The organism is Methylocystis sp. IM3, from assembly GCF_038070105.1.
GTDB lineage: Bacteria > Pseudomonadota > Alphaproteobacteria > Rhizobiales > Beijerinckiaceae > Methylocystis.
In genome coordinates this window covers 1,202,631-1,314,996 of sequence record NZ_JBBPBZ010000002.1, presented here as the reverse complement: position 1 = coordinate 1,314,996, position 112,366 = coordinate 1,202,631, and the positions used below count along the sequence as shown (strand labels likewise).

The window sequence follows — 112,366 nt, the reverse complement described above, 5'->3', positions numbered from 1 at the left end:
TTGAAGGGCACGGTCACTTCGGCGCTGTTCTGCGCGGTGACCTGCGCGATGGAGGTCGGAGTGAATTGAATGGCTGTGTTCGTGCCGAGATAAGGCGCCGCCGTTTGCAGGCGCCCGACGGCGCCGAACTGCTTGTTGATGTCGAAGTCGTAGTCGAAATTGCCGATCACGCCATACATGCGCAGGCCCGGCGCATAGGTCTCGCGATGCGTCTTTAGCGCCGTCGAGGGATTGGACGGATCGCCATATTGAATGCGACCGAGGTAATAGGGCTGGACCGTCACATATTCGGAGAAGCGGCGGAAGCTGAAGACGCTGCCGTAAACCCAGTTCTGCCAGTCGGGACGGTCGAACTGATAGGGCAACCGAACGACCGGCCGCATGAAGAAACTGTCGAGATCCCAGTCGTTGTCCTTCTTGCCGACCTTGACGCGGAATCCCTCGAAATTATTCGTCGTGTTGCGAAACTCGTTTTCCGCGATCAGGCGGCGATCCAAAAGTTCGAAATGGAAGCGGCCGGCGCGCACGGTGAGCGGGCGGTCGTTGCCGCGCGGGTCCTTGCCGAAGGCGTCCTTGAAATAGAGTTCGCCATAGGCCGAGATCAGATCGGTCTGATTGATCTCCTGTCCCTGCAATTGATAGATGCTGTTGAAAGCGCGCGAATCCTGAAACTCGACCACGGCCCGGAACGGGTCGAGGATGTTCTGGATGCCGAGATAGACCCTCGTGCGCGACAGCCAGAGCGAGTTCGGGAAATAACGCCGCTGCGACGTCGGCGGCGAGGTCGTCGTGTCGGTCCAGGGCCGATAATCATTCTGGCGATATTCGAAGCGCACGCGTGAATCGAGGCCGACATTGAGCCAATCGATTCCTTCGAACTGCGGATAGGTCCTGGCAAGATTGCGCACATAGGGGGGAATCTCCGGCTGCGGCTCAAGACGATAGCCGCGCGTCGGCACGTAGTAACTTTTCTTTTCTTCCGGCTTCTTCTCTTCGGGCTTGGCCGCGCCGGTCTTGGCCGCGGCAGTCTTGGCGTCGACGCCCTTCTGCGCGCCCGCCTGCTGCCCGCCCTTCTGCGAAGATGCAGCCTCTTTCACCGACTCCGGCGCCTTCCCCTCTTCGGCGCGCACAACCCCGGTTGAAACCGCAAGAGCGGCGACGGCCGCGCCGAGCTTCAAATGTCGCAACTTTGCCATTGGGTGCATTCTCGCTTCTTCGTCTTCTTTTAGCCTATTCGCCGGCGCTGCGCGGCGGCGTCAGCCTGACTGAGTTCAAGTCAACTCTACACCCGGATTATTGTCTAGCGATTTAATGGACTAAATGAACTTGACTGCGACGCCGTTGCGAAAGAGCAACACTTGCCTCTGCGCGACGAGACGCGCATGGGCGCCAGACGCTTATTTCTGCAAGACGAAGAAGAGCCGGGGATAGCGCAGCAGCACCTTGCCGTTCGGCTGCCGCGGATAGGCCTGAGCCAATCGTTCCCGGTATTGCGCCAGAAAATCGGCGCTCTCCTGCGGGCTCAGCAAATCGAGAAAGGGACGCAGGCCCGACCCCTCGAACCATTGAACGACATCGTCCGGCCCCTCCAGCGGATGCACATAAACGGTCTTCCAAATGTCGATGAAGCGGCAGAGCGGCGCGAGGAGATCGTAATATTCCTCGGCGTGGCCGATCACGGTGAGCGATTTTGCGACCGGCACCAATCGATCGGCCCAGGGGCCATCCGCCGCAACCATCCGCATCGCCGCATGGGATGGTTCGTAAGTGTTGTCGGGCATCTGCACCGCAAGGCGACCGCCCGGCGCAAGCGAGTCCACGAGGCGCGTGATCAGCCTGCGATGGTCGGGCAGAAAATGCAGAGTGGCGTTTGCGAAAATGACGTCGGCCGATGCTGGCGGACGCCAGAGCGCAATATCCTCCTTGAGGAAACGCGCCGCCGGCACGCGGGCGCGGGCGACGGCGAGCATATTGTCCGACTTGTCGACGCCGACGATTTCGGCCCCCGGAAAATTCCGGGCGAGAAGCTCCGTGCTGTTGCCGGGCCCGCAGCCGAGATCGAAAATGCGTCGCGTTTCACAATAGGGAATGCGGGCGAGAAGATCGCGCGCGGCGCGCGTGCGCTCTTCCTCGAATTTCAAATAGAGGTCGGAGTTCCAGTCCTGCGCGGCGCGGCGGGTTTCCCCGCGTATCGTTGCGGCGGCGGTCAAATGCCTTCTCCCGCGTCGATGAAATCTTCTTCTTCGCTCGCGGGAAAGATGCGCGCATTGGCGAGCGTCAGCGGCACGCGGTCGCCGGGCGAGGCCGCTTTTTCGAGCGGCGAGTCGATTTCGAGCGTCTGATCGTAGCCGTCGATGGCGATTCTCGCGCGCACTCCGGCCGGCGTCCGGCGCAGGCTTTCGACGCGCCCCTCGAGCTCGCCCTCGCCCTGGCTCGCGACGGCAATGTCGGCGGGTCGGAAGAACACCCGCGCCGGGCCGCTGCGCAGCCCATGCGTGTCGATGTGCAACTCCCGACTCCCAAACTTCACATGCCCCTCGGCGATCGTGACCGGAAGCGCCACCGCCTCACCCACAAAGGAAATCACGAAAGGCGACGCCGGATTGTCGTAGAGCTCCGCCGGGGAGCCGATCTGCTCGATCCTTCCTTCGTTGAGCACGACCACGCGGTCGGCGAGCTCCATGGCCTCGTCCTGATCATGTGTGACGAAAACCGTCGTCAATCCGGTCTCCTTGTGCACGTCGCGCAGCCAGCGACGCAGATCCTTGCGCACGCGCGTGTCGAGAGCGCCGAAAGGCTCGTCCAGCAGCAGGACGCGCGGCTCGATCGCCAGCGCGCGCGCCAGAGCGACACGCTGACGCTGGCCGCCGGAAAGCTGGGCCGGAAACCGTTCGCCGAGCCCCTCGAGCTGGACGAAGCGCAAGAGCTCCCCGACCCGCGCCGCAATGCCCTCGCGCGACGGGCGCAGCCGGCGCGGCCGCACCCTGAGGCCATAGGCGATATTGTCTGCGACCGTCATATGTTTGAAGAGCGCGTAATTCTGGAACACGAAACCGACGCGGCGGTCCTGAACGGGAAGGGCCGTCGCGTCCCTGCCGTCGAAATAGACCTGCCCGCGGTCGGGCGTATTCAACCCCGCGATCACGCGCAGCAATGTCGTCTTGCCAGATCCCGACGGGCCGAGAAGCGCCACGAGCTCTCCGGGCCGAATGTCGAGGCTGACATTTCGCAGAGCAGGGAACGCCCCGAAATCCTGCTCGACGCCCTCGATGCGGATGGCGGCGCCCTGCGACGCCGGGTCAGTGGCGCCTGCCGCGTGCGGCGAGCGCGTCAGCGTGACGCCATTCGAGGAAGGTCTTGAGGCCGAGGGTGACCAGCGCAAGACCCGCCAGAAGGACCGAGAGAGCGAAAGCGGCGACATTGTTGTACTCATTGTAAAAAATCTCGACTTGCAGAGGGATCGTATTGGTGAGGCCGCGGATGTGGCCGGAGACGACCGAGACCGCGCCGAATTCGCCCATGGCGCGCGCGTTGCACAAAAGCACGCCGTAAAGCAGGCCCCATTTGACGTTGGAGAGCGTCACCGTCAGAAAGGTCCGCAGACCGGAGGCGCCGAGCGTCAGCGCCGCTTCCTCCTCGACCGTTCCCTGCTCCTGCATCAAAGGGATCAGCTCGCGCGCGACGAAGGGGAAGGTCACGAAAATCGTGACGAGCACGATGCCGGGCGTCGCGAAGATGATCTGCACGCCGTGCGCCGCGAGCCATTTGCCGAACAGGCCCTGCGCGCCGAAAACGAGGACATAGATCAGGCCCGACACCACCGGCGACACCGAGAAGGGCAGATCGATGAGCGTGATGAGAAGGCTCTTTCCGGGGAACGCGAACTTGGAGATCGACCAGGCCGCCGCGAGGCCGAAAAGCAGATTAGCTGGCACGACGAGGGCGGCGACGAAGAGGGTGAGCTTCACGGCGGCGACGGCGTCGGGTTCGCTGAACGTGTCGAGAAAGGCGCCATAGCCCTTGCTCAGCGCCTCGGTGAAAACCACCGCGAGGGGCGCGAAGAGGAAGAGGAGCAGGAAAATCACGGAAATCGCAATGACGGCGAGACGCGCGACGGGCGCGTCCTGCGCCACGGACCGCGCCTTCGCCCTGGCGCGCGCGTGAGGAGGGACAACAGCCAGCTCAGACATGACCGAACCTCCTCCGGCTCCAGGCCTGAACGAGATTGATGAGGAGGAGCGCGACGAAGGAAATGGCCAGCATGATGGTCGCAATGCCGGTCGCGCCGGCATAGTCATATTGTTCGAGCTTCACGATGATGAGCAGCGGCGCAATCTCCGAGACATAAGCGATGTTGCCGGAGATGAAGATCACCGAGCCATATTCGCCGACGCCGCGCGCGAAGGCGAGCGCGAAGCCGGTCAGGAGCGCCGGCGCGAGCGGCGGCAGCAGAACGCGCGCGACCGTCTGAAGCCGGGGCGCGCCCAAAGTTGCGGAGGCTTCCTCGAGCTCTGTTTCGAGCTCGCCCAGAACCGGCTGCACGGTGCGCACGACGAAAGGCAGGCCGATGAAAATCAGCGCGACGAGAATGCCCCAGCGCGTGAAAGCGATCTTCACGCCGAGCGCCGCAAGCGGCGCGCCGAACCAGCCATTTGGCGCATAGAGCGCGGCGAGCGAAATGCCCGCGACGGCCGTCGGCAGGGCGAAGGGAAGATCGACGAAGGCGTCGAGCAGGCGCCGGCCCGGAAAGCTGTATCGGGTGAGCGCCCAGGCGACGATCAGGCCGAAGACGAGATCGACGGCCGCCGCCAGGAAAGACATCAGGAAAGTGACGCGCAACGCGGCGGCGACGCGCGGCTCCGCGGCGATCTGATAGAGGCCGGACAGACCGAGCCCCGAGGACCGCCACACGAGCGTCGCCAGCGGAAACAGCACGACGAGCCCCAGATAAAGGAGCGTATAGCCGAAGGTGAGGCTGAAACCGGGGATAACGCTCGGCGCCGTGAAGCGCCGAGCGTAACGGCCTGCGAAGGTCGGGGAGGTCACTTCGCGGGCTCTTGTTTCTGAATATCGTCGAAGACGCCGCCGTCGGCGAAGAACTTCTTTTGAGCCGACGCCCAACCGCCGAAGCTCTTGTCGACAGTGATGAACTCGATCTTCGGAAGCTTCTTGAGATCTTCCTTGGCGGCAAATTCGGGATGCGCCGGGCGATAGAAGTTTTTCGCGATGATCGCCTGGGCTTCCGGCGCGTAGAGGAAATCGAGATAGGCCGCCGCGAGCTTCCTGCTCCCCTTGGCCTCCGCATTCGCGTCGACGATGGCGACCGGCGGCTCGGCGAGGATCGAGAGCTTCGGGGCGACGATCTCGAATTTGTCAGCTCCGAATTCCTTCAAGGCGAGAAACGCCTCGTTTTCCCAGGAAACGAGCACGTCGCCGATGCCGCGCTGCGCGAAGGTGATGGTCGAGCCGCGCGCGCCCGTGTCGAGAACCGGCGCATTTTTGTAAATCGCCTTGACGAACTCACGGGCCTTCGCCTCGTCGCCATTGAATTTCTTAAGCGCATGGCCGTAGGCGGCGAGGAAATTCCAGCGCGCCCCGCCCGACGTTTTCGGATTGGGCGTCACCACCGCGACGCCCGGCTTGGCGAGATCGTCCCAGTCCTTGATCCCTTTCGGATTGCCCTTGCGCACCAGGAAGACGATCGTCGACGCGTAGGGCGCCGAATTATTTGGAAGGCGCTTCTGCCAGTCGGCGGGGATCTTTCCGGTCTTTCCTGCGATGGCGTCGATGTCGGCGGCGAGCGCCAGCGTGACGACGTCGGCGGCGAGGCCGTCGATCACAGCGCGCGCCTGCGCGCCCGAGCCGCCGTGCGAGACCTGGATTTCGGCGGCCTCGCCAGTCTTGGCCTTCCAGTCGGCGGCGAAGGCCGGATTGATCTGTTTGTAGAGTTCGCGCGTCGGATCATAGGACACATTGAGAAGCGTCTGCCCGACCGACGCCGACGGCGCCCCGAGGAGGCCGACGCCGACGCCGGCGACGGCCACGACTCGAAGAAGCGAACCGAGCTTCCCCCTAGGCTCTATCATCATCTGACTCCATCTATAAGACTTACATAGTCTATAGCTGGAATAGACTAGCAGGCAAGCGGTTTTTCGGCTGGCCCCTAACAGCCGGCTGGCTGCGCCTACTATTCGATGAATTTCATGACGTCTGCGAGGGTGATGGCGATGACGCCGTCCGCGGCCACGCGTCCAAGGCTGTATTTCTCGCTCGCGACGGATTCGAGCTCAGGACGATCCGCATCGAACTGCGCGCGCAGCTCATCCTCCTCCTCGGGAACGCCGAAATCTCCTTCGAGCGCTTCGTCAGCGACAAAGACGCGCACGGTCTGCTGCGTTCCCGCAACCCGCATGGAAAACGAGAAGCCGCTGTCGTCACGGATCACTTCTGACTCGATGTGCTCAAGCGGCATCGGCGCGCGCCTCCTGCTTTCAATCGCAAAAGAAATCCGCGCCCGCCCTTTTTGTTCCGTTCTAGGACATTTCAAGACGGTCAGGCCGCGTCCATGGCGCAGCAATCGGAGATGGCCTCGGCCCCGGCGAGCCCGATCCAGCGGCGCACGGCAGCGGGATCGAAGCCGGACTCGCAGTGATCGCCGACACGCATGAGCGGGCGGCGGATCAGGCCGGGATCGAGAATCATCATCACGAGCGCCGCCTGCGGCGTGACGGCGTCTGGGTTGACCTCGCCCGACGTCACGCGTGGGGAGGCCGCGTTGAACCATTCCGGCACCGGCTTCGCGCCGAAGAAAGGGCGAAGGCTCGGCGCGCTCCAAGGTTCGCGCAAGAGATCACGGGCGTCGACCTGATGGCCGGACGCGAGCAGCAAGGCTTTCTGTCTGGCGTTACTGGCGCAGCCGGGCTTTTCGTAGAAGATCACGTTGGCCATAGCGGCCTCCTCTCCGTGGCGATATGGCCCCAGCCTATCGACCGACGGATTTTACCGCGCAAGGCGCGCCGCGTGGCGCCCGAATGGCGTGCAAGCCACGAGGCGCCTCGCATTTATTTCTCGCATCCTGCTCGGGAAAGCGCCGCCCGTCCGGTTCAGCGTCCGAGCCCCCAGATGATCGAGACCCGCTCGCGCACCTGCTGCATGCCGGGCCGGAGGGGAACGGAAGACGCGGCGGGCGCGGCGGCGACCCGCGCTTCATAGGGCCGCCCCATCGGCTCGTCTGGGAGGGGACGGATCTCGATGACGCGGCCGAGGCGCAAGCCCGCGGCCTCGGTGTAAATGCGGGCCCGCCGCTCGGCGTCCTTCACGGCCTTCGCGCGCAGCTCGTCGCGCTTCTCGTCGAGGTTGGAATGGTCGTAATCCACGCCCTCGAGACTGTTGGCCCCCTTGTCGATCACGCGGCCGACGATGTCGCTCGCCTTTTCCGCCGGCTTGACGAAGACCGTGAGCATATTGCTCGCGCGGTAGGTGGGCCCCGGCCGCGGCTTGCCCTTGGCGTCGCGCTCGTCCGTGTAAACCGGCGCGAGGGAGACGCCCTGCGTCTGAATATCCGCGTCGGCGACGCCCATGGTCCTGAGGTCGGAAAGAATGGCGGTCATTGTGGCGGCGTTGTCGGCGGCCGCGGCGGCGGCGGTCGGCCGGTCGGTCACGACGCCGAAGCGAAGGATCGCCCGATCGGGCGCGACATCCTCCGACGCCTCGCCGACGACCGCCACATTGGGGACCGAATCCTTAAGGGAGTCAGCGTGAGCCTGTCCGACAAGGAGCAGCGAAATTGCGAGAATGATGCGAATCATGGTTCACCCTGAGCTGCGCCGCCGCGGCCCCAAAAGAGCCGGCTTGCGATTTTAGAGTCAGTCCTTAAGAAAAACTTGGCAAAGTTCTTCGATTGCCGCCGTCCCGTCCGCATGGCCGCGCGTTTTCCGCCGGCGCATGGTTCCATGTGGCTGAAAAGCACGGTAGTCCAGTTCAACCTTACAGGAACCAAGCGCGGCCGTCCCGCGCCGCGAACAGGCCTCATGCCCCTTCTTTATCACTACCCGCTCTGCCCGCATTCCCGCTTCGTCCGGCTGATCCTCGGCGAGTACGGCCTCGCCGCTGAACTGATCGAGGAACGCGCTTTCGATCGGCGGCCGGAATTCCTCGCCCTCGATCCGGCCGGCCGCACGCCCGTCCTTGTGGACGACGACGGCACGATCGTCCCCGGCGGCGTGATCGCCGAATATCTCGACGAGACCTATGGGGAGGCGCGCGGCCCGCATCGGCTGCTGCCGACCGAGAAGCTCGCCCGCATCGAGACGAGGCGCCTCGTCGACTGGTTCAACGTCAAATTTTTCGAGGAAGTGACGGGCTGGCTCGTCACGGAGAAGGTCTACAAGCGGTTCTCGCCGCAGGGCGGCGCGCCCGACATGGACCTGGTGCGCGTGGCGCGCGCCAACATCCGCCACCACATGCGCTACATCGGCTATCTCACGAGCCATCGGAACTGGCTAGCGGGGGACCGCCTCTCCTACGCCGATTTCGCCGCCGCCGCGCATCTTTCCTGCGCCGATTATCTCGGCGACGCGCCCTGGGAGGAGGACGAGGCCGCAAAGCACTGGTATCAGCGCATCAAGTCGCGCCCGGCCTTCCGCCCGCTGCTCGCCGACCGCGCGCCGGGCATGGCGCCCGGCCCCTTCTACGCGCTGATGGATTTCTAGCGCCCCGCCAGGGGCGGTGGCCCCAGGTGAGCGCGAGAGCGGCGCGCGCTATAGTCGCTCGACATGACACTCGAGAGCGCGATCCGCGCCCACGCCCTTTCCCTCGGCTTCGACGCCTGCCGCATCACGGCCGCCGAAGCGGCCCCCGAACTCGGCGCGCGGCTGCGCGCCTGGCTCGCAACGGGCGCCCATGGCGATATGGGCTGGATGTCCGAAACCGCCGACCGTCGCGCCGACCCGAAGGCGCTGTGGCCGGAGGCGAGAAGCGTCGTCATGCTTGGCGCAAATTACGGCCCCGCATCCGACCCCCTTGCGGCGCTCGCGGCGCGGTCCGCCGGCGCCATCTCCGTCTATGCGCGCCACCGCGATTACCACGACATCGTCAAAGGCCGCCTGAAGCAGCTTGCCGCCTTCATGCTCAAGCGCGCGGGCGGCGGCGACGTGAAGGTCTTCGTGGACACGGCCCCCGTGATGGAGAAGCCGCTCGCGCAGCGGGCGGGGCTCGGCTGGCAGGGGAAGCACACGAACCTCGTCTCGCGGGAGTTCGGCTCCTGGTTGTTTCTTGGCGCCGTCTTCACCACGCTCGACCTCGCCCCGGACGCGCCCGAGCGCGACCATTGCGGCGCCTGCCGCGCCTGCCTCGACGCCTGCCCCACTCAGGCCTTCACCGGACCCTATCGGCTGGATGCGAGGCGCTGCATTTCTTATCTCACCATCGAGCACAAGGGGCCGATCCCCCGCGAATTCCGGGCGGCCATGGGCAATCGCATCTATGGCTGCGACGATTGCCTCGCCGTCTGTCCCTGGAACAAATTCGCGCAAGTCACGCGGGAAGCGAAGCTTACGGCCCGGAGCGATCTCGAACGCCCGCCGCTCGCCGAACTCGCGCGCCTCGACGAGGCGGGCTTTCGCGCCTTCTTCTCCGGTTCGCCGATCAAGCGCATCGGCCGCGCGCGCTTCCTGCGCAATGTGCTGATCGCGATCGGCAACAGCGGCGAACCGGCGCTCGCCGAAGAGGCGGAGCGGCTGCTCGGCGACCCCGATCCGCTCATCCGCGGCGCCGCCGTCTGGGCGCTGGCGCGGCTCGCGCCCCAGCGCCTCGTTGCATTGCAAGGACAACGCGTCGCGGAAACGGCGCAAACGGTTCGCGACGAATGGGCAGAAGAGACACAGTTCCCTAAAAAAACAGCGCGGGCGTGAGAATATTTGCGTTGCAGCACACTTGTCTCCGGGGGAATCGGGCTAATCTGAAAAGTAGACAGTTTCCGAGCCGCGATTGGCATGATCACCTTTTCGAGACGCCCCGCCGAAGACCCTGCCCAGGAAGCCGCGCGCCTTTTGCTCCGGCTCGGCGTCTTCATGCTGTTCGTGATCGCCCTGCCGGCCCCGATTTTGGCCCGCCAGACGGTCTATATCCTCCTGCCGGTGGGCGCGGCGCTGCTGCTCGCCTCCGCGGTCTTGTCGAATAATGGCGACTCTGGCGGATCGTTGCGCGCCCTGCTCCGCTCGCCCCCGGTCTGGGCCGCGCTGCTGCTCGGGCTCTGGGCGGGCGTCTCGCTCATCTGGACGCCCTTCGAGGGGCCCGCCGAGCGTTTCGCCAAGGCGGCGGCGACCATGGCTCTGGTGGCGGCGGCGGCAGGGCTCATGCCGCTGCGCACAAAGACCTCCAACCTCAATCTCCTGCCGATCGGCGTCGGCGCGGCGGCGGTGGCGCTCGTCTGGGTGACGCTGGCGCTCGCGCCGAAATATACGGTCGAGGACATTCTCGACGTCGGCCCGCTCGGGCGCGCCGGTCTGGGCCTCGCGCTGCTCGTGTGGCCGGGGATGGGGGCGCTCGCCGTGCGCGGCCACTGGGTCTGGGCCGGGGCCCTCGGCGCCGCGACCGTCACGGCCTGCGTCCTCGCTGGCGCTCCCAACGCCTTGCCCGCGCTCATGGGCGGCGCCTTCGCCTTCGCCGCCGCCTTCGGCCGCGCCCGCAGCATGTCCGCTCTGCTGGCGGCGCTGATGGCGGGGATCGTGCTGCTTGCGCCGCTCGCGGCGCTCGCCGCTCATGTCCTCTGGCCCGACCAGGCGCAGGGCTTCTTCCGCCATCTCGCCTTCTGGGGCCATATGATCGCCAGCGATGGGTGGCGCACGCTGCTCGGCCACGGCTTTGGCGCGGCGACCTGGGGGATGCTGGGGGGCTATCTGCCGCCGATGACGCCGCGCAGCCTCGTCTTCCAGATCTGGTTCGACCTCGGCGCGGTCGGCGCGGCGGCGCTGGCGCTGGTGCTCGCGCGCGCCAGTCTGGTGGTGGGCGAGGCGCGGCCCGCCCTCGCGCCTTTCCTGCTCGGGGGGCTGGGCGCCGGCTTCGTCATCTGCCTCCTCGGCCCCGCCGCCGAGCAGCTCTGGTGGCTGACCCTCGCGGGGCTCGACGCCATCGCCTTCGCTCTGGTAATGCGCGGCCAGTTCCGCAAGCGCCGGCCGGTTCTGCCGATCGGCCTCGGAGCCGCCCCGGCGGACGACGCCGCCTGACGAGAGAAGACATTGGCCGAATATCCTTCGCTGACTTCCGCGGTCGAGCCGCTTTCGCTCGGCCAGCCGGTCGTCGCCGGCGCCTGGCTCGGCGACACGCCCGCCTTCGCGCTCGCCGACGGCGCCATTCGTCTCGGCGAGGCCGAGGAGAACCGCCTCGCGACGGCGCACCCGGACGCCGCGATCCTGGTCGCGACGAGCGACGGGCGCCGCCTGATCACCGGCGGCGACGACGGGCGCGTCGTCGCCACCACTGCGGCGGGGGAGAGTGAGACGCTCGCCGACGAAAAGGGCAAATGGATCGACGCGGTCGCGACCCATGAGGGCGCCGTGGCCTGGTCGGCGGGGCGCAACGTCCGCGCCCGCTCGGCCAAGGGCGAGGTCAAGTCGCTCGACCTGCCCTCGACCTGCCGGGGCCTCGCCTTCCTTCCCAAGGGCTACCGCCTCGCCGCCGCCCATTACAATGGCGCGACGCTGTGGTTCCCCAACGCCGGCAAGCCCGAGCTCCTGACCTGGAGCGGCTCGCATCTCGACGCGACGATCTCGCCGGACGGCCGCTTCCTCATCACCTCCATGCAGGAGAACACGCTGCACGGCTGGCGCCTCGCCGACGCCAAGCACATGCGCATGGCCGGCTATCCGGGCAAGACGCGCAGCCTGTCCTGGTCCTTCGACGGCAAATGGCTCGCGACCTCGGGGGCCGACGCCTGCATCATCTGGCCCTTCACGGGCAAGGACGGGCCGATGGGACAGGCCCCGCGCGAGTGCGGGGTGCGCGCCAATGTGCCGGTCACGCGCGTCGCCTTCCACCCCGGCGCGCTGGTCGTCGCCATCGGCTTCGACGACGGGCTCGTGATGCTTGCCCGAATCACCGACGGGTCGGAAATTCTCATCCGCAAACCTGCGGAGGAGTCGAAAAACGCCCGCATCAGCGCCCTCGCCTGGGACGCCAAGGGCGCGCGGCTGCTCTTTGGGGCGGAAAATGGCGAGGCCGGCCTGCTCACCCTGCCCAAAGGGTAACGTCAGGGCCGCCAGAGAATTTCGCCGATTCGCTCATCAGGCCAGACCAGAACGGCCGCCTTCGACCGCAACGCCTTGGCGCTCGCCGTATGGGGCTCCTCGAAATAGCGGCGCATGGCGGCCGTCGGCGTCTCGTCCGTCCAGGCGGCGATGTCGCGCCACAGCACATCCACGCGCCGCCCCGAATATTTCGCCGGATCGAGCGGGCTGCGCCCGAATTTTGAAGGCCCGAAATCCGCCGTGAAAGGCTTGCGGTTCCACAGGGACGCGCCCGCCGGGCGCGCGAAAAAGGCCCAGAGGTCGAAATCGTGGACGCCCGCGCTTTCATCCGGGCGGAGAAAGTGATCGGCGGCGCCCTGGCACAGGCAGAGGCCGAGAAGCCGCCCCTCGTAAAGCGCGCGCTTCGCGGGATGTCGCAGGAAGGCGGCGTCGATGCGGGCGCGCGCGATGGCCGCGAGCCGGCGCAGGTCGACGATCTCGATCGTCTCGAAACTGCGCGCGCCGAGAGGCGCCCTGCTCATGTCGTTGTGGCGTCCACTCCGGCCGCCTCCCCTGGAACGCCCGCCGCCCTCGCGGGGTTGGAAGTCAGTCTTCAACCGGCGACACATCGGGCCCGAGCCATGACCAATAAAGCTGAAAGCGATCCGCATCGCCACGTCCGCGACATGTCCATGCATCTTCAGGAGACGATCGACCGCCTGCGGGAGGACATAGACAGGGTCGACGAGCCGCAGCTCAAGGCGATGTTCGAGACCTCGGCGGAGGTGTTGTGCGGCCTCAAAAAGGCCTATAGCGACTACGAACAGAAGAAGGAAAGCGCCTGGCCGGGCGGGAAAGAGCTGCACAGCTGAGGCCGCGACAGCAAGGGCGGAGGCGGTTTGACGAAAATCCCCAAGCTCCTGTCGATCGCGGGCTCCGACCCTTCCGGCGGGGCCGGCGCGCAGGCGGATCTGAAAACCTTTTCCGCTTTTGGCTGCTACGGCATGGCGGCGATCACCGCCCTGACCGCGCAGAACACGCGGGGGGTGACGGCGGCCTGGCCCTTGGCCCCTGACATCGTGGCCGCCCAGATTTCCGCCGTCATGTCCGACATTCCGCCCGACGCAATCAAGATCGGCATGGTCGCGACCCCGGAGATCGCCGCCGCCGTCGCCACGGCGCTGGGCGAGGGGCCGCGCAATGTGGTGCTGGACCCCGTGCTGGTTCCGACCCAGGGCGCAAGCCTCGCCGCGCCGGGGCTGGAGCGCGCCCTGATCGTGACGCTGCTCCCCCTCGCCCGGCTCGTGACGCCCAATGTCTTCGAGGCGGCGGCGCTCACCGACACCCCTTTGGCGCGCGGCGTCGACGACATGGCCGCGCAGGGGCGTCTGCTGATCGAGGCGGGCGCGCGGGCCGTTCTGGTCAAGGGCGGCGATCTCGCCGGCGCGCCGGTCGACGTGCTGGCGACAGACGGCGAGACGAGGCTTTTCCACGGCCGGCGCGTCGAGACCCGGCACACCCATGGCACCGGCTGCGCCCTGTCCTCGTCCATCGCGGCCGGCCTCGCAAAGGGCGACGCGCTCATCGACGCCATCGCCGCCGCCAAAGTCTGGCTCGAGGGCGCGCTGGCGGCGGCCGAGGCGCTCGACCTCGGCGAGGGGCGCGGGCCGCCGCATCATTTCCATGCGATGTGGGGCCGCTAAGAGGCTCCATTGGGGAGACTACGTATTCAGCCCCAAGGGACAGCAAGTTAAGGTGAAGACGTTTTTCAACAGGGAGGCTCCGCCATGACGGCGACGACTTTCTCCTCCGCGCTTTCGACCGCGAACAGGGACAAGTTTTTCTATCCCGCCATGGCCGTGGCGATGGCCGCCACCGTTTTCGTCGGCTTCGCGCCAACCTTCTTTCTCAGGACGCTCTCCGATTCGCCGCCGCTGCCGCCGCTCCTGCATTTGCACGGGGCAGCCTTCGCGGCCTGGTATGTGATTTTGATTCTCCAGGCGACCCTCATCACCAGGGATAGGCCCGATCTGCACAAAAAGCTTGGCCTCGCCGGCTTTGGGCTCGCGGCCGTCATGGTTGTCCTCGGCGTGATGGCGGCGGTCCACGCCATCAGAACGAACCACACGCCGCCCGGCCTCGATCCGCGCTCTTTTCTCGTGCTGCCTTTCTTTGGCGTCACCGTTTTCGCGATCCTCGCCGGCGCCGGATTTCTCCTGCGCAAGCGTCGAGAAACGCACAAGCGGCTGATGATGCTCGCGAGCATCGCCATGCTCGACGCGGCGATCGCCCGCATTCCGGGCGTCTTCGCCTTTGGCGGGCCGCTCGCCTCCTTCGGCCTTCAGGACCTCTTCGTCGTCGCCTGCATCGGCTACGACGTCGCGACGCGGCGGCGCGTCCATCCCGCCTATCTCGTCGGCGGGCTCTTCATTCTGGCCATGCAGCCGCTGCGCATCGTCGTCTCGACGACGCCCTGGTGGCTCGCCTTCGGAGACTGGCTGAAGGGCTGAGCGATCAGCCGCTCAGCGCCGCCTTCACCGCCGCGCTCGCCTTGGCGAAATCCATGCGGCCGGTATATTTCGCCTTGAGCGCGGCGACGACCTTGCCCATGTCCTTGATCGAGGCCGCGCCCGTCTCGGCGATCGCCGCCGTCACCGCTTCCGCCGCCTCGGCTTCCGAAAGCTGCTGCGGGAGATAAGCGGAGATCACGGCGATCTCGCTCTTCTCCTTGTCGGCGAGATCGGCGCGCCCGGCCTTTTCGTAAATGTCGAGCGATTCCTGGCGGCTCTTGATCATCTTCTGGAGCAGCGCCAGAATGTCGTCCCCGGTCAGGGTCTTGCCGACGCCGCGCGCCTCGATGTCCTTGTCCTTCAGGGCCGCGTTGATGAGCCGCAAGGCGTCGACCTTGGCGCGGTCGCCCGCCTTCATTGCGTCCTTCAAGTCCTGTGTGATCTTCTCGCGCATAGGGTTTCCATTTGGGGAGCGGATGGATTACATCCACTTGGCTGAAATTCTTCAAGCGTCATGGTCGGGCTCGTCCCGGCCATCCACGCCGGCGGGTGTTGACGCGCCCGGCGCTCACGCGATGCGGATTAATCGAGCATCGGAGATGGATGCCCGCGTCGAGCGCGGGCATGACGCGCGGCCGGGCGGCTGTCAATAGCCGCCCCGGCGAAAGGCGACGGACGGAAAGATGACCCTCGATCAGGACAATGGCTGGACGAAGCCGGTGCATACCGGCGTGCTGGTGCTCGCGAGCGGCGAAGTGATCGAGGGTTTCGGCCTCGGCGCCGTCGGCGAGGCCGTGGGCGAAGTCTGCTTCAATACGGCGATGACCGGCTATCAGGAAATCCTGACCGACCCCTCCTACGCCGCGCAGATCGTCACCTTCACTTTCCCGCACATCGGCAATGTGGGCGCCAATGAGGAGGACGTCGAGACCGTCGACATGGCGAAAAGCGCCGGGGCCGTCGGCGCGATCTTCGGCCAGCCGGTGACCGAGCCCTCCAATTTCCGCGCCGAGTCGACCCTCGCCGACTGGCTCGCCCGGCGGGGGATCGTCGCGCTCTACGGGATCGACACGCGCGCGCTCACCGCGCTCATTCGCGAGCGCGGCATGCAGAACGCCGTGATCGCCCATGCGCCCGACGGCAAGTTCGACCTCGCCGCCCTCAGGGCCAAGGCCGCCGCCTGGCCGGGGATCGACGGGATGGACCTCGTGCCCTCCGTCGGCGCGCGGGAGCGTTACGACTGGAAGGAGACGCCCTGGCGCCTCGGCGCGGGCTATGGCGCCCGCGAGGGGCAGGCGCGTTTCCGCGTGGTCGCCATCGACTATGGCGTGAAGCGCAACATCCTGCGCCTGCTCGCGGATCAAGGCTGCGAAGTCATCGTCGCGCCCGCCACGGCGAAAGCCTCGGAGATTCTGGCTCTGAACCCTGATGGGGTCTTTCTCTCCAACGGCCCCGGCGATCCTGCCGAGACCGGAAAATATGCGACGCCCGTGATCCGCGAGCTGCTGGCGGCGAAGGTCCCGACCTTCGGCATTTGCCTCGGCCATCAGATGATGGCGCTCGCGGTCGGCGCGAAGACCAAGAAAATGCCGCAGGGCCATCACGGCGCGAATCATCCGGTGAAGGACTTCACCACCGGCAAGGTCGAGATCGTCTCCATGAACCACGGCTTCGCCGTCGACCGCGACAGCCTGCCGTCCAACGCCGTCGAAACCCACCGCTCGCTCTTCGACGGCTCGAACTGCGGCATTGCGCTGACCGACCGCCCGGCCTTCTCGGTGCAGCACCACCCCGAATCCTCGCCCGGCCCGCAGGACAGCCACTACCTCTTCCGCCGCTTCGTCGAGATGATGGAGAAGTCGAAGGCGGCGTAGCCTCCCGCTCGTTCTGGCGCGGATGGCCGGGGCAGGCCCGGCCATGACGGCCGAGTAAGCCCTACCCCACCGCCGTCGGGCCCGCGCCTGTCGCGGGGATCCATGCCCCCCCCACCGTGTGGTTGGCCGGAAAAGCCGAGAGCGCCCACGGCCCAGAACCGAGAAGTTGCATCATCGAAGATCCGGCGCGCAACTTTGCGCAGCATGCTCGGCCTCGTACGCTACGATAGGTCTTTCATCCTCGCTATGGCGCGCGGTCGGCTAAGCTAAAGATGCACCTCCGTTTTGGCATCAAATTCCTTGCCTCTCTCGCCCTCGCCCTCGGGCTTGCGGCCCTCGTCTCGCTCGCCCTGAAGCCGGAACTGCGCGCGGCCCTTCTCGCGGCGCTCAACGACCCCGCCGATCTCCCCGTCCTGCCCACCGATTCACGCGTGCATTTCGAGCCCGGCGCGCGCGCCTGCGCGGAGACGGTCGCCGCCGTCCTTGCCGGCGCGGTCGCCAAGATCGAGGCCGAGCACGGGCGCCCCTTCTCCCGGCCGCCGATCGTCGGCGTCTATGAGGATTTCGACGCCTATGCCCGCGCCAACGGGCTGAACGACAGCCTCGTCGCCGCGGTCTCGCGCGCGGGGCGGGCCGTGCTCTCGCCGACGCTGTGCGGGAGCGAGCGCGCGCGGCTGGCCAGCGTGCTGACGCATGAACTCTCGCATGTGCATTTCTTCGGCTGGCGCCCGCGCCGCGCGCCGCGGCCGCCGCAATGGTTCACGGAGGGGCTCGCCGTTCTGGCCTCGGACGGCGGCGCGGCGGAGAGCGTCAGCGACGCCGAGGCGCGCGAGGCCATCCGGCGCGGTTTCGGCGTTCTTCTGGATAATTCCTCCTGGATGAATTTCCCGTCCATCCCCTTCGCGGCCGAACCGCCCTGCGACGCGGGCTGCGATCCGCGCGCCTTCCGCCAGCGGCTCGCCTATCGGCAGGCGGCGCTCTTCATCGGCTGGCTGCGCGAGAGCGACAGAGACGCCTTCTCGCGGCTGATGCGGCGGCTCGAAAGCGGAGAGGATTTCGGCTGGGCCTTCGAGGACGCTTTCGGGGCCGCGCCCGCGGCGCGATGGCGCGCATTCGCGGCGAGCCTTCAGGCTTCCCGGTAGAAGACCAGCATCAGCCCGGCGAGGATGAAGGCGACCGGCCAGACGAAGCCGGCGATCTTCTTCGCCTCGCCGTCGAGCCGCAGCTCCAGCCAGCGCGACCAGCCGGCCGCGACGCCGACGAGCGCGAGCGGCGTATGGGTGATCTCGATCAGGGTCTCTTCCTTGAGATTGGTCAAGGCGTGCGAATGGGTCAGCAGAAAGGCCGCCGCCGTCGCCGTGCTGATCGGGAAGACGTACGGAGCCCACCACTTTGTCACGCGCCCGAGCCTCACCCGCCACTCGAAGAGCCCGAAGGCGACGATGAGCAGCGTCAGCAGCCGGTGCTGGGCGATCTCCGGATCGCGCAGGCTTTCGATCAGGCCCAGGCGTCCCAACGGCCAGACGGATTCGTCGGCGCGCAGGAAGAGAAAGCCGGCGAGCCCGATGAAGACCAGCGGCCAATGGCGCATGATGGGGGCGAGGCGTCGGCTCATGCGCTCCAGAAGCGCCATGACGCCCATGGCGACGACGAAAAGCCCGGCCCAGTGATGATTATATTCCGACCAGGCGATGTCGGCGGCCCGGCGCGGCTGTGTTCCCGGCGGCAGGTCCTTCGTCGCCTCGGCCGGGAGCGCCGCCGAGAGCGCCTCGAAATCGGGACTGTCCAGCCGCACCGGCAGGCGCGGCTCCAGCCGGTCGACGATTTCGGCGAAGCTCGCCCGATCGTTGGGGAGGTCGCGCGCCGGCGGCAGCGAAGCGAGCGAGGCGGCGCAGAAGATCACCGTCAGGCCGACCCCGATCTCCGTCTCGGCGAAGCGCCGCGTGCGCAGCAGCGGTCCGGCCGGCTCGTTCCTGAGCTTGCGCACGGCGAGGAAATTGAGCCCGCCGAGAAACAGCAGCCCCAGGAACAGGACGATCTTGGCGCTGAGCATGACGCCATAAGAGGCGCCATACAGGGCCTCCGGCGCGCCGACGTAATAGGCCGCCATCAGAAGTCCGCCGGCGAGCAGCGCGGCGACGGCGCCCGCGGCCATCACCGAGAAGCGGCTTGCAATCTCGGCGCGGGCGCGGGGATCGGCCACGTCGGTCAGCGCCATGAGAAAATAAGGAATGCCGCCGATCCAGACCGCCGCGCCGCCCATGTGGAGCAGTTCCGCGCCAGCGAGCGCGAGGGCGCCTTCGAACTGGCTGACGGCATGGGTCGCGCCCGCCTGCACGCCAATGAGCAGCGCCGCCAGCACCGGCGCCGCCGAGCGGATCGCCACGCCCCCGCGCCGGCCGCGCCAGGCCGAGAGGGCGACGACGGCGCCGAGAAGCGCCGCCATGAGATCGACCGCGACGGCGCGCGCCTCAGCCGCCTCGCGGACGGGAATATCGAGCGTGCCGGCGAGCATCAGCGTGAGCGAGGCCGCCGCCAGCGCCTCCGCGGCGACGAGACCGCAGGCCGACAGAAAGACGAGCCGCAAAGCGCGGCGCTCCAGCACAGCGCCCGAGGGGCCGAGCGCATCGGCGAGCGGCCAGACTAGCAGCAGCAGAAAGGCGAGCCCGCCGACCGAAACGGACTGCGCGGCGAGGATGAACCCGCGCAGCACCACACTGAGAAAGCCGTAGATCTCGATGAAAAGCTGCATCGTCAGCGGTCGACCCGGAAAGGAATATCGCCTTGCGAAATATGCCCGTCGGGGCTCAGCGTCTGCCAATGCAGGCGATAGCTCCCCGGCGCGAGACCCGTGGCCCGCGCCTTCAGCATATCTTCAGAGGCAGACTCGTCTAGCGGCAGGGAAACGGCCGCGCCCTCGCGGCCGAAAAGCTTGATATGCGACCGCCCGGCGTCGATCCGGCTGTTGAAGCGGATTTCGATGGCGAGCTCGCGCCCCGACACGATCGCGTCGGGGCGCGGCGTGGAGTTCAGCACGATGGCGTGCGCCTCTGCGCCGCCACCCGTGAGGGCGAGGCACGCGACGAGGCTAACAAGTCGGAACAGTCCCATGATTTCGACCCGCGGCCGCCCGGTTGAGCCGAGCCGTAGCTGCTTAGCCGATTCCGAGAGAGGGGAGCAATGCCTCGCGGGGTCGCGCGCCCGCCAGAACCCGCGCCGTTCGAGCGGCCCGCCTAACGGCGCGCCGCGGTCGGGGCCGACGCGCGCATATGGGGCTCCCTTGAAAGACGGCGCTCATACAAGGCCTGCCACGCGACCGGAAACGCCTGCGCGACTCTCTGCTGCGCCATCTGCTTTTCGATTGGCAGCAATCCGAGCATTCCCAGCAGCGGCAGCCAATCCTCCATATCGAAAAATTGGTCCAGGGGCGCAGCCAACGCCCCGTCGACCTGCATGAACTGCCTGGGCAGCGCCTGGGTCGAAACCGGCGCGAGAACAACCGGATTTATCCGCCTTTGGGCAAGCGTGGCGTCAGCCGACGCAAGTGCGAAAACGATCCCTAAAAAAAGGGCCGGCGGGCGCGTCAAGTGAGAGAAGGCCATGCCCGTTTCCCTCCGCTTGGGACAGCCGCGGCTGCGCCTGTCGCGGGCGCATGCGCCTGCCAGGCTGCATGCAAATCTCCCGCAACGAAGGCAGATAGAGCCCCCGGCTGAATATCCAACGCCCGCCCGCGCCGAAAGGACGCTGTTTTTTCCACAGCGAGCCGATTGGAAAGCCTGTCCTTGGCGGTCGGGCGGCGGCGACTCCATCAGCCGCTTTGGCCGAGACTGACTTCCTTTCGCCTTATGCCGCGAATGATCAAGAAGGCGCCGGCGAGCAATAAGGCTTGCGCCTGCAAATCGCTGACATTCGCCTCCAGACCATGCAGCATCAGCGCCGAGCCCAATAATTTGCCGATCATGCGCAACCCTCCTGCGCATCCATTGCGCCGATGCTCGCTCCTAGCGCCTCAATTGGGCGTTCACTTGACCCCCTTACGTCACGGTTGTGGCGGCGAGGGCGGCAGCCAGCGGCTCGTGCGTCCAATTGCCTGCGCGCCGCCCTGCCCCATCTCTCTCAGGTGAAGCGTTCTCGGAGAGGGTCGCGCGCCATGGCCACGCTGCTCAAATTCGGCATGACCGTCGCAGTCGTCATCGTCGCGGGGATCCATGGCTATGGCGTCGAGTTCGTCATTGCCCTCAGCGCCGCCATTTCCGTCTACATGCTCTGGATGTCGCGCCTGCGGCCCGAAATCATGCTGTACATGGCGCACCTTCCGAATAACCTCGTCTACTGGATCTGCGTCGGCTTCCCCCTCGGTCTCGCGATCAGGACGCTCGCGCTCTCCATGATCCTCGTTCCGATCTACGTTCTCAGCCCCTGAGGTCCTCTTTTCGGCTCGATTAAAAATCGGTTATCCGGCTCGGACCGGCACAAGGCTCGCGTCAGCGTAAAGAAATATTGCCTTAAGTCATCGCAACGTTGACGCCTTTCCCCAGTCATGCCGATGTCGAGCACAGCAGCATCCGCCGCCGGTTATTTGCGCGCCGCAAACCTCTGTGGTCTTGCAGTTTGCGCATCTCTTCTTGCCCTGCCCGCATCCGCCATCGCTGCGCGCGCGGGGAAAACCCAATTCGTCTTGCGCGGCGCCTGCACGGCGTTGCGGCCGGCCGGATGCGCGCCGACTCTCGCGGACGCCCGCGCCCGGACTCGCGGCAGGACGCCGCGCGACGTCGCCAGCGATGATTGCCAGCGGCGCGATGGATCATGCGGCTTTGACGATGGGGGGGCAGACAATCCGCGCCCGCGAAGTTCAGGAAGCCCCCGCCATTCTCTCGCCGGACCGCTTCGTTCCCTTCTCGAAACGCAAGCCGTTCACCGGCCAGACGGCCTTCGCCGCCGCGGCGCTCGGCGCCATCGAGGAGGGGGCCGCCGACGCCTCGACGGAAACGCGCGAACAGCGCCGCTTACGGCTGAAAAGCGCGCCTTTCATCGAGTAATCGTCCGCGGATTTGCAAAGCCCGGCGCGCGGCCTAAGCTGATACGAACGCCAGGGGCCGACAATGACGACCGATTACGATCCGATCGCGAAAGAATATCAGCGCGCCAAACAACATCCGTGGCGGACCCATATCGAGGCCTACACGCTGGACCAGCTGATTCCCGCGCTCGACGGCAAGGCCGTCATCGACATCGCCTGCGGCGAGGGCCATTACACGCGGCGGCTGCGCGAGAAAGGCGCGGACCGCGTCGTTGGGGTCGATCTGTCGCCAGGGATGATCGAGCTCGCGCGGGCCCAAGAGGCGCAGCAGGCTCTCGGCGGCCTGGACTATCGCGTGGGAGACGGGAAAAAGCTGCCCTTCGAGGGCGAATTCGATCTCGCTTTCGCCGCCTATTTTCTCAACTATGCGCACGACCGTCGCGAATTGCAGGACATGTGCGACGCCGTCGCGCGCTGCCTCAAGCCCGGTGGACGATTTGTCACCGTCAACAGCAGCCCCTTGCTCGATTTCGACCCGCACCGCTCCTACCGGCAATATGGATTCGAGGCGAAGATCGAAGGCGGGCTGCGGGAGGGGGCTCCTATTACCTGGCGCGTCTTTCTCGAGGACGGAACGTCCTTCGACATCGAGAACTACTTCCTCGACAAGGAGGCGCACGAGGAAGCGTTTCGCGCCGCCGGCTTCACGCAGATCGTCTGGCGCGCGCCGCGCCTTTCACCCGAAGGCGAGAAGGAGTTCGGCCGCGACTTCTGGACGCCGTTCCTCGACCATCCGACCATCGCCTTCATCGAATGCGTGAAATAGCGGGACGCGGCTTTTTCAATCCTGCGCCGTCGCCTGCCGCTCGATCTCTTCCATGTCCTCGTCGGACAGGCCGAAGTGATGGCCGATCTCATGCACGAGCACATGGGTGACGATGTCGCCCAGCGTCTCCTCGCTTTCGGCCCAGAAGTCGAGAATCGGACGGCGATAGAGCCACACCATATTGGGCTCCGAGCCCGTCTCGGCGAGATGCTCGCCCTCCGTCAGCCCGCGTCCGCGAAAGAGGCCGAGAAGGTCGAATTCGGTCTCGCACTCCATGGCCTCCATCGTCTCGTCGTCGGGGAAATCCTCGACGCGAAAGACGACGCCCTCGCACAGTTGCGTGAATTTTGACGGCAGAGCCGCGAAGGCGGCGTCAGCGATGGCTTCGAGTTCGGCAAGCGTCGGGGCGACCTGCCGGCTCCAGTCGATGGATGATTCGCTCATGGGCGGACTATGGCGCCTGTAGCGTCGCCTCAACAAGTCGCGCTGGACCTCGGCGCGCATGGAGCGCGGCGATTTTGGCGACAAACGAAAAAAGGGGGCCGCGGCCCCCTTCCTCAGTCCTTCCTATCGCCACTCCCGCACGTCGACAAAGCGACCGGCGACGGCCGCCGCCGCAGCCATGGCGGGCGAGACGAGATGGGTCCGGCCCTTGAAGCCCTGACGGCCCTCGAAATTACGGTTCGAAGTCGAGGCGCAGCGCTCGCCCGGCGCCAGACGGTCCGGATTCATCGCGAGGCACATGGAGCACCCCGGCTCGCGCCACTCGAAGCCCGCAGCGAGGAAGATCTTGTCGAGCCCTTCGGCCTCGGCCTGCGCCTTCACGAGGCCCGAACCAGGAACGACCATGGCGTTGACCCGCTCATGGACCTTTTTGCCCTCGACCATCTTCGCGGCGGCGCGGAGATCCTCGATACGGCCATTGGTGCAGGAGCCGATGAAGACGCGATCGATCTCGATGTCGGTGACCTTCTCGCCGCCCTCGAGGCCCATATAGGCCAGCGCGCGCGCGATGGCGTCCCGCTTTTGGGGAGTCTTGGCGCTGTCGGGCGTCGGCACCGTTCCATCGATGGCGACGACATCCTCGGGCGAGGTGCCCCAGGTGACGGTCGGCGCGAGCTTGCTGGCGTCGAGGCGGATGACCTTGTCGAAATGCGCGCCCTCGTCGGTATAGAGCGTCTCCCAATATTTGCGCGCCATGTCGAAGGCCTCGCCCTTGGGTCCCTTGGGGCGGTCCTTCAGATAGGCGAAGGTCTTCTCGTCCGGCGCCACGAGGCCGGCGCGGGCGCCTGCTTCGATCGACATGTTGCAGACCGTCATGCGGCCTTCCATCGACAGATCGCGAATGGCCTCGCCCGCATATTCGATCACATAGCCGGTGCCGCCCGCCGTGCCGATCTCGCCGATGATGGCGAGGATGATGTCCTTGGCCGTGGCGCCGTCGGCGAGCTTGCCGTCGACCTGCACCAGCATGTTCTTGGCCTTTTTCTGGATCAGCGTCTGGGTGGCGAGCACATGCTCGACCTCCGACGTGCCGATGCCGTGCGCCAAAGCGCCGAAAGCGCCATGCGTCGAGGTGTGGCTGTCGCCGCAGACGATGGTCATGCCGGGAAGCGTGAATCCCTGCTCCGGGCCGACGATGTGGACGACGCCCTGGCGGCGGTCGTGCTCGTCGTAATATTCGACGCCGAATTCCTTGGCGTTGGCCGCGAGCTGCTCGACCTGCGCCTTGCTTTCCGGGTCCTCGATCGGGAGAGAGCGGTCGGTCGTCGGCACATTGTGATCGACGACGGCGAGCGTCTTCTGCGGCGCGCGCACCGTGCGGCCGGTCATGCGCAGCCCCTCGAAGGCCTGCGGGCTCGTCACTTCGTGGATAAGGTGCCGGTCGATGTAAAGCAGGCAGGCGCCGTCGTCCTGGCGGTCGACGACATGGTCGTCCCAGATCTTGTCGTAGAGCGTGCGCGGCGCGGTCGAATTGGCGGACATATCTACTTTCCTCAACGCCGCAGGCTGCGGCTTTTCCCTTAAGCTCCCCGCGAGCGGCGAGACCGGAGCCGCCCGCCCTCCCGACCAAGCGGGGAGAAGCAAGGCGCCCCTTGAATTGAGGTTCTTCTAACCGTAACGCAAGCGGCATGGAAGAGAGATCGCGCCGTCCGCCCGCCGCGACGCCCGCTTGCCCGGCATGAGCGGTCCGTCACCCGCCCTGCCCGCCGGGCTCGCCGCGGCGATTGCGGCGCAGCTCGAGCGCCGGCCGCGCAAGGAGCTGGCCGAGAGCGCGCGCCGCCTGTCCGAGAGCTACCGCGCCCGCAAGCCGACCGCCGACGCGATCCGCAATGAGACGGACGCCCTCGCCTATGCGCTGACACGGATGCCCGCGACCTATGCTGCGGTCGTCGCCGCGCTTGGGCGCGTCGCGACCGAGCAGCCGGAGTTCGCGCCGAAAAGCTTGCTCGACGTCGGCTGCGGCCTCGGCGCGGCGGCCTACGCCGCCACCCTGATCTGGCCGGAGATCGGCGCCGTCGACATGCTCGACCGCAGCCCGGCCTTTCTCGCGCTCGCCGCGACGCTCGCCGCTGAAAGCGGCGAGGCGCGGGTCGCCTCGGCCAGGATCGCGTCGGCCGATATGTCTCGCCTCGGCGCAGAAACGGCCGCGCCGCGGGATCTTGTCGTCGTCGCCTATGCGCTGACCGAACTTCCGGAGCATCAACTGCCGGAAATCGCCGACGCGCTCTGGACGCGAACGGGCGGCGCCCTCGCCCTCATCGAACCCGGCACGCCGCGCGACCATGCGCGGCTCATGCGCATCCGCGCCCGTCTGATCGAACTTGGCGCCGCTATACTGGCCCCCTGCCCCCACGCGCGGCCCTGCCCGCTCTCGCCGCCCGACTGGTGCCATTTCTCGGTCAGGCTGCCGCGCTCTCGCGAACACAAAGCGCTGAAGGGCGCCGAGGCCCCCTTCGAGGACGAGAAGTTTTCCTATCTCGTCGCGGCGCGAAGCGGCGCGCCGTCAGCCGGGCGCATCCTTGCCCCGGCGCGCTCCGGCAAGGCGGGGATCACGCTGAAAGCTTGCGAATCGGCGGGGCTGCGCGAAATTTTCCTGCCCAAGCGGGACAAGGCTCGCTATGAAGAGAATCGCAAAAAAGACTGGGGCGACGCCTTGTCGGCCCTTCCGGAGGCAGATGGATGAACCGACCGAGGGTTGCGCCTTATCTGACCGTCAGCCCGGCCGCCGCCGCCATCGCCTTCTACACGGGCGCCTTCGAGGCCAAGCAGCGCGCCATCATGCCCTCGGTGGACGGGTTGCGCATCGCCCATTGCGAATTGCTGATCAATGGCGGCTCGGTGATGCTTGCGGATTTCTTCCCCGAACTCGGCCAGACGCGCGTGCCCATGCCGGGCGACAGCGCCACCGTCTCGATCAGTCTCGAATATGACAGCGCCAAAGAGGTGGACGACGCCTGCGCCCGCGCTGCCAAACTGGGCGCAAAGATCGAAACCCAGCCGACGAATTCCTTCTGGGGAACGCGCTACGCCAGCCTGCGCGACCCCTTCGGTCACCGCTGGATCCTGAACGGGCCGCTGGACAACAAATAGCCGCGCGCCCGCTCGCAGAGAGGAATCAAGTGCGCAAAAGAAAACCGCCCGGAGCCGTCTCTGGCGCCGGGCGGCGTAAAATCCTGCGGATGCGAGCTTACGCGCCCGAGGCCTTGGCCTTGTGGTCGACGCGCTCGGCGATACGGGCCGACTTGCCGCGGCGGTCGCGCAGATAATAGAGCTTGGCGCGGCGGACCTTGCCGCGACGGACGACCTTGATCGAGTCGATCAGCGGCCCGTGGATCGGGAAAACGCGCTCGACGCCTTCGCCATAGGAAATCTTGCGGACGGTGAAGCTCTCATTGAGGCCGCCGCCGTTGCGGGCAATCACGACGCCCTCATAGGCCTGGACGCGGCTACGGTCGCCTTCCTTGACCTTCACGTTGACGATGACCGTGTCGCCGGGACGGAATTCCGGAATCTTCTTGCCTTCGATGAGCTTGGCCGCCTGTTCGGCCTCGAGCTGCTCGATGATGTTCATAATGGTAACTCCTGCCGTTTCGTCTGTAGCCTTTCGGCCGACGAGCGTTTCGGAACGCTGTTTTAGTTGAGGCCGCTCCCCATACATCAATTGGCGACCATTGTCGAGCGCCGAGGCGCGGGCTTCGGCGCAAAGAAAGCCGCGCGCCGGGGGAGTCCACCGCGCGGAATGCGACCTATATAGCCTTGCCGGGGCGGCTGGCCAACTCAACTCATGAGGAGCGTCACATGACTCAGCAGGAGGAGCGCCAAACGGATCGCGGGCGAGCCACGCCGAGGGCTTCCGAATTTCTGGCCGAGGGCCGACAGCGCCTGGAGGAGTTTGCGGACGTGCAGTCCCAGTTTTGGGACCGGCTGCAAAGCTCCAACCGCAAATGGATGGATCGGCTGCAGGATGAGGCGTCGATGGCGGCGGATTTGGCCAGCAAGCTGACCTCGGCGAAATCCCTCACGGAAACGGCCGGCCTTTTTCAGAACTGGACCGTCAAACATATGGAGATGGCGACGGAAGACGCGCGGCGGGCGATCTCCGACACGCAGGACATCCTCGCCGCTGGCGCGCGTTTCTGGGCGAATTTCACGCCCGTTGGCGGCAACGGCAAGAGCCGCACTCATTGACGCGCTGACCCGTTCCGGCTGAAGAACCGAAGCTGGAGCCGCCACCAAGGCTCCAGCGACTTCTCCGGACTTAGGCTCCCCCCTCCAGGTCCAGGGTGAAACCCACCTTGATCGTCACCTGATATTTCTCGACGTTTCCCTTGTCGATGCGCCCGCGAATCTGCACCACTTCGAACCATTGCAGATTTCGCAGCGTCAGCCCCGCGCGCTGAATGGCCGAGCCGATCGCGTCCTCGATACTGTCCGGCGACGCGCCGACGAGTTCGACAACCTTGTAGACATGATTTTCCATGACGCGCTCCCACTGAATCCCTGCCTTATGAGAAGTAGCGCGGCGTCGTCTCTGGTCATCACGGCCTCGGCTGGCCGATTGTGTCCGCCAGCCTAGGCGAGCTTGTCGCCAAAGAGAAACTCCATGGCGCGGTCGAGCCGGATATGCGGCAGAGGCAAGGGCTCCCGGTCCTTCCCCAACTTGGCGATCGGCGGTCGGAATTTCAGGAAGCGGTACTCCGCCTCCTCCTCGTCGAGGGCGAGAGCGTCACCGTGAAACGCCATCTTCGGATCGTCGGGGAGCTCGCCGGGGAAAATCGCCCCTTCCGCGATTCCATCGAACACATCGTATCCAATGCGCTCGCCCTCGAGCGGCGTGCCGACGATGGCGGAGAGCTTCTCGCCTTCGTGGCGCACGATCGCCTCGCGCGTCGCGCGCACGGCGGCCATGGCGATGACGTCGATGCTCGCGCCGACCCCTTCCGCGCGGGCGATGGCGCGGCTGGTCAGATGGCGCAGGATCGCCTCGAGCCGGTCGTGGCAGGTATGGTGAAGATGATCCGCCTTGGTCGCCGCGAAAAGGATGCGGTCGATCTTCGGGCGCAAGATCTGCGCAATGAGATTGGATCGGCCCGTGCGGAAGGCGTTGAGCACGTCGGTCAGCGCATTTTCGAGATCGCGGACCGCCGCCGGGCCAGAGTTCAGGGCGGCAAGCGCGTCGACGAGCACGATCTGGCGGTCGAGCCGCGCGAAATGATCGCGGAAGAACGGCTTCACGACATGGGTCTTGTAGGCCTCGTAACGGCGCTCCATCTCGCGCCCGAGGCTGCGAAAGGGCAGCTCCTCGCCCTCTTCGACGGGAAGCGGCGCGAAGGTCAGCGCCGGCGAGCCCTCGAGATCGCCGGGCATGAGGAAACGGCCGGGCGGGAGTGTGGAGAGGGCGAATCTCTCGGTCTTGGCGGCGCGCAGATAGTCGGTGAACAGCCGGGCGAGCTTTTGCGCGGTCTGCTCCGAATAGCGGGCCTTCGGATCGGCCATGGCCGTCGCGCCCCGCCAATCGGCGGCGATGGGCGCGCGGGCCGCGGCGCTCGCCGCCTCCAGCGTCTCCCGCGACCATTGCGCGTAGGATTTTCCCAAAAGCGGCAGATCGAGAAGCCATTCGCCCGGATAATCGACGATGTCGATGTCGAGCCGCGCATGTTCCTGCCCGATGTGACGCAGCGACCAGGCCTTGGAATTGAATTCGATGGAGACCCGCAATTCGGAAATGCGTCGCGTCGACTGCGGCCAGTGACGCTCAGGCCCGCTGGTCAGCGCCGCGAGATGCTCCTCATAGGCGAAGCGCGGCACGTTGAAATCGGGCTGCGGGTCGAGATGCGCGGAGAGGATGCGGCCTTCCGAGAACGCCCGGAACACCGGCATATGCGCCTTGCGCCCAGCCGCCAGCGCCCGCGTGAGATGATGGACGAGCGAGGTGATGAAAACAGTCTTGCCGGCGCGCGAGAGGCCGGTGACGCCGAGGCGCAGACGGGCGCCCGCCACGAAATCGGCCAGGCTTTCCGCGGCGACCCGCGTCTCGAACCAGATATCGGAAAATTGGGAGGACACAGCGGCTCCGGACAGAGGCGAGAGAGGCCCCCATCTACTCCATGAGCCGCCGTTTTGGGAGAGCGGAACAGCGAGCTTCTCCGCCGCGGCGCTTTATCGCCTGGCGTCACCTCTTCGACATGGGCACATAATCGCGCCGCTTCTCGCCCGTGTAGAGCTGGCGCGGCCGGCCGATCTTGGAGCCGGAATCCTCGATCATTTCCTTCCACTGGGCGATCCAGCCGACCGTGCGCGCCACGGCGAAGAGCACGGTGAACATGGACACCGGGAAGTTCATCGCCTTGAGCGTGATGCCCGAATAGAAGTCGATGTTGGGATAAAGCTTCTTCTCGATGAAATAATCGTCGGAGAGCGCGATGCGCTCGAGCTCCAGCGCCACGTCGAGCAGGTCGTCCTTCACGCCGAGTTCGTTCAGCACCTCGCGGGTCGTGCGCTGCATGATCTTGGCGCGCGGATCGTAATTCTTGTAGACGCGATGGCCGAAGCCCATCAGCCGGAAGGGGTCGTTCTTGTCCTTGGCGCGGGCGATGAACTGCGGAATGCGGTCGGTCGTGCCAATCTCGGCGAGCATTTTCAGCACCGCCTCATTGGCGCCGCCATGCGCCGGCCCCCACAGCGAGGCGATGCCCGCCGCGATACAGGCAAAGGGATTGGCGCCGGACGAACCCGAGAGACGCACCGTCGACGTCGAGGCGTTCTGCTCGTGGTCGGCGTGCAGGATGAAGATGCGGTCGAGCGCGCGGGAGAGAACTGGATTGACCTTGTATTCCTCGCAGGGCACCGCGAAGCACATGCGCAGGAAATTGGAAGTGTAATCGAGGTCGTTCTTCGGATAAACGAAGGGCTGGCCGATCGAATATTTGTAGGCCATGGCCGCGAGCGTCGGGATCTTGGCGATCATGCGCGTCGAAGCCACCATGCGCTGCACGGGATCGGCGATATTGGTCGAGTCGTGATAAAAGGCCGAGAGCGCGCCGACGGACGCCACCATCACCGCCATCGGATGGGCGTCGCGGCGGAAGCCCTGGAAGAAGCGGGCCATCTGCTCGTGCACCATGGTGTGGCGCGTGATCCGGTAATCGAAATTGGCCTTTTCCGCCGCCGACGGCAACTCGCCGTAAAGCAACAGATAGCAGGTCTCGAGAAAATCGCCGTGCTCGGCGAGCTGTTCGATCGGATAGCCGCGATAGAGAAGCACACCGGCGTCGCCGTCGATGAAGGTGATCTTCGATTCGCAGGACGCCGTCGAGGTGAAGCCCGGATCGAAGGTGAACATCTCCGTCTCGGCGTAGAGATGGCGAATGTCCACGACCGATGGCCCCAATGTCCCTTCTTTAACGGGAAGGTCGATCGTCTTGCCGCCAATCGTGAAGGAACCCTTGTTCTCGGCCATTGCGCACCTCGCTTGTCGGCCCCCGGACGCGCGAATCGGCGGCGCCGGCCCAGCCCGAACAACGCTTAACCGAAAATGCGTCGCAACGCTGGCAGGCCGTGAATTATGCACATACAGGGCGGCGGACGACCTCTTGTGCAGTGCAAAAAGCTATATCAACCGCCGGGTCTGTCAAGCTTCAAAACTCGCCAGCAAGGCGAGAGCCGAGGCCATGTGATCGGCAATCGGGCCGCTCAGGCCGACTGGTCGGCGATACGCCCCAGGCTCTCCGCGCGTCCGAGGATTTCGAGCACGTCGAAAATGCCCGGCGACGTCGAGCGGCCGGTCAGCGCCGCGCGCAGCGGCTGGGCCAGATCGCCAAGCTTGACGCCGAGCTCGACGGAAAGATCGCGCACGACGCCTTCCGTCGCCGCCGCGGTCCAGTCGGGAAGCGCCGCGAGCTTCGGGCCGAGCGCGCCGAGCCGCGCCTTCGCCTCGGGCGTCAGCAGCTTCGCCGCCTTCTCATCGAGCGGCAGCGGGCGCGTGACGAAGAGGAAAGCCGCGCCGTCGACGAGTTCGTTGAGCGTCCTGGCGCGGGCCTTCAGCCCCGGCAGAGCGGCGCGAAGCTGCGCGCGCTTCCCGTCGTCGAGCGCCGCCAGCACGGTGGGGCCGCCCTCAAGATAGGGCAGCGTCGCAAGGAGGATCGCGAAGAGCTCGTCGTCGGGCGTGTCGCGCAGATAGTGCCCGTTCATGTTTTCGAGCTTGGCGAAATCGAAACGCGCGGGCGAGCGATGCACCTGCGCCAGATCGAACGACTCGATCATCTCCGGAAGGGAGAAAAACTCCTTGTCGCCCTGGCTCCAGCCGAGTCTGACGAGATAATTGCGCAGCGCCGCCGGCAGATAGCCCATGGCCCGGTAGGCGTCGACCCCGAGCGCGCCATGGCGCTTGGAGAGCTTGGCGCCGTCCGGCCCGTGAATGAGCGGAATATGTGCGAAGGCGGGCGTCTCCCACCCCATGGCCTCGTAAATATGCTTCTGGCGCGCGGCGTTGGTCAGATGATCGTCGCCGCGAATGATCTGCGTCACGCCCATGTCGTGGTCGTCAACGACGACGGCGAGCATATAGGTCGGCGTGCCGTCGGAGCGCAGCAGCACGAAATCGTCGATGTCCTTGTTGGGAAAGACCACCCTGCCCTGCACGGCGTCCTCGATCACGGTCTCGCCGTCGAGCGGCGACGCAAGGCGAACGACGAAGGGCGCGCCGGCGGGCGCTTCGGCGGGATCGCGGTCGCGCCAGCGGCCGTCATAGCGCGGCGGGCGCTTCTCGGCGCGCGCCAGCTCGCGCATCTCCTCGAGCTCCTGCGCGGTGGCGTAGCAGCGATAGGCCTTGCCCTTCGCCAGCAGCTCCTCGACGACTTCGCGGTGACGCGGCGCTCGCGAGAATTGATAGACGATGTCGCCGTCCCAATCGAGGCCGAGCCACTTCATCCCGTCGATGATCGCGTCGATCGCCGCCTGGGTGGAGCGTTCGCGGTCGGTGTCCTCGATGCGCAGCATCATCCGGCCGCCGTGGCGCTTGGCGTAGAGCCAGTTGAACAGCGCGGTGCGCGCGCCGCCGATATGCAGAAAACCGGTGGGAGACGGCGCGAAACGGGTGACGACCTGCGACATTTTCGGGCGGATTTCCTGATCGACCTACGGGAGCGCCCCTCTAACACGGGCGCCGCGCCGGGGGAACAGGAATGACCGCGAAGGGGCGCCGCCGTCAGGCGTCCTCCTTGGCCTCGGCGTCCTGGGACTTTTGCCGCGCGTCTTCGACAGAGGAGTCGTCCGGCGACGCGAGCTGCACGATCCCGCTTTCCATGGCGAGCGCGCTCGCCGCGGCGGCGGCGGCGAGCTTGTCGAGTTCGGGAAGCTCCAGAATGGTCTTGGCCGGCTCGGACGTTGCGGCCATCTTTATCCCGACTTCCGAGAGCCGCCGATGCAGGTCGAAGTGCAGATCGCTGCGCACCCGCGAGGATTTCTCCACATCCGCCACATAGCACCAGAGCTCGAACTTGAAGCTCGACGCCTCCATGCCGAGGAACATCACCTGCGGGGCCGGAATGCGCAGCACGTCCTCCTGCGCCCTGGCGGCGGCGAGCATGATGTCCCGCATCTTCTCGGGATCGACGCCCGAATGCGGCGCGAGCGCCACCTTGATTCGACCAATCTTGTCGCCGCGCAGCCAGTTCTTGACGACGCCGCTGACAAGATTGGAGTTCGGCACGATCATGGTCGCACGGTCGAAGGTCTCGATCTCGGTCGAGCGCACATTGATGCGCTTCACATAGCCCTGTTCGTCGCCGATCACGACCCAGTCGCCGACCCTGATGGCGCGCTCCCAGAGCAGGATGAGGCCGGAGACGAAATTGTTGACGATCGACTGAAGGCCGAAGCCGATGCCGACCGACAGCGCGCCCGCGACGATGGCGAGCCTCTCGACGCCGATGCCGAGGCTCGACATGCCGATCATCGCGGCGGCGATCACGCCCGCATAGCCGAGCGTGGCGTTGATCGAACTGCGCAGCCCCACGTCGAGCCGCGTCAGCGGCAAAACGCGCGTGTCGAGCCAGCGACGCACCCCCTGCGCCGCCGCCAGCACGACGAAGAACAGGGCGATGGCGACGATTGCCGAGGATAGCGAGATGGTGACGTCGCCGACCTTGATGGAGAAGAAGGCGGCGCGGACCGACGCCAGTATGTCGTTCGACTCGTAGCCGAAGGGCGCGATGGCGAGGAGCGCTGCGACGCCCCAGGCGAAAAGCGTGACGATGCCCGCGAGCACCACGCCGATCGGCGCGAGCTGCTCCCGCTTCACGCCGAGCCCATAAATGAGCGTGCGGCCGAGAATGCCTTTTTCGGAGAAGGCGTGCTCGACGCCGCCGGCCGACAGGACCACGACGACATAGAGCGCGAAGGCCACCGTCGCCGTCCAGGCTGTCTGGAAGATCACGAAATTGGCGAATGTCACATAGCCGAGGGCGCAGGCCCCCACGATCAGGATGAGGCCAAGCGTTCCGAGAAGGCGCGTGACCGTAATCCAGTCTCGGCCCTCGCGCGTCGCGCCCGCCTCTCCCGTGGCGGCGACCCGGTCGGGCGAGAGCGAAACGACGGCGACGAGCTGGAGCGCCGCGACGATCATCACGCCCACGCCGCGCGACACGATCACCACCGGCAGGCTGGCCTGAACGACCTCCGCAATGTGCTCGGCGAAGCTCCTGAGCGACAGCACGACGGCGGCGGCGGTCAGCAGCCGGACGAACAATCTCGCCAGCCGGTCGCCGGGATCGATCACGCGCCAGGCGGGCTGCTTGGGCGCAAAGACAGCGAGGGCCGCGCCATAGACGAAGGCGATGCGCGCGATCCCATCGAAGATGTTGCGCCAGATCGGCTCGCCGGAGGCGTCGAGAAGGTCGAACCCTTCCAGCGCGGCGCCCAGCGCGGCGGCCGCGCCGACGGGAACCGCCGCCGCGACGATCGCCGTCCAGCCCGCCCCGGCGGCCCGCCGCATCGGCGTCGGCGTCCTTCCTGAATGGTCGCGCGTCAAGACGCGCCGGGCCAGCCAGAGCGCCGGCGGAAGCGCCAGGAAGATCGCCAGCACGACGGCGAGAAACTCCGCCCGCCGGCTTTCCAGCCTGCTCATGAAATTGGCGAAGCGGTCGGAAAGGAAGCGCGCGCCTTCGGATGCGACCTCCGGCGCGTCAGCCAACGCCGCGCGCCACAGATCGACCGAGAACAGCCCGTTGGTCTTGAGAAAGAGCGTCTGGGCGAAAAGCGCCCGCTGGCGGGCGAGGATGGCGACGCCGAGCTGACGCGCCTCCAGCAGCATGGCGCGGGCGCGCTTGAGCGTGGCGTCGATGGCGTCGAAAGCCTTGCGCTGCTCGACCAGCTCGGCGCTGGCGCTCGCCTCGGCCGATCCCGGCTGCGGTTCGGCCGCTGCGGCCGGGGGAGGCGGCGGAGGCGGCGGCTGCGCCTTGGCGGCGTCGGGCTTCGCCGCAGGCTTTACGGCGCCGGGCCTCACGGGCGGCAGCGGCGCGGCCTTCGCATCGACCGCCGGCGCGGGAGCCGCCGGCGGCGGGGGCGGAGCCTGAGCCTGGGCGGGGGCGGGCGGCTCAGCGGGCTTCGCAGCCGGCGCCAGCTCCTTCAAGCGGGCCTCGACAGCGGCAAGCCTCGGGGTCAGCAGATCGATCGTTTCCTCGAGCTCATGGCGCATGGGCTCGATGCGCTCGCGCAGCTGGCGCAGCGCGCGGTCGGAGAGATTATTGTCTTCGAGGCTCTTGTGAAGCTCGTCGAGCGTGGCGCGCGTCCGGTCGAGCCGGGCGTTGACCTGTTCGATCGTCGCCGGCGGCTCGTCGGCGGCGGCCACGAGGGTAAGCAGCGACGAAACCAGCAGAAGTAGAAAAAGCGTCAGTCTGCGCAACGCAGGTCTCCAAGGGAGATCGAATCGCCAAGCCTTGGCCAAGTCTAGCGGCCAAGTCCAGCGGCCAAGTCTAAAGGTCGTCCCGATAGATGTGCACGCGTCCGGCTCTATCGGTCACGCGCCAGCCGCCGGCGCCGTCCGGCTCCATGCCCGCGACCGGCGTCTTGCCGAAGCCGCCGGGGATGTCGAGCACATAGGCCGGCACGCCGATCCCCGTCAGGCGGCCCGCGAGCTCGGCGTAGAGATGCTTTCCTGCCTCGATATTGAGGCGAAAATGGCGCGTGCCGGGCGCAAGGTCGGGATGATGCAGATAATAGGGCTTCACGCCCAGCGTCAGCAGCTCGCGCATCAGCCGCTCGAGAATGTCCGGGTCGTCGTTTACCCCGGCGAGCAGCACGGTCTGGGAGAGAAGCGTCGCGCCCGCCGCGCGAAGCCGCGCGATGGCCGCGCGGGCGGCGGCCGAGAGTTCCCGCGCATGATTGACATGCAGCGCGACGTAAAGCGCCTTGCCGCTTTCGCTGAGGGCCGCTAGGCGCGCCGCCGTCACGAGTTCGGGCGCCGCCGTCGGCGCGCGGCTGTGAACCCTCAGAAGCGCGACATGCCCGATCTTGGCGAGCCGGCGCGCCACGGCGGACAGGCGGCGCGCGGACAGCATCAGCGGATCGCCGCCGGTAAGGATAACCTCGAAAATTTCCGGCGTGCGCGCGATGTAATCGAGCGCGCGCTCGACCTCTGCGTCGCCGAGGAGATCGCCCTTGCCTCGCCCCACCGTCTCGCGGCGGAAGCAGAACCGGCAATAGACCGGACAGACGGTGAGAAGCTTCAGCAGGACGCGATCGGGATAGCGATGGACGATCCCCGGCGCGGGGCTGTGCGCCGCATCGCCGATCGGATCGTCGCGCTCCTGCGGCAGGGTCACGATTTCGCGCGCGTCTGGCAGAAACTGGCGGGCGATGGGGTCGGCGGGATCGGCGCGGTCGATCAGCCCGGCGATTTCCGGCGTCACCGCGACGCTGTAGCGCGCCTCGACCGCGCGCAGCGCCGCATCGCTTGCCGGCGCCAACAGGCCAGCGGATTGGAGGTCGGAGAGGGAGCGGAGAGCTTTTTCGGCCATTCAACCAGAATCGAGAGGAGCGCCCGCACGGCGCCGTTGTCGCGAAAGCGTCTAATGGCAATCCGGCCGCTTCTCCACCGCTAATCGTCCAGCGTGGCGCCCGACATACCACAAAACTAAGTTGTATTTTTCGCCAAAGAACACTTGTTGACCTGTATGATTTAGTCCAGTAATCTTATCATCTAGTAGAACAAAGGTCCGATCCATGACCATAGAAGTTTACGAGCCCCTTGCCTCCCGGCGCGCCCCCGGCCTCTCCTCGGATTTCGAAAAGCCCGCCCGCGCGACATCTTACGCGGCCTGCGGGCCATCCCTGCAAGCGCGTCTGGAGGCGCTTTGGCTTGCCTGCGTCATCGCCGGCGTCGCGGGCGTGCTGCCGCTAGTGATGCTGCTGCATCGTTGAGCGTCAGCGCCCGGCGCCCCGCTCCGCCACGGGCGTCCAGAGCGTCTGCTCGATCCGCTCGGCGCCCGTCGCGAGCATGACCAGCCGGTCGAATCCAAGCGCCACCCCCGAGGCCGGCGGCATGGCGGAGAGCGCCGCCAGAAAATCCTCGTCGATCGGATAGCGTTCGCCGTAAATCCGTTCTTTTTCCGCCATTTGCGCTTCGAAGCGACGGCGCTGTTCCTCTGGCTCTGTCAGCTCTCCGAAACCATTCGCGACCTCGACCCCGCAAATGTAAAGCTCGAAGCGATCGGCGAAACGCGGATCGTCGCCGTTCACGCGCGCCAGCGCCGCCTCGCTCACCGGATAGTCGGTCAGGATGGTCGGCCGCTCGCTTCCAAGCCGGCTTTCGACTTTCTCCGACAAGATCTTGCTGAAGAGATCGGACCAGCTGTCATCCTCGGCGACGCGGATTCCGTCGCGCGCGGCGGCGCGGGCCAGCCCGTCCCGATCATCGAGCAGCGCCTCCAGATCAATGCTGGCGTAAGCCCCGAAGGCTTCGCAGACGGTGACGATCTCCGGCTCGGCGAAAGCGTCGCACACACGCCCTCGCCAGGTGAAATCGCTCGTCCCCGCGGCCTGCGCCGCGGCGGCGGCGAGACCGGCGCAGTCCTCGTAGAGCCGCAGCGTCGGCTCGCCGGCCCGATACCATTCGAGCATGGTGAATTCCGGATGATGCAGGGCGGAGCGCTCGCGGTTCCTGAACACCCGCGACAGCGTGAAAATCCGCTCCTCGCCCGCGGCGAGTAGCTTCTTGCAGGAAAACTCGGGCGAGGTGTGGAGATAGAGGCGGCTTCTGGCGCCCTCCGGCCCGATCAGCTCGGCCGAAAAGGCGGAAAGATGCGTCTCATTGCCGGGCGAGACCTGCAAGGCCGCGGTTTCCACTTCCGTGAAGCCTTCGGCCGCGAAAAATCGCCGCGTCGCCGCCGTTATTGCGCCGCGCGCCTTGAGAAAGGGCTTGCGATCGGCGTAAACATCCCGTGCCCACCAGGGCGAAGCGCGCGTCATGAAGCCTCCCGAGCGCGTCCCGGTCGCGACAATCGCGATCGTGCTGCTTGCGGCGGGATTTGCCGAGGCGCGCGAAATATGGTCTTACCCCCGTTCATAGACCAGCCCGGCCGTGGCCGGCAATGAACGCGAGCCGGCGCGGCCGCCGGCAATGAAGGAAGCGAACCTGTGAAAGTCATCGCCAGCTCGATTCGCAAGGGCAACATCATTGAGCGTGAGGACGGGCAGCTCTACGTCGTTCTGACTGCGGAGAGTTTCTTCCCCGGCAAGGGCACTCCCACGACGCAGATCGACATGCGCCGCCTTTCGGACGGGGTGAAGGTCTCTGACCGCTACAAGACCACCGAGCAGGTCGAGCGCGCCTTTGTCGAGGACCAGGACTACAGCTTCCTTTATCAGGACGACGACGGCTATCATTTCATGAATCAGGCCAATTACGAGCAGGTCGCCGTGCCGGGAGACACGATCGGCGATCAGGCGCAGTGGCTTCAGGAGGGCATGCAGTGCATCCTCTCCATGTTCAACGGCCAGGCGGTCGCGATCCAGTTGCCGCAGCGCGTGACCCTCGAGATCGTCGAGACCGAGCCGGCCATGAAGGGCCAGACGGCGTCTTCCTCCTACAAGCCCGCCAAGCTCGCCAACGGCGCCCGCGTCATGGTGCCGCCGCACATCCAGAGCGGCACGCGCGTCGTCATCCAGACGGAAGACGGCTCTTACGTCGAGCGCGCCAAGGACTGAGGGGCGCCCAGCGCGCCTGCCCCTTTCGGCCGCCGCGGCTCGCGCCCCGGCGGCTTTCATCTGCGCGCTTTCTGACCTTCCCCCAACATCCCCGGCGCCATGGCCGCCAGCAGTTGCGCCTTGGCGGCTTGCGCGCCACGCCCTTCGCCGATCGAAATCATTCCCACTTTTACCACCCCTCCAACGAAAACCCCCTTGCTCAAACCGACGAGCGAGACGCCGCCCTGTTTCTCCACGGCGCTCGGCATCCTGTAGATGCGCGCCTTGTCGGCTTCCGACGGCGGCGTCATGACCGCCTGCGCCAACGCATCCGCCATGCGTTGATAGATCAGCAGCTTTTGGCTCAAGCCAAGCGAGGTCAAAGCCAGGATGATCATGGCCTCCTCCTGCGAACAGGTTTCGCGCAAGCATAGCAACGGCCCGCCGGCGGCGCCCGCGCAATCCTTGACGAGCGTTAACCACAGACGCAGCCAAACATTCAACTTGTCGGGGTCAGCTCCGTAAAAAATCGCGCAGCTTCTTTTCGAGCGCGCTTTTCTCTTTCAATTCGCATTCCCAGACCGTGAGCGCGCGCCAGCCCAGTTCCGAAAGACGGGCGCGGTGCGCCGCGTCGCGGGCGCGATTGCGCGCAATCTTTTCGCGCCAGTAATCGGCGTTTGCCTTGGGCATACGCGCCCCGCGCGCGCAATCGTGCCCGTGCCAGAAACAGCCATGCACGAAGATCGCCTGCTTGCGCCCGACATAAGCGATGTCGGGGTTGCCGGGAACATCCTTGCGATGCAGCCGATAGCCCGGCGCGAAGGCGCGCAAAAGCGCGCGGACGGCAAGCTCGGGGGAAGTGTCGCGCGATTTCACCGCGCGCATGATGGCGGCGCGCTGGGCGCGCGTTTCCTTCGGCACTTCACCGCCGCTGTATTGGCGTGCAGTCCGATTGTTGGACGACAATTCCACCCCGACGCACCGTCGTCCTTCTGACAGTGTCGGCGCCTCGGTAAGCGACCTCGAAATCGACAAAACTTACGTCCTCTGCAGCGCCTTTGAAACATTGATGGAAAGCGTGCAGAATTTCGACGCACTCCAGAGGTTGCCCGCTCGGCGAAGCATTGTTGCGCACCTCGGGAATTGTCGCGGGAAAAAGGTAGATGCACGGCGGCGGCAATTCGAATTGAGCTATCGCCGTTATCCGCGTGGGATCAGCCTCGAGCTTCGGACATCGGCGTCCCAACGTGCCACATACCCAGCCCCAAACAATCAACCCGTCAACCTGTTTATTGTTCGAAATCATTTCGGCGCTCAGCCGGGTATGCAAACCAGACCAGACATTGCGACGCGGATCGCCGCCCTGGTTCGTGCTGACGCTCCAAACGATCAACTCGTTCGCATGGGCAGGTCTTTCGAAGATATTCGTATTGTTCCCGTCAAGGCCGCCTTTTAACTCGATGACAGCTATCTTCCCGCTGGGAAGTTCGACAGTATAATCATATCTATTTTTGCCGCCGGACGAGTCGAAATTTGCTATATAATTCCTGTCTTGCATGTAACTCAGCACACGCCTGACGAATTCACGCTTTTCGCGCATCGTGGCCGAGAACTGACCGCGAATTCTTTCAACAGACCCGCGAAATAAACCTGAATTATAGAAGTCCGATTCCGACAACCCGTAATCAGCCAGAAGATGCGCCTTGGTCTTCAAGACCTCGGCGAACTCTTCGATGCGCTGATTCAGCTCCGGGTTTTTTTTGCATGGCGTGATTGACATGCAGCTTTTCCACTTCGTTACGCTTGCGGCTTTCGATCATTGGCCAAAGAATACGTTCGGAAATGTACCGGACCACATCAACCACCACGCCGTCGCCGGTCAGATGATAGGCCTCGTTATAGCGCTCGGGCAGCCGATAGTCGTCTTCCAGGCCCATCAGCCGGGCGGTCTCTCGCGCAGACATCAGCCGTGAGCGCACCCTGCCCTTCTCCACCAGCAGGACGAATTGCCGGCTGGATCCGCCCGCCGGGGTGCGCAGGCAGCCGGCAATATCGTCGAAGCGCGCTTCGGCGCGCTGGATTTTCTGTCCGGCCATGTAGCGGGTGCGCCGATAGAGCGTCCCAACCATTTTACGGCCAGCACGTTTGGCATCCTCGATCTTGGCTAGATTTACGTCGCTCATCATTCCGATAAGCGTGCGGGTTTCCGCGGCGCTGTGCCACGGCACATCTGCTGGTTCGTCTTCGATGACCTCGACGAGCGTTTTGTTCCGCCGTCCCGGCGCCGGCAAGCTCCACCACAACCAGCCAGCCTTTAGACTTGCATCCAGCTGCGCGTAAGCTGTTCGCAGCGCCTTGGTATGGAAGGGCAGGCTTGGCGCCTCGCCAGTTAGCAGGGCGGGAATTGCTACGTTGTCGTCCACGGCGATAATGAACAAACGCGGCCGTGACTGCGGCAAGAACAACCCGGCGTCGATCACCAGCGCTCCGAACCGATAACCACCCTCGGCCAGAGCCGCGCAAATCGACTGAAAGTCCTTGCCTGAATGGGAAGTCAAAGCGCCGCAGACATTTTCCAGAATGATCATCCTCGGCGCACGGCCTTCGACGCGCAAAGCCTTCATCAGCGCCCAGAAAGGCCAGAAAGTTCCAGACCGCTCGCCCTTGAGACCCGCTCCGGCGCCGGCGAGGGAAAGATCCTGGCAGGGGAAAGACGCCCAGACGAGATCGGCCTGCCCTGGCAACTGCGCCGTCGTCACCGCCTTCACGTCGCCGACATGCAGCGCCCCGGCGCCCCAGTTCAGCCGGTAGCTTTCGGCTTTTTTCGCATCGAAATCATTGGCGAAGAGACAGGTCCAGCCGGGTCCGAGCCCCGCGCGCGCCATTCCGCCGCCGGCAAAGAATTCGTAGAAGCTCGGCTTTTTCATGATGCCCGACTCGCCCATTGCCCGCGAGTTTAGCTCTTCGGGTCCCAAAACCCCAGTAAATCAGGCCGAGACAACCATCACATGCACGAGCGGCTTTTTTCCCCAGACCGAACTCACGGCGCCGCGCACCGAGCGCTCGATCGCGGTCGAAACCGTGTTGGCGTCCCGTCGGCGAGCGCGCGGCAGGCCCTCGAAGGTCGCAAACAGCGCCTCGTCGATGACCTCGCCCATATCTTCGCCGAACTTCCCCTTCTTCGGCACGCCGGCGAAAACCACGTCTGGGTCGCCCACCATCTCGCCCTTCTTGTCCACGGCAAGCGCGATGGACACCACGCCCGCGAAGGCAAGCTTGTTGCGCTCGCGCACCGCGCCGTCGTCTTCGCTGATGACGATGTCGCCATCCTTGAGCAGACGGCCGTGCGGCACCTGATCGATGATCGAGGGCGGGCCGGGCAGCAGTTGCACCATATGGCCGTCGCGCGCCGAGACCACATGCTCCACGCCGCAGGATCGGGCGAAGGCCGCGTGCTGGGTCAGATGATGCGCCTCGCCATGCACTGGCACCGCGCTTTTCGGCCGCACCCACTCGTACATCTGCCGCACTTCGCCCCGGCGGGGATGGCCGGAACAGTGGACAAGGTGATCGTGGTCGGTGATCACCTCGATCCCGAGATTGCAGAGATTGTTGATGACGCGATGCACCTCGCGCGCATTGCCCGGGATCGCCCGCGAGGAGAAAATGACGCGGTCCCCCTGAACGAGCTTGATCCAGGGATGGTCGTTCTGGGACGCGCGCATCATCGCGGCGCGCGGTTCGCCCTGGCTGCCCGTGGCGATGACGACCGTCTTCTCCCGCGGCAGATTGGCGAGCATCTCCGGCGCGTGGAACCCGGGCAGCCCATCGAGATAGCCGCATTCCCGCGCAACCTGCACCACGCGGTCCATGGCGCGCCCCGCGACGACGACCGTCCGCCCGCAGCTTTGCGCCGCCTCGGCGATGGCGCGCAGGCGCGAGACATTGGATGCGAAGGTCGTCACGAGCACGCGGCCCGGCGCCTCGGCGATGAGCGGGCGCAATACGCGCGCGACGTCGCTTTCGGAGAAACTGTCGCCTTCTCGGAGAATATTGGTCGAATCGCAGATGAGAACGTCGACGCCCTCGTCCCCGAGCGCGCGCAGCCGCGCCTCGTCGATGCGATTGCCGACGCCGGGTTCGGGATCGATCTTCCAGTCACCCGTATGCAGCGCCGTGCCCAGCGGCGTCCGAATGGCGAGCGCATTGGCCTCCGGTATGGAGTGCGCGACGGCGATATATTCGACCCTGAATGGGTCGAGGTCGAGAACGGCGCCGGCCTGAACGGTGTGAATGTCGATCTTCGGCGCGCCTGGCTCGTTCAGCCGACGCACTTCGAGAAGCCCCGCTGCGAACGGCGTCGCATAGACCTTGCATTTGAGCTTGGGCCAGAGCGTCGCAAGCGCGCCGATATGGTCCTCATGCGCATGGGTGATGCAGATGGCGACGAGATCCCTCGCGATTTTCTCGACGAAGGCGATGTCGGGATAAACGACGTCGATGCCAGGAAGATCGGCGCCGGGAAAGCCGAGGCCGCAATCAACCATCAGCCATTTCCGCGCGCGCGGGGGGCCATAGCCGTAAAGCGCGAGATTCATCCCGATCTCGCCGACGCCGCCGAAAGGCGTGAAAACGAAACTTGCCTCCGCACCGGCCGTCATCCGCGCGCCCCCTCGGCTGAGCGCGGACCGATCAGCACGTCGCCCGCTTCGATGACCCGCAATCCATTCGCCGTATCCAGCACCATGCGACCCGTCGCGTCGATGGTCTCGAAGCGGCCCTCAACCGTCTCAGCGGTCATCGCCACGCGAATCCTTTCACCCAAGCCCGAGGCCGAGCGCAACCATTCTTCCCGGACCGTTGAAAAGCCATCGCCCCCGCGCCAGAGATCGAGCGCCTCACAGAGCGAGTCAGTGAACACGGCGAAAAGGCTATCCGCCGATGGCGCGGCCGCTCCAAAGGATGCGAGCGCGCGGGCGGGATAGGGCAGATCCGAGGGCGCGTCGGCGACATTGATCCCAACGCCGATGATGGCTAGCGGCGCCGCCGACGCGATCCCTTCGAGCAAAATCCCCCCGAGCTTGGCACCCTCGAAAAGCATGTCATTCGGCCATTTCAATTGAAAATTTTGGTCGCCGGCGCAAGCCCGCAAGGCCCTCATCGCGGCGACGCCGGTCACGAAACCCAACTGCGGGGCGAGCCGAGGCTCGTCAAAATCGCCGAAGACGTAGCTCGCATATAAGTTCCCGACAGGCGAAACCCACTCGCGCCCCAGCCGACCGCGTCCCTTCGTCTGGCGCGTCGCGACGATCCAGAGCGGACCACGTTCCCCGGTTTCGACAAGCCGGCGCGCCTCCTCATTGGTCGAGTCGACCTCACCGAGAGTCAGCAGACGGACGCCTTGCGCGCGCGCAACGGGACCGAGTTGCACGCGCAGGCTCCCTCGGTCAGAACAGCGACTTGGCCGCGGCGCTCGCCGCATCCATCAACGGAGCCGGATAGAGCCAGAAACCAAGCACCGCAATGGTCGACACCGCGAGAACCGCGCGGATGGCGAAGGGCGAGCGGTCGAAGCCGGGCGCCGGCTCGTCAAAATACATGACCTTGACGACTCGCAGATAGTAGAAAGCCGCCACAGCGCTCGCCAGCACGCCGATAACGGCGAGCGGATAGAGCCCCGCGTCGACGGCTGCCAGCAGCACGTAATATTTCGCGAAGAAGCCGGCCAGCGGCGGTATGCCCGCGAGGGAAAACATCAGCATCGCGAGGAAGAAGGCCATCACGCTATTGGTTCGCGACAGACCCGCGAGATCGGAGATGTTCTCGACATTCCTCCCGTCGATCCGCATTGCCAGGATCGCCGCGAAGGAGCCGAGCGTCATCACCAGATAAACGGCGAGATAGATGACGACGCCCTTGACGCCCGCCTCATTGCCGGCCGCGAGGCCAATGAGCGCGAAGCCCATGTGACCGATCGACGAATAGGCCATCAGACGCTTGATGTTGGTCTGGCCGATCGCCGCGAAGGAGCCAAGCAGCGTCGAGGCGATGGCGAGAAACACAATGATCTGGCGCCATTGCACGGTGATGGCCGGGAAGGCCGTGATCACGACGCGAACCGTAATCGCGACCGCAGCCATTTTGGCGGCCGAGGCGAAGAAGGCGGTGACAGGCGTCGGCGCGCCTTCATAAACGTCAGGCGTCCACATATGGAAGGGAGCGGCCGACATTTTGAAGGCCAGGCCCGCGAGCACGAAAACGAGGCCGAAGATCACGCCGACGGGCGGAGAGTTGGTCACCGCCTGGGCGATGCCATCGAACGAAACGGTCCCCGAAAAGCCATAGAGCAGCGACGAGCCGTAGAGCATCATGCCGGAGGAGAGCGCGCCGAGCACGAAATATTTCAGGCCCGCCTCGGATGAACGGCCGTCGTCCCGCGCGAATGCGGCCATCACGTAGAGCGCGAGAGACATCAGCTCGAGGCCGAGATAGAGCGCGATCAGATTGTCGGCCGAAATCAGCAGCATCATGCCGAGTGTCGAGAGGATGATCAGCACGGGATATTCGAACTTCTCGAGCCCGTTGCGCTGCAACCAATCGACCGACATGAGGATGGACGCCATGGCCCCGATCAGGGTCAGCGCCTTCACGAAACGTGAAAAGGCGTCGTCGATGAAGGCGCCGTCGAAGACGGCCGTGTCGCCCTGTTTGCTGGACAGGACGATCGCGAGCACGGCAAGGCCGAGGATCGCAACCGCCATTTCGTCGACGAGGCTGAAGCCGCGCTCGCCACGCCAGGCGCCGATGAGGATGAGGATCATCACGCCGACGGCGAGGATCACCTCGGGGAGGAAATGAAGCGCAAGTTCTGCGAGGAAAGACATTTCAGGCTGTCCGTCAGTGGCCGGCGGCGGCGAGCTTCACCGCATCGAGCAGCGCCGTATGCGATTGGATGAGATTGTCGACCGATGCTTGCGTCGAGGTCAGAATCTGCCCCGGCAGCACACCGTAGTAGACCGTCAGCAACACGAGCGGCGCGAAGATCGCGATCTCGCGGGGCGTGAGGTCCACCATGTCCTTGAGGCTCGCCTTCTCCAGCGCGCCAAAGACCACGCGCCGGTAGAGATAGAGCGCATAGGCGGCCGAGAAGATCACGCCGCTCGTCGCAAAGAGCGCCACCCAGCTATTGGCCTTGAAGGCGCCCGCCAGCGAGAGGAATTCTCCGATGAAGCCGGTCGTCCCCGGCAGGCCGACATTCGCCATGGTGAAGAGCATGAAGACGAAGGCGTAAACCGGCATACGATTCACCAGACCGCCATAGGCCGCAATCTCGCGGGTATGCATCCGGTCATAGATCACGCCAACGCAGAGGAAGAGCGCGCCCGATACGAATCCGTGCGAGATCATCTGGAACATGGCGCCCTGGACGCCCTGTGCGTTCATCGTGAAAAGGCCCATCGTGACATAGCCCATATGGGCCACGGACGAATAGGCAATGAGCTTTTTGATGTCTTCCTGCACAAGAGCGACCAGCGAGGTATAGACAATCGCGATGACCGACATCGCATACACGAGCGGCGCGAAATACACCGACGCATCCGGGAACATGGGCAGAGAGAAGCGGATGAAGCCGTAGCCGCCCATCTTCAACAGGATCGCCGCCAGGATCACCGAGCCCGCCGTCGGCGCCTCCACGTGTGCGTCAGGCAGCCAGGTGTGAACCGGCCACATCGGCATCTTCACCGCGAAAGAGGCGAAGAAAGCGAGCCAGAGCCAGGTCTGCATCTCCTTCGGGAAGTCCGTCTTCAGCAGCACCGTGATATCGGTCGTATGCGCCTGATTATACATCGCGAGGATCGCGATGAGCATCAGAAGCGAGCCGGCGAGCGTGTAAAGGAAGAACTTGAAGCTCGCATAGACACGGCGTTTGCCGCCCCAGATTCCGATGATCAGGAACATCGGAATGAGGCCGCCTTCGAAAAAGAGATAGAAGAGAACGAGATCGAGCGCGCAGAAGACGCCGATCATCAGGGTCTCGAGCACGAGGAAGGCGATCATATACTCCTTCACGCGTTTCGTGACCGACTCGAAGGACGCCAGGATCGCGAAAGGCATGACGAAAGTCGTGAGCAGCACGAGCGGCATGGAAAAGCCGTCGACGCCCATTTTGTAGATCAGACCGGAGCCAAACCAGTTCTTCTCCTCGACGAACTGGAAGGCCGGGTTCGAGGGATCAAAGCCCATCCAGATATAGAGCGAGAGCGCGAAGGTCGCGAGCGTCGTGAAGAATGTCGCCCAGCGAATGTTGCGCAGCGTCGCTTCGTCGTCGCCCCGCTGGGTCAGCAGGAATGCGGCGCCGACCAGCGGGAGAAACGTAAGGCCGGAAAGAATGCCGAACCCGAACATCAGCGAAGCCCTCCGGCGACAAACCAAGTGACAATGGCGGCGACGCCGATCAGCATGGCGAAAGCATAGTTGTAGATGAACCCTGTTTGCAGGCGCACGGCGATCCGCGCGCCATCCGCGACACGCGCCGCGACGCCGTCGGGACCGAGCCCGTCAATGATCGCGCCGTCTCCGCCCTTCCAGAAAAGACGACCGATCTTGAAGGCAGGCCTCACGATGATGGCGTCATAGAGCTCGTCGAAATACCACTTGTTCAGCAGGAACTGGTAGAGACGCGGCAGGGCGCCGGCCAGTTTTTGCGCGGTTCCGGGCGCGAGCACATAGACATAGAGCGACACCAGGAAGCCCAGCGCCATCATGGTCGAGGGCGCGAAGCCCACCCACGCCGGTATTTCGTGACGGGCGTGAAGGATGTGGTTGTGCTCGCCCGTGAAGAGCGCGCCCTTCCAGAATTCATCGTAATCGTGGCCCGCGAAATAAGGCTCGAAGACGAAGCCAGCGCCTATGGCGCCGAGCGCCAGAACCGCCAGCGGGACGAGCATTACTAGCGGGGACTCATGCGGGGAATGCTCGCCATGGCCATGATGGCCGTGGTCGTCGTGATGATGCGCATGGTCGTCCACGCCTTCCGCATGGGCGAGCTCCTGCGCGGTCGGCTCATCTTCTGCGTGGCTCTCGTGAACGTGATGGGTCGCGCGATGCCCGAAGAAGGTCATGAACACCAGACGCCACGAATAGAAGGAAGTCAGACCAGCCGCGACCACAGTCGACACGAAACCGAGCATGGCTGCCGTGCTGTGGGCGCTCGCGGCGTAGGCCGCCTCGATGATCCCGTCCTTCGAGAAGAAACCGGCGAAGCCGATTTCGGTGTGCGGAATGCCGAAGCCGGTGAGCGCGAGCGTTCCAATCGTCATCATCGCGAAGGTGAAGGGGATGTCCTTGCGCAGGCCGCCCATGTTGCGCATGTCCTGCTCGTGATGCATCGCGTGGATCACCGAGCCCGCGCCAAGGAACAGCAACGCCTTGAAGAAGGCATGGGTGAAGAGATGAAACACGCCGAGCGAATAGGCGCCGACGCCCTCCGCCACGAACATGTAACCGAGCTGCGAACAGGTCGAATATGCGATCACGCGCTTGATGTCGTTTTGCACCAGACCGACCGTCGCGGCGAAGAAGGCCGTCACCGCACCGATGAGCGTCACGAATTCCAGCGCGGCGGGAGCATGTTCGAAAACAGGCGAGAGGCGCGCGACCATGAAAACGCCAGCGGTCACCATGGTGGCCGCGTGAATGAGGGCGGAGACGGGCGTCGGACCCTCCATGGCGTCCGGCAGCCAGGTGTGCAGGAAGAACTGAGCCGATTTGCCCATCGCGCCGATGAAGAGCAGGAAAGCGGCAATCGTCAGCGCATCCACGTCCATGCCGAAGATGTGGATCGGCTTGCCCTCGAGACCCGGGACGGCGGCGAAAACCTCGTTGAAGCTCAGCGACTGCGTAAGCTGGAAAATAAGGAAGATTCCCAGCGCAAAGCCGAAGTCGCCGACGCGGTTGACGACGAAGGCCTTGATCGCCGCTGCGCAAGCCGACGGCTTTTCATACCAGAAGCCGATCAGGAGATAGGAGGCGAGGCCCACGCCCTCCCAGCCGAAGAACATTTGCACCAGATTGTCGGCCGTCACCAGCATGAGCATGGCGAAGGTGAAGAGCGACAGATAGGCGAAGAAGCGTGGCCGTGATGGGTCTTCGTGCATATAGCCGATCGAGTAGAGATGCACGAGGCTCGATACGGTGGTCACCACCACCAGCATGACAGCCGTAAGCGTATCGACGCGCAGCGCCCAGTCCACCTTCAGCGCGCCCACGGTCATCCAGTTCCCGAGAACCGGCGCGAAACCGTGATTATGCCCAATGGCGACGTCGAAGAAGACGATCCAGGACATAACGGCCGAGGCGAAGAGCAGGCCTGTCGTGATGAGCTCCGAAGGGCGCGGCCCGATCTTGCGCCCGAAGGCGCCGGCGATCAGAAAGCCGAGCAGCGGCAGGAAGACGATTGCTTGGATCATGGCTTTGGATCAGCCCTTCAAGGAATTGATGTCTTCGACCGCGATGGTTCCGCGGTTGCGATAGAAGGCCACGAGGATCGCGAGGCCGATGGCCGCCTCGGCGGCGGCGACCGTGAGCACGAAGAGCGCGAACACCTGACCCACCAGATCCCCGAGCGCCTGCGAGAAGGCGACGAAGTTGAGATTGACGGACAGAAGGATCAACTCCACCGACATGAGGATGACGATGATGTTCTTCCTGTTGAGAATGATGCCCGCGACGCCGAGCGTGAAGAGGATCGCGGCGACGACGAGGTAGTGAGTGAGGCCAATGGTCATGTAAGCTTCCTCGTTATACGCCGGTCCGGAACGGGACTTTCTTTATCTCGATCACGTTCTTCCGGTTGCGCGCATTCTGTTCGTCGATCTTCTGACGCTTCACGTTCGGTTTGTGATGGAGCGTGAGAACGATCGCGCCGATCATGGCCGTAAGTAGGACCAGCGCCGACGCCTGAAAGAAGATCACATATTTTGTGTAGAGCACCTGTCCCAACGCAGCCGTGTTGGAAACATTCGCGGCGATGGGCGTCTCGAGCAGGCTCTTCGACGTTTCAGCCGGCTGCCAGCCGATGGCGACCATGCCGAGCTCCGCGAGCACCACCACGCCGACGGCCGCGCCGACGGGCAGATATTTCGCGAAACCTTGCTTGAGCTCAGCGAAATCCACGTCGAGCATCATGACGACGAACAGGAACAGCACCGCCACCGCGCCGACGTAGACCACAATCAATATCATGGCGAGGAACTCGGCGCGCGCCAGCAGGAACAGCCCCGCGCCATTACAGAAGGCGAGGATGAGAAACAGCACCGAATGCACCGGATTGCGTGCGAAGATCACCACGCAGGCCGACGCGATCATGATCGTCGCGAAGATGTAGAAAAATACAGCCGCCACGGCCTCATCCTCTCGTATAGAGCGCGCGGCTCCCGCCGCGGCTCGCGTTCTGTCGTTACCGGTAGGGCGCGTCCAGCGCGATGTTGCGCGCGATCTCGCGCTCCCAGCGCGCCCCGTTCTCGAGCAGGCGCTCCTTGGTGTAGTAAAGCTCCTCGCGCGTCTCGGTCGCGAATTCCTGGTTCGGCCCCTCGACGATGGCGTCCACCGGGCAAGCCTCCTGGCAGAAACCGCAGTAGATGCATTTCACCATGTCGATGTCGTAGCGCGTCGTCCGGCGCGTGCCGTCATTGCGGCGTGGACCGGCCTCGATGGTGATGGCCTGCGCGGGGCAGATGGCCTCGCAGAGCTTGCAGGCAATGCAGCGCTCCTCGCCGTTCGGATAGCGACGGAGCGCATGCTCTCCGCGGAAACGCGGCGACTGCGGGTTACGCTCGTGCGGATAATTTATCGTCGCCTTCGGCTTGAAGAAGTAGCGCATCGACAACAGGAAGGCGCCGACGAACTCCGACAGGAAAAGCGACTTGGCGGCTTGGTCTAGTCTCATGACGGGTCCTCAGCTCGCGACTGCCGCGCCGCCGAACTGCAACACGGCGGCGACGATGATGACCATGGCGAGCGAGATCGGTAGGAAGATTTTCCAGCCAAGACGCATCAGCTGATCGTAGCGGTAGCGCGGGACGAAAGCCTTCACCATGGCGAAGAAGAAGAAGAAGAAGCTCACCTTCAGGATGAACCAGATCACGCCCGGGACCCACGTAAAGGGCGCGATATTCGCCGGGGGTAGCCAGCCGCCGAAGAACAGAATCGTCAGCAGTGCGCACATGGTCACGATCGCCACATATTCGGCGAGCATGAACAGCACATAAGGCGTCGCCGAATATTCGATCATGAAACCCGCGACGAGTTCGGACTCGGCCTCGACGAGGTCGAAGGGCGGCCTGTTCGTTTCCGCCAGCGCGGAGACGAAGAAGATGACGAACATGGGGAACAGGCGCAGCCAGTACCATCCGGCCATGCCGTAGGGCGTATCCTGCGCACGCACGATGTCGGTGAGGTTCAGCGAACCGGCGCAAAGCAAAACTGTGATGATGACGAAGCCGATGGAGACTTCATAGGACACCATCTGAGCCGCCGAGCGCAGAGCCGACAGGAATGGATATTTCGAGTTCGACGCCCAGCCGCCCATGATCACGCCGTAGACGCCGAGCGACGACAGGGCGAAGATATAGAGGATGCCAACATTGATGTTGGCGACGACCCAGCCGTCTGCGACCGGCACCACCGCCCAGGCCGCGATCGAAAGCGTCGCCATGATGAAGGGCGCGAAAAGGAAAATCCCCTTGTTGGCCGTATCCGGAATAACCGGTTCTTTCAGAGCGAATTTGATGAAGTCTGCAAAGCTTTGCAGCAGGCCCCAGGGGCCGACGACGTTCGGACCGCGGCGCAACTGCACTGCCGCCCAAATTTTGCGGTCGGCCAGAATGACATAGGCCACATAGATCAGCAGGACGACCGCGATCAGCACGCTCTTGATGATCGCGAGCAGAACGGGGCTCTCGGCAAGATAGGCCGTAATGGCGTTCCAGGATTCTGACACGTGATCGCTCCTATTCCGCCGCCTGCTTCAGCCGGCCCTGCGCGAGGGCCGAGCAATCCGCCATGACCGCCGAGGCGCGCGCGATCGGATTGGTGAGATAGAAATCGCCGATCGCGGGGACAAAGGGATCCTTCATCGCGACCGCCGGATGGTTGGCGAGCCTTGCCACATCTCCGGCCTGTCCGGCTTCGATCTGATCGATGCGGGCGAAATGCGGGTGAGCCACGACGAGCTTCTTGCGCAGTTCGGCGAGCGAATCGAAAGGCAGCGCCTGGCCCACAACCGCCGACAGCGCGCGCAGAATGGCCCAGTCTTCACGCGCCTCGCCTGGCGGGAAGACCACGCGTGACGCGAGCTGCACGCGACCCTCAGTATTCACGTAGAGCCCCGATTTCTCTGTATAGGCGGCGCCGGGAAGGATCACATCGGCGCGATGCGCGCCACGATCCCCGTGCGTGCCGATATAGACGACGAAAGCGCCAGGTTCGATCGCGATTTCATCGGCGCCGAGGTTGAACAGCAAGTCCACGGCGCCCACCTTCGCCATGGCCTGGGCGTCGAGACCGCCTGCCGCCGGCGTGAACCCGAGATCCAGCGCGCCGACGCGGGACGCGGCCGTATGCAGAACGGAGAAGCCGTTCCATCCATCGCTCACGCCACCGAGCTTCTGCGCCGCCTGGGCGGCGAGTGCGAGAATGGCGTCGCCGTCGGGGCGCGAAATGGCGCCCTGCCCGACAATCACCAGGAGCTTGCCGACCGGCTTGCCTTCCTGAATGAACCGCAGGAGTGAGTCGGCGCCGGCTCCGAGATAGTCGTAATCGTAGGTAAGATCCGCTTTTTCGCCGATGAGCGAGATCTTGAAGTCGCCCTTGAGCCAGCGCTTGCGGATGCGTGCGTTGAGGACCGGCGATTCCTTGCGCGGATTGGAGCCGACGATCAGCAACGCATCCGCATGGTCGATGCCGGCGACTGTCGAATTGAAGATGTAGGAGGCGCGGCCGAACTTCGGATCGAGCCTGGCGCCATCCTGACGGCAGTCGATGTTCGGCGAGCCGAGCTGCTGCATCAGCAGCTTGAGCGCGAAAATCTCCTCGGCGGCGGCGAGATCGCCGACCAGCGCGCCCGTGCGGGCGGGGGCCGTCGTCTTGCGTTTGGCGGCTATGGCTTCGAAAGCCTCCTGCCACGTCGCGGGACGCAGCCGGCCATTCACGCGCACATAGGGACGATCCAGGCGCTGGGTCTTCAGCCCATCGACAATCTGGCGCGTCTTGTCGGAGATCCACTCCTCATTCACAAGATCGTTGACGCGCGGCAGAATGCGGATGACCTCCCGGCCGCGTGAATCGACGCGGATAGACGAGCCGAGCGCGTCCATGACGTCGATGGTGTCGGTCTTCTGATATTCCCACGGACGCGCACGGAAGCTCTGGGGCTTCGGCAGCAGCGCGCCGACCGGGCAGAGATCGGCGACATTGCCCTGAAGCTCCGAAGTCATGGCGCTTTCAAGATAGGTCGTGATCTCCATATCCTCGCCGCGGCCGATGGCGCCCATGTCACCGGTGCCCGCGACTTCCGCCGTGAAGCGGACGCAGCGCGTGCAGTGGATGCAGCGGTTCATCTCGGTCTTGACGAGGACGCCGATATATTTGTCCTCTACCGCGCGCTTGTTCTCGTGGAAGCGCGAAGAGTCGCCGCCGAAGGCCAGAGCCTGGTCCTGCAAATCGCACTCGCCGCCCTGATCGCAGATCGGGCAGTCGAGCGGATGGTTGACGAGCAGGAACTCCATGACGCCTTCGCGGGCCTTCTTCACCATGGGCGACTTGGTGAGAACTTCCGGCGGCGCGCCGTTCGGGCCGGGACGCAGGTCCTTGACCGACATCGCGCAGGACGCCTGCGGCTTGGGCGGACCGCCCTTCACCTCGACGAGGCACATGCGGCAGTTGCCCGCAATGGACAGGCGCTCATGGTAGCAGAAGCGCGGCACCTCAGCGCCCGCCTGCTCGCATGCCTGGAGAAGCGTGAACTCTCCCGGAACGTCCACTTCGACGCCGTCGACGAGAATCTTTGTCACTTCGCTCTCTCCGAAGTCGTGATGCGCTGGTTCATGATCACTCCGCCGCCTCGCGCACGGGCTCCGGATGCGGATTCGCCGTATACTGATCGATGCGCTGCTCGATCACGTCACGGAAATGCATGATGAGGCCCTGGATTGGCCAGGCGGCTGCATCGCCCAGCGCGCAGATGGTGTGACCCTCGATCTGTTTCGACACGTCGAAGAGCATGTCGATTTCACGCTTGTGGGCGCGGCCTTCCACCATGCGCTGAACGACGCGATACATCCAGCCCGTGCCCTCGCGGCAGGGCGTGCACTGGCCGCAGCTCTCGTGCTTGTAGAAATAGGCGAGGCGCGCAATGGCGCGAATGATGTCCGTGGACTTGTCCATGACGATCACCGCCGCCGTGCCGAGGCCCGAGCCCAGTTTCACGAGGCTGTCGAAATCCATCGGGCAGTCGATGATCTGATCCGCCGGAACGCAGCGCACCGACGAGCCGCCGGGAATGACCGCAAGCAGATTGTCCCAGCCGCCCCTTATGCCGCCGCAATGCGTATCGATCAACTCGCGGAAGGGGATCGACATGGCTTCTTCGACGTTACAGGGGCGGTTGACGTGCCCGGAGATCGAGAAAAGCTTGGTGCCCGTATTGTTGGGCTTGCCGATGCCGGCGAACCAGCCGGGACCGCGGCGCAGGATCGTCGGCACGACCGCGATCGACTCGACGTTGTTGACCGTCGTCGGGCAACCGTAAAGGCCGACATTGGCCGGAAACGGCGGCTTCAGGCGCGGCATGCCCTTCTTGCCTTCGAGGCTCTCGATGAGCGCCGTCTCCTCGCCGCAGATATAAGCTCCTGCGCCGTGATGCACGTAGAGATCGAAGGGATAGCCGTGAATATTGTTCTTGCCGATGAGGTTCGCCTCATAGGCTTCGTCGACCGCCTTCTGCAGGGCGATGCGCTCGGCGATGAATTCGCCGCGCACGTAGATGTAGCAGGCGTGCGCACCCATGGCGTAGCTCGCGACGAGCGCGCCCTCGACCAGCGTATGCGGGTCGTTGCGCATGATCTCGCGGTCCTTGCAGGTGCCCGGTTCGGACTCGTCCGCGTTGATGACGAGATAATGCGGCCGCTTGGGATCGACGTCCTTGGGCATGAAGGACCATTTCAGGCCCGTCGAAAAACCCGCGCCGCCGCGGCCACGCAGGCCCGACGCCTTCACCTCTTCGATGATCCTGTCGCGCCCCTTGGCGAGCAGCGCCTTGGTGTTGTCCCACTGTCCCCGCGCGCGGGCGCCCGCCAGCGAGCGGTCGCCGAGGCCGTAAAGGTTGGTGAAAATACGATCTGAATCGGAGAGCATGTTGTCTTTCCCCTCCGCTTATTTCTGGCCGTAGAGCGAGGTCAGGCTCGTCAGCCCGCCCTCGGGCTCCGAGGAAACGCGACCCTTCTGAGAGCCGGTCTTGACGGGGCGGCCGGCCGCGAGATCGTCCAGCAGCTTTTCGAAGTTCTCGGCGGTCAGGTCCTCGTAATAGTCGTCGTTGATCTGCACCATCGGCGCATTGCAGCAGGCGCCGAGGCACTCGACCTCGAGCCAGGAGAACATGCCGTCCGCCGTGACCGTGCGCTGCGGACCGACACGGCGCTCGAGCACCCTGATGAGATCGTCCGAGCCGCAGAGCATGCAGGGCGTCGTGCCGCAGAGCTGGATGTAGAACTTCCCAACCGGCGCGAGGTTGAACATCGTATAGAAGGTCGCGACCTCGAGCACGCGAATCTTCGGCATGCCGAGCGTCTCGGCGACCTTCTCGATCGCCTTTTGCGGCAGCCAGTAGTTGTTCTGTTTCTGCGCCTGCCACAGGGCCGGCACAACTGCGGAGGCCTGGCGGCCATCGGGATATTTGGCGATCTGCTTTTCGAGCCAGGCCTTGTTTTCAGGCGTGAACTCGAAGCTCTCGGGCTGTTGCTCGGCGAGACGACGGACGGACATTAGCGATCGACCTCCCCGAAGACGATATCGAGCGAGCCCAGGATCGCCGAGACGTCGGCGAGCATGTGGCCCTTGCACATGAAATCCATGGACGCGAGATGCGCGAAGCCCGGCGCGCGGATCTTGCAGCGGTAAGGCTTGTCTCCGCCGTCTGACACGAGATAGACGCCGAATTCGCCCTTGGGCGCCTCGACCGCGGCGTAGACCTCGCCGGCCGGTACGTGGAAGCCCTCGGTGAAGAGCTTGAAGTGATGGATGAGCGCCTCCATGGAGCGCTTCATCTCGCCGCGCGAAGGCTGCGTGATCTTGTGGTTCGGCGTCAGCGCCGGGCCGCGGCCGTCGGCGCGCATCAGCTTCTCGACGCACTGCTTCATGATGAACGTCGACTGACGCATCTCCTCCATGCGGATGACGGCGCGGTCGTAGCAATCGCCGTTCTTGCCGACGGGGATGTCGAATTCCATTTCCTCGTAACACTCATAGGGCTGCGCCTTGCGCAGGTCCCAGGCCGCGCCGGAACCGCGGACCATCACGCCCGAAAATCCCCATTTCCAGGCGTCCTCGAGCGAAATGACGCCGATGTCGACGTTGCGCTGCTTGAAGATGCGGTTCTCGATGAAAAGCTCCTCGAGATCGTCGCACACCTTCAGGAAGGGATCGCAGAAGGCGCCGATGTCCTCGACGAGCTGGTCCGGCAGATCGCGCGCGACGCCGCCCGGACGGAAGTAGTTGGCGTGCATGCGGGCGCCGGAAGCGCGCTCATAGAACACCATGAGCTTCTCGCGCTCTTCATAGCCCCACAACGGCGGTGTGAGCGCGCCGACGTCCATCGCCTGCGACGTTACGTTCAGAAGATGCGACAGGAGACGGCCGATTTCCGCGTAAAGGACGCGGATGAGCTGGCCACGGCGCGGGACTTCCACATCGAGCAAACGCTCGATCGCGAGGCAGAAGGCGTGCTCCTGATTCATCGGCGCGCAGTAATCGAGCCGGTCGAAATAGGGCACGTTCTGGAGATAGGTGCGCGCCTCCATCAGCTTCTCGGTGCCGCGATGGAGGAAGCCCACATGCGGATCGACGCGCTCGACGACTTCGCCGTCGAGTTCGAGGATCAGGCGCAAAACGCCGTGCGCCGCCGGATGCTGCGGGCCGAAGTTGATGTTGAAGTTGCGCAGGCCCTGTGAATCGGGCTTCGTCTGCGTCACGGTCTGATCGTTCACGACGTTTCCGCCTCGGTTAAAGCTTCATATCGACGCCGGCTTTTTTCATCTCGCCCACTGCGTGTTCGAGCGCGCGCGGCAAGACGTAAGAGCGCATGATCTCCTGAACCTCCGGCAGCCGTCCCATCATGATCGGCATCTTGGCGAGGATCGATCTGCCGACCGGCGACGAATAGAACTTGTTCAGCGCCACGAGCTCGTCCTTCGTGAATATGTCGAGCATCAGGAGAATCGTCGCCCGCTCGGTCACTGCCGCGTCGTCGACAAAGGCGCTCTTGAAGAATGCATCCATGAACATGGACGCCTGCTTCTCGTCAAGACCTGGGTTCTTCGCCTTGAGCTGCGCGAGCAAACCCTGCCGCATCGGCGGGATGGATTTCTCGAGCATCTCCTTCATGCCGAAGGTTTTCATATACTCGCGCGCAGCCGCGAGGGTCGCGGGATCGTAGGATTTCAGCTTTTCATCGAACTTGTCGGGCGCAACGTCGAGGCCCCGCGCCGTGGCGCAGGAAACGACAAGCGCAAAGCCGACAATGATCGATAAAAGGGCGCGTCTCATCAAGACTGGCCCTTCGCCTTCTCGTCGCCAGGCAGGTCGTATTGCACGCCCTCCCACGGCGAGAGGAAATCGAAGTTGCGGTATTCCTGCTGAAGGCGCACGGGTTCATAGACGACGCGCTTGCGTTCGTCGTCGTAGCGCACCTCGACATAGCCCGACATGGGGAAGTCCTTGCGCAGCGGATGCCCCTCGAAACCATAGTCGGTCATGATGCGACGCAGGTCAGGATGACCCGAGAAGATCACGCCGAAGAGGTCGTAGGTCTCCCGCTCGTACCAGTCGGCGCCCGGAAAGAGCGGAACCAGCGAGGCCACGGGGGTTTCTTCCGAGGCAGGCGTTTTGATCCGGATGCGGCGATTGTGCTTCGGCGACTGAAAATGCGCCACCACCTCGAAGCGCTCGTCGCGCTCCGGATAGTCCGCGGCGGTCACGTCGACAATGTTGACGAAAAGGCACTCCGAATCGTCGCGCAAATAGGTCGCGACCTCGATCCAGCGATCGCGGGCGATCGTGAGCGTCAGCTCGCCATAGGCGATCTTCACTCCCGTCACTGCGCCGGGAAGTGCGCCGCCGATCCGCGCGCCGAGTGTTTCCAGTTCAGCCGACATCCGTCACTTTTCCTTAAGCTCTCGCGTCGCCGCGCCCCTCTCCCCGCGCGCGGCGCGGGCAGAGGGAATGACTTACCGCTCGATCGTGCCGGTGCGGCGGATCTTTTTCTGCAACAGCAGCATGCCGTAGACCAGCGCCTCCGCCGACGGCGGGCAGCCCGGGACGTACACGTCCACGGGAATCACGCGATCGCAGCCGCGCACCACCGAATAGGAATAGTGGTAGTAGCCGCCGCCATTCGCGCAGGAGCCCATGGAGATGACGTAGCGGGGCTCCGGCATCTGGTCATAGACCTTGCGCAGCGCCGGCGCCATCTTGTTGGTGAGCGTGCCGGCGATGATGATACAGTCCGACTGGCGCGGGCTGGCCCGCGGAGCGAAGCCGAAGCGCTCGAGATCGTAGCGCGGCATGGCCGCCTGGATCATTTCCACCGCGCAGCAGGCGAGCCCGAAAGTCATCCACATGAGCGAGCCCGTACGCGCCCAGTTGATGACGTCGTCCGTCGCCGTCACGAAGAAGCCCTTATCGGCCAGTTCCTCGTTGATCTGGAGAAAGAACGGATCGTCCGAGCCCACCGGCTTGCCGGTGCGCGGATCGATGAGGCCCTTGGCCTGCGGGGCGACGAGCGTCCCGCCCTGGTTCGTGATCAATCCCATTCCAGCGCTCCCTTGCGCCACTCGTAGACGAAGCCGACGGTCAGCACGCCGAGGAAAACCATCATCGACCAGAATCCGAAGGCCCCGGCCTCCTTGAAGGCCACGGCCCAGGGGAAGAGAAAGGCCACTTCGAGATCGAACACGATGAAGAGCAGCGACACGAGATAGAAGCGCACATCGAATTTCATGCGCGAATCGTTGAACGGATTGAAGCCGCACTCATAGGCGGAGAGCTTCTCCGGATCCGGCGCCTTGAAGGCGAGCAGGAAGGGCGCGACGAGCAGTGCGCCAGCGATGACCGCGGAGAGCGCGATGAAGATCACCAGCGGCATATATTGTTCGAGCAGCATCGGCATGGGTCGTGTCCGGTCGGTCCGACGGTGCGGCGGGGCGAAGGCCGCTTTATCGGGAGCTTCAACTTGGAAAAGCTCCAGGCCGCGGGTTCCGTAACAAAGCCCCTTGTGCAAAGCAAGAGACAACGACGGCTGCTCCGCAGTTATGTCGATTTCGCCGCAGACGGCGCAGGCCGGCAAGGCGGCGTTAGCCCTGCCCTCCCTCGGCCAGGCAGTCGGCGACAAAAGCGGCCGCCGTCATCTCGGCAAATCGCGCCTCGCGCCGGGAGAGCGCCTCGGGGTCGGCGCCCCAGGCCCGCATCTGGAAGTCCTCGTCGATATGGGCCGCCCCCCAGGCGGTCGCAAGGTCTATTTCCTTCAATGCTTTAGCAAGCGCGAGAATCAGCGAGCCGGTGAGCGTCGTCATGACATGCAGCGCCGCCAGCCGCAGCGGCGCCGCCTCGCCCTCGCCAACATAGGCGCGCACGGCCCGGGCGAGGGCTTCGACCGATTCCTCCGGCTGCGCCGCGAACATCACCCCCTCCGCAAGCGCGAGCCTTGCGCCGAGCTTGTCGCGCGCGAAGGAGACGAGCGGATCCCACGCGGCCCTTTGCGCCGCAACGAGGCTCTCGGGCTCTCCGGCGCGGTAACAGAGCATGTCGGAACCGGCATATTTGACGAGTTCCGCCTCCACTTCCGCCATTTGCCCGGCGACGCCGTCCAGGGCCGAATTCACGAGCCTCGTGAGCGGCATGGTCGCGGGATCGATCTTTTCCCCCTGCCCGGCCCATTCGGCCGCGAGCGCCTCTGCGAGCGCCCGCGAGGGGACGACGATCTGGCGCCTGGCCGGGGTGTTGACCGGCCGTCCGTCGAGCAGGATCCTGAAGCCCTTCTCCGTCTCGCCGACGCTCGCCTCTTTGTAGAATCGTTTCGGCAGGGGTCGGGCGGGATCCCGCGCCGCCTTCACCGGATCGCGCTCGCCCTGCTCTACGAAGAAATCGGCGTCGAAGCCGGTCGGGTTTTTGGGCGTCATGTCAGTCCCTTGGAAGCTGGAAGCCTGAGCCGGGCGCCCCGGCGGCCGGGGCTGGCCATGATGCGCCGGCGGACCGGGGAAACTTCGCTACGCGTCCGGCGCGTCCTCGATCGGATCGTACTGCTTCACGTCAAAGCCGAAGAGGTCCCAGCTTTGTTGCATATGGTCGGGCAAAGGGGCGGTCACGTCCAGCATCCCGCCTTTCGGATGCGGCAGGATCAACCGCCGCGCCAAAAGATGAAGCTTGCGCTCGAGCCCGTCGGGCATGGCCCGCAACGGATCCCGACGGCGCACCTCGTCCTCCGGTCGATGCCCGTATTTCGGGTCGCCGAAAATCGGATGGCCGATGGCCTCGGCATGGGCGCGCAGCTGATGGGTGCGGCCGGTGAGCGGCTTCATCGACAGCCAGGCGCAGCGCGGCGCCACCTTGTCGACGATCGCGTAATAGGTCAGCGAATGCTGGGCGTCCGCGTCGCCATGTTTCGCGATCCGCATCTTTTCGAGCTCGCGACCGGCGCCGCGGGTCTTCTCCATGCCGGGACCTTTGGCGAGATAGAGCGAAACTCGGCCCTGCGCCGGCTTCGGCACGCCCTCGACCAGCGCCCAGTAGAACTTCTTGGCCTGCCGCGAGCGGAAGATTTCGCCGAGATCCGCCGCCATGCGGCGGCTTTTCGCGACGAGCAGCACGCCGGAGGTGTCGCGGTCGAGGCGGTGCACGAGAACCGGGCGCGAATCGCCTTTGGCAAGCGATTCCAGCATGCCGTCGACATGGCGCTTCTGGCCGGAGCCGCCCTGCGTCGCGAGGCCGAACGGCTTGTTGAGCACCATCAAGTCCTTGTCCTCGAACAAGGTCATTGCCCGGATCGCTCCGGCGTCCTCGGGCGCGGCGCGCTTGACGGCGGGGCTCGCCGGCGGCTCGATCCTGAGCGGCGGCACGCGGACCTTCTGGCCCTCCTCGAGCCGCGTCGAGGTCTCGACCCGCCGGCCGTCGACGCGCACCTCGCCCTTGCGGCATATCTTGGCGAGATGCGACAAGGCGAGCGTGGGGTAGCGGCGCCGGAACCAGCGGTCCACGCGCATGCCCGCCTCGTCCTCGGTGACGGTTGTGGTGGTCACGCCCACGCCCTGAGTTTCGGGGGCGCTCATGCGGCGTCTCGTTGCGGATAAAACGGCATCGCCGCCTTATGGCCCAAAGCGCGCCTCATTGTCGATGGCGAGCGTTCGCAAAGCCTGCCAAAGGACCCTCTCACAGGAACCTCTCCATGTCCGATTCCTTTATGTCCGATTTCTACGGTCCCGCCCATCGCGAACTCCAGGACGCCTTCGAGACGCGCCGCCTCGCCGATCTCATGGAGGGCGGCGTGATGCACGCCGAGCTCGCCCCACAGGAGGCGGCGTTCATCGAGGCCCGCGACATGTTCTTCCTGGCGAGCGTCGATCCCGGCGGCCGGCCGACGGTCTCCTACAAGGGCGGCGCGCCGGGTTTCGTGCGCGTGAATGGTCCGAAAACCCTCGTCTTCCCCTGGTTCGACGGGAACGGCATGTATTATTCGGCAGGCAATATCGCGCAAAACGCCAGGGTCGGCCTGTTGTTCATCGACTTCGAGACGCCCAACCGGCTGCGTGTCCAGGGCGAGGCGACCGTTGCGCGACCCCGCCGAGATCGCCCGGGTTCCGGGGGCGCAGTTTCTCGTCTCGGTCGCCATCGAATCGATCTGGGTCAACTGTCCGCGCTACATTCACCCGCACCGCCGGGTCTCGACATCGAGATATGTGCCGGACGCCGCGGGCGCGGCGCCGCTGCCCGGATGGAAGCGCCTCGACATCGCACAGGACGCGATTCGCGAGGAGGATCGCGCGAGAGTCGACGCGGCGGGCGGAGTGATCGATCAGGACGCCTATGCGGCCCTGGTGTCGCGGGGGGAGGGGTGATCGGACGTCGACGGACCCGCCGCGCCCTTCCCCCGGCGCGCCGCGTCCGATAGTCTTTGCGCAACCATCCCGCGAGAGCCCCCATGCAAGAGCGTTCCGGCGAAGCTGCCCTGTTCGACCGCGCGGTTCTGGATTCGCGTATCGCTTTTGTCTCGGCGAGTTTCCTGCTGGCCTACGGCTTTTCGGCGCTGCTCGACCGCGTGGGCGCGCCGGAACGTTTCGTCGCCGCGGCGCCACCCTGGTTCACGGTCGTGGCGCTGGCGGCGCTGGGTTTCCTGCTCCACTCCATGCGGGTCTCTTTCTATTATGCCGGGGGGCGGGCGATTCCAGCCGCCTATTCCGGCTTCGCCAACGCCGCTGTGGCGGTCTCGCTGCTCCTCCCCTTCGCGACGCGACTCGCCGGCCACAGCTGGTGGATCGGCGTCGTCTGCGGCGCCTTTCTCGGCCTCGCCGTTACGGCGCTTTTCCTCGGGCCGCTCCTCCGCCGGACCGGCGTCTTCTCGCTTTCGGGCTTCCTTGCCGCGCGCTTTCCGCGCACGCTGCCACGCTTCGGCCTGATCCTGGCCATCAGCCTGTCCTCCGGCCTGCTTGCTGTCGCCGGAAGCCAGATGGCCGTCGACGCCCTGGTCGAACTGACCGGAGCGGGCCGAGTCTTCTCGGCCTTCACCATTGCGGCGGCCGGGCTGGTGATCGCCGGCCCCGGCGGCCTTGGCGCCGCGGTCTGGGCCGCGGCCGCCGCAGCTGGCGTCGCACTGCTTGGCTTTGGCTGGCCAGTCGCCGCGCTCGACTTTCAGGGCCAGTTGCCCGTCGGCCTCTTCGGCGGCGCTGGCTGGAAGGAGGCAGGCGAGCTTTTCACCGGGTGGAAGCTCATGCCGGACCCCATGGGGATCTTCGTCGAGATTGGCGCCACGATCGCCATGGCGCTCGGCGTAGCCACGCTCGCGCCGGTCCTCGCGCCGGCGGTCACGACGGAGACGCCCGAGTCCGCCCGCGCTTCCGGCGTTCTCACATTGGGCTGGAGCCTCCTTTTCGGGCTGCTCATCGCCGCCGCCATCGCCGCCTCGGCCCTCAGCCTCGCCGCCTCCGTCTCCGGCCGGAGCGCCGAGCGCCTGCCGGCTTCGGTCTTTGCAGCGAGCAGCCGGGGGCTCGTCGCCGTCTGCGAAGCAAGGGTCGCAACCCCCTCCCAGGCGCAGCGGGCCTGCGCGGCGCAAGGCATTGCGCCCGGGACGCCGCTCACGCCCGCCAATGTGCGGCCCGTCGACGGCGATTACCTTCTCGGCGCCCTGCCCGGCGCGACCGATCTCGGCGCGGCCGCCTCGGGCCTCGTGACCTCGGCGCTTGTCGCCTTCGGCGTGCTGCTCGCGGGCATGGGACTTCAGACATGCAGCGCCGCGGTCGGCAATGACGCGCTTTATCGGCTTCGCGGCGAGGTCGACCTCACGAGCCGCCGGCTCGCTATCACGCGGCTCGCGCTCGTCGTCGTCGCGACCGGCGCTTATGTGGCCAGCGTGACCCAGATCGTCACGCCCGGCGGCCTGATCGCGCTGGCGCTCGCGGTCTCCGCGGCCTGCGTTGCGCCCGCGCTCGCCCTGGCTTTCTGGGATCGGGCCGACGACCGCGAAGCCTTTTTCGCGCTTGTCTCGGGCGCCGCAACCCTCGCGGCGGCGCTTTTCATCGCCGGACCGGCCCGCAAGATCGAGGTCTATGCCCTGGCCGCGCTGGCTGGCGCCACCGTCGCCGTCGCGGCGGGCGTCGTTTCCGCCCTGGCGTCGAATCAGGAGAAGCCTCTCGCGCAATCCTTCGTCAGGCGGATGCTCCACGGAGACGGAGCGATCGCCGCGCCTGATAAGGGGGCGTGAAGCCGCTCACACCCTCCCGGAACGCCCCCTATCCTTTCCGGCGAATTCTGCTATATGGACCGCGCACGCTTGGCCTCGCCAGGCGGCCCCGCCATTGGGGACCTCGCTGGACGACATCCCGGCCAAGGCCCCCGCCGGCGGATCACTCCCAACAAAAGGAACGACGGATGTCGATCACGGCCGAGCGCAAGCAGGCGCTCATCAAGGAATATTCCACGAAAGCCGACGATACGGGCTCGCCCGAGGTCCAGGTTGCGATCCTCACGGAGCGCATCGTCAACCTCACTGAGCATTTCAAGACGCATGTGAAGGACAATCACTCGCGTCGCGGCCTGCTGAAGCTCGTCTCCCAGCGCCGCCAGCTTCTCGATTATGTGAAGAAGCGGGACGAAGCCCGCTACAGGAGCCTGATCGAGCGGCTGGGCATTCGCCGCTAAGACACGCCTTGCGAAAGCGGCGCGACAAGCAGGCGCCGCTTTCGTTTTTCAGGGCGCCGGACGCGCCCCAAACAGATCCAGCGCGAACACCGTCATGGCAGGATCGCCGGACGCTGCGTGACGAAAGATCGACGATTCCGCAGCCTCTCGCCGTCTTGCTCATGACGAACCGGCTGGTTCATCGAGAGAAAGACCAAGCATGTTCGAAGTACACCGCGAAGAACTCGACTGGGCCGGGCGCAAGCTCGTCCTCGAGACCGGAAAAGTCGCCCGCCAGGCCGACGGCGCCGTGATGGCCTCCTGGGGCGAGACGACCGTTCTCGCCACCGTCGTCTCCGCCAAGGCCCCCAAGCCGGGGCAGGACTTCTTCCCCCTCACCGTCAATTATCAGGAAAAGGCCTTCGCGGCCGGCCGCATTCCGGGCGGCTATTTCAAACGCGAAGGCCGGCCTTCGGAGCGCGAGACGCTCGTCTCCCGCCTGATCGACCGTCCGATTCGCCCGCTCTTCCCCGACGGCTACCGCTGCGACACGCAGGTCATCGTCACCGTGCTGTCGCATGACCTCGAGAACGACCCGGACATCCTCGCGATGGTCGCGGCCTCTGCCGCGCTGACGCTCTCCGGCGTTCCCTTCATGGGTCCGATCGGCGGCGCGCGCGTCGGCCTCGTTAATGGTCAGCTCAAGCTCAATCCGACCATTGAGGAGATGAAGCTCTCCGACCTCGACCTCGTCGTCGCCGGCACCCATGACGCCGTGCTGATGGTGGAGTCGGAGGCCAAGGAGCTTTCCGAAGAAACGATGCTCGAGGCGGTGATGACGGGCCATCGCGGCTTCCAGCCGGTGATCGACGCCATCATCCGCCTGGCCGAACGCGCCGCCAAGGACCCGCGCGAGCTGATCCTGCCCGACACCTCGGAGCTTTCGGCGGCCATCGCCAAGCACGCCGAAGCCGGGCTGCGCGAGGCGTACAAGATCACCATCAAGCAGGATCGCTACGCCGCCGTCGACGCCGTGAAGGCGAAGGCGATCGCCGAGCTTTTTCCGGAAGGTTCGGAGCCGCCCTACACCAAGGAGCAGGTCGCCGAAGCGTTCAAGGAGCTTCAGGCCAAGGTCGTGCGCTGGAACATCCTCGACACGGGCGTGCGCATCGACGGCCGCGACGTGAAGACGGTGCGTCCGATCATTTCCGAGGTCGGCGTCCTGCCGCGCGCCCATGGTTCGGCGCTCTTCACCCGCGGCGAGACGCAGGCGCTCGTCGTCGCGACGCTCGGCACGGGGGAAGACGAGCAATTCGTCGATTCGCTCGAGGGCACCTACAAGGAGCGGTTCCTGCTCCATTATAACTTCCCGCCCTATTCCGTGGGCGAGACGGGCCGCATGGGCTCGCCCGGCCGCCGCGAGATCGGCCACGGCAAGCTCGCCTGGCGCGCCATCCGTCCGATGCTGCCGGCCGCCGCGGAATTCCCCTACACGCTGCGCGTCGTCTCCGAGATCACCGAATCGAACGGTTCGTCGTCCATGGCCACGGTCTGCGGCGCCTCGCTGGCGCTGATGGACGCGGGCGTGCCGATCAAGGCGCCGACCGCCGGCATCGCCATGGGCCTCATCCTCGAAGGCGAGCGCTTCGCGGTTCTCTCCGACATTCTCGGCGACGAGGATCACCTCGGCGATATGGACTTCAAGGTGGCGGGCACGTCAAATGGCGTGACCTCGCTGCAGATGGACATCAAGATCGCCGGCATCACCGAGGAAATCATGCGCGTCGCCCTTGCCCAGGCGAAGGACGGCCGCCTGCACATTCTCGGCGAGATGGCGAAGGCCATCACCAGCTCGCGCGCCGAGCTCGGCGAATTCGCGCCGCGCATCGAGACGATGAAAATCCCCACCGACAAGATCCGCGACGTGATCGGCTCGGGCGGCAAGGTGATCCGCGAGATCGTCGAGAAGACCGGCGCCAAGATCAACATCGAGGACGACGGCACGGTGAAGGTCGCCTCCTCTGACGCCAATTCGATCAAGGCGGCGATCAACTGGATCAAGTCGATCGCGTCCGATCCGGAAGTCGGCATGATCTACGAGGGCACCGTGGTGAAGACCGCCGACTTCGGCGCCTTCGTCAACTTCTTCGGCGCCAAGGACGGCCTCGTCCACATTTCGCAGCTCTCGAAGCAGCGCGTGGCCAAGACGACCGACGTGGTGAAGGAAGGCGACCGCGTGAAGGTGAAGCTCCTGGGCTTCGACGATCGCGGCAAGGTTCGCCTCTCGATGCGCGCCGTCGATCAGGCCACGGGCGAAGACCTCGAGGCCAAGGAGAAGGCCGAGCGCGAGGCCGCCAACGCGGCCGACGCCGAGTAACAGACCGCGCCCATCGCGAAGAAAGACGCGAGCCGTCCGGCGCACCGGGCGGCTCTTTTTTTGGGGAAGGCCATGTTCCGCAGAGCCATTCTTGTCGCCGCGCTCGCCGCGGCTCCGGCCGCACAGGCGGACCCGGATTATTCCCGCGTCCTCGACGCCGAGACCTTCTCGGCGCAGAACAACGGCGACACGGATCGCGCCGTGCTGGTCGACAACGGCGATTCCGGCGCCGACCTCTACATCTATCTGGCGCTCGACCCTTCCGCTGATCCGGCAAAGCCGCCCAAGCCCGCGCTGGTCAAGAAGGCGGCCGCCTGGAGCGGCGGCATATGGGGCTCCCGCCCCTCGCTCGAAACCAACGCCAAGGGTTCCCTCCTCATAAAATCCGAGAACACAGGCGTCGGCCGCGATAAATGGACGCAATCGCTGACGGTCGTCTATCGCAACAAGGACTTCGTCGTCGCCGGCCTCACGCGCGACGCCTATGATTCCCTCGAGCCCAATTCGGCCCACAGCTGCGACCTCAACTTCCTCACCGGCAAGGGCAAGAAAGACGGCAAGCCGATCGACGTGAAGTTTCCGGTAAAGAAGCTCACTGACTGGTCGGACGGCGATTTGCCGAAGGAATGCGCCTTCTAAAAAAGACTTGCCCGCGCCGCTGGCGCCTTATCTAATTTCGGCGAAGACACGGGCGCGAAATGACGGAAACACGGAACAAGGAGGACACGCCGGCAGGCGAGGTCTTCACGCCCGGCGAGCCGATCGACATCTTCCTTCTGGCGCGCCTCGGATTCACGTTCATCTTTGTCGTCATCACGACGCTCATCGTCTGGCCCTATCTCGCGAGCCTGACATGGGCGCTGGTGCTGGCGGTGGTGTTCATCCGCCCGCATCGCTGGTTTGAAACCGCACTCGGTCCAAACAGCGCGGCAGGCGCCTCCGTCGCCGTCGTCGCGCTGATCATTGTCGCGCCTCTGCTCTTCATCTTCCAGCGACTGCTCCAGGAGGCGCTGACCGGCGTCGATTACATCCGGAACGCCATCTCGGCGGGCAAATGGGGCGACTTCCTCGCCGCGCATCCATGGCTCAGATGGTTGGGCGACCGCGTGGATGCGCCGACGATCGCCGCGCGAGTCGGCGAGTTCCTCACCAATCTCGGGGCGTCGCTGTTGAAGCAGTCCACAGGACAAGCCATCACCATCGTTCTGGCCTTTTACATGCTCTTTTTCTTCCTGCGCGACCGCAATTCGGCGCTCGATTCGCTGGTGCGGCTCTCGCCCTTCTCCAATCTCGAAACCGGCAGGCTCATCGTGCGCGTGCGCGATACGATCTACGCCACGATCTTCGGCACGCTGGCCGTGGCCGCGCTACAGGGCGCGCTCGGCGGCTTCATGTTCTGGTGGCTCGGCTTTCCCTCGCCCGCGCTCTGGGCCGTCATCATGACAGTTATTTCCATCATCCCGGTGCTCGGCTCCTTCGTGATCTGGATCCCTGCGACGATCTACCTCGCGCTCGAAGACCGCTGGGCGGACGCCGTGACGCTCGGCCTCTGGGGCAGCGTGGTCATTTCGACGGCCGACAATATCGTGCGTCCGCTGCTGATCGGCGAAAGCTTGCGTCTGCACACGGCGCCCGCCTTCATCGCCATGCTCGGCGGGCTTCAGCTCTTTGGACCCTCCGGGCTCATCCTGGGCCCCATCGCCTTCACCATGACGACGCTCATGCTCGAATTCTGGAGACGCCGCGCCGACCCCGAGCTTCGCCCGGAATGATTCAGCTCGCGCCGCCCTCGCTGGCGAGGATGTGCGAGTAGGCGTCATCGAGCGCGGCGTCGGTCGCCTCAACGACATCGGCGTTCTGCGTAAAGACGATGAAGCACCGCAGACTCTTGCCGGGATAGAGCGGCCGCAGCGCCGCGCGGTAGAGCGCGAGCTGGCGGAGCTGCGCGGAGTCCGGCGTCTCGCGCGGCCGCCCGGTCTTGAAATCGGCGATGAGCACGCTGTCCTCGGTCTCCGCCAGGCGGTCGATCCGTCCCGACACATGCAGCCCTCCATCCAGAGCCGCATAGACGTCGACCTCGGCGATGGACCCTTGCCCGAACAGCGCGGCGAGGCGCGGGCTTTCGATGGCCTGCGTCGCGGCCGCGACGATGTTTCGGCAGGCCTCGTCATCGAGACCGGCGCCGCGCAACGTCAAAAACCGCCGCGCGGCCTCCTGCCGCCGCTCCGCCGGGCAGGCGGGCAGATATTGCAGCAGCGCATGGGTGAGGTGCCCGACGAGGACGCGCGCCGCGTCGCGGCTGTTCGGCGCGCCGCTCTCCAGCGCCGCCAGCGCGTCGGCGCCGGCGAGCACGCTCGACGGCCGCAAGGGCGGCGCGGGAGACGCCTCGCTCGGCGCCGGCGTGCGCGCAAAGTCCGGTATCGCCGTCGCCCACGACGCGCTTTGCACGCGCGCGAGATCGTGACGCGGCGGCGGAGAGCCACGTCGCAAAACATAGCCGTCGGCGTCGGAAAGCTTTTCGCAGCCCTCCTGCTCGAGGGCCGCCACGATCATATTGTGCCAGCAGCCCTCGGCCGGCGGGTTCTTGCCATGATAGCCCGCGATATAGAGCCGCTCCTCCGCGCGCGTCATGGCGACGTAGAGCAGGCGCCGATATTCGGCCGCCTCCGCGGCGCGATGATCGGCGCGCGCCTGCGAGATCGCTTCCGGATCGCTGTCCTTGCCGCAGGACCAGGCGAGCGACGCGTCGTCCCCCGCGCCGAGCGTAAAGAGCTTCGGATCATGCTTGCCGGCCGGCGCGCCGCAGGTGTCCGGCAAAAAGACGATCTTCGCCTCCAGCCCCTTGGCGGCATGGGCGGTCATCACGCGCACGGCGGCGCCGGCGGCCTCCATGTCTCTCTTGATCGAGAGATCGAGCCCCTCGATCCGCCCCAAAAAATTGACCAGCGCCGGCGCTTCCTCACGTTCGAAATTCATCGCCAGCCGCAGGAATTCGTCGATCGCGTCATTGGCCTCCGGCCCGAGCCGCGCCACGAGCCGGCGCCGCCCGCCGCCGGGGCCGAGAACGAGGCTGTAGAACTCATAAGGCGCGAGCCGCGTCGCCTCGCGCCGCCACATCGTTATTTTTTCCGCCGCCCCGCGATGACGCGGCTCCGGCGAGCGCAGGAGCGCGTCGAAGAGCGCGCCGCGCCGCTTTGGCGCGAGCGCGATCAGATCGTCGTCGTCGAGGCCGACGAGTGGCGATTTCAACACGGTCGCGAGCGTCAGATCGTCATCGGCGAGCAAGGCCGCGCGGCCGAGCGCCACGAGATCGTTGACGGCGATATGCGTGCCGAGATCGAGCCGGTCGGCGCCGGCGACAGGCACATCCTCGGCCTTCAGCGCGCGGATCAGCGCCTCGAAAAAGGCGCCGCGTTTGCGCACCACGATGAGAATGTCGCCCGGCTCGACGGGGCGCGGACCGGACCGGTCTTCGACATAATCGCCGCCGCCCGGCGCCAGCAGGGTTTTGATTTTCGCCGTGATCTTGCGCGCGAGCCGCTCGCCGGGATCGGTCGCCTTCGCGTAATCGAGCGGCAGCCGCCAGTCTTCCGGCTCTTCCTTGTCGATGGGGCGGATCGGCTCCCAGACTTCGACGACGGCGTGGAGATCGGTCTTCGTCGATTCGTGCAGGAGCGGCGGCCGGTCCGGATCGGGATCGCAGGCGAGCCCCTCGCCATTCCCGGGGAAGTTGAACACGCTGTCCACGGCCGCGAGCACGCCCGGCGCCGAGCGGAAGGATTGCGTGAGCTGCACATACTCGAATTGCAGGGCGGCGGCCGTGAACCGGCTCGCGAAGCTCCGCCGCATGGCGTCGAACTTCTCGGGCGCGGCGCCCTGGAAGGAGAAGATCGACTGCTTGTCGTCGCCCACGGCGAAGAAGCTACGCCATGCGGCGCGCGCGCCGACGCCAGCGCAAAACTCGCGGGCAATGGCGGCGAGGATTTCCCACTGCCGCGCGCTCGTATCCTGCGCCTCGTCGAGCAGGATGTGATCGATCTGCGAGTCGAGCTTGTAAAGCACCCAGGAAGGTTCAGAACGATTGAGCAGGCGGTGGGCGCCCTCGATCAGATCGTCGTAATCGAGCGCGTTTCGATAACGCTTGGCCTGTTCATATTCGCCGACAATGGTCTCGCCCAATTGCGCGAGCGCGAGCGACCGCTCGGCGGCCACGGCGGCCTTTCGCTTCTCGACGAGCGCGGCAAGACGATCCTGCTCGTCCTGCATCTCTTCGAGGAGGCCGGGCGCTTTATCTTGCAGGCCCCTCGTGACGATGTTGCGCCCTTCTCCGCCGCGCGGCTCGCCTTTTTCGGTGAAGAAGACAGCGAGGTAGCTCTCGATGCAATCGGGGTGCGGCGCGAGCGCGATGGCGCGCGCGACGTTTGCCGCGAGTTTCTTGTCATTGGTCGAGCCGAGGCGCAATCGGTCCGCAAGCTGCGGCCATGTTTCGTATCCCTCGATGATCGCCGCTTCGATGCGCGCGCGCGTTTCGCCTGCCTTGAGGCCAAGCTGCGCCCGCAGGCGCTTCTCGTAGCTCTCTCGCGCCTGCGCCTGCGCGAGCGCATCGCGTTTCTCAAGGAGCGCGGCGCAGAGCTCGTCGAAGCCCTTTTCCGTTGTCTCCGAGGCGACGCGTTCGAGCGCCTCGTGCAGCGGTCCCTTGCCGCTTTTCGCCTTGTCGATCGCGCGTCGCTTGGCCGTTTGCAGCAATTCGGCGCGCGCGGCGTCGTCGAGCACGGAGAAACCCGCCGGCGCATTGGCCTCGAAGGGAAAGATATGCAGAAGCCTTTCGCAGAAGGCGTGGATCGTCTGAATCTTGAGACCGCCAGGCGTCTCAACGGCGCGCGCAAACAGGCTGCGGGCAAAATCGAGCTGGCGCGGCGAGGGAGCGGGCGCGCCCGTGGCGCTTATCTCCTCAGCGAGTTCCACGTCGTCCAGCACAGCCCATCGAGCGAGCCGATCGAAAATGCGCGCCGACATATTGGCCGCCGCCGCCTTGGTGAAGGTAAGGCAGAGGATTTGCGACGGACGCACGCCTTCGAGCAGAAGGCGCAGCACGCGTTGCGTCAGCACATAGGTCTTGCCCGATCCCGCATGGGCGGAAACCCAGGCCGAGGCATGCGGGTTCGAGGCCCTGTGCTGCTTCTGGATCGTCAGCGAGAGATAGGGGCGGTCGCTCATGCGTCGTCTCCGCCGCCGCGTGCCCATTCCTTCACGCGCGCCAGATGATCGTAATCGCCCTCATGTCTCACAAAGGCGACATAGGGGCGTGAGGGATAGGGCGTCGCCGGATCGCGATATTGCGACAGCATTCGCACGAGTTCGCCGCTATGCTTGGCGACGACGTCCGAGAACGAAATCTCCTTCCAGCTGAGCTGCTGCGTCTTGCCCCCATTCTTGAGGCCGACATAGGCGGCGCCGGCCACGGGACGCGCGCCGATCTCCGGAAAGGCGCCCGCTTCGATCATCGCGGCCTCCAGCGTCAATTGCGGAGACCAGCCCGCGAGGACTTGTGGCTTTGAGGGCGGATCGCCCGTCTTGTAATCGAAGACCGAAGCTTCTCCCTGCGCGTCCACCTCGATGCGATCCGCTTTCGCTGTAAGCGAAAAAAGCGCGCCATCGGCAAGCGTGACGACCCATTCGCCGGATTTCTCCATATGGATGACGCCGCCTTTCTCGCGCTGTGCGCGCTCGAACGCGAGGGCGTGTTCGAGACCCGCCCGCACGCGCGGCCAGGTGAAGCTCTCGAACGCGGGCTCGGCGAGAAATTCTTTCAGCAAATCTTTCGCAATCGAGATGAGGTCCTCATGCGCCTGCGGGGGCAGCGGCCCTTCCGGATGCCGCCGCACGAAAGCTTCCAGCGCCGCATGAATCGCGGTTCCCATTTCTCGCGTGCCGATCTCGGCGCCGAGCGGCGCGAGTGGCTTCAAATCGAGAATGCGCTCGGCATAGATCGCGTAAGGGTCGCGGCGCAGCGTCTCGATGCGTGTGACGCTCAGTCTCTTCGGCCGCATGTCGACCGGCGGCGCGGGCGCCGGGCGTTGCAGCGAGACGAGTTCGTCGGGCGCCGGCTGATCGAGCGCGGCGGCGATGGCGAGCATTCTCGCGCCGCGGGACCGGCAGGCGCCCATCGCCTCGACGCCCGCGAGCGCCTCGATCCGGGTGAGAAAGCGCGAGGCGACAGTCGGCGAGCCATCGCGCTTGGCGGCGCGGCTCAGCACGACGTCCTTCGCCCCGAGCGCCATGACGAAATCATGCGCGCTCTGTCCGATGCGGCGCTCGGGCGGCGGCAGGCCCAATTGCGCGCGCATGGAGCGGTTGAGAAAGGCGCCCGTTTCCGCTTGCGGCGGCCAGACGCCCTCGTCGAGCCCGGCGAGCAGCATGAGGTCCGCGTCCATCAGACGCGCTTCGAGCGGGCCGAGTATCTTGAGGCGTGGATGAGCGCGGCGCGGGCCGCGCAGCGTCGTCTCGAAGGCGATGCGATCGAAAAGCGCCGCATAACCCGGCGCGTCGAAACCCTCCGGCGCCTCGGCCCGCGACAGCCTGTCGAGAACATCGAACAGCGCCAGCGCGCCTTCATCGGCGTTTTCCTCCGCGCCTTTCGCAATCTCCTCGAAAGCGGCGCGATGCGCGCGCGCAAAGCTTTTCAGTTCATGCTTGCCGGATAGCGCGAGAAGCGGCGCGAAGGCCCGCTCCATATCGACGAGCAGCGTTTCGATTGCGTTCCATTCAGCATCGGTGATGCGCCGCGCCGCCGGATAGGCATGCGGCTCCGCAGCGGCCGCGCGCGCCCGCGCCACGTTGGACGCATAGCCATTCGAGCCGGGCGGCGTGGCGCGCAACACGCCGATTTCGACGAGAGGCGCCAGCGCGGCGATCTCTTGTGCGCTGCGCCCGAAGCGGACGAGCGGATCATGCAGCAAGGCGGCGATCGCGCGGGCGTCGAGGCCATTGGCGCCGACCGCCGCCGTCAGCCGCACCAGCACGCCGACCGGGGTCGACGCGAGAGAGGCGCCGCCCGAGTCGTCGATCTCGATTTGGAAGCGCCGCAACTCGGCCGCAACGCGCCGCCCGAGATTTCGGTCGGGCGTCACGAGCGCGGCGGTGCGGCCGGGCGTCTCCAGCGCCTCGCGCAGAAAGAGCGCCAGCGCAAGCGCCTCCATCTGCTCGTCCGGCGCCTCCAGAAGCGTCACGCCCGCGAGCGCGGCGACGAAGCCCGCGCCTTCTAATGCGCGGAAGTCGCGCCACGCCGCGGTGGCGCCCGCCGGCGTCATCGCCTGCGACACGAGCCGGCGTCTTTCGGCTTGCGCCAGCTCCAGCGCGGCAAGCTCGCGCACATCGTCCCGCTCGAGCCGCATGACGCCGAGCAGGCGCTTCAGGACGGTCTGGGGATGGGTAAAGGCGGGCTCGTCCTCGCTGTCGCCGACATGCGCCCAGGCAACAGGGCCCATTTCCTGATCGAGACCCGGCAGGACGACCGCGCCAGTGTCGAGCGCGGCGATGGCCGACAACAATTTCGCCGTCGTGGGTTGCGCGCCCGTCGAACCGATTGCGACGACCGGCGCATTATCCGTCCTCTCGGAAAGCCGCAGGATCTGCGCTTCGATCAGCAGCTTGCGCCGGGCGGCGGCGTCGGCGCGGCCCATCTCTTCGAGCATTTGCGGCCAGGCCTCGACGACAATGCCGAGAAAGGTCGTCGTGATGGCCCAATATTTGTCGAAGGCGCTGTCGTCGATCGCCCCGGCGATCTTCGCAGGCGCGACGCCTTCAATGATGAATTCATCGATGAGCGCGCCAAGTTCGGCGGCAAGCGCATAGGCGCCGGCGGGAGAGGAGGCGACGGAAAAGGACTCGCTTTCGTGCAGCTGCAAACCGCCCCGCCCATCGGCGCAGAGAATGGCCTTGCCGACGGACTCGGACCATTTCGTAACGAGTTGAGCGAGAAGCAGGCGGCGTTCGAGCTCCTCGATCTGCGGGCGCGCGGCCTCGTCGAAATCGCCAGAAAAACCGCTGAAAACCGTGGCGGTTTCCTGCTCCTCCAATCCGCCGAGCGGAAGAATGCGCGGCAGGAAGCCGGCGCCCTTGCCGATGGCGCGCGCGAACTCCGCCGCAAGGGCGCGGCCGGCGCGTTGGGTCGGCACATAGATGGTGGCGCGCGCCATTTCGAGCGGCGGCGTCTCGCGGGAAAGCGCGGGAACAATTCTGCCGTCGAGGAGCGCGTCGACAAAAGTTGCGAGGAAGGGCGCGCCGGGCGCGATGGTGAAGACATTGCGCTTCGCGCCCATTGTTCACGCCTCCGCTGCGGCGATTGCTCTCTCCGCGTCTTCAATCGCCGCCACCGTGCCGACATGCAGCCAGAGCCCGCTGGAGACGACGCCGAAGAGACGCCCCTTTTCCGCCGCCTCGAACAGGAAGGGCGCGAGCTTGAACACGTCCTGCGTTTCGGCGGCGAAGAGCTGTGGTTTGATGAGGCCGACGCCGGCATAGACGAAAGGCTTCGGCCCGGCCCGGCGGATGATGTGGCCGTCCGCCGCGAGATCGAAATCGCCGTCCCAATCGACGCCGACGCTCCCCTGTGTCGGCGCGAGCAGCAGCGCGGCGTCCATCTCCATCGGATTCCACGCCTGCGCCAGCGCGATCAGATTGGAGCGCGGAGCGCCGTGCCAGAAAGCGTCCGTGTTGCAGATGAAGAAAGGCTCGCCGCCGAGACGCGGCAGAACCTTGCGGATGCCGCCGCCCTGATCGAGAAGCCGCGCGCGTTCGTCAGAAATGATGACGCGCGGCGCTACGCGTGAAGCAAGATGCGCTTCGATCTGATCGGCGAGATGATGCACATTGACGATCGCGGTCTCGACGCCCGCGCGGGCGAAATCGTCGAGCGCGCGATCAATCAGCGTGCGGCCGGCGACGGTGACGAGCGGCTTCGGCGTGCTGTCAGTAAGCGGCCGCATGCGCGTGCCGAGGCCCGCCGCGAAAACCATCGCGGTTCGCGGGATGGTGGCGACGCGTTCAGCCGTCGTCGCGGAACAATCCGGGGAGGTTGGAGTCATACCAGGATTTTATCTCGGCCAGCGCCGGATGTCTCAGGCTTTTACGCAGATAGGATTCGACGCGCGGCATGTGGGCGAGATATTGAGGCTTTCCGTCCCGCTGGTTGAGCCGCGCAAAGATGCCGAGAACCTTTGTCGCGCGCTGCGCCGCGAGAATCATGTAGGCCTTGGCGAAAGCCGCCATATCGAAGCTTTCGTCCGCGTCACGCCGCAGCTTTGCGTAATGGGCCAGGAGCTTGAGCTCGAGATCGTCGGGCACGGTCACGCGCGCATCCTGGCCGAGCGAGGCCATGTCGTATGCGGGATGGCCGAGGACGCAGTCCTGGAAATCAATGATGCCGACGCGGCGTACGCCTTCGCGCTCGCTGAGCCACAGCAGATTGGGCGAATGATAGTCGCGCAGCGTCCATGTCGGCGGCGCGCTCACAACGTCGATCAGCGCGCTGCGCCACAGATTGGCGAAGATCGCCCGCGCGCCGGAAGCGACGCTGCCCTTTTTATGGCCGACATACCAGTCGATCAGCAGATCGGCCTCGATCAGCAGCGCATCCATGTCATAGGGCGGGATGTGATAATTCCCCGCGTCGCCAACGGGCAGCGTATCCGGCAGCGTTCGCGAATGAAGATGCGCAAGGGCGCCGGCGGCTTCGAGATAGCGCTCGGGAATCGGGCCGTTCTCGTCGACGACGCCCTCGCGCCCGAGATCCTCGACGATCAGCAGGCCGGCGTCGAGATCCTGTCCATAGATCCGCGGCGCCGAAAGCCCCTGCTCGCGCAGGCCGTTCGCGATGGCCACGAAAGGCTTCACATTCTCGGCGAGCCGCGCGATGGCGCTGTAGGGCTTGCCATAGCGCACGGGCGGCCCGTCGGGACGCGGGGGCGAGATCATGAGAATCGCGCGCGCGCCGTCCGGCTTCTCCAGCGTTTCATAGGCGCGCGTCGAGGCGTCGCCCATCAGGAAGCTCCGCGTGGCCTCGCTCCACCCCTCCCTGCGCAGGAGTTCGTGCAGCGCCTTGAAGGAATGCAGCCGGGCCGCAAAGGCGCCGTAACCCGAAATCGTCACGCGCCGGGCGTCGGGATTTTCGTCGTCGGTGAAACTCAGGCGCAGGTCGAGACGGTCATGCGGCAACGCCTCGGGCGCACGCTCGGCCCATTCGACGAGAACGATGGCGTCTTCGACTTCCTCCTCCCAGCCGAGCCCCGAAAGCTCCGTAGCGGAATCGATGCGGTAGAAATCGGCGTGAACGATACGGATCGCCTCGCCCTCGTAAATCTGCATCAAGGTGAAGGTCGGACTCGGCGCCTCGATCGAAGGATCGTCGAGAAGCGCGCGGATGAGGGCGCGCGCGAAGGTCGTCTTGCCCGCTCCGAGATCGCCAGCAAGCGTCAGCGTATCGCCGCTCTTCAGAAGCGTCGCCAGGTCTTGCGCAAGCGCAATCGTGCCGGCCTCTTCGGCGATGTCGATCCGCCAGACGGTCTTGGCCGTCTTTTCCTCGCTCACTCCGAGCCTCCCTCGCTGGCGGCGGGCCGCGCTTCTCCCCCGGCCTCGGAGGCGGGAAACACGCAAGTCACCGTCGTGCCTTCGCCGGGCGCGGAGTCGATCAGCACCTTGCCGCCGTGCAACTCCATGAAGGCCCGCACGATGGAGAGGCCCAGTCCGACGCCGCGATGGCGCGATCCCGCCGTATGCGACTCGAAACGGTCGAAGACGCGCGCCAATACATCGGGCGGAATGCCGCGGCCGCGGTCCGTCACCTTGAAGACGACCTCCCCCTCACGCCGCAAGGCGGCGAGCGTCACCGTCTGGCCGGGGCTGGAAAAGCCCACCGCATTGGACAGGAGATTGAAGAGAATCTGCCGCACGCGCTTGGCGTCGCCCCGGAAGACGCCGACATTGTCCATGGCGACGATCTGAATGTCGATCGAGTTTTCGGCAATTCTGTCCTGCACGCCCTCGATCGCCGCATGCATGGTCGCGACGACATCCACGTTGGCGACGTCGAGCGCCATGGCGTCTTCGTCGATCGTCGCGAGGTCGAGAATGTCGTCGATGATCGCGAGCAGCGCCGCCGACGACTTGCTGACATAGCCCAGATATTCGAGCTGGCGCGGGTTGAGCGGCCCCGTCGACTCTTCGCCCAGAAGATGCACGAAGCCGTTGATGTTGTTGAGCGGCGAGCGCAGCTCGTAGCTGATGTGGTGGATGAAGTCGTTGCGCAGCTTCTCGGCCGCGAGCAGCGCCTTGTTGCGGTCGGTGAGCGCGCGCTCGACATTCACGTCCGCCGTCACGTCCACGAAGGTGAGCAGCGCGGCGCCGTCGAGCAGCGACTGCGCGGTGCAGTCGAGCACCACGCCGTCGCTCCTTTCGATACGACGCGTGAACCCCTCGCGCATGTCGTTCAGGCTCGTGACGAACCCCTTCAGCGCCGCCCAGGTCTCCGCATTGTCGTGCAGGGTCCGGCAGCGCGCCGCCAGCGCCTCGAAGCGCGGCTTTTTCTCCAGTTCTTCCGGATCGAGCCGCCAGAGCGTCATGAAGGCCGGATTGCAGAAGCTCAGCCGCCCATCCGCGGCGAATACCGCCACGCCCTCTCGCAGAGTCTCGAGCGTCTCGCTCTGCGTGCGGTTCAGCGCATTGAAGCGCGCCTCGAGATCATAGGCCTTCGTCGTGTCTTCGTAGAGATAGGTGACGCCGCCCTGCGTATTGGGCTGCGCGACCACGTCGATGATGCGGCCGTCGGGCAAATGCCAGGTGTGGCGGACCGGCTCGGTCGCGCGATAGGCATCGAACAATCTTTCCTTCCAGGCGCGGTAATCGGGCTCTGCCGGCACGCGCTCATCGGCGCGCAGCCGGTCGAGGATCTCGCCGTCCGTCGGCTTCTGGTCGAGGAATTTCGCATCCAGCTGCCAGAGCCGGGCGAAAGCCTCATTGTTGTAAATCAGTCGCTTCTTGCGGTCGAAAAGGGCAATTGCTGTCGGCAGCTGATCGAGCGTCCGCACATAGGACTGCATCTGCTGTTCGAGTTCCGCCCGCACCGTCTCGACCTCGTGGCGGTCGATGGCGATCGCGGCCGTCAGGGGCGCGGTCGTCTTGGTCACGTCGAGCACATGCCGCGCCCCCGCGACGACCGCCAGAACGCGGTCGCGCCACACAGAGCCCTTGGCGAGCGCCTTGGCCGCGTCGCTCCGCGCCGACCCGTCGAGCAACTCGACGCCCCGCGAGAGAGCGTCTTCCCGATCCTTCGCCTCCACTGCCGCCACATAGGCCTTGTTGACGAAGGAAAGCTTCCCGCTCTCGTCCCGCAGCCAGACGGGCGCCGGCGCCGCGTCGAGCAGCGCCTGCAACCCTTCGAGCGCGCGTTGCGCCTGCGCATGACGTTCGCGCAGACCGATCAGCTCCAGCCTGTCGCCCGTCACCTCGCGAATGCGCAGCACCGCGCTCCCCCCCACGGCGCGCCCCTCGGCGTCGTAGAAACGCCCGGCGACGCCCGCGAGCGGCAGGCGAAAAGCCTCGCCGTTCTTGCGCAGCCGGTCGATGGCGGCGTCGAGCGCCTGAGCGTCTTTCGCGACGAGCCATGTCCCGAAGGCCAGAAGCCGGCGCGGCGCGCCGTCGGCGTCGGCGAGCAGCGTCGAGGCGCTGACATCGGGATCGCCCTCGGGAGAGGACCAGACGACGAAGGCCTGAGGCTCGCTGGCGAGAAAGGTGCGGGCGCGATCGAATCTGGCGCGGAGATCCTCTAGCTCTGCGGCCATCCGCGCCTCCCGGCGGCGCCAATGGTTGCGCTCGCCGATATGGGTCAGCGCGACGACGGCTGAAAACAGCGCCAGCCCGCCGCTGAAGGCGAAGCCGACGATATCGGAATCCGCCGGCAGCGACGCGGCGAGCCCCGCCGACTGCGCCAGCGCGGGGGCGGCCGAAAGCGCGCCGCAGAGCGCCGCCACGCCGCCCGATAGGCGCATACGCGCTCGCCGCGACCGAGGCGCCGCCTCAACGCGGGGATGCAGTCTGCCGCATCGCATCATGAGCGAGACGTTTCCTTTCGCGCGCCGTGCGGCTCGGGCGTCATCCTAGAACCTGGCCCCAGAGAGAGTTGAGATGCTCGAGAAAACACGACACGGAAAACAAATGCGCAAGAATGGGTCTTGAGCCGAAGCAGAAAACCGCACGCACGACGCCGCAGGACCGCCTGAAGCTGAAGCATGTACAAGCGCGGCCGAATGGCCGGCACTGTTGCGCTCACGCCCGCGACGCTTACTACGATTCGTCTCAATCTAGAACGCGTTCAGCGAAAACGGAATCGTGTTTCTGTGCAGGGGACGCATAAAAAAGCGGCCCCGCTCCAGGGAGCGGGACCGCAAGCGGAGGCCGGCGGCGAACCGCCAGGCTCGAGCCTCAGTAGCGGTAGTGCTCAGGCTTGAACGGGCCGCTGACCGGCAGGTTGAGATAGGCGGCCTGCTGATCGGTCATCTTGGTCAATTTGACGCCGATCTTGTCGAGATGGAGGGAAGCCACCTTCTCGTCGAGATGCTTGGGCAGCGTGTAGACTTCCTTCCCATATTCGCCCTGCTTGGTGAAGAGCTCGATCTGGGCGAGGGTCTGGTTGGTGAAGGACGCCGACATCACGAAGGAGGGGTGGCCGGTGGCGTTGCCGAGATTCACCAGACGGCCTTCCGACAGCAGGATGATGCGCTTGCCGTCCTGGAACTCGATCTCGTCGACCTGCGGCTTCACATTGTGCCACTTGAGATTGCGCAGGCCGGCGACCTGAATCTCGGAATCGAAGTGGCCGATGTTGCAGACGATGGCGCGGTCCTTCATGGCGCGCATGTGGTCGATGGTGATGACGTCGACATTGCCCGTCGCGGTGCAGAAGATGTCGGCGCGCGACGCGGCGTCCTCCATCGTCGTCACCTCATAACCTTCCATCGCGGCCTGCAGGGCGCAAATCGGATCGATTTCAGTGACGAGCACGCGACAGCCGGCGTTGCGGAGCGAAGCGGCCGAACCCTTGCCCACGTCGCCATAGCCCGCGATGCAGGCCACCTTGCCAGCCATCATCACGTCGGTGCCGCGGCGGATGCCGTCGACGAGCGACTCGCGGCAGCCATAGAGATTGTCGAACTTCGACTTGGTGACCGAGTCGTTGACGTTGATCGCCGGCCAAAGGAGTTTGCCCTCCTTCTGCATGATGTAGAGGCGATGCACGCCGGTCGTCGTCTCCTCGGTGACGCCCTTGATCGCTTCGGCGTTGCGCTTGTACCAGCCCGGATTGGCCTTCAGGCGCTTCTTGATCGCCGCGAAGAGAACTTCCTCTTCCTCATTGGTCGCCTTGTCGAGGAAGGCGGTGTCGCCGTTCTCGGCGCGCAGGCCGAGATGGATAAGCAGCGTGGCGTCGCCGCCGTCGTCCAGGATCATGTTCGGGCAGCCGCCGTCGCTCCACTCGAAGATCTTGTGGGTGTAGTCCCAGTAATCCTCGAGGCTCTCGCCCTTGCGCGCGAAGACCGGCGTGCCGGCCGCCGCGATCGCGGCGGCGGCGTGATCCTGCGTCGAATAGATGTTGCAGGAGGCCCAGCGAACATCGGCGCCGAGCGCCTTCAGCGTCTCGATCAGCACCGCCGTCTGAATCGTCATATGCAGCGAACCGGCGATGCGGGCGCCCTTCAGCGGCTGCGACGGGCCATATTCCGCGCGCGTGGCCATCAGGCCCGGCATTTCGGTTTCGGCGATCGCAATTTCCTTGCGGCCCCAGTCGGCCAGGGAAATGTCGGTGACGGCATAATCATTGAAATGGGCGGTCATGCGAGTCCTCTGCTCGGGGAGGCCGGCGTCCCGGCGCAAGCCGCGCCTATAACAGCGGCGGCCACAGAAGGCAATAAAGATATAAAGATTTGTTTATGTCAAATCCGACCGGCCGCCCCGCGAGCGCAAGAACGCCCTGGCCGAGGCCAGGGCGGCTCAAAGAACGGAGAATATGAACGAGCGAGGCCGGGGCGAGCGCCTCGCCCGCCCCCCCCCGGCAAGCCGGCGACTTACGCCGCCGTGCGTTTCCTCGGCGCGAGCGGATGGCTGGATTTCGAGGCGTGATTGTCGAGGCCGTAAAGTTCGGCCGCGCCGCCGGCGCGCTCATAGTCCTCGCAATAGTGGTGGAGGAACTCCATGACCGTATGGTCGATCGTCGAGGTCTCGGAAACGTCGAAAACCACGGTCTTGCCGCGCGGAAGCAGCGCCAGATCCTTCTTGAGCGCCAGAACATTGGCGAAGAAGGCCGCGCCCCCGAGCCGCACGTGAAAGACTTCCGGCTCCTTCTCCTCGATTTCGAGACGCAGGCGCAGGACCTCGCTCCAGTTGACGCTGCGATAGAGGTGGAAGACCAGTTCCGCGACGACGCCGATGGCGACGCCGATGATGAGGTCCGTCGCCAGCACGCCGACGATGGTGATGCAGAAGACGCCGAGCTGGTCCCAGCCGATGGCGAGCGTTTTTTTGAAGACGCTCGGCGAGGCGAGGCGAAAGCCGGTGAAGACCAGCAGCGCGGCGAGCGAGGCCAGCGGGATTTCGTGGATGAGCTTGGGAAAGAGCGCCACGAAGAGGAGCAGGAAGGCGCCGTGGAAGAAATTCGCCCAGCCGGTGCGCGCCCCATTGGTGCAATTGGCTGAACTGCGGACGATTTCCGCGATCATCGGCAGGCCGCCGATGAGCCCGCAGACGATGTTGCCGAGCCCGACCGCCGCGAGATCGCGGTTGAGGTCCGAGGTGCGCTTATAGGGATCGAGCTTGTCGACGGCCGCGGCGCTCAACAGCGTTTCGAGGCTGCCCACGAGACAGATGGCGAAGACCTGCTGCCAGAAGACGAGCGAGAAGATCGGCGTAAAGTCCGGAAAGGCGAAGCTCGCGAGGAAATTATTCGGAATCGCGACAAGGAACTTGGGGCCAATCGTGAATTCGTGATGCGGCAGGTAGGCCGTGTCCGGCAGGAAGAGGAAGATGTGCTCGTCGTCGAGATCGAAATATTGGCCGAGCGCCATGCCGACGATCACGACGACGAGCGGCGCCGGGATCATCTTCACATAGCGGTTCGTGACGAGGGTCCAGCCGATGAGGATCAGCAGGCCGACGCCGCCGATCGTCGCAACCTCCGGGTTCATGTCCCGCAGGCTCGCCGGAATGGCGGCGATGGTCTGGAACAGCGTGTCGGCGTCCGGCTTGACGCCGAGCATGACGTGAAGCTGCTTCGACATGATGATGATGCCGATGGCGGCGAGCATGCCATGCACGGCGGAGGACGGGAAAAACGCCGATAGCTTGCCCGCGCGGCAAAGACCCATGGCCGTCTGGAGCACGCTGGCGCAGACGATCGCGGCCAGCGTGTAGCGATAGCCCGCCATGGCGTCGCCCGCGCCGAGGTCCTGAACGGAGGCGAGGACCACGACGATGAGGCCCGCGGCCGGGCCATTGATCGTGACGAAAGAGCCGTTGATGCGCGAGACGAGAAGCCCGCCGACAATGGCCGTGATCACGCCGGCCTGAGGGGGGAAGCCCGAGGCCATGGCGATGCCGAGGCAGAGCGGCAGCGCGATGAGGAAGACGAGGAAGCCGGCCACGGCGTCCTGACGCCAATTCTGCTTCAAGCCCGCGAGGCCCGTCAGCGGAAGCTCCGCTCGTTGGAAAGCGTAACTGGTCATGGACTTGGAATGATCCCTCCAGGGACGCCGCGCGCTTGCGTCGCAGTCTGCGACGCGGATGACGTTCATCTCGGCCGTCACTGTCATCCCCTTGTCATAATCCTACGCCAAGCTCGGGAGACGCCTAAATCCGCAGCAAACCGACTAAATTTTGAGCGACCCTGACGTGGGCCGCCCGGCTGGCTGGCGCATCCGGCTCGGCTACCCTTTGGCTCTCCGCTGCTCTATAGCAAACGGGACGCCACACTGGCCGGCAGCCCGGAACGCACATGCTCGATCTTCTCAAATCCTTCATCGCGGAGCTCACGGGCGAGGCCGAAGGGCCCAAGCCCTTCGAGGCCGCCGACTATCAGCTCGCGGCGGCCGCGCTTCTCGTGCACATCGCCTCGATCGACGGCGATTTCGACACCGACGAGCGGGCGCGCATTCAGGAGCTGGTCGAGGCGCGCTTCGGCCTCTCCCCCGAAGAGGCGGGAAAAGTCATCGCCAACGCCTTCGAGAGCGAGAGAGAAGCTGTTGACCTCTATCGTTTCACCAGCGTGCTAAAGCGCCGTCTCGACGAGGATGGCCGCCGGCAGGTAATCGGCATGTTGTGGGACATGGCCCACGCCGACGGCTCGGTGCATGAATTCGAGGAAAATGTCGTCTGGCGCGTCGCGGAACTGCTCGGGGTCTCCACGCGCGAGCGCGTCGAGTTGCGCCGTGAGGCGCGCGAAAACCTCGAGGCGCCACAGCAGGAGACCTGGTATCGCCCCAAGGAGTGATCTTCGTAACATGACCGATTTGCAAAACGCCCGCCCCTCCGCCATCGTCACCGGCGCGTCGGAGGGAATTGGCGCGGCTCTCGCCCGCGTCTTCGCCGAAAACGGCCACGAGGTGGCGATTGTCGCACGCCGCGGCGACCGACTCGAGGCCCTCGCCGACGAGATCGCGGCCAGCGGGCGAAGCCGCCCCACCGTGATCGAACTCGACCTCCTGTCGGACGGAGCCTCGGCTGCGCTCGAACAGCGCCTCGCCGAGGCCGGGCTCTGCGCGCAATATCTCGTCAACAACGCGGGTTTCGGGCTCATTGGCGCGGCGGCGGAGCTGGACCGAGCCGAGCAGCTCGACATGATCGACCTCAACATCCGCGCGCTGACAGAGCTCACCTTGCGATTCCTGCCGTCGCTCGTCACGACGAAGGGGGGCGTGCTGAACGTCGCCTCCGTCGCCTCTTTCATGCCGGGGCCGGGATTCGCCGTCTATTATGCGACAAAGGCCTTCGTGCGTTCATTCAGCGAGGCGATGTCGCATGAATTGAAGCCCGCCGGCGTCAACGTTTCCTGCCTGTGCCCCGGCCCGGTCGAAACCGGCTTTCAGGCCCGCGCCGGCATGAACTTCGACGGCATGATGGCCGCCGTGAAGCCCGCGCTCATTCCCGCCTCGGAAGTCGCCCGCCAGGGCTATGAAGGGCTGATGGCCGGAAAGCGGGTCGTCGTGCCGGGAATGGCCAACAAACTCATGGTCTGGGGCGCACGGCTGTCGCCCCGCGCGCTGCTGCTGCCGATTCTCGGCGCCGCGCAGATGCAACGGCGCTGAGCAGCCGTCCTCAAAACAAAAAAGCGGGCCCCGCAGAGCCCGCTTTTTTGTTCGGCGTCAGGCGCCTCTTATTCCTCCGCCGCCTTGACCTTCAGCACCTGACGGCCGCGATACATGCCGGTCTTCAGGTCGATGTGATGCGGACGGCGCAGCTCGCCCGAATCCTTGTCCTCGACATAGGTCGGCGCCTTCAGGGCGTCGGCGGAACGACGGAAGCCCCGCTTCATCGGGGAGACTTTTCTCTTCGGAACGGCCATTTGCTTCTCTCTACTGAACGGCTAAGGCCGCGCGGGTTCGCCCCAGCGCGGCGGAAACTGATGCGGCCCTATACGCGAATTCGACGCGCTTGGCTAGCCGCTGGAAGGCATTATCCCTTGTCCGGCGGGCCGTCGACCGCCGCCGGCGGCGTCGGCGCGGCGCCGTCCTTATCATAGGCGCCCTTTTCGGCGCCCTTGATCATCGCCGGATCGTCCTCGATGAGCTTGTTGGCGCTGCGCTCGTCGCCGTGCCGGGTCGCCGCCGCGACGGGCGCGGCCCTCATGCCGGTCTGGGCCGCGAGCCAGCTGCGCCATTGATCATGCGTGCCGTTGAAGGTGTTCTGATCGACGGCGCCCACGATGCCCGGCACGCGGCCGTCCGAACGATATTGCCAGAAGGTCCACTTCCGGTCGCCGTAGCGCACTTTGGGATGATATTTCGTCGAGCGCACCCAGATCGGATATTCCGACAGCGCGTCGGGCTGGAGAATCGCCTGATAGAAGTCGACCGAGGAATAAATGACCGGCTTCTTGCCGTAGTGGCGCTCCATCGCCTCGAGCATCAGGCGCATGTCGCGGATCGCCTCCTCCCGATAGAGCGTGCGCTTGCAGCTCTTGGATTCCGGCGTCGGCTCCACGTCGAGCACCGGCGGCAGGGCGTCCGGCTCATTGGGCACGACAGAGGCGAAATTGGCGATTTCCTCGTGCGGCGGTCGACACCAATAAACGAAGTGATAGGCGCCGCGCGGCACGCCGGCGGCCTTGGAGGCCGCCCAATTGTACTGAAACTTGGAGTCGGTCTTGTCGCCGCCCTCGGTCGCCTTGATATAGGCGAAGGCGACGCCTGAATTGCGCACCTGCTCCCAATCGATATCGCCCTGATATTTCGAGACGTCGACGCCATGGACGTCGAATTCGGCGCTGCGGGTCGCAGGGAACAGGTGAAGATCGGACTCCGGCACCGCATAGGCGAGGAAGCTCGGGTCCTTCTTGGCGTTGACGAGCGGGGCGCTGGTGGCGAAGCGCGGATGCCGGGCGTAGCCGGGGTCATAGGCGCTCCCGCAAGCGACGAGGGTCGCCGCGCTGGCCGCAACGCAAGCGAGCGCGGAGATACGCAATACTGAAGAATTCAACGAGCCCATTCCGTCAAATTACCCCTCAGCCCGTAACGAAGCGTTAAAACCCGCGATCCGATCAATCGAGATGAAACCAGATGCTGGCGATTGTAAGGAAGGCGCCATATCCGACGACGTCGGTAATGGTCGTCACGAACGGCCCTGAGGAGACGGCCGGGTCGAACTTGAAGCGGTCGAAGACGAGCGGCACGATGATGCCGCCGAAGGCGCCGGCGACGAGATTCGTAAACATCGCCAGAGCCATAACGGGCAACAGGCCGACATTCTGAAACCAGTTTGCGGCGACGATTCCCGTCACGAGCCCGAAGGCGGCGCCGTTGACGGCGCCGATGGCGAGCTCGCGGAAAATAATTTTCACCGCATTCGCCCGGTTGAGCTCGCGGGTTGCGAGGGCGCGCACGGCGACAGTCATCGTCTGGGTTGCGGAATTGCCCCCTTGCCCCGCAATGATCGGTCCAAGAACCGCGAGCGCGACCATCTGCTGGAGCTGCGACTGGAACGTCTTCAACACCGTCGACGTGACGAAGGCCGTCAGCAGATTGATGAAAAGCCACGCGAAACGGCTGCGCGCGATCCACCAGAAATCGTCCGTGAGCTCTTCTTCCGGATTGACGCCGCCGAGCGCCTTGATCTCTTCGGACGCCTGCTCCTGAATGACGTCGACGATGTCGTCGATGGTGAGCACGCCCACGAGCCGCTCGGATTCATCCACGACCGGAACCGAGACGAGATTATATCGCTCGAACAGCCGCGCGGCTTCGGCGCCGTCCTCGGTCGCCTTCACCCGCCGCCGGTCGGCCTGCATGATCTCGTCGAGCCGGGCGGCGGGCTTCGCCCGCACCAGCGCATCGAGAAAGACCGTGCCGAGCAGGTGGTAGCCGGGATCGACGACGAAGACTTCGAAGAAACTGTCCGGCAAAGCGTCGCCATCGGTCTCGCGGAAGAAGTCGAGCACGCGCCCGGCCGTCCAGAAGGGCGGCACGGCGATGAGCGTCGTCTGCATCAGACGGCCGGCCGAGTCGTCCGGATAATCGAGCGAGCGGCGCAGGACGATGCGTTCCTGCGCGGGCAGCGCCTCGAGCACCTCCGCCTGCTCCGCAGGCTCGAGCGTTTCGAGAATGGCGACGGCGTCGTCGCTTTCCAGTTCGCGCACGCCCTCGACGAGCGTCTCGACCGGCAGCTCCTCGAGAATATCCTCGCGGGTGGCTTCCCCCACCTCCATGAGCGCGGTAAAGTCGAATGCCGAGCCCATCAGCTCGACGAGTCGCGGGCGCGCCTCGTGGCTCAGGAGTTCCAGCAGCGCGCCGACATCGGCCTCGTGAAGCCCGCCGACCAGTTCATGGACCCTGGCGGCGTCTCCGAGGGCGATGGCGGCCTCCACCTCGAAGACGAAATCGGCGTCCAGCCCGCCGCGCTCTTCGCGAAAACCCTCGGCGCCCGCCGCCGTTTCTTCCTGGTCGAGTGGCATGCCGATTCCCGCTACAAGGCTCAAGGCTCTTACCCCGCGCGCGCGCGGAAGCAAACCGGCAAAACGGATATGATCTACTTTTCCCGCGCCGCCATCCTCACCCTGCTGACAATCGCCGCCGCGCCCGCCGCCGCCCGGGAGTGCGGGCCGGAGGCGCTCGGCGTTTCCCGCACCATCTCCATCGGCCCAAAGGGAACGACGCTCGGCTTGCAGAGCTATCCGCGCACGCTCGATCTGGAAGACCATGAGGTCGTTTTGACCTTCGACGACGGGCCGGCGGCCCCAACCGGGCGCATATTGGACGCGCTGGCGAAGGAATGCGCGCGTGCGACCTTCTTCGTCATCGGCCGCAATGCGGAAGAGGCGCCGGCGATGGTCAAGCGCGCCGCCGCCGAAGGCCATACGATCGGCAACCACTCCTACAGCCATCCCGCCAATACGCTGCGGCTTCTCGACGACGCCGACGCCAAGGCGGACATCGAGAAAGGGATCAAGGCCGTCGAGCGGGCGCTCGGCGGCGAGACGGCGCCCTTCTTCCGCTTCCCCGGCTTCGCCGACACGCCCGCGCTCGTGCGGTATCTCGAAGACAGGGGCTACACGATCTTCGGCTCGGATCTGTGGGCCTCCGACTGGTCGCCCATGTCGCCGAAGGGCGAGCTCGACCTCGTGATGTCGCGGCTGGAGAAGGCGGGCAAGGGAATCGTGCTCTTCCACGATTCCAAGGCGCAAACGGCGCAGATGCTTCCCGATTTTCTGCGGGCGCTCAAGGCGCGCGGCTACCGGCTGGCGCACATCGCGCCGGGCGCCGGAGAGACGCCGGTCGTCGAGGCGGGGCCCGGATGGGCTTCGACGACCGAGCCGATCATCGCCAGGACGCTCGCGGGCAAAAGCAAGTCGCCCCAGGGAGCGGACCCCGGGGCGGACGGGCATCGGCATCCGGCGGGCGAGCAGTAGTCGCCCGCAGACGGGGCCGCGGCGTCAGCCCTTCTCGCAGGCGTAGAAACCGCGCGCGCCCCAGCAGGAGCCGCTGCGATAGACATTGCCCAGGGCGCGGCCGCCGAGCGCCGCCGTCCACACCCGGCCATGGGCATGGGCGATTTCGAGCGGCTTGCCCGGCAGTTCGAGGATCACGGACTCTTCGGTGCGCCGGACCCGGCAGGAGCCGCTCGACTGCACGCGCCCCGCAAGCTTCAGATAGCAATGCGCGATCCGCCCTCGGTCCTCTGATTTCGCCTCCGCACGGGGCGGGACCGGCGCCGCCTCCGGCGCGGGCGCTTCCTCGGCTCGCGCAGGGGCGGCCTCGATGACAGGCGGAGGGGCGGCGGCCGCGGCCTTTTGCGCCCCATCCTCGCCCGGTTCGAGCTTTTCCCGCAGCGTCGCCGCGGGCGGCGCAAGCGGCTCAGGCGCCTTTTCGGGCGTAGCGCCGATTTCGGCCAACGGCCGCGAATCGATCAGAGACGCCGTCGGTTTCTCAGTTGGATCCGCCGGCGCCGCGGACCGCGCGTCGGCCTGCCCGGATTGAGCCCTCGCCGGCGGCGGGGGCGCCGCCTCCGCCTCAGCCCTCGGCTGAGCTGCGGGCTGGGTTTCGCTCCGCTGCTGCGGGAGGCGCTCAACGGACGCCGCCCGCGCCTCCACTCTTGAAGCCTGCGCGGCGTCCGGAGCGAAGACTCCGGAACTCAGGATCGCGGCGGCGCCGCCGACGATGCTGAAGGCGAGCAGAAGATGAACGACGCCCTCGGCATGATTATAGGAAAAGCCCCACAGCGGCAGGTCTTCCCGCTCCCTGCGCGCCCAGCGGGAATGCGGGACGTCGGACTCATAGCCGTGCTTACGGCCATTGTTCTCATAAAATACGCTCATACTGTTTACTCCGGGCACCTCGGTCGGGAACGCGCCTTTGCGCGTGTCGCGCAGCGCCCAGGCGCCGCGTCTCGATCCGACCAGCTACCGGGACTTCTCTCCCGGGATGATTTGCCCCCAGCCACCGGCGTCCGGGGGTCTCTCGCCCTCCCTTGCGCCAGTTTGATACACATCATGGGTATGGAAATGTGGCTGTACTTTGCCCAGGCTCCCGCACGCCAGCCTGCCCATCATGCGGCAAGAGGCTCCCGAAAAGCCCCCGCGCCCCATCGGCGCTCCGCAGACTGGCCAGCACAAAGCGAGCGGCCGGCAAATGAGCCCGTCGCTGCGGATGGAGCAAAAACAGACGATCCGACGCGTGCGGGGAAGAAATCTGCGTCGTCGCTGAAGGTTTGAAGGGAGAGCCGAGAGAGCGAGCCCCTCCGCCGCGTTGGAGCGGAGACTGCGCGATTTATTGGTGCGGCCGAGAGGACTCGAACCTCCACTGGTTTCCCAACTAGCACCTCAAGCTAGCGCGTCTACCAATTCCGCCACGGCCGCACGGGGCGCTGATCGCAAGCTGCGAAGCGCCGGCGCGCAGCCTGTAACAAATCGGCAGGGCGATGACAAGGGCGTGTGCATGGTTTCGCGAGGCGCGCTGACGGCGCGGAACACGGCTTGCAAAAGACCCCACCCTTTTTTCAGGAGCGGCCTTGTCATTCTTTCCCCAGGATGAAAGGCCCCGGCCCTGTCGGCGCCGGCCTTCCGTTCCTAAATGCCGAATAAGCGCCATGCTGGGCCATCTCGTAGCGGAGGCCTTTACCTGATCGCGTGATGGGAGACGCCAAGACATGAACGCCGGCTGCCCTTTGCCCCGCGAATCGATCTGCGCGACGCTGCGGCCCGCCCCTGGAGCGCCCCCCGTGGAATGGCGGGCGAGCACAGATCTCGTCGAATATGAGGAAGCCGTCGCTGAAATGGAAAGGCGGGCGGCGCGCATCGCCCGGGGCGAGGCGCCTGAATGCGTCTGGCTGCTCGAACATCCGCCGATCTATACCGCCGGAACCTCCGCGAGAGACGCCGACCTGCTCGACCGGCGCTTTCCCGTTCACCGCACGGGGCGGGGAGGTCAATTCACCTATCATGGGCCCGGCCAGCGGATCGCCTATGTCATGCTCGATCTCGCCCGCCGCCGCAGGGACGCGCGCGCCTATGTCTGCGGACTCGAATCCTGGCTGATCGCCACCCTTGCCGATTTCGGCGTCGCGGGCGAGCGGCGCGAGGCGCGTGTCGGCGTCTGGGTTCCGCGACCGGACAAACCACCCGGCGTCGCGGGCGAGCCCGCCGAAGACAAGATCGCCGCGATCGGCGTGCGTTTACGCCAGTGGGTAAGCTTTCATGGCGTCGCGCTCAATGTCGCGCCTGACCTCTCTCACTTCTCCGGCATCGCGCCCTGCGGCGTGCGCGAGCGACATCTGGGGGTCACCAGCCTCGCGGATATCGGCCATCCAGCGCGCATGACGGATGTAGACGCCGCGCTTCTGCGGCATTTTGACGCAATTTTTGGCGACGTGGCATGATGCCGCGCGGCCTGACAAAGGATCTGCGTCTCGTTATTGCCAATGTCACGCCCTCGCCAATCTGCGTTCTGCTCATGCAGCCGCGGCGGTGGCCCACCCGAACTGAAATCGGCGTCGTCTTAATTCAAAACGAGTATCATAATGAGTTGATGGGCAAGGAGTTGACGGGCAAGCGCGCCAATCCGGGCGGCGTCGGATCGCTACGCCTCCACCCGTACGTGCAAAAAGCGGCCCCTTCAGGCAAGCGGCCGCGCCTTCGCTCGCTCATGATCTGATCGACCAGACCGTCTCTCAGGCTTTTGAAAGCGCTCACGCGCAAATTGGCGGCGACCCTGCGCCAACCCATCCGGCGCAAGTGTTAATATCAACCCAGCTGATAGATATAGGAAGGGCTGATCCCATGCTTCTTCGCCAATTTCGCGACCGGAACGCCGGCTTTGCGTTCGGCTTTCAGCATTTTGCGAAAAGCCGCCAAATCCTTACCTGAGCGGCGAATTCTGGTTCCATTACCGCCCTCGGAGCGACCGCCTTTCTCCTGCTTGGCGCCAGCTTTTTCAAGAAGCGCTTCGGCGATCGCGATTATCTTTTTGAGCTGAGCGGCCTCGGCGGAAGTTAATTGCATCTTGTCCTCTTAATGTCCCGACGACGTGTTAATAGGCCCGATCTATAAGTTTGTAAATAACACTTTCCATTATTTTTGCCATTATTTTTGGAAAGGCCTCCACTCCAATCGCCGATAGAAACCTTAAATTGTTTTCTGCTCTCAAATGTCAACTAGAGGAAGCGAAACGAGCCGGATGCGCGCATCGTCCCCCTCTACAAACTTCTGTTTCGTCGATAAATTTGTTAACAAACGACCGTCAATCCGCCTTCTCGGGGCGGCGTCGGCCAAGGAACCGCGCCAGAAATTTTTGAGCCAGGGACTTTCTGGCCAAGGATTTTCTGGCCAAGAATTTCTGCGTCTGGTTTCCAAAGAAAGGTTGCAACCGGCGAATGTCGCGCCACCAAGGACAAAACCGCGCAGCGACGAAATGGATCGTTTGGATCGCCCTGTTCGCCTGTCTTGCGGGCCCCTACTGGCCCAATGCGCCGGGACTGGCCTTCATGGCCCTCGCCCTGTTCGGCCTCCTCCACCTGGCGGTCCTCGTATATGAGCAAATCGCCCAGGCGCACTTTGACGCTAATATGACCCCGCAGGAATATGAGCACTACTGCGCCGCCCTGCTCAGGGAGAGCCGATGGGCCGCACGCGTCACGCGGGCAAGCGGAGATCAGGGCGTCGATATTGTCGCAGAGAAACGTGGGGCGCGCATTGTCGTCCAGTGCAAGAAATATCGGAAGCCTGTGGGCAACCGGGCGGTTCAGGAAATTGTAGCCGCCATCGCGCATGAAGACGCCCAGAGGGGGGTGGTCGTGGCGACGAACGGCTACACGCGAGCGGCGGAGCGCCTGGCCGCCTCCAACAGGGTATTGCTGCTACACCACTCGCAGCTACACAGGATAGACAGGCTATTGCAGCAGTGACGGCAGGTCGCGCTCCCGCCGTCCGCCTGCGCCGCGCGGCAACCCGCCCGGCGCCTCATCCGACGGAGAGCCTCAGTCCGCCCCGATGGACGCCATATCGAGCACCATCCCGATTTCGCCATTGGCGAGCAGAGCGCAGCCCATCACGTTTCGGATCGCGGACAGATAGCCTTTCATCGGCCGCACGATCACCAGCTGCTCGCCGACCACCTCGTCGATGGACAATGCGAAATGGGTGGACTCCGCTTCCGCGATAACAAAGAGATATCTCTCGTCCTCGGTCCTGCCCCCCGGCGCCAGGAGATGCGCCCGGGTCTCGGAACTATCCGAGAGGAAACGGATCGGAACCAGCCTGTCCGGACCGAGTTTGAGGTTGATCGTGCGGCTGCCCGCCGACAGATAGACGAGGTCTCTGCCTCCCGAGTGCACGATCCGCTGAATCGAGTGGAGTGGAACGATATACATGACCGCGCCGGCGCGCACGATCATGCCCGCCAGCACGGACATGGACAAAGGCAGAATGACATCGACGCGCAACCCACCGGACTGAGATGCGCCGACCACGACGTCGCCCCCTCGGCTGCGCATGGATGCGCGCACCGCATCCACGGCCGTGCCGGCGCCCTGCGCCTCGAGGCCAGCGCCGTCATCTTCGACCGTCGCCACCACCCGGTCCAGAAAACGCATGACGCCAAGCCGCATCTCGGCTTCGGCCGCCTTCCCCTTCCCGACGCGCGCCGCCGGAGGCTCGATGCTATGTGCGATCGAAATCGAGATCAGCGACCGCATCGGGTCCGAGAGCAGATCCAGGAGATCGGCGTCGATGGGTTCGTTCTGATTGAAGGGTGCGAAACGTAGCGCGCGCCCATGACGCTGGGCTCCAGCAGCCGCGTAATCGACGAGATATTGCAGCAGCGGAGAAGCGGACCGCATCCGGGCCCCGACCGTATCCTCCTGAAGCTGACGCAGCCGCTTTTCCAGCTGTTTCTCGAGTTGCAGGAGCCGGTCGACGTCCTCTTGCCAGTCCTGCAACTGTCGATGAACGGTTTCGCGCGCCTTGGTCCAATTCGAACCGCCGTCCGCCATCGCGGCGTCGAACACTCCCAGCACCCGCGTCTTGTCGAAGCTCGAGATGATCTCGCGCATCGCGCCGTGCCCGGTTACGATTTCGTCGATCGTTTCGAGCATTTCAGTCGAAGAGGCGGACGACTTGTCCGCTTCCGCGTCGAATCTCTCGACCCCGGTTCCCTCGCCATGCGGCCCCATTCCTACCGCCGCATGATTGATCTCGTCTATGACGCGAAGGGCCTCGCCGTCAGGATCGAGTTGCAGGAGCTCTGTGGAAATGCCGTCCGACTCGAGCGGTGCGGCGATGAGAAAGTCGAAAATGGGCCGATCCGCAGGGACCGTCACGCAGCCGATGATCTTGCCGCTCGCATTCGTCCAGTCAAAGAACTTGTTCGCGAGTTCGGGCTGCGGATCGATGTCCGCGCGGATGATGTAGAATCGGTCGCCGGAGGCCAACCGCTCCGCCGCCGACCGCGCGCTTTCTGGCGACAGGACCCCCTGGAAACTTGCCGGCAAATGAAGCAGATGCTCGATCGAACGCACCGGCGCCGCGCCGCTCAAGGCCTCCGTCACCTCCGCGGTCTCGCCAAGCAGGCGCCTCATCGCCTCGTCGCTCGCGGAGTTCACCGCCGATCTGGCGGCCTCGTTGAAGGACTTCATTGTGCTCAGCAGTAGCGGATCCGGCGGGATTTCGCCGGAAGCGACGCGAGCGGCAAGGTCGAGCAAGGCGACCGCGACCCGCCCCGGCGTATCGAGTTTCAGACAGCGGCAGGCCCGATGAATGCGCTCCTGGCAGGCGACGACCCTGTTCCAGTCAATCTCATCCGCCTGCCCATGGAGAGCCTCGGCAAGGTCCGAAAGCGCCGCCGGCAAATGGGTGGAGTACCAAGTCTCGAGAAGGCGCGAAGCCCGTTCGATCGCCACCGAGTCGGCGCCGCCGATTTCGACTTCCCGGATCAGCGAGAGATCTTCATAAAGGCGAAACAGAAGCGTTTCGAACCGTATGGCGTCGCGCAGAGAAGACGGCAGCGCGGCGACGGTCTCCACGATGCGAATATAACCAAGCCGCGACGCAGCCCTTTTGATGGGATCGCAAAAATCGGCGATGTCGCATTTCTCGAGTGTTTCACCCTCCGTCACCGTCTTGCAGAGACTGTCGAGATGGGGCGCGATTTCCTTCAGAAACGCCCCCGCGTCATAGGGCTGGTCCGGCGCCGGCGCAGGCGATCCCTGCTGCGCCTCCCTCTCGCCTCCGCTACGTTGGTAGAGCTCTTCCGCCTGCTCTAGAAGCGCCGCTAGGCGGTTCTCATTCGCCGCCTCTCTCGAAAAGGCGTCAGCGAGCTCCTGCCATTCTACGAAGCCGATACGACCGGCCGCTTCGCTGAGAAGGCCGGCCGCGTTGCGAATCGACTCCCCGCGCGCCTCTCCGTCCTCCTCACGCGATTGCAACGTGAGAGCGATCCTCGTGATTGCGTCGCGCGCCATTTCGAGAAAGATTTTCAGGTAGAGCGGATCCTTTGCGAGATTGTCTTGCGGAGGTCCGAAGAGTACAGCCGTCTCGAACGTCTCGTTCTCGACCTGGTTCTCGGGCGTCCCGGCTGGTGCGAGAGCCGGCGCCTCAGCCGCCTCCCGCCCATCCCCTTCCCCACGTAGCGCGGAATACTTGCTTTTCATTCGCGCGCAGATCGACTCGCTGACCGACTCCTCCGGATCCCTGCGAGACACAACTGCGCTTTCCATCATCTCCCGCAGACGATCGCCTGCTTCCAGAAGGAGATCAAGCAGCTCTGCGTCCATCTGCACGCCTTCGTCGCGGACGAGACCGATGAGGTCCTCCGCAAGATGCGCGCAGGTCTCGATCCTGACGAGACCGATTAACCTGGAATTTCCCTTGAACGTGTGCATCGCCCGGAAAAGCTCTGCAATCGCCTCGCCGTCTCGGTGGTCGCCCCTCAATCTGAGGAGCGCCGCTTCGACCGTATCGAGCGACTGGGCGCCATCGTCGGCGTACAACGCCCAGATTTCGTCAATATCTTCGGACAAAGCGGCTATCTCCCTCGACTGTATTATGCTGGAAAACCCCTGCGGCCAGATCAGGCGGCGAGCACGAGCGACATCACGCGGGCAAGCTCCGCGCCGCGTTTGTCCGCCAGATCCATGGAAACGGCGCCGGACGGCTTCGTGATGATCGCGTCCGCCCCGAGCGACCGCGCTTCCGATGCTTGTTTCGACCCTGCCGACGCGACGGAGGACAGGATCACCACCTTCGCCCTCGTCTTCATCTTGGCGTGCCGCAAAAACTCGAGCCCGTTCATCCCTGGCATCTCGATATCGAGAAGGATCAGATTGAGATCCGGGAATTTCGCGAGCTGTTCCAGCGCCGCCTTGCCATTCTCCGCCGAGGTCACAACCTTGAAGTCGGGAAGGGACGAGACGAAGTTGGAGATCACGACCCGCATCATTGCGGAATCGTCCACAACCATCACCTTATGCATCGATCTCTCCTGCTCTCGCAGTGAGCCGGGCGCCCCGCCCGGCTGCGTATTGATGGCCTTCAGAACCCGCCGAAGCCCCGCTCATCCTGGTCCAGCGGAATGATCGCGCTCGCATTCTTTCTCGGCCTTCCCCCCGCAGCCGCAACCTTCGCCGGCGCGGCGACATCGGCCCGCTGTTGATTTCCCAGGAGAGCCTTCAGCTGCTCGACCATTTCAGCAGTCATCCCGTTGAGCCCCGGTAGACCCAGCGCACCCGCCGAAGCCCGCTCACGCAGCTTGAAGCGACGCACGCTTTCGCTCATCGACTCGGCGAGCTTGCTCAATTCGGAGGAAGATGCGGCGAGCTCTTCCGCCTGCTGGCTGCCTTCCTGCGAAGCCTTGCTGACCTGATTCATCGCAACATTGATCTGCGATATGCCTCGCGACTGTTCGGCGCTCGCAACCGCGATCTCAGCCACCAGATCCTTGACCCTCACCACATTGGTGACAATCTGATCCAGCGCTTCGCGGGTTTCCTTGGCGATGGCGACGCCTTCGTTCACGCGCTTGACCGAATCTTCGATCATCTCGGCCGTTTCACGCGCCGCCTTCGCGCTGCGCCCGGCGAGGTTCCTCACCTCCTGAGCGACAACGGCGAACCCTCGCCCATGCTGTCCTGCCCGCGCCGCCTCGACAGCGGCGTTGAGCGCAAGGAGATTCGTCTGGAAAGCAATCTCGTCGATGACCTTGATGATCTTGCCAATGCTCTGGGCCGAGGCGCTGATCGCGTTCATCGCTTCGTTCATGTCCTCCATCTTCGCCTGCCCCTGATTGGCGGCCTGGGAGGCGCTGATCACGAGCTGGTTCGCCGAATTCGCGTTCTCGGTGTTCGCCTGAACCTGCGTATTGGTCTCCGTCACACTCGACGTCACCTCCTGAACCGCCGCGGCCTGCTCCTCAGATACAGAAGCCATGTTCTGAGAGGCGGAGTTCAGCTGATCGGCCGAAATACCGACCTGTTCCACCGAGTCAACGATCCTGTAGAGCGTATTGTTGATCCCGGCCATCGCCGCGTCGAAAGCATTCTTGACCGCCAGGAAATCCCCGCGGAAGTCGCCTTCGAGCGTAACGCCGACATCGTTTCGCCCAAGAGCTTCGACTGCCTTGGCGATATTCTTGATCGGATCGACAAGCGCATCGAGCGTCTCGTTGATCCCCTCGACGATTTTCTGGAAATCGCCCTGATGGCGCCTTGCGTCGGCGCGCTCCTGAAGGCGACCCTCGGCGCCCGCTCTCGCCAGCCTATTCACGTCCTCCACCATGGACATGAGACTGACGCGAACCTGCTCGGCATCATTCTGAAGAGAACCGAACGCTCCCTCCAACGCCGTCTCTGCTCCCTTTGTAAGATCTCCCTTCGCTACCCGGTTAAGGCCCCCCCCAATTATTACAAGCGCACTGCCTGTGAGTTCGATGAGCCGGTTGATGCTCTCACCGAGAAGCTTGAAGACGCCTTCCGCGCCGCTCATATCCACACGCCGCGAAAAATCGCCACGGCCCGCCGCGTCGATGGCGACGACGATTTCCTTCTCGATACGTTTCTCGCTCGTCTTGTCGATCCATTCGACGGAGATCGCGACCTTCTTGCCGTTCTTGTCGAAGATCGGAGAGGCCTTGAGCGCAAAACTCCGGCCGCCGACGCTGATTTGCGTATTGTAAATCGACGTCAGATTATCGAGAAGCCGCCGTTGATGCGCAGGGTTCTTGTGAAAGATGTCGATATTGGAGCCCAAAATCTTGCTGGCGCTGAAGTTGGGCAAGTCCTTGCGGACATCCGCCTCGGCCGCCGCCAGCATGTCGAGAACCGATCGATTGGCGTAAAAAATACGGCAGTCAGCGTCCGCGATCATCAACGAGTCGCTCGCATTGTCGAGCGCCTGACGGATACGCTGAGTCTGCGTAATATCGGGACCTGCTGTATCGAGGGCCGCGTTCAGCTCTCCGATGACCTCAGCCCACTCGCCGCTCGCCGACGAGGAATCGGCGCGAACGCTGAAGTCGCTGTTCTTCAGCGCGCGAATCGCGCGCAGAATTTCCCTGACAGCCTGATTGTTGTCTGCATTTGACATGATGAGTTCCTTCTCTTCACTTGACTGAAATCGGGCCACGGAGCCCGAAACGCTTATGGGAGCCTCACAACCACCTTCGCCCTCAGGAGCGGCGGGTTCATCCGGCGGAGGGGCCTCCTCCGCCCGCTCAAAAGGCTGGTTCTGATCGTCGATCGAATCTCTGATTTCATCTGGCGTCATTGCAGGGACGCTCCCTCCCCGGCGTCCCCGTGACCTTCCCCGACGAGCCGTCGAATATCCAGGATCACCGCAACCCGGTCGCCGGATTTACCGAGTCCCCTGATCAGACTGTCATGCGAACGTCCTGATCCGAACTTCGGCGCCGGGTCGATTTGCGAGGGGGGGATTTCCAGCACGTCGCTGACATTGTCGACGACAAGGCCAATCGGAACGGCGCTCACGTCCAGTACGATAATGACAGTGCGTTCCGTATATGGCTTCTCGTCCATATCAAAACGCCGCCGAACATCCATCACAGGGATGACCTTGCAGCGCAGATTGATTACACCCTTGATGAAGGCGGGAACATCCGGCACCGGCATGACTTTTTGCATGCCAACGATCTCAGTCACAAAAGCGATCCCGAGACCATATTCCTCGCCGGATACGCCGAAAGTGAGGTACATATCGTCTATGTTATTTTCGTCGTTGAAGATCAATTCCGCAGAGTCGCTTTCCATTGCGCGCTCGGGCGAATTACCTGCGGTTGCATCTCCCGTGGAAGCTTCAGCCATCGACATTCTCCATCTTTAGTCTCGTTTGATCGCTCTTGTGAGCAAACCTGGAATTTTCTGCAAAGCAACCACCGCCTCGGCCGCCCCCAAGTCGCTCGCCGCCTTGGGCATGCCATAGACCACCGAGGTTTCCTCATCCTGTACGAAGGTTCTCCCGCCCGCGTTTCGGATTGCAAGTAACCCCTCCGCCCCGTCACGACCCATGCCTGTCAACAACGCCGCAGCGGCATGACGCCCTGCGGCCTGGGCGACAGAATTGAAAAGCACGTCAACTGCCGGACGCGAGAAATTCACTTCGGGCCCATCGACAAGAACGATCCGATAATCACACCCCGACCGAACGACCGTCATGTGCTTGGCCCCGCCGGGCGCGACGAGGACAAGCCCTTTACATACGCGTTCGCCATCCTCCGCCTCCTTCACGCGCATTGCGGACATGCCATTGAGGCGCTCCGCGAATTTCGACGTGACCCCGGCAGGCATATGTTGAACCACAACGATGCCCGAGCTATTCGCGGGAAAAGCTGGCATGATGTGGCTGAGCGCCTCTACGCCTCCTGTCGAAGCGCCAATCGCAATTAGTTTCGGGCAAGCCGCCTCGACCACCGGCGCGACCTTTTCCAACGGCCGTAATCTGATGCGCCCAAAACGCGACACGTCCACTCGCGCTGCGTCCTTCACCCGACGACAAATGTCGCTCAACATGTTTGGTAACTGGTCCACCAACCCGATGCTGGGTTTTGCGATCGCATCAACGGCGCCGGCGGCGAGCGCCTCGAGCGTCACGCCCTTTCCCTGTTGAGTAAAGGAGCTGATCATCACTGTCGGCGTCGGAATGGCGCGCATATATTGCTTCAGAAATGTCACACCATCCATGCGCGGCATCTCTACATCGAGAGTCACAACGTCTGGCCTCAGGTCCACCAGCAAATCTCGCGCGCGATAGGGGTCATTTGCCTGCCCGACAACCTCGATCTCGGGGTCTCGCGACAAGCCGTCGGCGAGAACTTTTCTCACGAGTGCCGAGTCGTCGATGACCAGAACCCTCACGGGTCGATTCGGAAGCGCGTTCATCATATTTTCCTGTGCGCCCCGCTACGGACCGTGTTCCAGGGAACCCGAAGATCGCGCAGGGTGAAACTAACATCTGTCAGCAGGATGCCGCCTGGCTGAACGACTTCATGAACCGAATGCAAGACCTCCCTCTGGGTCGGTATCCGGAAATAGTAGAGAACGTTGCGACACAAGACGATGTCGAACTTCTTCTGGAAGGGATAGGGACGATGCTTCAAATTCATGCGTCGAAACGTGCACATCCTCTTGATATCGTCCGACACCGCCACTCGCCCGTCGGCCAGTGGCCGGAAGAATCGCGGCCTCAGATGATCGGGGGTGTATTCTAGGTTCGGTCTGCGATAGATCCCCAGCTCCGCCGTCTCGATGACGGGCGCGCTAATGTCAGTCCCAAGTATCTTCACCCGTTCCTGGGCCTCTTCCAGCCCGAGGGCCTCGACAGCAATGATTGCGCATGTATAGGCCTCGTCTCCCGTCGATGTCGCGGCGCTCCAAACTCGAATTTCTCCCTGGCTTTTCGCAAGGTCGAACAGATGGCGCCGATAGAAGTCGAGCGTATCCATCTCTCGAAAGAAATACGTGTGGTTCGTCGATGCGGCATGCACAACAGCCGCTGTCAGTTCATGGTTTTTGTCGCGTTCGATTTCCCGAGCTAGTTCGCCGAGACCTTGCAAACCGAACTGTTCCACGACCCGGGCGAGCCGCTGTCCCATGAGCCCAAGATCAGCCTCGCCGAAATGAAGACCGCAACGATCATGCAGCCATGCCTCAAGGCGTCGATTTGCATCGAGACCGTCATTCGCTACGGCGAGCGCTTTGCAGGCGTCTACTGTCACAGCACGATTTCCGTGAGCTTCTCACTATCGAGCATCATGGCGACTTCACCAGTGCCGAGTAGAGCACAACCGAAACTTGCCCTTATTCTCTCCAGATGCCCCTGGAGAGGTTTCATCACGATCTGCTGCTGATCGAAGAGCTCGTCGACAGGCACCCCGATTTTTCCCTGGCTTGTCTGGAAAACCAGGATGATCTTGTTGACGAGCATGTCCGATTCATGGGCCTCGCCGTAGAAACGCTCGAGACGGCAAATCGGCACGAGCGCCTCTCTGACCTTCACCAACTCTCCCCCGCCATCAGCTGTCATGACAGTCAATTGCTCGGCGACAGGCCTGAAAATCTCTGCAACAGCGGTAATAGGCGTCGCGAACAATCGTTCGCCAACCCGCATCACAAGACTATCAATGAAAGCCAGGGAGAGCGGAATGGAGAGGATAACCCTTGTTCCCGAGCCCCAGACGCTATCGACGAGGATACGACCCCGCAGTCGCTTGATGGTATTATCGAGCACATCCATCCCAACCCCACGTCCCGACAGGTTGGTCACAGCCTCGGCGGTTGAAAATCCAGGCTTGAATATGATTTGCCAGAGGTCCCGATCGTCCGGTTCCTCGTCCGAACCGATCAATCCTCCTTCACGTCCGCGCTTCAGTATCTTGGCCCTGTTGAGACCACGCCCATCGTCGGCGATCGTTATTTGAATGTCCCCGCCTACCTGAGCCGCCGAAAGCGCGATCTTCCCTCGGCGACGCTTTCCGTTGGTAATGCGTTCGTCGGGGGGCTCTAGCCCATGATCCACGCAGTTACGTACGACATGAACGAGCGGCTCGAAGAGCTGGTCGACAACAATTTTGTCTATTTCAGTCTCCTCGCCATGAACCTCGAGATCGACCTCCTTTCCGGTTTGGCGCTCAAGTTCGCGCACCAACCGACCCATACGCTGAAAAACGTCCCCAATAGGCACGAGGCGGAGTTCGGCAGCCGCCTCCTGTACCTCGCGCAGGACCAGCTTGAGGCGATGAGCTGATTTCTCGAAATTCGTCAGATCGAGATCGGATAGGTCGGAACTGTGAATTGTGTCAGAGACGCTCAGGCTGAGTTCGCCCACAAGGTCCATGAGGCGACTGACTTTTTGCGCAGACACGCGCAATTGGCTTGTGGTCGCCGCAGAAGCTTCTCTTGCTGAAGACACGGTTTGCTTCCCTTATCATGGCGGCGCCGGTTGATGCCCCATTTTTCAACTCGTGATGCACAGGTGCGCACATGCAAGCCGCCCAACGACGACGTCGGCGCGTTTCGGCTTATTTTTCGATTTCGGATTTCAACCGAAGCGACACGCCGGCTTCATGCCTGCGGTTTCTTTCGCCATGTCGCTGTCTACTCAGATTGGACCATACAAACCTTATGCGGCCCTGAATGTTTCACAAGAAAAACACAGTAGACGTCGCGCCGAGTCAAAACATGTGCAACTCGCCCGAGATCTGTTGCTCCGCCGATTCGCCGCTGCACATCCGGTCCAGACGGTCCCTAAGACGGGAGAGCTTCAGATTCCTCATCGCCTCATCGCTCTCAATTCTCCAGGACGGTGGAATCGCCTCCGACACCTGATTTACGAAACCCGCTAGCGCGAACAGGTGTTGCTGTAAGATGTCGATTGTTTGCGCCTGTTGCAGGAAGATGTCTGTGGTGGCTCCGTTCTTGACAGATGCTTCCACGAGCGCATGAAGGTCTTCGACGGATCCGGCCGCAACCTCGAGCTCCGCGCCGATACGAACAAGCACCTCTCCCAACGGCCTCGCTTGTATTTCGCTCATATCTTTCTCCCGCGGTGGACCAAGAACTCGGGCCCGCCTACGCTCGACCTAAAACAGCTCCAGCGTGCCATAGTTCTCGGTCTTCGAGTCCCCTTTCACTAGAGACTTCTCGATGACGTTCGAACTTTGCGGCAAAAGGATCTGCCGCGCCCGCCCCGAGACAGGGAAAAATTCCAGCCTGCGCCCGTGCGTACCGCCGAGATTTTCAGCGAGGACGCGTATTCCCTCATTTGCGAGAAATTCTCTCGCAAAGGCGGAATTTTGTGCTCCAATATCCGACAGCCCCTCGAGCATGCGCGCGCCGCCGAAAAGTTTCGCTTCGATGCGTTCACGCCTTGCGCCGCGTTTCAAAAGGCCGTTGATGAGCAACTCCATCAGGTAAGCGCCGTATCGGTCCGCTTCCTGCCTGCGAGATGCATCGCCGCCAGGGAGGAGGAAGTGATTCATCCCGCCCACCCCCGCGGCCGGATCTCTCAGGCAGGCCGCGACGCAAGATCCGAGAATCGTCGAGAGAACGACATTGGGCTCAGAGACGACCTGATATTCGCCCTGAATGAGATGTATTTTCCGAGGCTGATTGGAAGGCTGCCCCATCAAAGCTTCCCGAAAATAGCTTCGATCGCGGTTTTGAGCTTCGAGGCCGTAATTGGTTTGACAAGGTAATTGTTCACGCCAAGTTTCGCCGCGGTTTCGATGATCGCCTTGTCCGCCTGTCCGGTAAGAACGATGAATGGCACACGCTGCGTCGGTTTGTATCCTCTGATCGCCTTCAGCAGTCCCATCCCATCCATAACGGGCATGTTGACGTCCGAAATGACGAGATGGGCCGGCGTGTCCATCATGAATTTCAGCGCCTTCTCGCCATCGGTTGCGAAAAAGACTTTATGCACGCCTATTTGATCGAGTGCATCACGCAGCAAGAGGCGACTCGTGCTGGTGTCGTCGACGATCAGCACCCGAAGTTGATCTGCTATACTCATTTTTACCTCAGCCTGGTTTTGTTCGTCATTGTCAGGATGCGATCCGCAATCGCGCCGAGTGGAAGTTGCTGGCACACGCCACCAAGTTCAAAGGCTGCTCGCGGCATCCCGTAGACGAGCGAGGTCGCCTCGTCCTGCCCGAGCGTTTCCGCGCCGCTTTGTCGCAGGCTGAGCAATCCTTGTGCGCCGTCCTTCCCCATTCCGGTCAAAATCACGCCGACCGCTTTCGGCCCGAGCGAGCGCGCGACAGACTGGAACAGCGCATCGACCGATGGACGATGGCCGGACACGAGATCTCCTTCCTGCAGGCGGCATCTCGGACGGTCCGCTCCGAGGATCACCAAATGCCTGGCGCCGCCGGGCGCGATATAGACATGACCAGGAGCCAGGGTTTCCCCGTCTGTCGCTTCCATCACCTTTGCAGGGCACAACCGGTCGAGCCTGTCCGCGAAGCTTTTGGTGAAGACGGCAGGCATGTGCTGCGTTACGACGATTGGCGGGCAATTCGCGGGAAATCGCGACAATAATGTGCACAGCGCCTCGACTCCGCCCATAGACGCCCCGATGGCGGCGACGCGCCCGTCGGATAAATATTGGCTGCCTGGAAGAATACGCGCGGCCATAGACTCCGCGGCTGGCCGCAACCGGCGCAGATGCGCTCCCGCGGCGGCCTTAACCCGCGCGCCAAGATCTTCGAGCGAATCCTTGTTTCTCGGTGATGGCTTTGCAATGCAATCGACTGCGCCGATCTCGAGCGCCCGGATGCTCGTGTCGGTTCCGCGCTCTGTCAAACTGGAAATCACGATAACAGGCGTCGGCCGCAAACGCATGATCCGTTCGAGAAAGTCGAGCCCGTTCATCCGCGGCATCTCGATGTCGAGCGTCACGACATCCGGGCTGAGCTCCTTGATCGCGTCACGCGCCTCAAATGCATCCCCTGCCTCTCCGATAACTCTTATGTCCGGATCGGCGGAAAGCGTCGACGCGATCAACGATCGCATTGTGCGCGAGTCGTCCACGACGAGAACATTGCAAGACTTCACCGGGCATCTCCTTCCGGGAGCCGATAGGTTGTCACGCCATCATTGGTCAGCAAGCTTGCGGCGGGCCCTGTCACACGCTCAGAATGCCCGATATAGAGAACGCCGCCGGGATTGAGCATTGGGACGAAGCGACGCCATATTTCCTGCTGGGTCTTTTCCTCGAAATAGATCGCGACGTTCCGACAAAAAATTGCGTCAAATTTCCCTTTCATTGGCCACGGACCGATCAGATTGAGCTTTCGGAACGCCACGAGGGATGAAAGCCTCTGGTCGACCTTCCACATGCCCTCTCCGGTCGCGGAAAACCACTTCCGGCGCAGGTCTTCGGGAACCGCGGCGACAGCGTCTTCTGCATATTCACCGTCCACTGCAGCTTGAATCATATAGTCGTCGATATCGGTTCCCAGCACGCGAATATTGAAATCGTCAGCATCTGGCAGGACCGAAAAAACTGTCATCGTGATCGAGTAGGCTTCCTGGCCATTCGAGCAAGCAGCTGACCAGATTCTTACGCGGCGTCCAGCGCGCGCCTGCGAGCCGAGCCGTTCGATCAAGTTCCTCTTCAAATCCGCGAAATGATGCTCCTCGCGAAAAAAGCGCGTCACATTCGTCGTCAGCGCGGCGATCATCTGATGGCGTTCTCTCTCACCTGACGCGCTTGCGATCAGGGAACAATACTGCTCGAAGCTGTCCATGCCGAGCGCGCGGAGGCGCTTTGTCAGTCGCGAGTACACAAACGGCGCCTTCGCCTCAGAAAGATAAATGCCCGCCTCTGCGTTTAAAATGCGTGAAATTTGCCGGAAATCTCCGTCCGTGTATTTGAAAACCGTCATGATGTCGGCCTGACTCGGCCTGGCCACCGTCTGCATCCGATCTCGCTCCAATAGGCCTTTATCCACTTGTCAAACTGTCTCAATCGTCGCTTCGCTTATCTGACAGTAATCCCCACGGGAAAGGCTCAGCACAGCGTCGACGTCTACGATCAGCGCAACCCGCCCGTCACCAAGTATCGTCGCTGCCGCGATGCCCGGCACTTTTCCATAATTGGCTTCCAGGCTTTTGATCACGACCTGCCGCTGCCCTTGTATGGCGTCGACCAGAAGCGCGCATTTCTCACCGCTCTCGGACTCGACGAGGAGCGCAACCTGGGTCGTTGGATCGATCTCCTGAAATCTGTAGGAGAGGATCATCCCCACATCTATGAGCGGGATGAAGCTACTGCGATTGCCAATGACACGGACGCCGGAACTCAGGAGGTGGATATTCTGCGGCCTCGGCTGCAGCGTTTCGATGACGGCCGTCAATGGCAAAACGAGGATCTGACCCGCAACGTTCACCACCATTCCGTCGAGAACCGCCAGTGTCAGCGGAAGGCTCATCGAGAAAGTCGATCCGTTTCCCTGTCTCGATGAAATCGAGATACGCCCGCCCAGCGCCTGAATTGCGCGCTTAACGACATCCATGCCGACCCCTCGGCTAGAAATGCTGGACGCGGTCTGGTTCGTCGAGAACCCCGGAAGGAAAATCAGCGCGTCCGTCTCCTCGTCGGACAGCACGGCGTTTTCCGATATCAACCCCTTCCTGACAGCAATCTCACGAACGCGCATGCGATTGATGCCAGCGCCGTCGTCTGTAACCTCGATTATGATGCGTCCGGAGCGGTGCATGGCCGAGAGGCGCAATGTCCCCTCCTCCGGCTTACCAGCCGCGATGCGCTCCTCGGGCCCCTCGATCCCGTGATCGACAGCGTTGCGGACCATATGCGTCAACGGATCTGTCAATCTTTCGACGACCGTCTTGTCTACTTCCGTTCCTTCGCCGTCGACGACAAGGCGCACGGATTTTTTGGTGATAGCGGCGACTTCGCGCACTATTCGCGACATGCGCTGGAAGATGGGCTTCACCGGCTGCGCCCTTATCGCCATCACGCTGTCTTGAATGTCGCGGGTGAGCTGCTCGAGTTCCTCCAGCCCGATCATCACAGAAGAGCCGCGGGGGAGACCCGCCTCGGAAACCCGTTGCGACAACACTGCCTGATTGATGACAAGTTCACCAACGAGATTGACAAGGCGGTCGATCTTGTCGAGATCGACGCGTATCGTCTCCTGTACGGGTTGCGGCGGAGCTTGTTCAAACCCTTGTTTACCTTGGGGCGGAGTCGGATCGGGTGTCGTAACCTTCGGCTCCGGGAGCTTTGGCTGCTCAGTGTGATCTTCAATGAGCGAGGGCGAGGGCGGCGCCTGCTCTATTGTCTTTTCGACAAGCCCCTTTTCCGTCTCAACCGGGTGACCGGGATTTACCGAGTAATCGCAATCAGCCGACACGAAATCGAATATTTGTTCGATGTCGGCGGCCGACGCCTCTGTTTCCAGGCTTACCGTCCAGGAGAAATAGGCCCCTTCGGCGTCAAGCTCCGTCAGGAGTGGCAACTCCGAGCAGTCACACGAAACGCTCGCTTCGCCGAGCGCCTTGATCTCCCGTAATATTCTCAGCGCCTCATTTGCGCGGGCGTAAAGGGTCGGCTTCGGACGAAATGAGACCGAGAACTGGTTCGCCCTCGGCGCGGCAATGTCTCCATCGTCGCCGAATATGGCATCGAGCGATATGGCGACGGGCTCGAAGTTGATTTGGCTTGCATCGTTCTGGGACGCGGCGTCGGCAGTAGCTTTACCCTGCTTCGGTTCGGCGCATACCGCATCTAGGCTGGCCTTCGCGGAAGCGACCTGATCCGCGTCCCATGATGTATCGTTTCGAATCGCTCGAATCAGATCGGACAACACATCCGAGGAATGCAGAAGGACCTTGGTTGTAGCGGGGGTCGGCGTGAGAGCTTCGGATCGAAGGAGATCGAGAGTTGTTTCGAATACATGCACGAACTCCACGAGTTCGTCGTATCCAAACGCCGCTGCGCCACCCTTGATCGAATGAACGGCTCTGAAGACCGCATTGATGATCTCGGGATGATGGTTGCCGTCTTCGATGGCGATGAGGCCGCTCTCGAGTTCGGCAAGCTGCTCCTCACACTCCTGGAAGAAAGTCTGCTTGATTGCTTCCAAATGATCCAAAACTGCCTCCCGCTGGCTTAGGCGCTCACGCGCTTGATGGCGCTAACCAGCTTGGCCGGATCGAAAGGCTTCACGATCCAACCTGTGGCGCCGGCTCTGCGGGCGCGCTCCTTCTTCTCGTCGTCGCTTTCTGTTGTCAGGACGAGAATTGGAATCGCTCGGTGACGCTCGCTCGTGCGCACACCTTCGATGAAGCCGAACCCATCCATACGCGGCATGTTGATATCGGTCACGATGACATCGGGCGTCGTCAACTCGAGCGTTTCGAGACCTTCGACGCCGTCACCTGCCTGCACAACCTCAAAACCTGCGGCGGTAAGCGCTACTTCGAGCATCTGGCGCATCGTCTTGGAATCATCGACGGTAAGAATTTTCTTGCTCATCTGCCTTGTTCGCCTTCTACGAGTCCTTCGATATTCAACCCCGCGTCGGCAAATGCAGCCTGGAGTTCCTCGGTGGGGTTGATGATGGTGAGCGGAAAGCCGTCGCGCTCCCAGGTTTGGCGCGCGGACAGTATGACCTGCAAACACTGCGCTCCGACATTTCTGACCTTCGCGCCGTCGAGCCTCATCCCTCCGCCTCTCGCGGATAGCAGGGAGTTGACGAGCGGCACGGCCGCCCGCAGGTCGAGGGCTTCGGGCAACGTCACTTCATAGAGCGATGTCTGCGGCTGTTCTTCGTCCATCTCCTCCTCCGTCGTTTGCGTGGTTTCGTTCCTTGCGCTCAAGCGGCGAAGGGCATGGATTCAGGCAGTAGATTTCTTACAATCAACACACTGATCACCTCCTTATCGGCAGCGACAATGCCCTTGATGAACGACCTGGATAAGTCCGATGCTACCTCGGGGGTCGGCTGGATCGCGTCCGGACTGATGGTCATGATGTTCGAGACCGCCTCGACGAGGAGACCCACTATCTGTCCATTGCTGTGAACAACAATCACCGCGTGGCGAGCCGTCGGCTCTTTCACAGGAAGGCCGAGCCGTGCGGCAAGGTCGACGACGGGCAGCACGGAGCCGCGAAGGTTGATGACGCCGCGCACGAAGGACGGCGCATGCGGGAGCGGCGTCGCCGGAGTCCAACCTCTGATCTCCCGCACCGCAATGATATCGATGCAGTAAGTCTGTTCGCCGACATGAAAGGCGATGAACTCCTGTGGTTCCACGCCTTGCGCCGCCTGAATTGTCGCGCCGCTCATCTTCAGAATTCCTCCCAGTTTCGGGTATCGACGGCAGGCTCCAGTTTGCGCGCCGTCGCCGCGCCTCGCGGCTGAGACGCGATGCGGCTTATCTTGCTCATGCGTTGGGGGCTGCTTTTCGAAAAGGGCGCGGCGCCGTTCGAGCGGCCGATCGTGAAAATCGAGACAGCCTTGATCACGTCTCCGATCTCCTCTTCCAGGCTCCGCGTCGCAGCCGCCGTCTCCTCGACCATAGCGGCGTTTTCTTGCGTGAATTTATCCATCTCGCCGAGCGCGCCGTTGACTTCCAGTAACGCGGCGGATTGCTCCTTTGCCCCGCCTGCGATGTCCGCGGCGATCTCGTTCGCGCCAGTCACCTGCGTAACGATCCGCGCGAGGACTTCTCCTGTCTGGGAGACGAGCTGCACACCGTCGCGCACCTGAATCGTCGAGCCTGCAATAAGGCTCTTGATTCCCTTCGCGGCCTCCGCGGATCGCTGAGCAAGCGCGCGCACCTCGGAAGCGACTACGGCAAAGCCTCGCCCTGCCTCGCCTGCGCGCGCGGCTTCTACACCTGCGTTCAGGGCGAGGAGATTGGTCTGGAAGGCGATCTCGTCGATCACGCCGATGATCTGCTCGATCTCGGCAGACGACTTCTCAATCCGTTCCATCGCCCGAATGGCCTGCCGGACGACGTCGCTGCTCGCCTCGGCATTATTGCGAATGTCCGAAACCAGTGCGCTCGCTTGCTGGGCGTTTTCCGATATCTTGCTCACGGTGGTGGTGATGTGGCCCAGCGCGGCCGTGGTTTCCTCGAGGCTTGCCGCCTGCTGGGATGTGCGCTCGGAAAGCGTGCGGGACGCGGACGCAATCTGATCGGTCGACGAACCGAGCTTGTGCATGCCCGCAGTTGTTGCGCTGAACGTTTTATTCAGCCGATCGACGCTCTCATTGTAGCACTCGCGGAGCTTCTCGTAATCTGGAGAAAATCGCGTCTCCAGGCGAACGCCGAGGTTGCCGTGGGACAACTGTATGAGCGCGTCGCAGAAAGTCTTCATGAAGAATTCGTGCGCTGCGGCATAGCCCCGCGACATCTCTTCCCCTTCGGACTTGCTTTTCTCGCTGGCTTCTCTCATGGCTGCAAGATCCATGATCGCCTGGTCTGCGCGCGCCCGGAGCGTCTTGCGCATGTTTTCCACCGCATCCACGGCCGGGGAATCGAAGCCTGCTCCAAGGGAAAGAGGCGCGGAATATGCTTCGGTCTCGCAGGCGGCGAGCGCTTCGCTGAGGGCGCCGTCGAGCAGGGCTTGCTCCTCGCGCGTGACGGAGGCGAGGACATAAATTGAAAGAGCCATTGTCGCGACGACAAGCGTTGCAAACCATGGATGAGCGAGGAGCGCCGTGGCGGAGTAGCCCATTCCTAGCAGCAGCCACGGTGTAATCGAGAGACCTGTTACCGGTGCGATCAGTCTGAGCAAAAGCCGCATTATTTCCTCTTACGAAACCGATGAAGCCATGCAGGTCGATGCGACGCCGGCAGAATTGCCGGCGTGTCTGAAAAACCTGCCTCGAGGAGGCGCTCATTGATGCGAGGGGGAATTCCGGATCGTACCGGCATGTCGGTCGCGGCTTCATGCCTTTGGCCGCCTCTCAGGCGCCAATCCCGACATCGTCACCTTATAGCCGCCGGGGGTTAAGCGAAGCTTAGATTTCGGCGCGCCTGATCTATTTTGGTCTGTTACTGCACTAGCCGACGTTTTCCATGCGCGCGCCGAACGCGTCGGCAATCGCCGCCTGCGACTGCGCGACGGCGTTCTTCGCCGGACGTACGGCGGTCTGGCCGGATCGGAAGCGAGAAACGCTGGTGGCGAGCTGGTTCGACTCGGACTTCAGATTGGCGGCTGCGGCTGTCGCTTCCTCCACCATTGCCGCGTTCTGCTGAGTAACGTGATCCATCTGCGTGACTGCCTGGTTGATCTCTGTGAGGCTCGACGCCTGGTCTTCAGACGATGTCGCGATTGCGCCGACAAGTTTATCGACTTCCGTTACTCTGGCGACGATGCCCGAAAGAGCCTCGCCGGTATCGGCGACCGATTTCACGCCGCGGTCGACATGGCTGGAGGAATTGGCCAGCAGGCTCTTGATGACTTTCGCGGCTTCCGCCGAGCGTTGCGCCAGGACGCGCACCTCCTGCGCGACGACCGCGAAGCCGCGTCCGGCCTCGCCGGCGCGAGCCGCTTCGACGCCGGCGTTGAGGGCAAGAAGATTTGTCTGAAACGCGATCTCGTCGATCATGCTCAGAGTCCCGCTTATCTTCTCGAAGCTTTGCTTGATTTCCGCCATGGCGACATTGGCGTCCTGCATGACTTCCGAAGAGCGGGACGCGTCCACGCGCGCGCCGGCGACAATCCCTGCGACCTTTTTTGCGCCGAGCGCGTTTTGCTTGACCGCATCAGTGATCTGGTTGAGGGCCGCCGCAGTCTCCTCGAGGCTCGCGGCCTGCTGCTCGGTCCGGCTGGACAAATTGTCAGATGCGGCCGCTATTTCCTGCGACGTGTCATGGAAACTGTCGGCGGCCGCGGCGATTGAAGACATCGCCTCATCGAGGCTGTCGAGCGCCTTGTTGAAATCACGCCGCAGCTGTTCGTAATGGCCCGAGAACTCTTTTTCGATCTTTGCGGTGAGATCGCCCGCCGCGAGCCGCCGGAGACTGTCGCCGAAATCGGAGAGCACGTCTCGCTGCTCGGTTTCGACCGCCGCGCGATCCCGGTCGGCCTGACGCCGGCGCTCCTCCAGGGCCTCGAGATAGACCGCTATCCCTACGTCCAGATCGAGCAATGTCGCCTTCGCCAGGGCGCCGACTTCCCCGGCGATCTGCCGTGCGGTGGTTCCCCTGGCGGCGAAGACGGTTTTGGGCCAGCGCGCTTCGATGACTTTTGCAATGAGCGTCGTGAGAATGAGGGCATAACCGCCGATGTACCAGCGCGGCTCGAGGCCGAGCCGCGCATGAGCCCGCCCCACTGCGGCGCCGGCTTCCGCGAATCTGACGCCAAAATCAGCGCTGGCGATGTCCGCCCAATGCTGCATCTGCTTCTGCTTTGCGGCTTCGGCTCTCTTCATGTCGGAGAACAGAGCGCGTGTTCCTGGATGCGTGCTCACATGACGATAAAATTCGTCGAAGGTCGAGGAGAGCTCTTTTTCCAATATCGGCCTTATCGCGATAAGATGCCGTCGCGCGGCGTCGTCCAGACCGATAAAGGCGATCCGGTCGATCACGTCGGGCAGGTCGGTCATGGCGTTTTCCTCGGGCAAGAACATTTGCTTTGCAATGGATGGCGCAAAGCCCTCGCTCCTTTAACGCCACGTGGATTGCGCAGGGATTGCGCCGGCCGGCCAGCTGGAAGCCCGCCGGAAAGAGGCAAGGGCTGGGGCGACGAACTCCTGCGCGCTTCTCGCGCCTGCACGCAAAAAAACGCCCGGGCGGGGCCCGGGCGAGTTGGAAGAAGGGAGGTTCCTATTGATCCTTTTTCCCACTATCGCTCTGGTTACGACAGCGCGTCCATGGCCAATTACCGCGCGTTTTCCGCCATGCGCGCGAAACGCGCTAGTTGTTGACCATCGCTCTTCCTGAGATGGAGCCCATGGCCTAT

The 112,366-nt window shown here is 64.3% G+C and carries 106 protein-coding genes, 1 tRNA gene and 2 pseudogenes (2 of these 109 only partly in view); 30 read left to right on the top strand and 79 right to left on the bottom strand.

What is annotated here, in order from left to right; all coding sequences use genetic code 11:
• The 9 genes from WOC76_RS08205 to WOC76_RS08165 all read right to left on the bottom strand — a co-directional run.
• On the bottom strand, positions 1–1,205 hold the beginning of the coding sequence (locus WOC76_RS08205) for an alginate export family protein (protein ID WP_341431366.1). Its footprint begins 1,417 nt before the window's first position; only the first 1,205 of its 2,622 coding nucleotides appear in the window; it begins with the start codon at positions 1,203–1,205; its stop codon lies off the left edge, out of view.
• A 192-nt stretch (positions 1,206–1,397) separates the two neighbouring features.
• Positions 1,398–2,210, bottom strand: a complete 813-nt coding sequence (gene tam / locus WOC76_RS08200) for a trans-aconitate 2-methyltransferase (RefSeq protein WP_341107694.1) — start codon at positions 2,208–2,210, stop codon at positions 1,398–1,400.
• A complete protein-coding gene (locus WOC76_RS08195) occupies positions 2,207–3,382 on the bottom strand; it encodes a sulfate/molybdate ABC transporter ATP-binding protein (protein ID WP_341107696.1) in 1,176 nt (391 codons plus the stop codon). Before WOC76_RS08195 ends, tam begins: the two co-directional genes overlap by 4 nt.
• Positions 3,300–4,190 (bottom strand): sulfate ABC transporter permease subunit CysW, encoded by an 891-nt coding sequence (gene cysW, locus WOC76_RS08190; RefSeq protein ID WP_341107698.1) that lies wholly within the window; start codon positions 4,188–4,190, stop codon positions 3,300–3,302. Before cysW ends, WOC76_RS08195 begins: the two co-directional genes overlap by 83 nt.
• Positions 4,183–5,046, bottom strand: coding sequence for a sulfate ABC transporter permease subunit CysT (cysT, locus tag WOC76_RS08185; RefSeq protein ID WP_341107699.1), 864 nt, complete (start codon positions 5,044–5,046; stop codon positions 4,183–4,185). Before cysT ends, cysW begins: the two co-directional genes overlap by 8 nt.
• The gene (locus WOC76_RS08180; protein WP_445730677.1) at positions 5,043–6,086 is read right to left on the bottom strand and encodes a sulfate ABC transporter substrate-binding protein; all 1,044 of its coding nucleotides are present in this window, start codon (positions 6,084–6,086) and stop codon (positions 5,043–5,045) included. The genes cysT and WOC76_RS08180 overlap by 4 nt, the downstream gene beginning before the upstream one ends.
• A gap of 101 nt (positions 6,087–6,187) precedes the next feature.
• A complete protein-coding gene (locus WOC76_RS08175) occupies positions 6,188–6,472 on the bottom strand; it encodes a DUF1488 family protein (protein ID WP_341107702.1) in 285 nt (94 codons plus the stop codon).
• A gap of 80 nt (positions 6,473–6,552) precedes the next feature.
• Positions 6,553–6,948 (bottom strand): hypothetical protein, encoded by a 396-nt coding sequence (locus tag WOC76_RS08170; RefSeq protein ID WP_341107704.1) that lies wholly within the window; start codon positions 6,946–6,948, stop codon positions 6,553–6,555.
• Positions 6,949–7,103: 155 nt separating this feature from the next.
• Positions 7,104–7,808 (bottom strand): SIMPL domain-containing protein, encoded by a 705-nt coding sequence (locus WOC76_RS08165; protein ID WP_341107706.1) that lies wholly within the window; start codon positions 7,806–7,808, stop codon positions 7,104–7,106.
• 222 nt (positions 7,809–8,030) lie between these two features.
• Here WOC76_RS08165 and WOC76_RS08160 point away from each other — a divergent pair, with 222 nt between their 5' ends.
• The 4 genes from WOC76_RS08160 (at position 8,031) to WOC76_RS08145 (ending at position 12,245) form a co-directional block, all read left to right on the top strand.
• A complete protein-coding gene (locus tag WOC76_RS08160) occupies positions 8,031–8,711 on the top strand; it encodes a glutathione S-transferase family protein (protein ID WP_341108817.1) in 681 nt (226 codons plus the stop codon).
• Between the two features lie 63 nt (positions 8,712–8,774).
• Positions 8,775–9,911 carry a tRNA epoxyqueuosine(34) reductase QueG gene (queG, locus tag WOC76_RS08155; protein WP_341107707.1) on the top strand — a complete coding sequence of 379 codons (1,137 nt, stop codon included), beginning with the start codon at positions 8,775–8,777 and terminating at the stop codon, positions 9,909–9,911.
• 81 nt (positions 9,912–9,992) lie between these two features.
• Positions 9,993–11,225 (top strand): hypothetical protein, encoded by a 1,233-nt coding sequence (locus tag WOC76_RS08150; RefSeq protein ID WP_341387931.1) that lies wholly within the window; start codon positions 9,993–9,995, stop codon positions 11,223–11,225.
• A gap of 12 nt (positions 11,226–11,237) precedes the next feature.
• A complete protein-coding gene (locus tag WOC76_RS08145) occupies positions 11,238–12,245 on the top strand; it encodes a WD40 repeat domain-containing protein (RefSeq protein ID WP_341107710.1) in 1,008 nt (335 codons plus the stop codon).
• A gap of 2 nt (positions 12,246–12,247) precedes the next feature.
• Here WOC76_RS08145 and WOC76_RS08140 read toward each other — a convergent pair whose 3' ends face one another.
• A complete protein-coding gene (locus WOC76_RS08140) occupies positions 12,248–12,766 on the bottom strand; it encodes a hypothetical protein (RefSeq protein ID WP_341107712.1) in 519 nt (172 codons plus the stop codon).
• Between the two features lie 99 nt (positions 12,767–12,865).
• On the opposite strand from WOC76_RS08140, the gene WOC76_RS08135 reads away from it, so the two are divergent.
• The 3 genes from WOC76_RS08135 (at position 12,866) to WOC76_RS08125 (ending at position 14,734) form a co-directional block, all read left to right on the top strand.
• A complete protein-coding gene (locus tag WOC76_RS08135; RefSeq protein WP_341107714.1) occupies positions 12,866–13,096 on the top strand; it encodes a hypothetical protein in 231 nt (76 codons plus the stop codon).
• Between the two features lie 27 nt (positions 13,097–13,123).
• The gene (gene thiD, locus WOC76_RS08130; RefSeq protein ID WP_341107716.1) at positions 13,124–13,927 is read left to right on the top strand and encodes a bifunctional hydroxymethylpyrimidine kinase/phosphomethylpyrimidine kinase; all 804 of its coding nucleotides are present in this window, start codon (positions 13,124–13,126) and stop codon (positions 13,925–13,927) included.
• A gap of 84 nt (positions 13,928–14,011) precedes the next feature.
• The gene (locus WOC76_RS08125) at positions 14,012–14,734 is read left to right on the top strand and encodes a hypothetical protein (RefSeq protein WP_341107718.1); all 723 of its coding nucleotides are present in this window, start codon (positions 14,012–14,014) and stop codon (positions 14,732–14,734) included.
• Between the two features lie 4 nt (positions 14,735–14,738).
• Here WOC76_RS08125 and WOC76_RS08120 read toward each other — a convergent pair whose 3' ends face one another.
• A complete protein-coding gene (locus tag WOC76_RS08120; RefSeq protein ID WP_341107720.1) occupies positions 14,739–15,188 on the bottom strand; it encodes a GatB/YqeY domain-containing protein in 450 nt (149 codons plus the stop codon).
• Between the two features lie 229 nt (positions 15,189–15,417).
• On the opposite strand from WOC76_RS08120, the gene carA reads away from it, so the two are divergent.
• Positions 15,418–16,608: a glutamine-hydrolyzing carbamoyl-phosphate synthase small subunit gene (carA, locus tag WOC76_RS08115; protein WP_341107722.1), complete on the top strand. Its 1,191-nt coding sequence runs from the start codon at positions 15,418–15,420 to the stop codon at positions 16,606–16,608.
• Between the two features lie 272 nt (positions 16,609–16,880).
• The gene (locus WOC76_RS08110; protein ID WP_341107724.1) at positions 16,881–17,750 is read left to right on the top strand and encodes a hypothetical protein; all 870 of its coding nucleotides are present in this window, start codon (positions 16,881–16,883) and stop codon (positions 17,748–17,750) included.
• On the opposite strand, the gene WOC76_RS08105 is transcribed toward WOC76_RS08110, so the two are convergent.
• The 4 genes from WOC76_RS08105 to WOC76_RS08090 all read right to left on the bottom strand — a co-directional run bounded on the left by WOC76_RS08105 (position 17,735) and on the right by WOC76_RS08090 (position 20,569).
• Entirely contained in the window at positions 17,735–19,360 is a 1,626-nt protein-coding gene (locus WOC76_RS08105) for a copper resistance D family protein (protein WP_341107725.1), read from the bottom strand. The genes WOC76_RS08110 and WOC76_RS08105 overlap by 16 nt on opposite strands.
• Positions 19,361–19,362: 2 nt before the next feature.
• A complete protein-coding gene (locus tag WOC76_RS08100; protein ID WP_341107726.1) occupies positions 19,363–19,719 on the bottom strand; it encodes a copper resistance CopC family protein in 357 nt (118 codons plus the stop codon).
• A 122-nt stretch (positions 19,720–19,841) separates the two neighbouring features.
• Positions 19,842–20,063, bottom strand: coding sequence for a hypothetical protein (locus WOC76_RS08095; RefSeq protein WP_341107728.1), 222 nt, complete (start codon positions 20,061–20,063; stop codon positions 19,842–19,844).
• 353 nt (positions 20,064–20,416) lie between these two features.
• On the bottom strand, positions 20,417–20,569 hold the full coding sequence (locus tag WOC76_RS08090) for a hypothetical protein (protein ID WP_341107729.1): 153 nt from the start codon (positions 20,567–20,569) through the stop codon (positions 20,417–20,419).
• Positions 20,570–20,758: 189 nt separating this feature from the next.
• Between WOC76_RS08090 and WOC76_RS08085 the strand changes: the two genes are divergently transcribed.
• The 3 genes from WOC76_RS08085 (at position 20,759) to WOC76_RS08075 (ending at position 22,454) form a co-directional block, all read left to right on the top strand.
• Complete coding sequence (locus tag WOC76_RS08085; protein WP_341107731.1) at positions 20,759–21,031, top strand: hypothetical protein; 273 nt, start codon at positions 20,759–20,761, stop codon at positions 21,029–21,031.
• 358 nt (positions 21,032–21,389) lie between these two features.
• Positions 21,390–21,647: a hypothetical protein gene (locus WOC76_RS08080; protein ID WP_341431365.1), complete on the top strand. Its 258-nt coding sequence runs from the start codon at positions 21,390–21,392 to the stop codon at positions 21,645–21,647.
• 63 nt (positions 21,648–21,710) lie between these two features.
• A complete protein-coding gene (locus WOC76_RS08075; RefSeq protein WP_341107733.1) occupies positions 21,711–22,454 on the top strand; it encodes a class I SAM-dependent methyltransferase in 744 nt (247 codons plus the stop codon).
• A 15-nt stretch (positions 22,455–22,469) separates the two neighbouring features.
• Here WOC76_RS08075 and WOC76_RS08070 read toward each other — a convergent pair whose 3' ends face one another.
• Together WOC76_RS08070 and leuC are read right to left on the bottom strand one after the other, a co-directional pair.
• Complete coding sequence (locus WOC76_RS08070) at positions 22,470–22,898, bottom strand: metallopeptidase family protein (RefSeq protein WP_341107734.1); 429 nt, start codon at positions 22,896–22,898, stop codon at positions 22,470–22,472.
• 123 nt (positions 22,899–23,021) lie between these two features.
• Positions 23,022–24,440, bottom strand: coding sequence for a 3-isopropylmalate dehydratase large subunit (leuC, locus tag WOC76_RS08065; RefSeq protein ID WP_341387921.1), 1,419 nt, complete (start codon positions 24,438–24,440; stop codon positions 23,022–23,024).
• Between the two features lie 196 nt (positions 24,441–24,636).
• On the opposite strand from leuC, the gene WOC76_RS08060 reads away from it, so the two are divergent.
• Positions 24,637–25,641, top strand: coding sequence for a small ribosomal subunit Rsm22 family protein (locus tag WOC76_RS08060; RefSeq protein WP_341107735.1), 1,005 nt, complete (start codon positions 24,637–24,639; stop codon positions 25,639–25,641).
• The gene (locus tag WOC76_RS08055; RefSeq protein ID WP_341107737.1) at positions 25,638–26,048 is read left to right on the top strand and encodes a VOC family protein; all 411 of its coding nucleotides are present in this window, start codon (positions 25,638–25,640) and stop codon (positions 26,046–26,048) included. Before WOC76_RS08060 ends, WOC76_RS08055 begins: the two co-directional genes overlap by 4 nt.
• 97 nt (positions 26,049–26,145) lie before the next feature.
• Here WOC76_RS08055 and rplS read toward each other — a convergent pair whose 3' ends face one another.
• Positions 26,146–26,529: a 50S ribosomal protein L19 gene (gene rplS, locus WOC76_RS08050; protein ID WP_341107738.1), complete on the bottom strand. Its 384-nt coding sequence runs from the start codon at positions 26,527–26,529 to the stop codon at positions 26,146–26,148.
• Between the two features lie 227 nt (positions 26,530–26,756).
• On the opposite strand from rplS, the gene WOC76_RS08045 reads away from it, so the two are divergent.
• Entirely contained in the window at positions 26,757–27,146 is a 390-nt protein-coding gene (locus WOC76_RS08045; protein WP_341107739.1) for a hypothetical protein, read from the top strand.
• 70 nt (positions 27,147–27,216) lie between these two features.
• Here the strand turns inward: WOC76_RS08045 and WOC76_RS08040 are convergent, their stop codons facing one another.
• From WOC76_RS08040 to WOC76_RS08015, 6 genes are all read right to left on the bottom strand, one after another.
• Positions 27,217–27,438 (bottom strand): dodecin, encoded by a 222-nt coding sequence (locus WOC76_RS08040; protein ID WP_341431364.1) that lies wholly within the window; start codon positions 27,436–27,438, stop codon positions 27,217–27,219.
• Between the two features lie 92 nt (positions 27,439–27,530).
• The gene (locus WOC76_RS08035) at positions 27,531–29,024 is read right to left on the bottom strand and encodes a YcjX family protein (RefSeq protein ID WP_445730642.1); all 1,494 of its coding nucleotides are present in this window, start codon (positions 29,022–29,024) and stop codon (positions 27,531–27,533) included.
• A gap of 106 nt (positions 29,025–29,130) precedes the next feature.
• Positions 29,131–30,417, bottom strand: coding sequence for a citrate synthase (locus WOC76_RS08030; RefSeq protein ID WP_341107740.1), 1,287 nt, complete (start codon positions 30,415–30,417; stop codon positions 29,131–29,133).
• A 233-nt stretch (positions 30,418–30,650) separates the two neighbouring features.
• Complete coding sequence (gene gltX / locus WOC76_RS08025; RefSeq protein ID WP_341107742.1) at positions 30,651–32,069, bottom strand: glutamate--tRNA ligase; 1,419 nt, start codon at positions 32,067–32,069, stop codon at positions 30,651–30,653.
• A 94-nt stretch (positions 32,070–32,163) separates the two neighbouring features.
• Positions 32,164–34,860 carry a DUF3772 domain-containing protein gene (locus tag WOC76_RS08020; protein ID WP_341431363.1) on the bottom strand — a complete coding sequence of 899 codons (2,697 nt, stop codon included), beginning with the start codon at positions 34,858–34,860 and terminating at the stop codon, positions 32,164–32,166.
• Between the two features lie 70 nt (positions 34,861–34,930).
• On the bottom strand, positions 34,931–35,974 hold the full coding sequence (locus WOC76_RS08015; protein WP_341107745.1) for a lysine-2,3-aminomutase-like protein: 1,044 nt from the start codon (positions 35,972–35,974) through the stop codon (positions 34,931–34,933).
• 205 nt (positions 35,975–36,179) lie between these two features.
• Here WOC76_RS08015 and WOC76_RS08010 point away from each other — a divergent pair, with 205 nt between their 5' ends.
• Positions 36,180–36,377, top strand: coding sequence for a hypothetical protein (locus WOC76_RS08010; RefSeq protein WP_341107747.1), 198 nt, complete (start codon positions 36,180–36,182; stop codon positions 36,375–36,377).
• A 3-nt stretch (positions 36,378–36,380) separates the two neighbouring features.
• Here the strand turns inward: WOC76_RS08010 and epmA are convergent, their stop codons facing one another.
• Positions 36,381–37,424: an EF-P lysine aminoacylase EpmA gene (gene epmA, locus WOC76_RS08005; RefSeq protein WP_341107748.1), complete on the bottom strand. Its 1,044-nt coding sequence runs from the start codon at positions 37,422–37,424 to the stop codon at positions 36,381–36,383.
• A gap of 168 nt (positions 37,425–37,592) precedes the next feature.
• On the opposite strand from epmA, the gene efp reads away from it, so the two are divergent.
• Complete coding sequence (gene efp, locus WOC76_RS08000) at positions 37,593–38,162, top strand: elongation factor P (protein WP_341387916.1); 570 nt, start codon at positions 37,593–37,595, stop codon at positions 38,160–38,162.
• Between the two features lie 56 nt (positions 38,163–38,218).
• Here the strand turns inward: efp and WOC76_RS07995 are convergent, their stop codons facing one another.
• From WOC76_RS07995 to WOC76_RS07885, 23 genes are all read right to left on the bottom strand, one after another.
• A complete protein-coding gene (locus tag WOC76_RS07995; RefSeq protein ID WP_341107750.1) occupies positions 38,219–38,539 on the bottom strand; it encodes a hypothetical protein in 321 nt (106 codons plus the stop codon).
• Between the two features lie 115 nt (positions 38,540–38,654).
• On the bottom strand, positions 38,655–39,062 hold the full coding sequence (locus tag WOC76_RS07990) for a very short patch repair endonuclease (protein ID WP_341107752.1): 408 nt from the start codon (positions 39,060–39,062) through the stop codon (positions 38,655–38,657).
• A gap of 1 nt (position 39,063) precedes the next feature.
• The gene (locus WOC76_RS07985; RefSeq protein WP_341431362.1) at positions 39,064–39,921 is read right to left on the bottom strand and encodes a hypothetical protein; all 858 of its coding nucleotides are present in this window, start codon (positions 39,919–39,921) and stop codon (positions 39,064–39,066) included.
• Positions 39,827–41,068, bottom strand: coding sequence for a DNA cytosine methyltransferase (locus tag WOC76_RS07980; protein WP_341431361.1), 1,242 nt, complete (start codon positions 41,066–41,068; stop codon positions 39,827–39,829). Before WOC76_RS07980 ends, WOC76_RS07985 begins: the two co-directional genes overlap by 95 nt.
• 60 nt (positions 41,069–41,128) lie before the next feature.
• Complete coding sequence (locus WOC76_RS07975) at positions 41,129–42,802, bottom strand: ribonuclease J (protein WP_341431360.1); 1,674 nt, start codon at positions 42,800–42,802, stop codon at positions 41,129–41,131.
• Positions 42,799–43,572: a biotin--[acetyl-CoA-carboxylase] ligase gene (locus WOC76_RS07970; protein WP_341387911.1), complete on the bottom strand. Its 774-nt coding sequence runs from the start codon at positions 43,570–43,572 to the stop codon at positions 42,799–42,801. Before WOC76_RS07970 ends, WOC76_RS07975 begins: the two co-directional genes overlap by 4 nt.
• A 16-nt stretch (positions 43,573–43,588) precedes the next feature.
• Positions 43,589–45,025 (bottom strand): NADH-quinone oxidoreductase subunit NuoN, encoded by a 1,437-nt coding sequence (nuoN, locus tag WOC76_RS07965; RefSeq protein WP_341107760.1) that lies wholly within the window; start codon positions 45,023–45,025, stop codon positions 43,589–43,591.
• A 13-nt stretch (positions 45,026–45,038) separates the two neighbouring features.
• The gene (locus tag WOC76_RS07960; protein WP_341107762.1) at positions 45,039–46,547 is read right to left on the bottom strand and encodes an NADH-quinone oxidoreductase subunit M; all 1,509 of its coding nucleotides are present in this window, start codon (positions 46,545–46,547) and stop codon (positions 45,039–45,041) included.
• A complete protein-coding gene (nuoL, locus tag WOC76_RS07955; RefSeq protein ID WP_341107764.1) occupies positions 46,547–48,610 on the bottom strand; it encodes an NADH-quinone oxidoreductase subunit L in 2,064 nt (687 codons plus the stop codon). The genes WOC76_RS07960 and nuoL overlap by 1 nt, the downstream gene beginning before the upstream one ends.
• Positions 48,611–48,619: 9 nt before the next feature.
• Positions 48,620–48,928, bottom strand: a complete 309-nt coding sequence (gene nuoK, locus WOC76_RS07950) for an NADH-quinone oxidoreductase subunit NuoK (RefSeq protein ID WP_341107766.1) — start codon at positions 48,926–48,928, stop codon at positions 48,620–48,622.
• 13 nt (positions 48,929–48,941) lie between these two features.
• Positions 48,942–49,544, bottom strand: a complete 603-nt coding sequence (locus WOC76_RS07945; RefSeq protein ID WP_341107767.1) for an NADH-quinone oxidoreductase subunit J — start codon at positions 49,542–49,544, stop codon at positions 48,942–48,944.
• Between the two features lie 55 nt (positions 49,545–49,599).
• Positions 49,600–50,088 (bottom strand): NADH-quinone oxidoreductase subunit NuoI, encoded by a 489-nt coding sequence (nuoI, locus tag WOC76_RS07940; protein WP_341107768.1) that lies wholly within the window; start codon positions 50,086–50,088, stop codon positions 49,600–49,602.
• A gap of 9 nt (positions 50,089–50,097) precedes the next feature.
• Entirely contained in the window at positions 50,098–51,141 is a 1,044-nt protein-coding gene (nuoH, locus tag WOC76_RS07935) for an NADH-quinone oxidoreductase subunit NuoH (RefSeq protein ID WP_341107771.1), read from the bottom strand.
• A 10-nt stretch (positions 51,142–51,151) separates the two neighbouring features.
• Complete coding sequence (nuoG, locus tag WOC76_RS07930; RefSeq protein WP_341387906.1) at positions 51,152–53,212, bottom strand: NADH-quinone oxidoreductase subunit NuoG; 2,061 nt, start codon at positions 53,210–53,212, stop codon at positions 51,152–51,154.
• A gap of 37 nt (positions 53,213–53,249) precedes the next feature.
• Entirely contained in the window at positions 53,250–54,554 is a 1,305-nt protein-coding gene (gene nuoF, locus WOC76_RS07925; RefSeq protein WP_341107773.1) for an NADH-quinone oxidoreductase subunit NuoF, read from the bottom strand.
• 18 nt (positions 54,555–54,572) lie between these two features.
• Complete coding sequence (nuoE, locus tag WOC76_RS07920; RefSeq protein WP_341107774.1) at positions 54,573–55,181, bottom strand: NADH-quinone oxidoreductase subunit NuoE; 609 nt, start codon at positions 55,179–55,181, stop codon at positions 54,573–54,575.
• The gene (locus WOC76_RS07915; RefSeq protein WP_341107775.1) at positions 55,181–56,401 is read right to left on the bottom strand and encodes an NADH-quinone oxidoreductase subunit D; all 1,221 of its coding nucleotides are present in this window, start codon (positions 56,399–56,401) and stop codon (positions 55,181–55,183) included. Before WOC76_RS07915 ends, nuoE begins: the two co-directional genes overlap by 1 nt.
• A gap of 16 nt (positions 56,402–56,417) precedes the next feature.
• Positions 56,418–56,960 (bottom strand): DUF2059 domain-containing protein, encoded by a 543-nt coding sequence (locus WOC76_RS07910; protein WP_341107777.1) that lies wholly within the window; start codon positions 56,958–56,960, stop codon positions 56,418–56,420.
• Positions 56,960–57,568, bottom strand: coding sequence for an NADH-quinone oxidoreductase subunit C (locus tag WOC76_RS07905; protein ID WP_341107779.1), 609 nt, complete (start codon positions 57,566–57,568; stop codon positions 56,960–56,962). Before WOC76_RS07905 ends, WOC76_RS07910 begins: the two co-directional genes overlap by 1 nt.
• A gap of 72 nt (positions 57,569–57,640) precedes the next feature.
• On the bottom strand, positions 57,641–58,225 hold the full coding sequence (locus WOC76_RS07900) for a NuoB/complex I 20 kDa subunit family protein (RefSeq protein WP_341387903.1): 585 nt from the start codon (positions 58,223–58,225) through the stop codon (positions 57,641–57,643).
• Positions 58,216–58,581, bottom strand: a complete 366-nt coding sequence (locus tag WOC76_RS07895) for an NADH-quinone oxidoreductase subunit A (RefSeq protein ID WP_341107781.1) — start codon at positions 58,579–58,581, stop codon at positions 58,216–58,218. Before WOC76_RS07895 ends, WOC76_RS07900 begins: the two co-directional genes overlap by 10 nt.
• Before the next feature lie 184 nt (positions 58,582–58,765).
• Positions 58,766–59,590, bottom strand: a complete 825-nt coding sequence (locus tag WOC76_RS07890; protein ID WP_341107783.1) for an ATP12 family chaperone protein — start codon at positions 59,588–59,590, stop codon at positions 58,766–58,768.
• Positions 59,591–59,677: 87 nt separating this feature from the next.
• Positions 59,678–60,736, bottom strand: coding sequence for an RluA family pseudouridine synthase (locus WOC76_RS07885; protein ID WP_341387900.1), 1,059 nt, complete (start codon positions 60,734–60,736; stop codon positions 59,678–59,680).
• A gap of 131 nt (positions 60,737–60,867) precedes the next feature.
• On the opposite strand from WOC76_RS07885, the pseudogene WOC76_RS07880 reads away from it, so the two are divergent.
• The 6 genes and pseudogenes from WOC76_RS07880 to WOC76_RS07855 all read left to right on the top strand — a co-directional run bounded on the left by WOC76_RS07880 (position 60,868) and on the right by WOC76_RS07855 (position 67,946).
• Positions 60,868–61,522: pseudogene (locus tag WOC76_RS07880) on the top strand (pyridoxamine 5'-phosphate oxidase family protein).
• Between the two features lie 83 nt (positions 61,523–61,605).
• On the top strand, positions 61,606–63,381 hold the full coding sequence (locus tag WOC76_RS07875; RefSeq protein ID WP_341387898.1) for a sodium:solute symporter: 1,776 nt from the start codon (positions 61,606–61,608) through the stop codon (positions 63,379–63,381).
• Between the two features lie 167 nt (positions 63,382–63,548).
• Positions 63,549–63,818 carry a 30S ribosomal protein S15 gene (gene rpsO, locus WOC76_RS07870; RefSeq protein ID WP_341107789.1) on the top strand — a complete coding sequence of 90 codons (270 nt, stop codon included), beginning with the start codon at positions 63,549–63,551 and terminating at the stop codon, positions 63,816–63,818.
• A 199-nt stretch (positions 63,819–64,017) separates the two neighbouring features.
• Complete coding sequence (gene pnp, locus WOC76_RS07865) at positions 64,018–66,174, top strand: polyribonucleotide nucleotidyltransferase (protein ID WP_341387896.1); 2,157 nt, start codon at positions 64,018–64,020, stop codon at positions 66,172–66,174.
• Between the two features lie 72 nt (positions 66,175–66,246).
• Positions 66,247–66,813, top strand: coding sequence for a hypothetical protein (locus WOC76_RS07860; RefSeq protein WP_341107791.1), 567 nt, complete (start codon positions 66,247–66,249; stop codon positions 66,811–66,813).
• 59 nt (positions 66,814–66,872) lie between these two features.
• Positions 66,873–67,946 carry an AI-2E family transporter gene (locus tag WOC76_RS07855; protein ID WP_341107792.1) on the top strand — a complete coding sequence of 358 codons (1,074 nt, stop codon included), beginning with the start codon at positions 66,873–66,875 and terminating at the stop codon, positions 67,944–67,946.
• A 1-nt stretch (position 67,947) separates the two neighbouring features.
• Here WOC76_RS07855 and addA read toward each other — a convergent pair whose 3' ends face one another.
• From addA to WOC76_RS07820, 7 genes are all read right to left on the bottom strand, one after another.
• Positions 67,948–71,391 (bottom strand): double-strand break repair helicase AddA, encoded by a 3,444-nt coding sequence (gene addA / locus WOC76_RS07850; RefSeq protein WP_341107794.1) that lies wholly within the window; start codon positions 71,389–71,391, stop codon positions 67,948–67,950.
• Positions 71,388–74,495, bottom strand: coding sequence for a double-strand break repair protein AddB (gene addB, locus WOC76_RS07845; RefSeq protein WP_341107795.1), 3,108 nt, complete (start codon positions 74,493–74,495; stop codon positions 71,388–71,390). Before addB ends, addA begins: the two co-directional genes overlap by 4 nt.
• A 3-nt stretch (positions 74,496–74,498) precedes the next feature.
• Positions 74,499–75,191 (bottom strand): nucleotidyltransferase family protein, encoded by a 693-nt coding sequence (locus WOC76_RS07840; RefSeq protein ID WP_341108820.1) that lies wholly within the window; start codon positions 75,189–75,191, stop codon positions 74,499–74,501.
• A gap of 28 nt (positions 75,192–75,219) precedes the next feature.
• A complete protein-coding gene (tsaE, locus tag WOC76_RS07835) occupies positions 75,220–76,761 on the bottom strand; it encodes a tRNA (adenosine(37)-N6)-threonylcarbamoyltransferase complex ATPase subunit type 1 TsaE (RefSeq protein WP_341107796.1) in 1,542 nt (513 codons plus the stop codon).
• Complete coding sequence (locus WOC76_RS07830) at positions 76,758–79,217, bottom strand: PAS domain-containing sensor histidine kinase (RefSeq protein WP_341431359.1); 2,460 nt, start codon at positions 79,215–79,217, stop codon at positions 76,758–76,760. Before WOC76_RS07830 ends, tsaE begins: the two co-directional genes overlap by 4 nt.
• 433 nt (positions 79,218–79,650) lie before the next feature.
• The gene (gene ahcY / locus WOC76_RS07825) at positions 79,651–81,057 is read right to left on the bottom strand and encodes an adenosylhomocysteinase (protein WP_341107799.1); all 1,407 of its coding nucleotides are present in this window, start codon (positions 81,055–81,057) and stop codon (positions 79,651–79,653) included.
• A 230-nt stretch (positions 81,058–81,287) separates the two neighbouring features.
• Complete coding sequence (locus WOC76_RS07820; protein WP_341431358.1) at positions 81,288–83,021, bottom strand: SulP family inorganic anion transporter; 1,734 nt, start codon at positions 83,019–83,021, stop codon at positions 81,288–81,290.
• Between the two features lie 188 nt (positions 83,022–83,209).
• Here WOC76_RS07820 and WOC76_RS07815 point away from each other — a divergent pair, with 188 nt between their 5' ends.
• The gene (locus WOC76_RS07815; RefSeq protein WP_341107804.1) at positions 83,210–83,704 is read left to right on the top strand and encodes a tellurite resistance TerB family protein; all 495 of its coding nucleotides are present in this window, start codon (positions 83,210–83,212) and stop codon (positions 83,702–83,704) included.
• Between the two features lie 10 nt (positions 83,705–83,714).
• Positions 83,715–84,518, top strand: a complete 804-nt coding sequence (locus WOC76_RS07810) for an SDR family NAD(P)-dependent oxidoreductase (protein WP_341107805.1) — start codon at positions 83,715–83,717, stop codon at positions 84,516–84,518.
• Between the two features lie 68 nt (positions 84,519–84,586).
• On the opposite strand, the gene rpmF is transcribed toward WOC76_RS07810, so the two are convergent.
• The 3 genes from rpmF to mgtE form a co-directional block, all read right to left on the bottom strand.
• Positions 84,587–84,775, bottom strand: a complete 189-nt coding sequence (gene rpmF, locus WOC76_RS07805; RefSeq protein WP_341107807.1) for a 50S ribosomal protein L32 — start codon at positions 84,773–84,775, stop codon at positions 84,587–84,589.
• 110 nt (positions 84,776–84,885) lie between these two features.
• A complete protein-coding gene (locus WOC76_RS07800) occupies positions 84,886–85,917 on the bottom strand; it encodes a glycoside hydrolase family 25 protein (protein WP_341107808.1) in 1,032 nt (343 codons plus the stop codon).
• A gap of 52 nt (positions 85,918–85,969) precedes the next feature.
• Complete coding sequence (gene mgtE, locus WOC76_RS07795; protein ID WP_341107809.1) at positions 85,970–87,379, bottom strand: magnesium transporter; 1,410 nt, start codon at positions 87,377–87,379, stop codon at positions 85,970–85,972.
• A 69-nt stretch (positions 87,380–87,448) separates the two neighbouring features.
• Here mgtE and WOC76_RS07790 point away from each other — a divergent pair, with 69 nt between their 5' ends.
• Positions 87,449–88,333 carry a polysaccharide deacetylase family protein gene (locus WOC76_RS07790; RefSeq protein WP_341107811.1) on the top strand — a complete coding sequence of 295 codons (885 nt, stop codon included), beginning with the start codon at positions 87,449–87,451 and terminating at the stop codon, positions 88,331–88,333.
• A gap of 24 nt (positions 88,334–88,357) precedes the next feature.
• On the opposite strand, the gene WOC76_RS07785 is transcribed toward WOC76_RS07790, so the two are convergent.
• Positions 88,358–89,239 carry a hypothetical protein gene (locus WOC76_RS07785; protein WP_341107812.1) on the bottom strand — a complete coding sequence of 294 codons (882 nt, stop codon included), beginning with the start codon at positions 89,237–89,239 and terminating at the stop codon, positions 88,358–88,360.
• A gap of 455 nt (positions 89,240–89,694) precedes the next feature.
• Positions 89,695–89,779 (bottom strand) — tRNA-Leu (locus WOC76_RS07780).
• Between the two features lie 290 nt (positions 89,780–90,069).
• Between WOC76_RS07780 and lipB the strand changes: the two genes are divergently transcribed.
• A complete protein-coding gene (lipB, locus tag WOC76_RS07775; protein ID WP_341107813.1) occupies positions 90,070–90,798 on the top strand; it encodes a lipoyl(octanoyl) transferase LipB in 729 nt (242 codons plus the stop codon).
• The gene (locus WOC76_RS07770) at positions 90,795–91,073 is read left to right on the top strand and encodes a hypothetical protein (RefSeq protein WP_341107814.1); all 279 of its coding nucleotides are present in this window, start codon (positions 90,795–90,797) and stop codon (positions 91,071–91,073) included. Before lipB ends, WOC76_RS07770 begins: the two co-directional genes overlap by 4 nt.
• 89 nt (positions 91,074–91,162) lie before the next feature.
• On the opposite strand, the gene WOC76_RS07765 is transcribed toward WOC76_RS07770, so the two are convergent.
• Positions 91,163–91,420, bottom strand: a complete 258-nt coding sequence (locus WOC76_RS07765; RefSeq protein ID WP_341107815.1) for a hypothetical protein — start codon at positions 91,418–91,420, stop codon at positions 91,163–91,165.
• A gap of 371 nt (positions 91,421–91,791) precedes the next feature.
• Here WOC76_RS07765 and WOC76_RS07760 point away from each other — a divergent pair, with 371 nt between their 5' ends.
• Positions 91,792–92,322, top strand: coding sequence for a restriction endonuclease (locus WOC76_RS07760; RefSeq protein ID WP_341431357.1), 531 nt, complete (start codon positions 91,792–91,794; stop codon positions 92,320–92,322).
• A gap of 72 nt (positions 92,323–92,394) precedes the next feature.
• Here WOC76_RS07760 and WOC76_RS07755 read toward each other — a convergent pair whose 3' ends face one another.
• The 18 genes and pseudogenes from WOC76_RS07755 to WOC76_RS07670 all read right to left on the bottom strand — a co-directional run bounded on the left by WOC76_RS07755 (position 92,395) and on the right by WOC76_RS07670 (position 112,010).
• Positions 92,395–95,433, bottom strand: coding sequence for an Hpt domain-containing protein (locus WOC76_RS07755; protein WP_341431356.1), 3,039 nt, complete (start codon positions 95,431–95,433; stop codon positions 92,395–92,397).
• A 50-nt stretch (positions 95,434–95,483) separates the two neighbouring features.
• Positions 95,484–95,885, bottom strand: coding sequence for a response regulator (locus tag WOC76_RS07750; protein ID WP_341107818.1), 402 nt, complete (start codon positions 95,883–95,885; stop codon positions 95,484–95,486).
• Positions 95,886–95,944: 59 nt separating this feature from the next.
• Positions 95,945–97,993, bottom strand: a complete 2,049-nt coding sequence (locus WOC76_RS07745; protein ID WP_341431355.1) for a methyl-accepting chemotaxis protein — start codon at positions 97,991–97,993, stop codon at positions 95,945–95,947.
• 176 nt (positions 97,994–98,169) lie between these two features.
• Positions 98,170–98,727 carry a chemotaxis protein CheW gene (locus tag WOC76_RS07740; protein WP_341431354.1) on the bottom strand — a complete coding sequence of 186 codons (558 nt, stop codon included), beginning with the start codon at positions 98,725–98,727 and terminating at the stop codon, positions 98,170–98,172.
• 15 nt (positions 98,728–98,742) lie between these two features.
• Entirely contained in the window at positions 98,743–99,804 is a 1,062-nt protein-coding gene (locus tag WOC76_RS07735) for a protein-glutamate methylesterase/protein-glutamine glutaminase (RefSeq protein WP_341107826.1), read from the bottom strand.
• Positions 99,801–100,637 carry a CheR family methyltransferase gene (locus tag WOC76_RS07730; RefSeq protein ID WP_341107828.1) on the bottom strand — a complete coding sequence of 279 codons (837 nt, stop codon included), beginning with the start codon at positions 100,635–100,637 and terminating at the stop codon, positions 99,801–99,803. The genes WOC76_RS07735 and WOC76_RS07730 overlap by 4 nt, the downstream gene beginning before the upstream one ends.
• Complete coding sequence (locus tag WOC76_RS07725) at positions 100,634–101,830, bottom strand: chemotaxis protein CheA (RefSeq protein WP_341107830.1); 1,197 nt, start codon at positions 101,828–101,830, stop codon at positions 100,634–100,636. Before WOC76_RS07725 ends, WOC76_RS07730 begins: the two co-directional genes overlap by 4 nt.
• A 262-nt stretch (positions 101,831–102,092) precedes the next feature.
• Positions 102,093–102,452, bottom strand: a complete 360-nt coding sequence (locus tag WOC76_RS07720; RefSeq protein ID WP_341107833.1) for a hypothetical protein — start codon at positions 102,450–102,452, stop codon at positions 102,093–102,095.
• A 141-nt stretch (positions 102,453–102,593) separates the two neighbouring features.
• Positions 102,594–103,046, bottom strand: a pseudogene (locus tag WOC76_RS07715) (chemotaxis protein CheD); the annotation flags it as partial.
• Positions 103,046–103,432: a response regulator gene (locus WOC76_RS07710; protein WP_341107836.1), complete on the bottom strand. Its 387-nt coding sequence runs from the start codon at positions 103,430–103,432 to the stop codon at positions 103,046–103,048. The gene WOC76_RS07710 and the pseudogene WOC76_RS07715, both read right to left, overlap by 1 nt.
• Before the next feature lie 2 nt (positions 103,433–103,434).
• The gene (locus WOC76_RS07705; protein ID WP_445928472.1) at positions 103,435–104,433 is read right to left on the bottom strand and encodes a protein-glutamate methylesterase/protein-glutamine glutaminase; all 999 of its coding nucleotides are present in this window, start codon (positions 104,431–104,433) and stop codon (positions 103,435–103,437) included.
• 38 nt (positions 104,434–104,471) lie between these two features.
• Positions 104,472–105,344 carry a CheR family methyltransferase gene (locus WOC76_RS07700; protein ID WP_341107838.1) on the bottom strand — a complete coding sequence of 291 codons (873 nt, stop codon included), beginning with the start codon at positions 105,342–105,344 and terminating at the stop codon, positions 104,472–104,474.
• 33 nt (positions 105,345–105,377) lie between these two features.
• A complete protein-coding gene (locus WOC76_RS07695) occupies positions 105,378–107,540 on the bottom strand; it encodes a chemotaxis protein CheA (protein ID WP_341107840.1) in 2,163 nt (720 codons plus the stop codon).
• 17 nt (positions 107,541–107,557) lie between these two features.
• Entirely contained in the window at positions 107,558–107,923 is a 366-nt protein-coding gene (locus tag WOC76_RS07690; protein ID WP_341107842.1) for a response regulator, read from the bottom strand.
• Complete coding sequence (locus WOC76_RS07685; RefSeq protein WP_341107843.1) at positions 107,920–108,225, bottom strand: STAS domain-containing protein; 306 nt, start codon at positions 108,223–108,225, stop codon at positions 107,920–107,922. The genes WOC76_RS07690 and WOC76_RS07685 overlap by 4 nt, the downstream gene beginning before the upstream one ends.
• Before the next feature lie 38 nt (positions 108,226–108,263).
• The gene (locus tag WOC76_RS07680; RefSeq protein WP_341107845.1) at positions 108,264–108,737 is read right to left on the bottom strand and encodes a chemotaxis protein CheW; all 474 of its coding nucleotides are present in this window, start codon (positions 108,735–108,737) and stop codon (positions 108,264–108,266) included.
• 2 nt (positions 108,738–108,739) lie between these two features.
• Positions 108,740–110,203 (bottom strand): methyl-accepting chemotaxis protein, encoded by a 1,464-nt coding sequence (locus WOC76_RS07675; protein WP_341107847.1) that lies wholly within the window; start codon positions 110,201–110,203, stop codon positions 108,740–108,742.
• A 259-nt stretch (positions 110,204–110,462) separates the two neighbouring features.
• The gene (locus WOC76_RS07670) at positions 110,463–112,010 is read right to left on the bottom strand and encodes a methyl-accepting chemotaxis protein (protein WP_341431353.1); all 1,548 of its coding nucleotides are present in this window, start codon (positions 112,008–112,010) and stop codon (positions 110,463–110,465) included.
• A gap of 317 nt (positions 112,011–112,327) precedes the next feature.
• Between WOC76_RS07670 and WOC76_RS07665 the strand changes: the two genes are divergently transcribed.
• Positions 112,328–112,366, top strand: partial view of an isoaspartyl peptidase/L-asparaginase family protein gene (locus WOC76_RS07665; RefSeq protein WP_341107853.1) — the 5' portion only. The gene runs 906 nt beyond the window's last position; 39 of the gene's 945 nt are visible here — the first part of the coding sequence; its start codon is at positions 112,328–112,330; its stop codon lies off the right edge, out of view.

What these genes read in the sequence shown, in the direction of transcription:
- cysW (WP_341107698.1), bottom strand. Translation starts at nt 4,190, where the DNA reads ATGTCTGAGCTGGCTGTTGTCCCTCCTCACGCGCGCGCCAGGGCGAAG.
- WOC76_RS08180 (WP_445730677.1), bottom strand. Translation starts at nt 6,086, where the DNA reads ATGATAGAGCCTAGGGGGAAGCTCGGTTCGCTTCTTCGAGTCGTGGCC.
- WOC76_RS08175 (WP_341107702.1), bottom strand. Translation starts at nt 6,472, where the DNA reads ATGCCGCTTGAGCACATCGAGTCAGAAGTGATCCGTGACGACAGCGGC.
- WOC76_RS08170 (WP_341107704.1), bottom strand. Translation starts at nt 6,948, where the DNA reads ATGGCCAACGTGATCTTCTACGAAAAGCCCGGCTGCGCCAGTAACGCC.
- WOC76_RS08165 (WP_341107706.1), bottom strand. Translation starts at nt 7,808, where the DNA reads ATGATTCGCATCATTCTCGCAATTTCGCTGCTCCTTGTCGGACAGGCT.
- WOC76_RS08160 (WP_341108817.1), top strand. Translation starts at nt 8,031, where the DNA reads ATGCCCCTTCTTTATCACTACCCGCTCTGCCCGCATTCCCGCTTCGTC.
- queG (WP_341107707.1), top strand. Translation starts at nt 8,775, where the DNA reads ATGACACTCGAGAGCGCGATCCGCGCCCACGCCCTTTCCCTCGGCTTC.
- WOC76_RS08150 (WP_341387931.1), top strand. Translation starts at nt 9,993, where the DNA reads ATGATCACCTTTTCGAGACGCCCCGCCGAAGACCCTGCCCAGGAAGCC.
- WOC76_RS08140 (WP_341107712.1), bottom strand. Translation starts at nt 12,766, where the DNA reads ATGAGCAGGGCGCCTCTCGGCGCGCGCAGTTTCGAGACGATCGAGATC.
- WOC76_RS08135 (WP_341107714.1), top strand. Translation starts at nt 12,866, where the DNA reads ATGACCAATAAAGCTGAAAGCGATCCGCATCGCCACGTCCGCGACATG.
- WOC76_RS08125 (WP_341107718.1), top strand. Translation starts at nt 14,012, where the DNA reads ATGACGGCGACGACTTTCTCCTCCGCGCTTTCGACCGCGAACAGGGAC.
- WOC76_RS08120 (WP_341107720.1), bottom strand. Translation starts at nt 15,188, where the DNA reads ATGCGCGAGAAGATCACACAGGACTTGAAGGACGCAATGAAGGCGGGC.
- carA (WP_341107722.1), top strand. Translation starts at nt 15,418, where the DNA reads ATGACCCTCGATCAGGACAATGGCTGGACGAAGCCGGTGCATACCGGC.
- WOC76_RS08110 (WP_341107724.1), top strand. Translation starts at nt 16,881, where the DNA reads ATGCACCTCCGTTTTGGCATCAAATTCCTTGCCTCTCTCGCCCTCGCC.
- WOC76_RS08105 (WP_341107725.1), bottom strand. Translation starts at nt 19,360, where the DNA reads ATGCAGCTTTTCATCGAGATCTACGGCTTTCTCAGTGTGGTGCTGCGC.
- WOC76_RS08100 (WP_341107726.1), bottom strand. Translation starts at nt 19,719, where the DNA reads ATGGGACTGTTCCGACTTGTTAGCCTCGTCGCGTGCCTCGCCCTCACG.
- WOC76_RS08095 (WP_341107728.1), bottom strand. Translation starts at nt 20,063, where the DNA reads ATGCAGGTCGACGGGGCGTTGGCTGCGCCCCTGGACCAATTTTTCGAT.
- WOC76_RS08090 (WP_341107729.1), bottom strand. Translation starts at nt 20,569, where the DNA reads ATGATCGGCAAATTATTGGGCTCGGCGCTGATGCTGCATGGTCTGGAG.
- WOC76_RS08085 (WP_341107731.1), top strand. Translation starts at nt 20,759, where the DNA reads ATGGCCACGCTGCTCAAATTCGGCATGACCGTCGCAGTCGTCATCGTC.
- WOC76_RS08080 (WP_341431365.1), top strand. Translation starts at nt 21,390, where the DNA reads ATGATTGCCAGCGGCGCGATGGATCATGCGGCTTTGACGATGGGGGGG.
- WOC76_RS08075 (WP_341107733.1), top strand. Translation starts at nt 21,711, where the DNA reads ATGACGACCGATTACGATCCGATCGCGAAAGAATATCAGCGCGCCAAA.
- WOC76_RS08070 (WP_341107734.1), bottom strand. Translation starts at nt 22,898, where the DNA reads ATGAGCGAATCATCCATCGACTGGAGCCGGCAGGTCGCCCCGACGCTT.
- leuC (WP_341387921.1), bottom strand. Translation starts at nt 24,440, where the DNA reads ATGTCCGCCAATTCGACCGCGCCGCGCACGCTCTACGACAAGATCTGG.
- WOC76_RS08060 (WP_341107735.1), top strand. Translation starts at nt 24,637, where the DNA reads ATGAGCGGTCCGTCACCCGCCCTGCCCGCCGGGCTCGCCGCGGCGATT.
- WOC76_RS08055 (WP_341107737.1), top strand. Translation starts at nt 25,638, where the DNA reads ATGAACCGACCGAGGGTTGCGCCTTATCTGACCGTCAGCCCGGCCGCC.
- rplS (WP_341107738.1), bottom strand. Translation starts at nt 26,529, where the DNA reads ATGAACATCATCGAGCAGCTCGAGGCCGAACAGGCGGCCAAGCTCATC.
- WOC76_RS08045 (WP_341107739.1), top strand. Translation starts at nt 26,757, where the DNA reads ATGACTCAGCAGGAGGAGCGCCAAACGGATCGCGGGCGAGCCACGCCG.
- WOC76_RS08040 (WP_341431364.1), bottom strand. Translation starts at nt 27,438, where the DNA reads ATGGAAAATCATGTCTACAAGGTTGTCGAACTCGTCGGCGCGTCGCCG.
- WOC76_RS08030 (WP_341107740.1), bottom strand. Translation starts at nt 30,417, where the DNA reads ATGGCCGAGAACAAGGGTTCCTTCACGATTGGCGGCAAGACGATCGAC.
- gltX (WP_341107742.1), bottom strand. Translation starts at nt 32,069, where the DNA reads ATGTCGCAGGTCGTCACCCGTTTCGCGCCGTCTCCCACCGGTTTTCTG.
- WOC76_RS08015 (WP_341107745.1), bottom strand. Translation starts at nt 35,974, where the DNA reads ATGGCCGAAAAAGCTCTCCGCTCCCTCTCCGACCTCCAATCCGCTGGC.
- WOC76_RS08010 (WP_341107747.1), top strand. Translation starts at nt 36,180, where the DNA reads ATGACCATAGAAGTTTACGAGCCCCTTGCCTCCCGGCGCGCCCCCGGC.
- epmA (WP_341107748.1), bottom strand. Translation starts at nt 37,424, where the DNA reads ATGACGCGCGCTTCGCCCTGGTGGGCACGGGATGTTTACGCCGATCGC.
- WOC76_RS07995 (WP_341107750.1), bottom strand. Translation starts at nt 38,539, where the DNA reads ATGATCATCCTGGCTTTGACCTCGCTTGGCTTGAGCCAAAAGCTGCTG.
- WOC76_RS07985 (WP_341431362.1), bottom strand. Translation starts at nt 39,921, where the DNA reads ATGTCAATCACGCCATGCAAAAAAAACCCGGAGCTGAATCAGCGCATC.
- WOC76_RS07980 (WP_341431361.1), bottom strand. Translation starts at nt 41,068, where the DNA reads ATGAAAAAGCCGAGCTTCTACGAATTCTTTGCCGGCGGCGGAATGGCG.
- WOC76_RS07975 (WP_341431360.1), bottom strand. Translation starts at nt 42,802, where the DNA reads ATGACGGCCGGTGCGGAGGCAAGTTTCGTTTTCACGCCTTTCGGCGGC.
- nuoN (WP_341107760.1), bottom strand. Translation starts at nt 45,025, where the DNA reads ATGTCTTTCCTCGCAGAACTTGCGCTTCATTTCCTCCCCGAGGTGATC.
- WOC76_RS07960 (WP_341107762.1), bottom strand. Translation starts at nt 46,547, where the DNA reads ATGTTCGGGTTCGGCATTCTTTCCGGCCTTACGTTTCTCCCGCTGGTC.
- nuoL (WP_341107764.1), bottom strand. Translation starts at nt 48,610, where the DNA reads ATGATCCAAGCAATCGTCTTCCTGCCGCTGCTCGGCTTTCTGATCGCC.
- nuoK (WP_341107766.1), bottom strand. Translation starts at nt 48,928, where the DNA reads ATGACCATTGGCCTCACTCACTACCTCGTCGTCGCCGCGATCCTCTTC.
- nuoI (WP_341107768.1), bottom strand. Translation starts at nt 50,088, where the DNA reads ATGAGACTAGACCAAGCCGCCAAGTCGCTTTTCCTGTCGGAGTTCGTC.
- nuoF (WP_341107773.1), bottom strand. Translation starts at nt 54,554, where the DNA reads ATGCTCTCCGATTCAGATCGTATTTTCACCAACCTTTACGGCCTCGGC.
- nuoE (WP_341107774.1), bottom strand. Translation starts at nt 55,181, where the DNA reads ATGTCCGTCCGTCGTCTCGCCGAGCAACAGCCCGAGAGCTTCGAGTTC.
- WOC76_RS07910 (WP_341107777.1), bottom strand. Translation starts at nt 56,960, where the DNA reads ATGAGACGCGCCCTTTTATCGATCATTGTCGGCTTTGCGCTTGTCGTT.
- WOC76_RS07905 (WP_341107779.1), bottom strand. Translation starts at nt 57,568, where the DNA reads ATGTCGGCTGAACTGGAAACACTCGGCGCGCGGATCGGCGGCGCACTT.
- WOC76_RS07900 (WP_341387903.1), bottom strand. Translation starts at nt 58,225, where the DNA reads ATGGGATTGATCACGAACCAGGGCGGGACGCTCGTCGCCCCGCAGGCC.
- WOC76_RS07895 (WP_341107781.1), bottom strand. Translation starts at nt 58,581, where the DNA reads ATGCCGATGCTGCTCGAACAATATATGCCGCTGGTGATCTTCATCGCG.
- WOC76_RS07890 (WP_341107783.1), bottom strand. Translation starts at nt 59,590, where the DNA reads ATGACGCCCAAAAACCCGACCGGCTTCGACGCCGATTTCTTCGTAGAG.
- WOC76_RS07885 (WP_341387900.1), bottom strand. Translation starts at nt 60,736, where the DNA reads ATGAGCGCCCCCGAAACTCAGGGCGTGGGCGTGACCACCACAACCGTC.
- WOC76_RS07875 (WP_341387898.1), top strand. Translation starts at nt 61,606, where the DNA reads ATGCAAGAGCGTTCCGGCGAAGCTGCCCTGTTCGACCGCGCGGTTCTG.
- rpsO (WP_341107789.1), top strand. Translation starts at nt 63,549, where the DNA reads ATGTCGATCACGGCCGAGCGCAAGCAGGCGCTCATCAAGGAATATTCC.
- pnp (WP_341387896.1), top strand. Translation starts at nt 64,018, where the DNA reads ATGTTCGAAGTACACCGCGAAGAACTCGACTGGGCCGGGCGCAAGCTC.
- WOC76_RS07860 (WP_341107791.1), top strand. Translation starts at nt 66,247, where the DNA reads ATGTTCCGCAGAGCCATTCTTGTCGCCGCGCTCGCCGCGGCTCCGGCC.
- WOC76_RS07855 (WP_341107792.1), top strand. Translation starts at nt 66,873, where the DNA reads ATGACGGAAACACGGAACAAGGAGGACACGCCGGCAGGCGAGGTCTTC.
- addA (WP_341107794.1), bottom strand. Translation starts at nt 71,391, where the DNA reads ATGAGCGACCGCCCCTATCTCTCGCTGACGATCCAGAAGCAGCACAGG.
- addB (WP_341107795.1), bottom strand. Translation starts at nt 74,495, where the DNA reads ATGGGCGCGAAGCGCAATGTCTTCACCATCGCGCCCGGCGCGCCCTTC.
- WOC76_RS07840 (WP_341108820.1), bottom strand. Translation starts at nt 75,191, where the DNA reads ATGGTTTTCGCGGCGGGCCTCGGCACGCGCATGCGGCCGCTTACTGAC.
- WOC76_RS07830 (WP_341431359.1), bottom strand. Translation starts at nt 79,217, where the DNA reads ATGCGCCTATCGGGCGGCGTGGCGGCGCTCTGCGGCGCGCTTTCGGCC.
- ahcY (WP_341107799.1), bottom strand. Translation starts at nt 81,057, where the DNA reads ATGACCGCCCATTTCAATGATTATGCCGTCACCGACATTTCCCTGGCC.
- WOC76_RS07815 (WP_341107804.1), top strand. Translation starts at nt 83,210, where the DNA reads ATGCTCGATCTTCTCAAATCCTTCATCGCGGAGCTCACGGGCGAGGCC.
- WOC76_RS07810 (WP_341107805.1), top strand. Translation starts at nt 83,715, where the DNA reads ATGACCGATTTGCAAAACGCCCGCCCCTCCGCCATCGTCACCGGCGCG.
- rpmF (WP_341107807.1), bottom strand. Translation starts at nt 84,775, where the DNA reads ATGGCCGTTCCGAAGAGAAAAGTCTCCCCGATGAAGCGGGGCTTCCGT.
- WOC76_RS07800 (WP_341107808.1), bottom strand. Translation starts at nt 85,917, where the DNA reads ATGGGCTCGTTGAATTCTTCAGTATTGCGTATCTCCGCGCTCGCTTGC.
- mgtE (WP_341107809.1), bottom strand. Translation starts at nt 87,379, where the DNA reads ATGCCACTCGACCAGGAAGAAACGGCGGCGGGCGCCGAGGGTTTTCGC.
- WOC76_RS07790 (WP_341107811.1), top strand. Translation starts at nt 87,449, where the DNA reads ATGATCTACTTTTCCCGCGCCGCCATCCTCACCCTGCTGACAATCGCC.
- WOC76_RS07785 (WP_341107812.1), bottom strand. Translation starts at nt 89,239, where the DNA reads ATGAGCGTATTTTATGAGAACAATGGCCGTAAGCACGGCTATGAGTCC.
- lipB (WP_341107813.1), top strand. Translation starts at nt 90,070, where the DNA reads ATGAACGCCGGCTGCCCTTTGCCCCGCGAATCGATCTGCGCGACGCTG.
- WOC76_RS07770 (WP_341107814.1), top strand. Translation starts at nt 90,795, where the DNA reads ATGATGCCGCGCGGCCTGACAAAGGATCTGCGTCTCGTTATTGCCAAT.
- WOC76_RS07765 (WP_341107815.1), bottom strand. Translation starts at nt 91,420, where the DNA reads ATGCAATTAACTTCCGCCGAGGCCGCTCAGCTCAAAAAGATAATCGCG.
- WOC76_RS07760 (WP_341431357.1), top strand. Translation starts at nt 91,792, where the DNA reads ATGTCGCGCCACCAAGGACAAAACCGCGCAGCGACGAAATGGATCGTT.
- WOC76_RS07750 (WP_341107818.1), bottom strand. Translation starts at nt 95,885, where the DNA reads ATGCATAAGGTGATGGTTGTGGACGATTCCGCAATGATGCGGGTCGTG.
- WOC76_RS07745 (WP_341431355.1), bottom strand. Translation starts at nt 97,993, where the DNA reads ATGTCAAATGCAGACAACAATCAGGCTGTCAGGGAAATTCTGCGCGCG.
- WOC76_RS07740 (WP_341431354.1), bottom strand. Translation starts at nt 98,727, where the DNA reads ATGGCTGAAGCTTCCACGGGAGATGCAACCGCAGGTAATTCGCCCGAG.
- WOC76_RS07735 (WP_341107826.1), bottom strand. Translation starts at nt 99,804, where the DNA reads ATGATGAACGCGCTTCCGAATCGACCCGTGAGGGTTCTGGTCATCGAC.
- WOC76_RS07720 (WP_341107833.1), bottom strand. Translation starts at nt 102,452, where the DNA reads ATGAGCGAAATACAAGCGAGGCCGTTGGGAGAGGTGCTTGTTCGTATC.
- WOC76_RS07710 (WP_341107836.1), bottom strand. Translation starts at nt 103,432, where the DNA reads ATGAGTATAGCAGATCAACTTCGGGTGCTGATCGTCGACGACACCAGC.
- WOC76_RS07705 (WP_445928472.1), bottom strand. Translation starts at nt 104,433, where the DNA reads ATGCGATCGTTGATCGCGTCGACGCTTTCCGCCGATCCGGACATAAGA.
- WOC76_RS07700 (WP_341107838.1), bottom strand. Translation starts at nt 105,344, where the DNA reads ATGCAGACGGTGGCCAGGCCGAGTCAGGCCGACATCATGACGGTTTTC.
- WOC76_RS07690 (WP_341107842.1), bottom strand. Translation starts at nt 107,923, where the DNA reads ATGAGCAAGAAAATTCTTACCGTCGATGATTCCAAGACGATGCGCCAG.
- WOC76_RS07685 (WP_341107843.1), bottom strand. Translation starts at nt 108,225, where the DNA reads ATGGACGAAGAACAGCCGCAGACATCGCTCTATGAAGTGACGTTGCCC.
- WOC76_RS07680 (WP_341107845.1), bottom strand. Translation starts at nt 108,737, where the DNA reads ATGAGCGGCGCGACAATTCAGGCGGCGCAAGGCGTGGAACCACAGGAG.
- WOC76_RS07675 (WP_341107847.1), bottom strand. Translation starts at nt 110,203, where the DNA reads ATGCGGCTTTTGCTCAGACTGATCGCACCGGTAACAGGTCTCTCGATT.
- WOC76_RS07670 (WP_341431353.1), bottom strand. Translation starts at nt 112,010, where the DNA reads ATGACCGACCTGCCCGACGTGATCGACCGGATCGCCTTTATCGGTCTG.